Consider the following 115,343-nt stretch of genomic DNA (forward strand, 5'->3'; position numbering starts at 1 on the left):
CGCCCGCCAACGACGAGGCCGCGTTCGCCGGGCTGATCGCGCTGCTCCTGGACGATCCGGAGCGGCGGGCCCGGATGGGCAAGACCGGCCAGGAGCGGATCGGCGGAGAGCTTTCCTGGCGGAACTCGCAGGCGTCGCTGCTCGCCGCCTATGCGGCTGCCTGCCGCGACCACGCCCCGGTGACAGGCGGACCGGTCCGGGCCCGGAGGAGGCAGCGCAGTTGAGCGATGATCCGATACGCCTGGTCACGATCGGGCGGATCCTCCGTCGGCGCGGGCGGCTGCTCATCGTCGTCGCCGTGGTGGGCGCCCTCGTCGGCTACGGCACCTCGCTGCTGTTCCCGCCGAGGTACACGACGTCGACATCGGTCTTGCTGGCGGGAGAGTGGGAGGAGCGCGAGCTGCTGACCCAGGCGGAGATCGCCGCCAGTTCGGCGGTGGTCGACCGCGCCGCCGCCACGCTCGACTGGAACGGCGTCGCAGGCAGCGAGCTGCGGGACCGCGTGAGCGCCGAGGCCGCCGACGGGAACATCATCAAGATCTCGGGGACGGCCGAGAGCCCGGAGCGCGCGCAGCGGCTCTCGGACCAGGTGGCCCGGCAGTTCGTCGCCTTCGCCGCGCGGATCGCGGGCGACGACACCGACCCCGACGCCGCGGCGGGGCCCGAGACGCTGCGGCAGAAGGTGGTGCAGACCAACCGCCGCATCTCGGACCTGGCCGGCGCCGCCGACCCGGGGCGGACCGTGGAGGGCGTGCAGGCCCGCACCGAACTGGAGAAGCTGCGCACCGCGCTGCACGAGGCCATGAAGAAGCTGGACGAGGCCGGCCCGGCGAGTGGCAAGGCCGACCTGGTCGTCATGGGACCCGCCGCCCGGCCGACCGGCGAGGCGCCGCCGACGAGGACGCAACTCATCGCCGCCGGGGCGCTGTTGTTCTTCCTGCTCGCGGTCGTCGGCCATCTCGCCGCCGCACGGACGAACCGCCGACCGCGCACCGGAGGGGAGATCGCCGCGGCGCTCGGCTCGACGCTGCTCGGCACCGTCGACGTATCCGGCGAACGGCTCCCGCACCGTCCACCGGGCCGCGACCCGCGGGCCTGGGCCCGCCGACTGCTGGGCATCGACACTCCATGGGACATCCCGGCCCCGCAGCCGTCCGGCGGCGAAGCGGGCCGACAGCTCCGCTACCGGCGGGTGTGCGCTCGCCTCCGGGACCAACTACCCGCCCCCCGGCGACTGCTGGTCGTCGTACCGGAGGGCGACGAGATCGCCCGCCGGGCCGCCGGGCAACTCGTCGCCGAGGCCGAGAGCGGCCATTCCCCGAACTCGCCGAGCAAGGACTGCCCCATGCTGCGCGTGGTGGAGGTCCCGGTGGCCCGGCCGCTGGTGCCGGACCGCGACACCGAGTCCGGTGCCCTGGTCGTCCTCAGCGCGGGCAGCCGGACCGCCGAGGAGCTCGTCGGCATCGCCGAGGCGTGCGTGGACGCGGGGCACGAGGTAGTCGGGACCGTCGTTGCCGGCACGGTCCGGACCCGCTCAGCGGGGGTCGCCGGCCGCTCCGCGCGTCACACCCCCGCCGCGGTCGCGGTGGGCGACGACGTGAGGGGCTCAGGGTGACGACGACCAGGACTCCGGAGCCGTCGGCCGCCGCTCCGCTCATCGACTTGCAGGCACTGGTGGTGGCGGTGCGCAGGCGCCGCCGCCTCTGGTGCTTTCTGGCGCTGCTGGGGCTGCTGGTCGGCGCGGCGGTGGCGGTCCTGCGGCCACCGCCGCCCACCGCGGTGACCAAGGTGCTGGTCACGCACAAGGAGGACCAGCCGAACGACACCGGAACGCTGATCCGCACCGACGTCGAGCTGCTGGGGACCACACGGATCGCAGACAACGCCCTGCGCGCCCTCGACTCCCCGGAAAAACCAGAGGACTTCATGCGGGACTACCGCGGCACCGGCCTGACCAACAACCTGCTGCGGATCGAGGTGACAGGCGACAGCGACACGGAGGCGGTGGCCCGCGCCAAGGCGCTCGCCGACGCGTTCGTCGAGGACCATGTGCGGCGGATGCGGGAGACCGCGAAGGCCGAGGCCAAAGCCCTGCTCGACCAGCGCGACCGCATGCGGGACGAGCTGGGCAAGGTCAACAAGGCGATCGGCGACCGGTCGCCGGAGACCGAACCGAAGGATGCGGCGAGCATCGAGACGCTCTTCGCCCGCCGGGCCGAACTCAACTCCCGAATCGCCGACTTCGACCAGCGCGCCGAAGAGGCACGCATCGGCACGCCCCGGCTCGTCGCCGGTACCCAGATCGTGGACGCCCCGCGCGCGGTGCGGCACTCCCTGCCCAGGACCGCCGCCACCAACGCCGCGATCGGGCTCGTCCTCGGGCTCGTCCTCGGGCTCGCGGTGGCCGCGGTCGGCGCGGTGGTGGCGGACCGCCCCGTGCTGCGCCGGGAGATCGCGGCGAACCTGGGCGCCTCGGTCATCGCGGAGCTGCGCCACAGGTCCTTGCGGTCGCGCGGGCCGTGGCAGCGCCGCAGGACCCGTGCGGCACGCGAACGCCTCACCACGACCCTGGCCCGCGCTGTACGCGGCTCCACGGCACCGGTGTCGCTCCTCGAACTGGGCTGCGCGCGCGGCACGAGCGTGATCGCCGTGGACCTCGCCCGGGCCCTGGCGGCGGAGGGGCCGGTGGTCGTCGTCGACGGGCTGCCGGGCCCGCCGCTCGCGGGCCGCCGCCCCGAGCCGGGAGACCCGACCGTGGTCAGCGGCGAGCGCGCCGCGGCCACGGCGCAGCGAGAGCTCCGGCTCGGCGTCGGCTCGGTCGCGCCCGGCACGGCGTGGACCGACCTCCCGTACCTCGGCAGCCGGACCGTGCTCGTCGTGCGTGCCGGGCACGCCGGCGCCGCCTGGCTGCACACCGTGGCGCGGCAACTCGCGGACCAGCGCATCGCGGTGCTCGGCGTGGTACTGATCGACCCGGATCCGCGTGACCGGACCGACGGCACGCTGTGGGACGGCACGGACATCGCGCTGCGGGGCCGGAGCGAGCGGCCGGCCCGGCAGAGCGGTGGGGGTACCTCCCACGCCGTTCAGGCAGTGGGGGAGGGCCGGCCGCGGACGGAGCGGCCGCCGATGTGGGCCACACGAGTCACGGACACCGACCAGGAGGCACGGTAGAACATGTGTGGCATCGCAGGCACTTACCGGTGGCCGGACGGGAAGGCCGTGACCGACCGGCTCACGGACACCCTCGCCCACCGCGGCCCGGACGGGGCGGGCCGGTACGGCCACGCCGCCGGTGACGGCGAAGTGCACCTCGGACACCGCCGATTGGCCATCATCGACCTGTCCGGGACCGGCGCCCAGCCGATGGTCTCCGGCGGCCTCGCTCTCACGTACAACGGCGAGCTGTACAACGCCCCCGAGCTGCGTGCCGAGTTGGCCGCATCCGGGGTGCGCTTCCGCGGTACCTCCGACACCGAGGTGCTGCTCGAGGCCTGGCGGCGCTGGGGCACCGACTGCCTGCCCCGGCTGCGCGGCATGTTCGCGTTCGGGATCTTCGACGAGCGGACCGGCGACCTGGTGCTCGCCCGCGACCAGCTCGGCGTCAAGCCGCTGTTCCTGCTGCGGCGCGGCGAGGGCCTGATGTTCGCCTCCGAGCTCAAGGCGCTCGCCGCCGTGAGCGGCGGATCGCTGCGGGTGGACCCCGCGGCGCTCGTGGCCTCGCTGCTCTACTACTGGGTGCCGGACTCACGCTGCGCGTTCCGCGAGGCGGAGAAGCTGCCGCCCGGGAGCTGGCTCCGGTGCCGGGCCGACGGCCGCGTGGAGCGCGGCCGGTACTGGCACCTGAAGGACGTCGCCGCCGCAGGCCAGGAGCGGGCCCACAGCGGCGAGCAGCCGGACCTGGCCGCCGTCGTCGAGGAGTCGACCCGCCGGCATCTGCTCTCCGACGTACCCGTGGCGACCTTCCTCTCCGGTGGTCTCGACTCCAGCTACCTGACCGCGCTGGCGGCCCGCCACCGGCCCGGGATCTCCGCGTACACGATCGGGTTCCGAGCCGAGGACGCCAAGTTCGAGGCGATGCCGGACGACCTGCGCTACGCCCGGCAGGTGGCCGAGCGGTTCGGCGTCGACCTGCACGAGATCGAGATCGCCCCGAACGTCCTCGACCTACTGCCGCGGATGACGCACCACCTGGACGAACCGATCGGCGACCCCGCCGCGATCAACACCTTCCTGATCTGCTCGGCCGCCCGCGAGGCCGGCATCAAGGTGATGCTCTCGGGGATGGGTGCCGACGAGCTGTTCGCCGGGTACCGCAAGCACCTGGCCAACCTGCTGGCGCTGCGCTACCAGCGCGTCCCGCGGCCCCTGCGGCGCGGCCTGTCGAGGGCCGTGGACCGGCTGCCGGTCGCCACGGCCCGCCGGGGGTACCGGTCGGTGCGCTTCGCCAAGCGGTTCCTTTCCTTCGCCGATCTGCCGGAGGAGACCGCCTTTAGGCGCAGCTACACCATGTACGACCGGGAGGAACTGCTCGCACTGATCGATCCGGACCTCGCCGGGACGGTCGAGGACGTACTGACCGAGCATGCGGACATCTACCACGACAACGACCTCGACGACCTCGTCAACCGCATGTGCCTGGGCGACGCGCGGATGTTCCTGCCGGGCCTGAACCTCGCCTATACGGACCGCTCCAGCATGGCCGCGTCGACCGAGGTGCGGGTGCCGTATGTGGATGTCGAGGTGGTCGAGGCGGCGTTCGCCGTGCCCGGTGACCGCAAGATCGTCGGACGGCAGGGCAAGGCCGTCCTCAAGGAGGCGGCCGGCTCGGTCCTGCCCCGGGAGATCGTTTACCGGCCCAAGGGCCTGTTCAGCGCCCCGCTGCGCGCCTGGATGAGCCGGGATCTGGCACCGCTGGTCCGTGAGGTGGTGCACGACGGCGTGCTCGTCGGCGCGGGAATCCTGCGCCGCGACGCGCTGGCGCGGATGGTCGCCGAGGACGCGGCCGGCCGGCGGGACTTCTCCAAGCATCTGTGGCATGTGCTGACCCTCGAGTACTGGTACCGCGGCGCGACCTCCGGCTCCGGCCGGACCGCCCCCTGACGGGGCCCTGAAAGACGTGGAAACAGAAGGAGTTCGGGTGAAGCAGGTCGTACAGAACTACAAGAGCGGCGAGCTGGCGGTGCTCGACGTGCCGGTGCCGGGGTGCAAGCCGGGCGGTGTGCTGGTGCGCAGCGCCTACTCGCTGATATCCACCGGGACCGAGCTCATGAAGGTGTCCGAGGCCGGCATGTCGATGCTGGGCAAGGCCCGCTCCCGGCCCGACCAGGTGGCCAAGGTCGTGCAGAGCGTGGCCACCAACGGAGTGCCCGCCACCTACCGCAAGGTGATGGGCAAACTGGACTCCTACACGCCGCTCGGCTACTCGTTGTGCGGGGTGGTCGAGCAGGTCGGCGCCGGGACCGACGACGTGAAGGTCGGCGACCTCGTGGCCTGCGCCGGCAATGAGCACGCGTTGCACGCCGAGTCGAACTGGGTGCCGAAGAACCTCTACGCCCGGGTGCCCGATGGTCTCGCGCCGCGGCACGCGGCCTTCGGCACCGTCGGGTCGATCGCGTTGCAGGGCGTCCGCCGCGGCGAGTCACAGCTCGGCGACGTGGCGCTGGTCATCGGCCTCGGGCTGATCGGACAGCTGGTGGTACAGCTCCTGACCGCCTCGGGAGTCCGCGTCGTCGGCGTCGACCCCGACCGGGAGCGCTGCGCACTGGCCGAGCGGCTGGGCGCCGCGGCCTGCGGCGATCCCTCCTCCGCGGCCGTGGAGGCCACCGTCGCCGAACTCACCGGCGGCCACGGCGTGGACCAGGTGTACCTGGCCGCCGGCGGCGGCAGCAACCAGCCCGTCGAGCTGGCCGCCCGGCTCTGCCGGGACCGCGGCCGGGTCGTCGACATCGGCAAGTGCCGCCTGGACCTGCCCTGGAACGCGTACTACGAGAAAGAGCTCGACGTCCGGTTCTCCCGCAGCTACGGCCCCGGACGCTACGACCCGGAGTACGAGCTGGAGGGGCGCGACTACCCGATCGGCTACGTGCGCTGGACCGAGCGCCGCAACCTGGCGTGCTTCCTCGACCTCGTCGCCCGCGGCCGCGTCGACGTGGAGCCGCTGGTCTCCCACATCGCCGACTTCGACGACGCCGTCGAGACGTATCAGCGCCTGAAGGACGGCGAAATGAAGGCGGTGGCCGTGCTGTTCCGCTACCCCGGCCACGCCGAGAACACAGCGGAAGCCGAGGCCCCGGCCGTGGCCGTGCCCGAGGTGCGGCGCAACGGCGTGGTGCCCGCCCCGGTCCGGGCCGCCAAGACGCCGGTACGGCTCGCGTTCGTCGGCGCGGGGAACTACGCGACGTCGATGCTGCTGCCGCACCTGGCCCGGCGCGACGGCGTCACGCTGTCGACCGTCGTCACCACGACGGCGCTGTCCGCGGCCAATGCCAAGCGGAAGTTCGGCTTCGCAGAGGCGACCACCGACCTCGACGCCGTGCTCGGCGACAAGTCCATTGACGCGGTGTTCGTGGTCACCCGGCACAGCTCGCACGCCGAACTGACCCGAAGGGCCCTCCTCGCCGGCAAGACGGTGTTCGTGGAGAAGCCCCTGGCCCTCACCGAGGACGAGCTGACCGGCGTGCTCGCGGCGGTGGAGGAGTCCGGCAACGACCGGATCCAGGTGGGCTTCAACCGCCGGTTCGCGCCGCTGCTGCAGGAGGCCCACAAGCGGTTCGGCGCCCGGACCGGCCCGGCGAGCCTGCGCTACCTGGTCAACGCCGGGCGGCTGGACCACGGCAGCTGGTATCTCCGACAGGGCGCCGAGGGCTCGCGGTTCACCGGTGAAGGCGGGCACTTCATCGACACGGCGAGCTGGCTGCTCGGGGCCGACCCGGTCTCCGTGTACGCCCTCGCCCCGCCCGGCGACGAAGACCTCCAGGTCGTGCTGCGCTACCCGGACGGGTCCACGGCCACCATCAGTTACGTCACCAGCGGCGCGTCCGGCTTCCCCAAGGAGACGCTGGACCTCGTCGCGGACGGCAAGGTGCTCAGGCTCGACGACTTCGTCCGCGCCTCCGTCCACGGTGGCCGCCGCAAGCGGTGGGTCAGTTCACGGCTGCCCAGGGCCCGGGACAAGGGGCAGTCCGCCGAGCTGGCCGCGTTCGTCAAGGCCGTGCGGACCGGCGGGCCGATGCCGGTGCCGCTGGAGTCGCTGGTCGCCACCACGGCGGCGACCCTCGCCGTCCGGGCGGGCCTGGCCGGCGGCGCGCCGGTGACGCTGGCGAGGGCGCGATGACGGTGGGCTCGGCGAGCGCGGGCTGGTACCTGCGGCGGCTGTCCCGGATGGGACCGCGGGAGATCGGCGGCCGGGCGGGTGACGCGGTGCGCAGGCGGCGGTGGCGGTCGGCGCGGCCGGAGTGCCCGAGCGTGACCGGCGCCCGGTTCACCGCGGTCCTGCCCGCCGGGACGATCGCCACGGTCCCGCCGGACGCCGCGAAACGTCTCGTCGCCGAGGCGGACCGGCTGCTGGCCGGGCACGTCGAGTACTTCGGCGTGGACCGCGACGACCTGGCCGACCCGGACTGGTGGTACGACCCCAAGACCGGGCGCAGGGCCCCGTGGGGCTACGCCTTCGACGTGCCGTACCGCGACGAGAACGCGGCCGGTGACATCAAGCAGATCTGGGAGCTGTCCAGGCATCAGTACCTCACCGTGCTCGCCGCCGCCTACGCCGTCACCGGGAACGAGCGGTACGCCGAGCGCGTGGCCGAGCACCTGCGCTCGTGGTGGGCGTCGAACGCGCCGCTGCGCGGAGCGCACTGGATCAGCGGCATCGAGCTGGGGGTCCGGCTGCTGTCCTGGGTGTGGATCCGCCGCCTGCTCGACGACTGGCCGGGCGCGGCCGCACTGTTCGAGGACAACCCGGTGGCGCGCCACCAGATCTGGCACCACCAGCGCTGGCTGGCCGCCTTCCCCAGCCGGGGCTCCTCGGCGAACAACCACGTCATCGCCGAGGCCGCCGGGCAGTTCGCCGCGGCCTGCGCCTTCGGGTGGTTCCCCGCCTCGCCGCGCTGGCGGTCCGACGCGCTGCGGTCCCTGGAGCGGCACCTGAAGAGCAACACCTTCGGGTCGGGCCTCAACCGCGAGCTGGCCACCGAGTATCACGGCCTCGTGCTGGAGCTCGGCCTGGCCGCGCTTGCCGAGGCGGACGCCGCGGGCGTGCCCGTCCCCGCTTCCGTCCGGCTGGTGCTGCTGCGGATGACCGACGCCCTCGCGGCCGTCGTGGACAGCCGATTACGGCCGCCGCGCCAGGGGGACGCGGACGACGGCCACGGTCTGGTCCTGGACGGCACGGGCACCGACCGCTGGGCGTCCCTGCTGGCCACCGGGGACGCCGTGTTCGGCCGGCTCGACTGGTGGCCGGCGGTGACCGCCACCGACGTCCGCACCCCGCTGCTGACCGCGCTCATCCGGCCGTACGCGAAGAACGGGACCGCACCGGCCGTGACCCGCCCCCCAAGCAGGCCAGGTCACTTCACCGACGCGGGCATGACCATCCTGCGCGGCCCGGGGGAGATCTGGTGCCGCTGCGACGGCGGTCCGCACGGCTTCCTGTCCATCGCCGCGCACGCCCACGCGGACGCGCTGTCGCTCGAGGTCCGGCACGACGGGGTCGACGTGCTCGCCGAACCCGGCACGTACTGCTACCACGGGGAGCCCGCATGGCGGCGGTACTTCCGGTCGACCCTCGGCCACAACACCCTGCAACTGGACGGCGCCGACCAGTCCGTCTCCGGCGGGCCGTTCCTGTGGACCCGCCACGCCCGCAGCCGCGTCCTGGTCGCCGAGACATCCGGTGACGTGGCCCGCTGGTGTGCCGAGCACGACGGCTACCGCCCCTCGGTGCACCGCCGCCGGGTGGAGCTGACGGCCGCGAGCCGGGAGCTGAGGGTCGTCGACGAGGTGCGCGGCCCGGGCCGGTCCGTACGCCTGGCGTTCCACCTCGGCCCGGCGATCACCGCGGACCTGGCGGGGGAGCGGGCCGTGCTCACCTGGACCCGGGACGGCGAGGAACGCTCCGCGGTGCTCGACCTGCCCGAGCAGCTGCGCTGGCGGGCGCATCGCGGCGAGAGCGATCCGCCCCTCGGCTGGTACTCCGCCGGCTTCGGGCGCAAGGAACCCGCCACCACGCTGGTCGGCACCGGCTTCACCGACGGCGCCGATGGGTTCACCACCGTGCTCGGATTCCGGGGCTAGGGGGACTCGTGGGGAGGAAGTGGCGGAGCTGGGTGCTCCCGGCGGCGGCGCTGGCCCTGCTGGCGGCCGGCTGTGAGAGCACTCCGGACGCCCGGAAGAAGCCGGCCGCCGCACCCTCGACGTCCGCGGCCCGGCCGGTGGCCCGCGTGTGCGCCGAACCGGCCGCCGGACCGGCGAAGGCACCCGCGGGCGCGGTGACCGTCGACCCCGCGAAGGTCGGCGACCTGGCCACGAAGACCAAGAAAAGCCCCCCGAACACCACGTTCTGGCTCCGGCCGGGCAGACACAGGCTCCAGCCGGACCGCTACGCCCAGGTCGTCCCCAAGAAGGGCAACCGCTACCTCGGAGCGCCGGGCGCGGTGCTCGACGGCCGGAAGGCCAACCAGTACGCGTTCGGCGGCAGTGCCCGCGACGTCACCATCCGCCACCTGACCGTGCAGCGCTTTGTGGCGCCGCCGGACGAGGGCGTGGTCAACCACGACTCGGCCGACGGATGGGTGATCGAACACGCGACGATCCAGCACAACTCCGGTGCCGGACTGATGGCCGGTGCCCGCCAGCGGGTCCGCGCCAACTGCCTGCGCGGCAACGGCCAGTACGGCATGAACGCGTACAAGGCGACCGGCCGGCTCAGGGACCTGGTGGTCGAGGGCAACGAGATCGTCGGCAACAACACCGACGACTGGGAGCGGCGGCGCAAGGGCTGCGGCTGCACCGGAGGCATCAAGTTCTGGGCCGTCGACGGCGCCGACGTGCGCGGCAACTGGGTGCACGACAACCGCGGAACGGGACTGTGGGCGGACACCAACAACAACGACTTCCGCATCGAGGACAACGTCCTGGAGACCAACGACGGTGCCGCGCTGATCTACGAGACCAGCTACAACGCGGTCATCCGGAAGAACACGATCCGGCGGAACAACTGGGTCGAGGGCCGCAGATACGCCGACCGCGGCGACAACTTTCCGTTCGCGACCGTCTACGTGTCCGAGTCCGGCGGCGAACCACGGATCCGGGCCCGCACGGACAAGATCGAGATCTCCCGGAACCTGCTGGAGAACAACTGGTCCGGCATCACCCTGTGGGAGAACGCGGACCGGTTCTGCAACAGCCCCGCCAACACCTCGTCCGGTGACTGCACGCTGCTGGTGAAGGACACCGACCGCTGTGCGCGGCCCGCGATCGCCACCGCACCGCTCTACGGCGACTGCCGGTGGAAGACCCAGCGGGTGGACATCCACGACAACCGCTTCGTGCTGGACAAGTCCGTCGTCGACTGCGCGGCGAAGTGCGACCGCATGGCGGTCCTCGCCAACTACGGCACCTATCCGGAATGGTCGCCCTACCAGGGCGAGCGAGTGGCCGAGGCGATCACCCGCAAGCAGCACAACCGCTGGCACGACAACACCTACCTCGGACCATGGAGGTTCGTGGCCCACGACCCGAGCCGCGTACTCGACTTCGGACAGTGGCAGAGCACGCCGTACCGGCAGGACGCGGGCAGCACCTTCCGCGCACGGGACGGTGGCTGAGATGAACACACGCCACATACCGGGCGCGGACCACACGCCGAAGACGGTCGGGGCGGTCTGGGGGCTGCTCGTCCTCAACACGCTCGGCTCCACCGGGGCGAGGACCATCGTCCCGCTGCCCCGCTCCCTCATCCAGATGGTCACCATGGGCGCGCTGGTCGCCGCGTTCGCGCTGGCGCTCGCGGTCAATCTCCGGCTGCGCATCCGGGCCGGCGCCTTCCTGTTCCTGCTCACCCTGCTGCTGGTGCCGAGCGTGATCTCCAGCGCGGGCCTTGAGTCCGGGTTCGGCGCGCTGTTCCGCTGCGCCCGGCTGGCGCTCTTCGTCGCCACACTGTGGCTGCTCAGCCGCTGGTGGGACGGGAGCGTGACGTTCGTCCGGCACCACATCCGGATGTACTTCGCGGTGCTCGGCTCGGTCGCCGCCGGCCTGGTCATCTCACCTGGCGCCGCCCTGCCCGAGCTCTACGGCGGACGCCTCGTCGGCGCCCTGTGGCCGCTCACCCCGCCGCAGATCGGCCAGTACGCCGCGGCGATCATCGGGCTCACCGTGCTGCTGGTCCTCGGCCGCCGGACGGACCGGGGCGGCGCGGCGGTCGTCATCGTCCCCTCACTCGTCCTGCTCGCGCTGACCCATACCCGTACGGCCACACTCGGTCTGCTCATCGGGCTCGCGGCGGCGATCGGCTCCCTCGTCCTGACCAGCGCCGCCGCCCGCCGGTTCTTCACCTGGGCGGTGCTGTGCGCCGCCGTGGCCGCGGTGGGGTTCGGCTCCGCGGTGCGGGCGTGGTTCCTGCGCGGGCAGAGCCAGGAGTACTTCACCAGCTTCACCGGCCGCGAGAAGGTCTGGGACGCGCTGCTGGCAGCCCCCCGGACGACCTCGGAGCGGCTGTTCGGCATGGGCCTGGGCGACAAGTCCTTCGGCGGCCTGCCGATCGACAACAGCTGGCTGGCCGTCTACCACGAGCAGGGCCTGACGGGCGCCGCCATCGTGGCGCTGATCGTCGTCGTCCTCGCCGGTGTCGCGTTGCTGCGGCCGCCGTCGCTGCCGAGGGCGTGCGCGATCTTCCTGATCAGCTACTGCGCGATCGCGTCGTACACCGAGGCCGGGCTCGGTGACGCCTCGCCGTATCTGCTGCATCTGGCCGTGGCCGCCTCCCTGTTGGCTGCACCTGCGGCGGCCGTGCCTCCCGCGGCGCCCGAAGCCCCCCGACGACGCGTCCCGCGATGGGCCAGGAACGAGAGGTGAACGCGGACATGTACGTCCTCGTGGTGCACAACCGCTACTCCTCGGCGCAGCCGAGCGGCGAGAACAAGGTCGTCGACCAGGAGGTGGAGCTGCTGCGCGCGGCCGGCCACCGGGTCGAGGTCTTCGAGCGGCGCAGTGACTCCATCGCCGCCCGCTCCCTGCTCGGCAAGGCCGCGGTACCGCTCCTCGTGCCGTGGAATCCGGCGGTCCGCACGGAACTCGCCGCCCGGCTGCGCACCGAGCGCCCGGATGTGGTCCACGTCCACAACGTCTTCCCGCTCCTGTCGCCCGCGGTCCTCGCCGCCTGCGCCGACGCGGGCGTGCCCGCCGTCGCCACGCTGCACAACTACACCCAGATCTGCCCGCCCGGCACATTGCAGCGGGACGGGCGGCCGTGCACCGAGTGCGTCGGGTCGGCGCCGCTGCCCGCCGTCCGCCACGGCTGCTACCGCGGCTCCCGGCTCGCGACGGTGCCGCTCGCGGTCAGCCTGTCGGCCAACCGGCGGCGCTGGTGGTCCGGCGTGGAGCGGTTCTTCTGCATCTCCGCGGCGCAACGCGACGTCCTGGCGCGGGCCGGCATGCCGGCCGAACGCCTCGCGGTGAAGCACAACTTCGTGCCCGACCCGGACATCCACCGGTCGGGCGCCGGCGAGCACCTGCTCTACCTCGGGCGGCTCGCGGAGGCCAAAGGCGTGCGGCTGCTCATGGCCGCGTGGGACGAGATCGCGGCGAGCGGCGGTGTGGGTGTGCCGCTCGTCATCGCCGGCGCGGGGCCACTGGAGCGGGCGGTGAGCGCCTGGGCGACGGGCCGGGACGACGTACGGTACGTCGGCCTGTACGACACGGCTCAGTGCCGGCAGGCCATCGCGCGGTCGGTCGCCGTGGTGGCCCCCTCGACGTGGCTGGAGGCGTTCGGCCTGGTGGCCGTGGAGGCGATGGCGGCCGGCGTCCCGGCCGTCGCCGCCGGTCACGGCGCCTTCGTCGAACTCGTCGAGGACGGGGTGAGCGGCCTACTGCACCGGCCGGGCGACTCCGCCTCGCTCGCCTCCCGCATACGCCGGATCACCGCCGAGCCGGCCCTGGGCCGGGAGATGGGCCAGGCGGCCCGGCGCCGTTATGAGCAGCACTTCAGCCCGGCCGTCGGGCTTGAGCGCCTGGTGGAGGAGTACCGCACCGTGATCGCGGTGCGGACGCAATCAAGGGGGACGGAATCCATGGGGGGCAGTAAATGACACGATGCCGACTCTGCGGCTCGGAAGCGATGGCGAGCGTCGTCGACCTTGGGGCGACGCCACCATGTGAGAGCTTTCTCGCCGCGGACCAACTGGATCAACCGGAGCCCGCGTTCCCGCTGCACCTGCGGGTGTGCACCGACTGCTGGCTCGCGCAGATCCCGCCGCTGATCACGCCGGAGGAGACGTTCAGCGAGTACGCGTACTTCTCCTCCTACTCCACATCCTGGGTGGAGCACGCGCGCACGTTCGTCGCCGATACCGTGCGGCGACTCGCCCTCGGACCCGACGCCTTCGTGGTCGAGGTCGCGAGCAACGACGGGTACCTGCTGAGGCACATGGTGGACCGGGGGATCCGCTGCCTCGGCATCGAGCCGTCGGTGAACGTCGGCGCCGCGGCGCGGGAGGCGGACGTGCCCACGCTCACCGAGTTCCTCGACCCCGGCGTCGGCTCGGCCGTCCGCGCCGAGCACGGCCTGGCGGACCTGGTCGTGGCCAACAACGTGTACGCGCACATCCCCGACGTGGTCGGGTTCACCGAGGGGCTGCGCGCCCTGGTCGCCGACGACGGCTGGGTCTCCATCGAGGTGCAGCACCTGCTGACCCTGATCGAGGAGAACCAGTACGACACGATCTACCACGAGCACTTCCAGTACTACACGGTCGCCTCCGCGACCCGGGCGCTCGCGAGCGGCGGACTCGCCCTCGTCGACGTCGAGTTGCTGCCCACGCACGGCGGCTCCATCCGGCTGTGGGCCCGCCCGGCCGAGGTGGCGGGCGAGCCGTCCCCGGCGGTGGCCGACGTGCTGAGCCGGGAGAAGGCCGCCGGGCTCCAGGAGCTGTCGGGGTACACCGAGTTCTCCGCCCGGGTCGCCAAGGTGCGCAGGGACCTCCTGAAGTTCCTCGTCGAGGCGGCCGAGCGCGGCGAGACGGTCGTCGGCTACGGCGCGCCGGGCAAGGGCAACACCCTGCTCAACCACTGCGGCATCCGGCCCGACCTGCTCCCGTACACGGTCGACCGCAACCCCTACAAGCACGGCCGGTTCACCCCCGGCACCCGCATCCCGATCCTGCCGCCCGAGCGGATCGCCACCGACAGACCGGACTACGTCCTCGTCCTCCCGTGGAACCTGCGGGCCGAGCTGACCGAGCAGCTGTCCTTCGTGCACGAGTGGGGCGGCCGTCTCGTCTTTCCCATCCCGGAACTGAGCATTGTCGAGGTCGAGGCATGAAGGTCGTACTGTTCTGCGGCGGTTACGGGATGCGGATGCGCAGCGGCGCCGGCATCTACGATGAAGCGCCCAAGCCGATGGCGATGGTCGGCCCGCGACCGCTGATCTGGCATGTCATGCGCTACTACGCGCACTTCGGGCATACCGAGTTCATCCTGTGCCTCGGCTATGGGGCGCACCACATCAAGGACTTCTTCCTCAACTACGAGGAGACGACGTCCAACGACTTCGTGCTGCGGGGCGGACGGACCGAACTGCTCTCCACCGACATCTCGGACTGGACGATCACGTTCGCGCAGACCGGCATCGAGTCACCGATCGGCGAGCGGCTGCGCCGGGTGCGGCACCACTTGGACGGCGACGAGATGTTCCTCGCCAACTACGCCGACGTGCTCACCGACGCCCCGCTGCCCCAGATGATCGACCGGTTCGCCCGGCGTGACGCCGGCGCGTCGATGATGGTGGTGCCGCCGCAGTCGTCGTTCCACTGCGTGGAGCTGGGCGAGGACGGCCTGGTGGGCGGCATCACCGCCGTGAGCGACCTGCCGCTGTGGGAGAACGGCGGCTACTTCGTCCTCCGCCAGGAGGTCTTCGACCACATCCCGGAGAACGGGGACCTGGTCGCCGACGGATGCGCCCAACTGGCCAAGCGCGGACGGCTGGTGGCGCACCAGCACCGCGGCTTCTGGAAGCCGACAGACACCGTGAAGGAGCGGGCCGCGCTCGACGCCGCCTACGCCCGGGGCGAGCGCCCGTGGGCCGTGTGGGAACGGGACACCGCGGTGGTGAGCGCGTGATCGCGCTCGGGACGGGGCGCCTGCACCGGATCGCCGCGGTGGGCGCGCACTGCGACGACATCGCCATCGGCGCCGGCGGCACGCTGCTGACGCTCTGCCTCGCGCATCCCGGCATACGTATCGACGCGCTGGTGCTCTCCGGCGGCGGCAGCGAGCGGGAGCAGGAGGAGCGGGCCGCGCTCGCCGCCTTCTGCCCGGACGCCGACCTGCGCCTCACCGTGCTCAAGCTGCCGGACGGCCGCATGCCCGTGCACTGGGACGAGGCCAAGGCCGCCGTCGAGGAACTGCGCGGGCAGACCGACCCGGACCTGATCCTGGCCCCGCGCACCGATGACGCGCACCAGGACCACCGCGGCCTGGCCCGGCTGATACCCACCGCGTTCCGCGACCACCTCGTACTCGGCTACGAGATCGTCAAGTGGGACGGCGATCTCGGCCGCCCGGCGGCGTACCAGCCGCTGTCGCCGGAGATCGCCGAACGGAAGGTGCGGCTGCTGCAGGAGCACTATCCCTCGCAGCGGCACCGGCCCTGGTACGACCGGGAGGCCTTCCTCGGGCTGGCCCGGATCCGCGGCATCGAATGCCACGCGCGTTACGCCGAGGCGTTCGCCGTCACCAAGCTCACGCTCGATCTGGGCACTTCCGACCTGGGGGAATGAACCTTGCGCGTACTACTGACCGGCCATCAGGGCTACCTGGGCACGGTGATGGCCCCGGTTCTCACGGCCGCCGGCCACGACGTCGTCGGTCTCGATGCCGGCCTGTTCGCCGACTGCGTCCTCGGCCCGCCGCCCGCCGACCCGCAAGGGCACCAGGTGGACCTGCGCGACGTCACCGCCGACCACGTGGCCGGGGTGGACGCCGTGATTCATCTGGCCGCGCTCTCCAACGACCCCCTGGGCTCGCTGGCGCCCGACCTCACCTACGACATCAACCACCACGCCTCCGTACGCCTGGCCCGGCTGGCCCGCGACGCCGGGGTGCGGCGCTTCCTGTACGCGTCCACCTGCTCGGTCTACGGCGCCGCCGGCGGGGGAGACCTGGTGGGCGAGGACGCCCCGCTGCGCCCGGTGACGCCGTACGCCGAGTCCAAGGTGCGGGTGGAGGACGACCTGCACGCCCTGGCCGACGACGACTTCACCCCGGTCTTCATGCGTAACGCCACCGCCTTCGGTTACTCGCCCCGGCTGCGCGCCGACATCGTCCTGAACAACCTGGTGGGGCACGCGCTGCTCTCCGGTGAGGTGCTTGTGCTCTCCGACGGCACCCCCTGGCGCCCGCTGGTGCACGCCGCCGACATCGCACGGGCCTTCGCGGCCGCGCTGACCGCGCCGCGCGACGCCGTGCACGACAGGGCGTTCAACATCGGCAGCGAGATCAACAACGTCACCGTCGCCGAGATCGCCGAGCAGGTCGCCGAGGCGGTGCCCGCTTCGAAGGTGGTGATCACCGGGGAGACCGGTGCCGATCCGCGGTCGTACCGCGTGGACTTCTCCCGGTTCCGCGCCGCGATACCCGGCTTCGACTGCGCCTGGACGGTGAAGCGGGGCGCGCTCGAACTCGCCGGCGCCTACCGGGAACACGGGCTCACCCGGGAGGACTTCGAGCAGCGCTTCACCCGGCTCGCCGTGCTGCGCGCGGCAACCGACGCGGGCGCCGTCGACGACACGCTGCGGTGGCGCCGGTGACCGCGGACGACTTCGGCGATGAGATGCACGCGCTGGTGGAGCGGCTCTACCCGCTGTGCCGCAGCATCACCGGCGACGGTGTGCGCGCCACCCTGAAGATCGTCGACGAATACATTCCGCTCCGGATCCACGAGGTGCCGACCGGGACCCAGGTGCTCGACTGGACGGTGCCGCAGGAGTGGAACATCCGCGACGCGTACATCGCCGACGCCTCCGGCAGACGGGTCGTCGACTTCGCCGCGTCCAGTCTGCACGTGCTCGGCTACAGCGTGCCGGTGTCGAGCACCCTGCCACTGGCCGAGCTGCGCGAACACCTGTACACCCTGCCGGACCACCCCACCTGGGTGCCCTACCGCACCAGCTACTACCGGCCGGAGTGGGGATTCTGCCTGGCCCAGGAGACCCTGGACGCGCTGCCGGACGGCGAGTACGAGGTACGTATCGACTCCACGCTCGCTGACGGCCACCTCACCTACGCCGAACACGTGGTCCCCGGGCAGGTCCCCGACGAGGTGATCGTCTCCTGCCACGTCTGCCACCCGTCGCTGGCCAACGACAACCTCGCCGGGATCGCGGTGGCGACGTATCTGGCGCGGGCGCTGGCGGAGCGGACGCCGCACTACACCTACCGGTTCATCTTCGCGCCCGGCACCATCGGCGCGATCACCTGGCTGGCCCGCAACAAGGAGCGGATCGACCGCGTCAAGCACGGCCTGGTGCTGGCCTGCGCGGGCGACCGGGGCCAACTCACGTACAAACAGAGCAGGCGCGGCGACGCGGAGATCGACCGGGTGCTGCGACATGTCCTCACCGACTCCGAACGCCCCCACGAGGTAAGGCAGTTCACTCCGTACGGCTACGACGAGCGGCAGTACTGCTCGCCCGGGTTCGACCTCGGCGTGGGCTCCCTCAGCCGTACGCCGTACGCGGGCTATCCCGAGTACCACACCTCGGCCGACAACCCCGACTTCGTCTCCCCGGCGGCGATGGCGGACACGCTCGCCGTCTGCCGCGAGGCGTTCGCCGTCCTCGACCGCAACCGCCGGTACCTCAGCCTCAGTCCCTACGGCGAACCACAGCTCGGCAGGCGTGGGTTGTACGACTCGCTCGGCGGCCGCAGCGACACGAAGCAGGCGCAGCTGGCCATGCTCTGGGTGCTCAGCCTCTCCGACGGCGCGCACAGCCTGCTGGACGTGGCCGAGCGGGCCGGGCTGCCGTTCGACACCGTCGCCGTCGCGGCCGGCGCCCTGCGCGACGCCGGGCTGATCAAGGCATGACGCCGATGGCCACCGGGCGGCAGAAGACGGCGCGGCCCACCGCCAGGCGGGCCATGGTCGGCAGGCTGTCCTGGGGACTGGCCGACCAGGCGGCCTCCAGCCTGACCAACTTCGCGGTGGGCATCTACGTGGCACGCTCCCTCGGCCTTGCCGCGTTCGGCGTGTTCAGCCTGGCCTGGGTGACGTACGGAGTGGTGCTCAGCGTCTCCCGCGGCGTGGCCACCGATCCGCTCGTGGTGCGCTTCAGCGGAGTGCCGGACGCGTCCTGGCGCGGCGCCGTGGCCCGGTCGTCGGGTGCCGCCCTCGGTGTCGGCGCCGCCATCGGCGCGGCATGCCTGGTGACCGGCCTCGCCCTCGGCGGCCGCGTGGGCCCCGCGTTCGCCGGCCTCGGCGTCATGCTGCCGGGGCTGCTGCTCCAGGACGCCTGGCGGTACTCGTTCTTCGCCGCAGGCGCCGGGCGCAAGGCGTTCGTCAACGACCTCGTGTGGGGCGTCGCGCTCGTCCCGGCCATGGTGGTGGCCGCCCGCGTGGGCAGCGTCGCCGCTTTCGTGCTCGCCTGGGGCGCGTCCGCCGCCGTGGCCGCGGTGTACGGCTGCTTCCAGTCCGGGATCCGGCCCCACCTGACCGGCGCGCGCGAGTGGCTGCGCGAGCACCGCGACCTCGGCTACCGGTACCTGGCCGAGAACGTCTCCACCAGCGGCGCGAGCCAGCTGCGGGCGTACGGACTCGGCGCCATCGCCGGGGTCGGCGCGGTCGGTGCGGTCCGGGGCGCCGAGCTCCTGCTCGGCCCGTTCCTCGCCGTGCTGATGGGCCTCTCGCTGGTCACCGTCGCGGAGGCGGCACGGGTGCTGCGGCGGGCCCCGCACCGCCTCGGCGCGTTCTGCCTCCTGCTGGGCGGCGCGCAGGCAGTCGCCGCGCTGCTCTGGGGCGCGGCGCTGCTCCTCGTGCCGGACCGGGCCGGCGAACTCGTACTGGGCGACGTCTGGAGCTCCGCCTCGCAGCTCATCGTGCCGGCCACGCTCGGCGTCGCCTTCGCAGGGCTCGGCACCGGCGCGGCGGCCGGACTGCGCGCGCTCGCCGCGGCCGGGCGCAGCCTGCGCGGCCAGCTGTTCGCCTCCGCCTGCTATGTCGGCGGCGGGCTCGGCGGGGCGGCCGTGGCCGGCACGGTCGGCTCGGCCTGGGGCGTCGCCGCCGCGACCGTCTGCGGCTCGGCCGTGTGGTGGCTCCAGCTGCGGTCCGCCCTGCGCGAGCGCCACCAGAACTCCATCCGTGAAGTGAGGACACCATGACCGCCCACCCCAGGCTGAGCATCGGCCTGCCCGTGTACAACGGCGAGGAGTACCTCGCCGAGGCGTTCGACGCCCTGCTCGGCCAGACCTACGAGAACTTCGAGCTGGTGGTCACCGACAACGCCTCGACCGACGGCACCCGCGACATCTGCCGCAAGTACGCCGCGCGGGACTCCCGTATCCGCTACATCCGGCTGGCCCGCAACATCGGCGCCGCGCCGAACCACAACTACGTGTTCACCCAGTGCCGCGGCGAGCTGTTCAAGTGGGCCTCACACGACGACCTCTACGCCCGGGACCTGTTGCGGCGCTGCGTCGAGGCGCTGGACGAGCGGCCGGACGTGATCCTCGCGCACAGCGGCCAGGCGGTCATCGACGAGGACGGCCGGGTGAAGGTGCCGTACGAGTACGGGCTCGCCACCGACTCACCGCACGCCCCGGCCCGCTTCCGCAGCCTGCTGTTCGAACCCGGCGGCGACGACTTCTACGGGGTGATGCGGGCCGAGGTGCTGCGCCGGGTGAAACCGCACGACAGCTACCACCACGCGGACCGCACGTTCGTCGCCGAGATCACCCTGCACGGCCCCTTCCACCAGGTGCCGGAACTGCTGTACTTCCGCCGCGACCACCCCACCCGCGCCGAGCGGGCCAACCCCTCCAAGCGCTCCCGGTGCGTCAACCTGGACCCACGCAGGGCGGGCCCGCTGCACCCCACGCCCCGGCTGCTCGCCGAGTACGTCGGGGGCTTCGCCTCGGCCATCCGGCGGGCGCCGCTGTCCTCGGCCGACCGGCGCGCCTGCTACGGCCACCTCGCCGCGTGGCTGACCAGCCGGGTCCGGCCGGGCACCGGCGAGCGGGTCGAGGACCGCGCCCCGGTGGACCCGGGCCGGCTCACCGTCTCCGTCGACGCCCTCGTCGCCGGACGTGAGGGGAGGCAGGCGTGACCGCTGCCCGCGTCGGGGTCTTCGGTCTGCTCGGCTCCGGCAACCTCGGCAACGACGGGTCGCTCGAAGCCGTGCTCCGGTACCTGCGCGCCGAGCACCCGGAGGCGGTCGTGGACGCGCTGTGCGGCGGACCCGAGGTCGTCGCGGCACGGTACGCGATCCCCGCGACCCGGCTGCACTGGTACCGGGGGGAGTACCGCACGGCGTCACGTGCGCGCGCGATCGCGGGGAAGGGGCTCGGCAAACTCGTCGACGCCTTCCGCACCGCCGCCTGGGTGCGCGGGCACGACGTGGTGATCGTGCCCGGCATGGGCGTCCTGGAGGCCACGCTGCCGCTGCGGCCGTGGGGCTTCCCGTACTCGCTGTTCCTGCTCTGCGCGTCCGGCCGGCTCTTCGGCACCCGGGTCGCGCTGGTCGGCGTCGGCGCGGACGCGATCGGCAACCGGCTGACCAGGGCCCTGGTGCGCCGATCGGCACGCCTCGCCGCCTACCGGTCCTACCGGGACACCCTGTCCCGCGACGCGCTGCGGGCGATGGGCGTGGACACCGCGCGCGACGCGGTCTACCCGGACCTCGCCTTCGCCCTGCCGACACCGCCCACGGGCACCCCCTCGGGCACGGTCTGCGTCGGTGTCATGGACTTCCACGGAGGCGACGACGACCGGGCCAGGGCCGAGGAGATCCACCGGCGCTACCTCGAAGGGACGACCGCGTTCGTCCGCGCGCTGGTCGAGGACGGCAGGCCCGTCCGGCTGGCCACCGGCGACGCGTGCGACGCGCCGGTGGTCGCCACGATCCTCGACGCGGTGGACTCGCCGCTCGTCACCGCCGCCGAGCCGGCCTCGCTCGCCGACCTGATGAAGGAGATGGCGGCGGCCGACTCCGTGGTGGCCACCCGGTACCACAACCTGGTCTGCGCGCTGAAGGTCGGCACACCGACGCTCGCCCTGAGTTACGCGGCGAAGAGCGACGCGCTCATGGCCGGGATGGGTCTGGACGCGTACTGCCACCCGGCCCGTGACGTCGACGCCGACCGGCTCCTCGAACAGTTCCGGGAGCTGGAGAAGCGATCGGCGGAGCTACGGCGGACCCTCGCCGAGCGGAACAAGCACGCCGCGCGGCAACTGGACCACCAGTTCACCGCCTTGACCAGGACGCTGTTCAAGGGCACCACCCGGCAGGAGGCTCCATGAAAGCGACCGAAGTCCCGCAGATCGCGGGCGCGTTCCTCTTCGAACCGACCCCGTACGCCGACGAACGCGGCTTCTTCTGCCGCACCTTCGACGCCGACGTGGTCCGCTCAGTGGGCCTTGACCCGGCCGCCTTCGTCCAGGACAGCGTGTCCCGCTCGGTCCAGGGCGTGCTGCGCGGCCTGCACCTGCGCTCCGGCGGCGGCGAGGCCAAGCTGGTGCGGTGCTCGTACGGCAGGATCTTCGACGTCGTCGTGGACCTGCGGCCGGACTCGCCGACATACCGCGACCGGGCCTTCTTCGAGCTGTCCGGCGAGACGCAGACGACCCTGTACGTCCCGGCGGGGTGCGCGCACGGCTTCCAGGCGCTGAGCGAGACCGCCGACACCTCGTACCGGATCGACCGCGAGCACGATCCGGCCGAAGACGTGACGATCGCCTTCGACGACCCGGAACTGGCCATTCCGTGGCCCTTGCCGCCCGCACTGATGTCCCGGTGGGACCGCGAGGCGCCGAGCCTCGCCGAGGTCCTGAAGCAGTCGCGGCAGCAGAAGGAGAGCTGAAGTCAGCGTGGACACCGAAGAGTTCCGCCTGCCCCGGTCGCAACGGGCGAACGAGCGGCTGCACGCGATGATCCCCGGAGGCGCGCACACCTACGCCAAGGGCGACGACCAGTACCCCGAGAACCTGGCCCCGGTCATCAGCCACGGCCACGGTGCCCACGTGTGGGACATCGACGGCAACCGCTACATCGAGTACGGCTCCGGCCTGCGGTCCGTCAGCCTGGGCCACGCCCACCCGCGCGTCCTGGAGGCGGTGCGGCGGGAGCTCGACCGCGGCACCAACTTCGTCCGGCCGTCCATCGTCGAGGCCGAGGCCGCGGAACGCTTCCTGGCCACCGTGCCCACCGCCGACATGGTGAAGTTCGCGAAGAACGGCTCCGACGCCACCACCGCGGCGGTACGCCTCGCCCGCGCCGTCACCGGGCGCCCCCGGGTGGCCATCTGCGCCGACCACCCCTTCTTCTCCGTCGACGACTGGTTCATCGGCACCACGCCGATGTCCGCCGGAATTCCGGCGGCGACCACCGAGCTGACCGTGGCCTTCCCGTACGGGGACCTGGCGGCCACGGAGGAACTGCTCACTCGGTACCGGGACGAGGTCGCCTGCCTGATCCTGGAACCCGCCGGGCACACCGAACCTCCACCCGGATACCTCCAGGGCCTGCGCGAGCTGGCCGACCGGCACGGCTGCGTACTGATCTTCGATGAGATGATCACCGGCTTCCGCTGGTCCGAGGCGGGCGCCCAGGGCCTGTACGGAGTCGTCCCCGACCTCTCCACGTTCGGCAAGGCGCTGGGCAACGGCTTCGCCGTCTCCGCGCTGGCCGGGCGCCGCGAGCTGATGGAGCGGGGCGGGCTGCGTCACTCCGGCGACCGGGTGTTCCTGCTGTCCACCACGCACGGCGCGGAGACACACTCCCTGGCCGCCGCGATGGCCGTGCAGACCACCTACGCGGAGGAGGGCGTCACCGCGCGCCTGCACGCCATCGGCGAGCGGCTGGCCGCCGGTGTCCGCGACGCCGCGGCCGGCATGGGCGTCGGCGACCACATCGTCGTCCGGGGCCGGGCCAGCAACCTGGTCTTCGCCACCCTTGACGAGAACCGGCAGCCGTCGCAGCGGTACCGCACCCTGTTCCTGCGGGGGCTCCTCGCGGGCGGGGTGCTGGCCCCGTCGTTCGTGGTCAGCAGCGCGCTCGACGACGCCGACGTCGACCGCACGGTCGAGGCGGTGGCCCAGGTGTGCGCGGTGTACCGGAAGGCGCTGGACGTCGGCGACCCCACGCCGTGGCTGGCCGGGCGGCCGGTGAAGCCGGTATTCCGCCGCTTGGTGTGAGGATACGTGGCGTCAGCGACGCGTGTTCCGCCCGACGTTGTCCGTCCGGTCGTCCGGCCGGTCGTCCAACCAGTCGTCCAACCGGTCGGCCACCCCGTCGACCAGCCACGCGGTAGCCGGGACCACCGCAAGCGCGGTGCACCAGCCCCCTAGGGCGTCGGTCGGGTAGTGCGCGCCCAGGGCGACCTGTGCCCAGCCCATCGCGGCCCCGGCGACCAGCGCCGAGGCGAACACGAGCGACGTGCCGGCCGTCCTGCCGAGGCCGAGCCTGGCGGCCGCGAGCAACGCCACCGCGAGGGTGAGCGCGGTGACGAAGGCGGTGTGCCCGCTCGGGTAGGACAGGTGCCCGCCGTGGATGGTGCGTCCCACCAGCGACTTGAGCAGCGTCGTCGTCACCACGGCCGTGCCGGGGCCGACAACGACGAGCACCGCCGCGCGAGGCCGCCGAAGCAGCAGGCAGCCCACCACGGCGACCACGACCAGCGCCGCCGCGCCCGCGGGTTCCCCCAGGAAGTCCGTGGCCAGAGCGACGTTCCGCCACGGCGGCCGCACACCGTGCACCGCCGCCCAGATCCACGCGTCCACCGTGCCGGGCTCGCTGTCGCCGGCGTACAGGACGCCGAGCACGAGGACCGCCGACGCGGCGAGGCCCCCGATCAACGCGAGCCACGCGCGCAGCGAGGGGGGCAGCACCGCGGGCGCCGACCGGCGACTCACACGCCCACCGTCTCCGGCCGGCTTGCGGCAGCCCGCTCCGACGAGGCGATCCAACGCGAGCCCCCCGTCGTCTCCGACCCGCCCTCCAGCGACCGTGACCGGACCGCTGCTTGGCACCCTAACCAACAACCCGGCCACGCCACACCAGGGCGACAACATGCCTCCGCCTCCGGTCAGCACGTCACAGGGCCGCCCCGCCGTCCACCCGGATCACCTGGCCGGTGATGTACGCCGCGCGGTCCGAAAGGAGGTAGGCGACCAGTTCGGCGGTGTCCTCGGGGCGGCCGAACCGCTTGAGCGGGATGCGCTCGAGCATCTTCTCCCGCATCGGTACGGGGATGTCCTCCATCATCTGCGTATCGGTGATTCCGGGAGCGACCACGTTGACCCGGACGCCATGGCCCGCGACTTCCCGCGCGAGCGACTTGCTCATGCCGATGATGCCCGCCTTGCTGGCGGCGTAGTTGCTCATGGTGACGAAGCCGCTCAGGGCGACGATGGAGGAGATGTTCACGCAGGCGCCGGACTTGCGCCTCAGGAAGCGGTACAGGACCGATTGGCACACGTTCCACATGCCGGTGAGGTTGGTGTCGATGACGTCGTCCCACGCCTCACCGGCCAGCAGGGGCATGGGGCCGTTCCTGGTGATGCCCGCGTTGTTCACCAGCGCCGTGACGGGCCCCAGCTCGCCCTCGGCGCGGGCCACCATCTCCTCGACGGCGTCGCGGTCGCGCACGTCGCACTCTGTGAACAGCGCGCGGACACCCAGGGCTTCGACCTCCTCCTGGGTTTCCCGCGCCTCCTTGCTCTCGGACCGGTAGCAGCCGATGACGTCGTACCCCTCCGTGGCGAGCTTGAGGGCGATACTCCGGCCGATCCCCCGGGCCGCCCCGGTCACCAGGGCGCGGGGCCGGCCGTCCGGCCCGCGATCCGTGTCACGTGTGGTGTGCGGTCCGGTCTCGGTGATGTCGTCGGACAAGGTCTCTCCCCAGGTCGCTGCACTGTGGCACCCCAGGAAAGCATCAGCGCCCAAAGGGTCACTTAATTCCCCGCGAGCGGTGACCCGCCACGTGTGCCCCGCCGTTGTCAGGAGGCGTCAGCCGCCATCTCCCGCGGTCCGGTCTGGTCGTCCCGGGGCGGTGGGCCCGCGGCTTCGGAGGCGCCAAGCGCGAGGCGTGCTTCGGCCCTCGGCGGCAGGGCCCACCGGTAGAGCGGCATGGCTCCGGCCGTGGTCACCACCGCGACGAGCACCAGGATCGAGAAGACCTCCTGGGTGATGATGCGCTGGCTGAGGCCGATGTTGATGAAGATCAGGATCATCAGGCCCCGGGCATTCATGAGACCGCCCACCGCCCAGGACTCCCGCCAGGAGAAGCCCACCGCCCGCATCGCGAGCCCGCAGCCGACGTACTTCCCGATGAATCCGGCGGCCAGAAAGGACCCGAGGGCGAGCAACATGACGCCCCCGGTGACGCTTCCGAGCTTGGTGTTGAGTCCGGAGAACGCGAAGAAGATCGGCAGCAGGAAGACACTGACGAAGTCCATCATTCTGCCGTGCAGCGCCTTCCGGAAGGCGGCGTCGCGCGGCATCGCGAGCCCGGCGACGAACCCGCCGAAAACCGAGTAGATACCTATGCGGTCCGTGAACCAGCCCGCCCCGAGCACGACGAACGCCACGACGTACATCTGGCCGGGTGTGAAGCTCTTCGTCTGTGCCACTCGGGCGCCGAGGGGGCGCAGCAGGCGCGCGACCCCGAAGAGCATCACGGCGGTGAAGACTCCCGCGAGCAGGATGCTCTGAAGCGCACTCATGGGACCCGAACCGGCGTGTACGGCGGACAGCACCGCAAGGAAGCACCAGGCGGCCACGTCGTCCATGGAGGCGGCGATCAGCGTCAGCTTGCCCAACGGCGAGTTCTCCAGGCCTCGTTCGTACAGGATGCGGGCGAGCATCGGGAACGCCGTGAGGGACAGCGCGCCGCCGATGAAGAAGGCGAACTCCATGCGGGAGACGTCATTCCTGGAGAGCTGCGAGTACCACAACAGGCCCGCTCCGGCGCCCAGCATGAGTGAGGGAACCATGCCCGACACGGCGAGCAGCACCGCGTGCCGCCCCTGCCGTTCGACGCCCTTGCCACTCGTGGCCTTCGCGGCTTCCCTGCTCCCATTACTCTTCCTTCCGTGGTCGAGTCCGGCCCCCACCAGGAACATGTACAACGTGAGCCCAATAGTGCTCAGCACATAGAGAACCGGCTTCACATCCGCGGGAAAGAGCGACTTCTGTACGTCCGGCAGCAGAAGTCCCAGAAGAGTGGGGCCGAGAAGAACACCGGCGATCATTTCACCGAGAACTCGCGGCTGCTTGACCATGAGGGCCAGTTTTCCGCAGCATGCGGATGCGGCGAGAATGGCAAGTATGGCGAGGAGTACTTTGAGGGTCAGTTCGAGATTCGGGTCACTCGGAGAATAGAAGGCAAGATGCCGCATAAAACCCCTTGGCTCGTACGCCGGATACGCCGTACGAGCCTGCCACTCCGCGCTGAAGAACCACCTAAATCTCCCCTAAGTGCCCGGCACCCGGACGCGGGCGCGGCGGTGCGCCCGCCACCCGCGGAGGCCTGCACGCAGGCAAGCTCGACTAAAGGCTCGCCTAAGGCTCGCTGAACCGCCGGGCCATTCGTGACGACCGGCCCGGCACCCGGCACCCGGCTTCACTTTGGGAGAATTTCACCTACTGAGGGGTAGGAGTGTCCGGATTCCGAACCGGTCCGCGATTACACATGAACGCCTTCCTCGATTTCCGCTCTGTTATGTGGTGAGATGTCATGCAATAGATGCACTTAAAGGTCAGTCGTGATTCGATCATACGCGGCGTTCCATCTGCTGCATATATGGCGTCTCGCCGGATGAATCGGCCGGGTGACTTGATGCAACTCTTAAGGGCTTGACGCCCCTCGGGCTCCCATCCATGATTCATGTCACTTGCATGCAGTGACGCAATACTCCGAACAGAAATAGCCTTGGAAAACGGAGCGGGAAGGCGTATGAGGTTTAGAATTCTGGGACCGATAGAAGTGGAGACAGACGCCGGCGAGACAGTCACCCCGCAGGCGCTCAAAATCCGGTCGCTCCTGGCCATGTTCTGCATGCACGCGGGCCACGTGATCTCCCCCGCACGGCTCATCAGCGCCCTGTGGGCCGGGACGCCGCCCCGCACCGCGGCCACCGCACTCCAGGTCTATGTCTCCAAGCTGCGCGGGCAGTTCACCCAGGCCGGCGGGAGCCCCACCCTCATCACCACCACATCGTCGGGCTACCGGATGCGGCTCGACGGCCACTGCCTCGACCTCGCCCTCTTCGAATCCAGCGCGGCCAGGGCGCAGCAGGCCATCCACGCCGACCGGGCCCAGGAGGCCGCCCGGCTGCTCTCCCAGTCGTTGACGCTCTGGCGGGGAAGGGCGCTCGCCGACGTGCGCACCACGCCCGCGCTGGACGGCTATGCCCAGCAGCTGGACGAGCGGCGAAACGCCCTGCACGAGCAGCGGCTCACCCTGGAACTCCGGCTGGGCCGCCACAGCCAGCTCATCGGCGAACTCTACGGTCTCGCGCAGGAACACCCCATGTGGGAGAACGTACACGCCTGCCTGATGATCGCCCTCTACCGCAGCGGGCGCATACCCGAGTGTCTGGAGGCCTACCAACGCATCCGCGGCACGCTCCACGACGAGCTGGGCATGGAGCCCTGCAATCGGTTGCGGAATCTGCACCGCGCGATCCTCGCCCGGGAACCGTGGCTGGACGACCACAGTCGGCCGCCGTCCTCCGCGTACGCCTCGTGAACACCACCGGGCACCGGCGCACGGGACGGTCACGGACCGCGGCATGGCATGGCCACCCCGGGCGCGGTGGTCGCCTTCCCTTCGCGGCTGCGGCCTACATCCTCTTCGTGCTGACCGTCGGCACGAACATGCCGACCCCGCTGTACCCCCGCTATCAGGCCGAGTTCGGGTTCTCCCCGCTGGTGGTCACCCTCGTCTTCGCGGTGTACGCGGGAACCCTGGTCCCCACGGCCATGCTCGCCGGGGCGCTGACCGACGGCATCGGATACCGCCGCGTGGCCGGCCCCGCCATCGGGCTCGCGGCCGTCGCCGCCCTGCTGTTCTGCCTCGCCGACGGCGTCGCCTGGCTGTTCACCGCGCGGGCCTTGCAGGGCGTCTCCGTCGGTGCGGCCTCCGGCGCGCTCACCGTCGCCCTGGTGGAGACGGAGCCGTCGGGGGACCACGCGCGGGCGTCCCTGCTCGCCTCCGCCATGATCACGGGCGGCGGCGGCATCGGGCCGGTTCTCGCCGGGTTCCTCGGGCAGCACGCGCCGCTACCGCTGCGCCTCACCTACCTCGTCGAACTGGCGCTGCTCGCCGTGGCGGCGGCGGCCGCCACCCGGCTGCCCAGACGGACGCGCCCCGGCCTCTGGCGCTTCCACCGGCCCCGCATACCTGCCCCACTGCGGCGGCGCTTCGCGCTCGCGTCCACGGTGAGCGTCCTCGGATGGGCCGTCGTCGCGCTGTTCCTCGCCATGGTCCCGTCATACGCCACGGCGATCCTGCACCGCCACGACCTCCTGCTGGCCGGCACGGCCGGGGGCATGTTCCTGCTGTTCGCCGCCGGCACCCAGTACGCGCTGGCCCGCGCCGGCACCGCGGCCCGGCCGACGAGCGGCCTGCTCCTGCTCACCGCCGGCCTGGTGATGCTGGCGGCCGCCGGGGGAACCCGCTCGCTGTGGTTGCTCCTCGCCGCCGCCGCGTGCGGGGGAGCGGGCCAAGGCATCACGTTCAGGGCGTCACTGGCCAGAGTGAACGAGCTGGCGCCACAGGAGTCCCGGGCGGAGGTCCTCTCCGCCTTCTACATGATCACTTACCTCGGCGTCGGGCTGCCCGTCATCGGCGTCGGCTTCCTGGCCGCGGCCACCGATCTGCTGACAGCGGTCGTCACCTTCTCGGCGGTGACGGCCCCGGCGTGTCTCCTTGTCGCCGCCAAGGCGCGCACCACCTGGGCCGACACCGTTTAAGGAGAGGTAAGCACCGTTTTAGTGCCCGTCGTTAAGGTGCACCGACGTCACATCGACGGCACACCGACCGCTCACTGCGCCGCCCCTCCCGTCCCTCGGCGCACCACCACACCGAAGCGACCGCCAGTGAACATCACCAGCCGCGACACCCGACTGCTCGGCGAATACCACGCCTTCGGCCACCCGGTGGAGGTATGGGCGGCACAGGTTCCTCTCCCGCACGACACACGTTTCGCGGCGTACGAGGCAGAGCTGCACCCGGAGGAACGCGCACGGGCCGCCCGCATCGCCACCGGCACCGCGCGCACCCAGTACGTGACGGGCCGCGCCCTGGCCCGCCGGGTCCTGTCACACCGACTCAAGGTTCCGATGGCGGGCATCCTCCTCGGGGCGACCAGGACAGGACGGCCGTTCCTGGCCGAACCACCGTGCCCCGGGATCGACTTCAACCTCTCGCACTCCGGGCGCCTGACGGTCCTCGCGGTGATCCGAGGGGCCCGGGTGGGCATCGACGTCGAACAGGCCTCGGTGGAACGGGACTTAGCCGGAGTCGCGGCGGGCTTCTTCTCCCCGGCCGAGTACGACCGCTGGTCCAGGGCCGACGCCGTGGACAGGACCGCTCTCTGGTACCGCATCTGGACCCGGCGCGAGGCCTACGTGAAGGCCACCGGCGCCGGGCTGCGCGACATCGGCCACGACCACCCCGGCCGCGGCTCGGCCTGGGCCGACATCCACCTGGAGCCGGAACCCGGCCACACCTGCTGCGTAGTAGTACTGCTCGACCGGCCTTGCCCACCCAGCATTCCACCCTCCACCTGCGTGAGGTGACGAACATGACCGCCGGCCCTCTTCTGTGGTCCCCGCCCCATGACGTTCTCGACCGCTCCCGCATCGGCGACTACCTGCGCTGGCTGGCCCACCGCCGCGGGCTCTCCTTCGACGGCTACGCCGAGTTGTGGCACTGGTCGGTGACCGACCTCGACGGCTTCTGGTCGTCCCTGTGGGAGTACTTCGAGGTGACGCCGACCACCCCGGCCACCGCGTTCGTCGACGCGCCCGCCATGCCGGACGTCCAGTGGTTCCCCGGTGCGCGGCTCAACTACGCCGAGCGTGTCCTGAGCATGCCCGGCGTCGCCGGATCGACCCCCATGGTGTTCGGGCACTCACAGACGAGGGAACCCGTCGTCCTGACCGCCGACGAGCTCCGCGACCAGGTCGCGCGGGCACGGCGCGGACTGAGCGGCCTCGGCGTGGGGCGCGGTGACCGGGTGGCCGCCTATCTGCCGAACATCCCCGAGGCCCTGGTGCTCCTGCTCGCCTGCGCGAGTCTGGGCGCCGTCTTCTCCTCGTGCGCCCCGGAGTTCGGTGCCCGTTCGGTGCGCGACCGGTGGCGCCAGATCGCGCCGAAGGCCCTGGTGACCGTTACGGGCTACCGCTCCGGTGGCCGGCTCGTCGACCGCGCGCCGGAGGTCGCGGAGATCCGGGCCGCACTGCCGAGCCTGTCACACACCGTGACCGTGCCGTACGCGGGTTCGGGCGTCGACTCCGCGCTGTCCTGGAACGACCTGCTGGCCGAGACGGACGGACCCGCTTTCGAACCAGTGGATTTCAGCCATCCCCTGTACGTGCTGTACTCGTCGGGGACGACGGGGCTGCCCAAGCCCATAGTGCACGGCCACGGAGGCATCCTCCTTGAGCATCTGAAGATGCTGGCCCTGCACCACGACCTGGGCCCGGGGGACCGCTTCCTCTGGTTCACCACCACGGGCTGGATGATGTGGAACTACCTCGTCTCCGGACTCGCCGTGGGCAGCGCGCTGGTCCTCTTCGACGGCAACCCCACCCATCCCGACTTCAGCGCCCCCTGGCGGCTCGCCGCCGAGTCAGGGACGACGTACTTCGGTACGTCGGCGCCGTACCTGATGGCGTGCCGCAAGGCCGGCCTCACCCCGTGGCGGGACCTGGACCTCTCCCGGCTGCGCGGTGTCGGGTCGACGGGCGCCCCCCTGCCCGCGGAGGGGTTCCGCTGGGTGTACGAGGCGTCGGCCGACGGCAAAGCGGCACCTCCCATGCTCACGTCGCTGTCGGGCGGCACCGACGTGTGCACCGGTTTCGTCGGCGGAATTCCGCTGCTGCCCGTCGTCGAGGGCGAGATCAGCTGCCGCTGCCTGGGGGCGAGGATCGAGGCGTACGACCCCGCAGGACGGCCCGTCACCGGCCGCACCGGAGAACTCGTGGTGACCCGGCCGATGCCCAGCATGCCCGTCGCCCTGTGGGGAGACACCGACGGATCGCGGCGCCACGCCTCGTACTTCGCGAGGTTCCCCGGGGTGTGGCACCACGGCGACTGGATCAGCGTCACCGACCGGGGTACCTGCGTGATCAGCGGGCGCTCGGACGCGACGCTGAAGCGCGGCGGGGTACGCCTGGGCACCGCGGAGTTCTACGCCGTGGTCGAGGACGTCGACGAGGTCGCCGACTCCCTCGTCGTCCACGTGGAGGGGACGCAGGCCGGCGCCGACAAGCTGATGCTCTTCGTCGAGCTGCGCGAGGAGAGCGCCCTGGACGCACCGCTGCGCGAGCGGATCAACCGTGCGCTGCGCACCGCGCTGTCCGAGCACCACGTCCCGGATCACATCGTCCAGGTGCCGGCCGTCCCCCGCACCCTGTCGGGCAAGAAGCTGGAGGTGCCGGTCAAGCGCATCCTGGCCGGCGCCGAACCCGAACGCGTGGTGGCCCGGGGCGCCTTGGCCGATCCCGGATCACTCCGCGCCTTCGAGGACGCGGCGGTCCGCTACCGTACACGTCATCGTCCACAGAGCCTTGCCGAACCCAGCCGTGGAACCGAGTGAGAGGGCCCCATGACGACGACCACCCCGGCCACCACCGACAACTTCACCACCCCCATCGAAGACCGGTACTTCGAGGACTACGTGCCCGGCACGGTGCATGTCTTCGGCAGCAGCACCCTCACCGAGCAGGACATCCTCGAGTTCGCCCGGCGCTTCGACACCCAGAGCTTCCACACGGACCCCGTGGCGGCGCAGGACGGACCGTTCCAGGGGCTGATCGCGAGCGGCTGGCACACCACGGCCGTGATGATGCGCCTGTACGCGGACCACTACCTCAGCAAGGTCGCGTCGCTCGCGTCCCCCGGCGTCGACGAAGTGCGCTGGCAGCGGCCGGTGCGGCCGGGTGACACCCTGTCGGTGCGGGCCACGATCACCGGGGCCCGCGTCTCACGCTCCAAGCCCGACCGGGGCCTCGTGCACACCGACGTGGAAGTGTTCAACCAGCACGGCGAGACAGTGCTGACGATGACCATCATGAACATGCTGCGGCGCAGGCCATAGCGGGACCGGCCCCCCTTCCGACCGCCGGGAGCGCTCCACCGCGCTCCCGCACCGCTACGCGAACGTCAGCACGATCTTCCCGATGTGCCGCCCGCCCATCATCTTCCGGAACGCGCCATCGGCCCGCGTCACCGGAAACGGGGTGTACGGCAGCGGCGCCAGCGCGCCCGAGGCGAACAACGGCGCCAATTCCCCGAGGAGCTCACCGACAAGTTCCGGGCACCGGTCCATCAGCAGCCGGAGATCCACGCTGTGCATGCTGAGGCTGTTGCGGAAGGGGCCCAGGCCGAGCGCGGCGTCGGCCATGATGTCGCGCTTGCCGATCTCGACGAACCGCCCGCGGACCCGGAGCAGCTCCAGTCCACGGCGCAGCAGTTCCCCCGTGAGGGAGTTGAGGACGACATCGACCCCTTCGCCGTCGGTGGCTGCGAGGGTCTCGTCCCCGAATGCCGTGCTGCGGGAGTCCATGACGTGCCGCACGCCTTGCTCGTGCAGGTATTTCCTTTTGTCGGGAGTTCCGGCGGTCGCCAGCAGCTCGGCCCCCCGCATCCTCGCCACGGCCAGCGCCGCCGACCCCACTCCGCCGGCCGCGGAGTGGATGAGGAGCCGCTCGCCGCGCCGGAGGCCGGCCATGCGGACCAGGCCGTACCAGGCGGTGAGGAACGCGACGGGCACCGTGGCCGCCTGCGCGAAGTCCATGTGATCGGGCACGGGCATCACCGATGTCACCGGCACGTTGACCTCGGAGGCGAAAGCCCCCTCGGTCACGGCCGCGACACGGTCACCGATCTCGAACGCCGTCACGCCCGGCCCGACCGCGGCGACGACGCCGGCGCACTCCAGGCCCGGCCGCGGCGGATCGTCGAAGTACTCGGCCGAGAGCCCCATCGCCGTGAGCACGTCGGGGAAGTTGAGCCCCGCGGCGAACACCTGGACGGCCACCTCGCCGGTGCGCGGCGGCCGCGGCTCGACGGCGGCCATCTCGAAGTCCAGCTCGCCGAGGCGCCGTTGACGCAGTTCCACACGAGCGGCCCGGCGGCCGCCGGTGTCCGTCGAATACAGGCGCTCCATGGATCCCTCCCGGGGAAACGGCGTCACACGGCGGTGTGGAAGAAGTCGACGAGGATGCGGTTGACGTCCCCCGGGCGCTCAAGGAACCCGAAGTGCCCGCAGTCCTCCAGCAGTTCGAAGCGACTGTCCGGGATGGCGCGGGCCACCGCACGCCCCATGGCGGGCGGCATGACGATGTCGTGGGCGAACGCGAGGACGAGCGTGGGACACCTGATGCCGCCCAGCGCCGACAGCCGGTCGCCGGTGACGGTGGCCTCGTACTGGGCCGCGAATCCCTCCCCTCGCTGCGGGAAGAGCGACAGGGTCGTCAGCCAGTCCTCGGCGAACTTGTCGTCGGCCAGGGTGTCGGGGGCGAACAACTGACTCATCGTGGCCACCGACGAGAACCACACGGGCACCGCGTCACCGGCCCGCATGGCATCCGCGCAGCCCCGGGCCAGCGCGTCACGGAAGGCGTCCGACCGCCCCCGGGTCGCCAAGAGCGCGAGCCCGCCGACCAGCCCGGGATGCTCCCTGGCCAGCTCCTGGGCGATCATCGCGCCGATCGAGACGCCCGCCACCAGGCAGGGCGCGATGTCCAGTCGACGGATCAGCTCCGCCGTGTCGGTCACGAAGTCGTCGAGCGCGTAAGGGCCGGGCGGAGTGTCCGATGGGGCGCTCCCGCGGAGGTCGAAGGTGATGACCTGGAATCCGGCCCGTACGAGATCCGGCACCTGATGCCGGTCCCAGACGGCCGCAGGTGAAGCGGCCGGACCGATCAGGAGCAGCGGGTCACCCTCACCCCGCACTCGGTAGGAGAGCTGGACTCCGTTGACCGTGGCTGTGGGCACGACTCAGCCGGCCTCCGTCACCGTGGCCGACGCGGCGGCCGTGTCCGCTTCCGTCGACCCGCCGAAGAACTTCTCCTGGATCGTGCGCAGGGTCTGGAAGTCCTCGGTCCTGAGCTGCCGCCGATCGATGACCTGCCCGCTGGCACGTTCGATGACGACGACGAACTCGATCAGCGAGAGGGAGTTGACCAGTCGCGTGTCGAACAGGTCGAGGTCGGGGTCGATGTCCTCGAAGTCCTCGATGTCCTCGATGTCTGGGTTTTGCTCGTAGATCCACGTCAACACCTCGGGTGGCAGCGCAGACATGTGTGTTCTCCTTCGTCTGGAGGGGTGACGGCCCCCGGGGCACCCCCGGGAACCGGACGTCGGGGCTCAGCGGCCGGCCTGCGCGTGGTCGCCGGAGGGCGCGGCGGCCGGACGCGCCCGCTTGACACCGAGGGCCGGGTGGGTGACCAGGTACAGGCCCGAGGCGTCGTCGTAGAGATCACTGGGCTCGATGCGGAGCGCACTGAGATTGGCGGTCTGCCCCGCCGGGGCGTTCTCGTCGGCACGCTGCCGCGCCTGGGCCGCCTCCTCGATCAGCTCCGGCATGGCGCTCGTGCCCCGGGAGTCGGCCGCGTCCTTGAGATCGCTGAGTCCCGCGGATATCTCGGCGAAGGCCCCGTTCGGACGGTCGTACCGCTCCTTCTCCCTGACCAGGCGCTGGGCCAGCCAGAAATAGCTCTCGGTGCCCTTGTACTGCTCGTAGACACCGGACACCAACACGATGAGACGGGCGTAGGCGTTGCGGAACAGGGACTCGTAGAACCCTTGTGCCTCACGCTCGTTGATCTGCCCGCTGTCAGCGCCGATCACGGACGCGGCCGCGAGCACGGCGCTGTACATCGCCAGATGCACTCCGGTGGAAAGCAGCGGGTCGAGGAAGCAAGCGGCGTCCCCGACCAGGAAGTAGCCGGGACCGCAGAAACTGTCGGCCACGTAGGAGTAGTCCTGCTCGACCCGCGTGGGCCCGGTGAATCCCGCGCCCGCCAACTGGCCGCGCACCGTCTCGGATTCCTCGACGAGTGCCAGGAGCATCTCGTCGTCGGACGCGAATTCCTTGCGCCGCTCGATGAAGCGCGTCTTGTGCGTCACGAACCCGATGCTGAATTTCCCGTCCCGCAGCGGAATGACCCAGAACCAGCCGTCGGGCGTGGACACCACGTTGAGGCCGCCCGGGGGCGTGCCCTCCAGCAACTCGCCACCGTCCCAGTAGCCCCAGATCGCGACGTTACGGAATATCTCGTGGGCCCGCCGGTTCCGGAAGTGCTGCGCGGCGAGCACTCCCGAGCGGCCGGAGGCGTCGACAAGGAAGTCGAACTCGGTCACGCGCCGGGCGCTGCCGCGCCCGGTGTCCACCCACTCCGCGGCCACCGGGCGGTCTCCGTCGAAGACGACCCTCTTGACGTGGGCGCCCTCGACGACCTCGACGCCCTGTTCCTGCGCGTGCCGCAGAAGGATCTCGTCGAACTCGGCGCGCTCCACCTGCCAGCCGCGCACGTCCGGGCCGAAGAGCTCCGCCCAGTCGATGGTCCAGTCCTCGGCTCCCCACCTCAGCAGAGCACCGCGCCGACTGGTGAACCCGGCGGCGTCCACCTTCTCCAGGACGCCGGCGATATCCATCATGACCCTGCATGAGGAGGTGAGCGATTCACCGACGTGGTATCGGGGAAATTTCTCCCGCTCCAGCAAAGTGACGTCGATACCGGCGCGGGCCAGCAGCATCGCGGTCAGTGAACCTCCCGGCCCGCCGCCTATCACCAGAACATGTGACATCGATGATCCCCTCACTTCGCATGGCTGTCGGGAAGGGCCCCGACGACACACAACCACGCGGTGGTTAAGGGCCGGCCTCATCACCTCTAAAGGAGTCCTTAACCCCTGCGCGTCACGGTCCGTACATGTGATTTTCACGAGTAGTGCGTGACAGTGAGTGGTGTTCCCCACCGCGGAATTCTGGGAGAGTCGCAGGTAAGCGGTGCTCCGGCGGCCGGGAAGCGACATTCCCCCGCCCGGCGCCGCCGCGCGAAACAACCACTTCAGGGGCTGACCCGCCCCGGAAGGGGATGGCCCCAAGTGGACAAGCGCTACGAGGTCTACTGCCTCATGGACGCGCGCTTCTACGACACCCCGGCCCGCGCCCATGGCGACGGCACCGCCTTCGCGCAGGCCCGGCGTCCGGCTCCGGACACGTGGCAGCGCTCCGAACTCGACGACTGGATCGTGCTCCGCCCCGACGGCGCCCGGCTTCCGCTCCAGGGCTGGAAGATCCATGTCTCGGCGTGTCTCGACAACGCGGCGCGGATCCTCACCGACGTATGGGACTACTGCGTCCCACGTCGTATCCCTTTCAAGTTCCTTCCCGGCAAGGACGAGCTGCTGCTCGCCAACGCCAAATACGCGCACCGGGGATCGAGCGGGAAGTTCGTCACGATCTACCCCGCCGACGAGGAGCAGCTGGAGCGCGTCCTCACCGAGCTCGACACGGTCCTCGGAGGGCGGCCGGGACCGTACGTCCTGAGCGATCTGCGCTGGGGCGAAGGGCCGCTGTACGTACGGTACGGGGCCTTCGCCGAGCGCTTCTGCGTCTCATCGGCGGGGGAGGTCGAGCCGGCGATCGAGGACGGCGGCGGACAGCTGGTGCCGGACGTCCGGGGGCCGACGTTCCAGGTGCCCGACTGGGTCGAGCTGCCCGGCTTCCTCGCCCCCCACCTGGCGGCGCGGGGCGGCGCGCGGGTCGCCGACCTGCCGTACCGGCTGGAGAGCGCCCTGCACTTCTCCAACAGCGGCGGCCTGTACGCCGGTGAGGACCTGCGAACCGGGGAGCGCGTGGTCCTCAAGGAGGCCCGGCCGTACGCGGGCCTGACCGCGGACGGCCGGGACGCGGTGGCCAGGCTGCACCGCGAGAGGGAGACCCTGGAGCGCTTGAGCGGCCTCGACTGCGTACCGGCGCTGCGCGATCACTTCGTGATGGGGGAGCACCACTTCCTGGTCGAGGAGTTCGTCGAGGGCAAGGAACTCAACCATCTCTTCGTGGAGCGCTACCCCCTGACCCGGCTGCGGACCGACGAGAGGGTGACAGCCGACTACACCTCCTGGGCCATCGGCGTGTACGACCGCGTGGAGCGGGCCGTCACACGGATCCACGAACGCGGTGTGGTCATCGGTGACCTCCAGCCGTCGAACATCATCGTCCGCCCGCACGGCGGCGTGGTGCTGATCGACTTCGAGGGGTCGGCGGACGTGTCGCAGGAGCGGCCCCAGTCCCTCGGCGCCCTGGGCTTCACCGCGCCGCGCGAACGCCGGGGCACCGCCGTCGACGACTACGCCCTCGCCTGCCTCAAGCTCTTTCTCTTCATGCCGCTGACCTCCCTGTTCTCCATCGACCCCGGCAAGGCGGGACAGCTCGCCCGGGAGGCGGCGCGTGTGTTCCCGCTCCCCGACGGCTTCTTCGACCAGGCGGTACGGACCATCACCGGCGCCGACGGGGCCACGGGCGCGGAGCCCCGGATCCGGCCCGACGACGAAGGCTGGGCGGAGGTCCGGGAGTCGCTGTCCCGCGGCATCCTCGCGGAGGCCACGCCGGAGCGGGACGACCGGCTCTTCCCCGGCGACATCGCGCAGTTCGCCACGCCGGGCGGTGGCCTCGGCATCGCGTACGGCGCGGCCGGCGTGCTGTACGCGCTCGACGTGACCGGCGCCGGGCGCCACCCCGACCACGAGGAGTGGCTGATCCGGCGGGCCCTGCACCCCGAGCCGGGGACCCGCCTCGGCTTCTACGACGGCCTGCACGGCGTCGCGTACGTACTCGACCACCTCGGCCACCGGCGTGAGGCGCTGAAGATCCTCGACCAGTGCGCCGGTGAACGCTGGAAGGAACTCGGCCTCGATCTCCAGGGCGGCCTGTCGGGCATCGGTCTGAACCTCCTGCACTTCGCGTCGGCCACCGGCGACCCCGCCCTGCACGACGAGGCCCGGGACGTGGTGGACGCCGTGGCCGCCCGCCTCGGCCCTGCCGACTCCGTACCGGAGGTCAGCGGCGGCCGGCACCCGTACGCCGGCCTGATGCGCGGTTCCGCCGGGCCGGCGCTGCTCCTGCTGCGGTGGTACGAGCACACGGGCGACCCCGCCTTCCTCGACCTGGCCGCCACGGCCCTGCGGCAGGACCTGCGCCGGTGCGTCGTGCGCCCGGAGGGCGAGATGGAGGTCGACGAGGGCTGGCGGACGATGCCCTACCTCGCCGACGGAAGCGTGGGCATCGGGCTCGTCCTCGACGGCTACCTCGGCCATCGCCAGGACGGCCGGTTCCGTACGGCCTCGGCGGCGATCCGCAGGGCCGCCGAGGGCGGGTTCTACATCGAGCCCGGTCTGTTCCACGGCCTCGCCGGGATGATCCTGCACCTCAGCCGCGCGCACCCCGCGGGAACCGCGGCCCGGCGCGATCCAGTGGTCGCGGACCACATACGACGGCTGGCGCGGTACGCCGTGGTCCACCGGGGCCACCTCCTCTTCCCGGGCGAGGAGCTGCTGCGGCTCTCCCTGGACCTGGGATCCGGCAGCGCCGGCGTGCTGCTGGCACTCGGCGCCGCCCTCCACGACCGCCCCGTACGACTGCCGTTCCTCGGACCACTCGGGGAACCAAGGCCACTCGGGCAATCCGGACCACTCGGGCAAGAAGCAGCAGAAAGGAGGTGACAGGACATGACGATCCTCGACCTGCAAGGCATGGATCTGCCGGACAGCGCTTCACCGCCGCCTGGCAGCCGGGCCAGCAAGCAGTGCAGCGGCGCGAGCAGGTACAGCCTGCTCCTCTGTTGACACCCGCCGGGGCGGGGACGTCGAGCGCGTCCCCGCCCTCTTTCTGTGTCCGTACCAGGAGGCGTCCATGGACCGACGTGCCGCGGGCCCGCGTCCCGGCGGCCGGCCTGCCGCGGACCGGCTGCTCCTGACGACGACGCGCGCGGGCGGGCCCTGGGTGGCCGCCATGATGGCCGTCTCGCTGCTGCTCGCGGGCATCTACACCGTGCTGCCCGCCCTGATGGGCCGTACGGTCGACGCCGTGCTCGACGGCGGTGACTTCGCCCTGTGGCTGGGCCTGAGCGTCGCGGCGGTCTGCGTGCTGATGGCGGCCGACACGCTGGACGACTTCATGGGAAAGATGGCCGAGGCGCGTTCCACCGCGTGGCTGCGTCACACACTGCTGGGGCACGTACTGCGCCTGGGCCCCCGGGCCGCGCGACGGTTCACGGCCGGGGACCTGGTGAGCCGTCTGGTGGGCAACTCCGCCCGCACCGGACAGGTGGCGTCGACGCTCGTCTGGGCCCTCATGGACCTTGTGCCCCCGCTCGGCGCGATCGTCGCGCTCGCGCTGATCGACCCGTGGCTCTGCCTCACCTTCCTGGTGGGGCTGCCCGTCGTCCTGGCCGTGGTGCGGACCTTCATCCGGGACGCCTCCGGCATCAACGAACGCTACTTCGACGCGCAGGGCCAGGTCGCCGCCCGGCTCGTGGACGCCCTGTCCGGCATCCGGACCATCACGGCGGCCGGAACCGTGGACCGCGAGGTGCGGCGCGTGCTCGGTCCGCTGCCCGAACTGCGCCGCCACGGGTACGGCATGTGGGGCGCCCTCGCGCGGGTCTCATCGCGGGAAGCCCTGGCCATCCCGCTGCTGGAGGTCGCCGTGCTCGCCGTCGCCGGTCTGGAGCTGGCGCGCGGCCGGATCACCCCCGGGCAGATGCTCGCGGCCGGCGAGTACGTGGTCCTGGCCACCGGCATCAGCTCGCTGGTGGCGTCCGCGAACCGGCTCGCCCTCGCGCGGGGAACGGCCGGCCGGGTCGCCGAAGTGCTCGCGGAACCGCCCATGACGTACGGCGGTGAACCGCTCCCTGAAGGACAAGGGCGGCTGGAGTTCCGGGGCGTCACGGTACGGGGGCCGGACGGCGCCGCCGTACTGGAGAACCTGTGGCTGACCGTCCCGGCAGGGGCCCTGGTCGCGGTCGCCGGGCGCTCCGGTTCCGGCAAGTCCGTGCTGGCCGCCCTCGGCGGGCGCCTCCTCGACCCGGACGAGGGCGAGGTGCTGCTGGACGGCCTGCCGCTGCGCCGGCTCGACCGGCACGCGCTGCGGCAGGCGGTGGCCTACGGATTCGAGCGGCCCGTCCTGCTCGGTGAGACCTTCGCCGACGCGATCGGGTTCGGGCCGGCACCCGTGGGACCGGACGAGGTGGCGCGGGCGGCCACGGCGGCGCGGGCCGACGCGTTCATCCGGCGGATGCCCGAGGGCTACGGGACGCCGCTCGCCGACGCGCCCATCTCGGGGGGCGAGGCGCAGCGGGTGGGACTGGCACGGGCGTTCGTCCAGTCGGGGCGGAGGGGGCGGGTGCTGGTACTGGACGACGTCGCCGCGAGCCTCGACACCGTGACCGAGCACCACATCAGCCGCATCCTCACCGGCACGGGCGCCCTGGCGGGCCGCACCCGGCTGGTGGTCACGCACCGCGCGTCCACCGCGGCCCGCGCGGACCTGGTCGTCTGGCTGGACGCCGGTGGCGTACGCGGGCAGGGTCGCCACCGCGACCTGTGGGCGGACCCGGGCTACCGGGCCGCGTTCCAGCCCGAGGCCCCGGTCACGGGGGCGGGCACGGACGCGGCGGCGGTGGGCTCCGGCGGGGTGACCGGTGTGAGAACCGGGGAGCGGGCGTGAGCGGCAGGGCCGGAGGGCTGCTGCGGGAGTCGCTCCACCGGCGCCGTGGTGAGTTCCTGCGCCTCACGGGGTGGTCGCTGGTGCAGGCGGTTCCCGCCGCTCTGTCCGGGTGGATGGTCGCCCGGGCCGTGGACGACGGCTTCCTCGCCGACCGGACGGGGAAGGGCCTCGCCTGGCTGGTGGCGCTGGCCGGCGCCGTCATGGTGGGCGCCTGGGCGACGCGGCGCGTGACGCTCGGGCTCTCGGCCGTGGTGGAACCGCTCCGCGACGAACTGGTCACCCTCGTCACGTCCGGCACGCTGAACCGTTCCGCGCAGGCGGGGCGCCCCGTCGACACGGGCGGCGTGGCGCGCCTCACCGAGCATGTGGAGATCGCCAGGGAGGCCTACGGCGCCGTCGTCATGTTCGTGCAGGGCTTCGTCGTCACCGCGGCGGGTGTGCTGCTCGGCCTGGCCGCACTGGACCCGGCCCTGCTCGTGTTCGTACTGCCGCCCCTGGTCCTGGGGCTGGCGCTGTTCGCGGGGGCGCTGAGAGCCATGGCCGGGCGGCAGCGGGACGTGGTGCTGGCCGACGAGCGGATCGCGGAGTCCGCGAGCGCGGTGACGGGCGGACTGCGGGACGTGGCGGCGTGCGGGACCGAGGACCTCGTACAGCGGCGGGCGGGCGAGCGGATCGACGCAGCGGCGCAGGCCACCCGGGCACTGGCGCGGATGACGGCGGTACGGACCGTGTCGCTCGGCATCGGCGGGTGGCTGCCCCTCGTACTCATCCTGGCGGGAGCGCCCTGGCTGGTGCAGCGCGGGGTGTCGGCGGGAGCGGTCCTCGGCGCGGTGACATACGTGTCGCGCGGCCTCCAGCCCGCCTTGCAGGGCCTCGTCCAGGTGCTCGGCGGCAGCGGGCTGTGGCTGCTGGTCACCCTCTCCCGGATCGCGGAAGCGGCCGAGCGGACCACGCCGGACACGACCGGCACGGCGGACGCACCACGGGGCCACCCGGGCACGGTGCCGCCGGGCGGCTTCGGCGGGGTGGAGCTGCGCGGTGTCACGTTCGGTTACGCGCACTCGGCGGAGCCGGTGGTCGACGGGCTCGACCTCGTGCTGCGGCCGGGCGAGCACCTGGCCGTCGTGGGGCCGAGCGGCGCGGGGAAGTCGACGCTCGCCTCGCTGGTCGCGGGGGTGCTCGAACCGCGGGCCGGGCGGATCCTGCTGGACGGCGTACCGGTGCGGGCCCTCGGCACCGGCACGCTCGCCCGGCACCGGGTACTGATCCCGCAGGAGGCCTACGTCTTCGACGGCACGCTGTGGGAGAACCTCACCTATCTGGCGCCCGATGCCACCACGGCGCGGGTGGACGCGGCGGTGGACGCGGTCGGCGCCCGGCCGCTAGTGGCGCGACTGGGCGGTTACGACGTGCCTGCCGACCCGCGGGAACTGTCGGCGGGGGAACGCCAGCAGGTGGCGCTCGTCCGCTCGTACCTCCCCCCTGCGAGGCTGGTGCTGCTGGACGAGGCGACCTGCCATCTCGACCCGGCATCGGAGGTCCGCGCGGAGGAGGCGTTCGCCCGCCGCCCGGGCACGCTGCTCGTGTGCGCGCACCGGATCAGCTCGGCGCTGCGGGCCGACCGCGTGCTGGTGCTCGACGGCACGGGCACCGCCCTCGGGACGCACGAGGAGCTGCTGGCGGGCTCCGCCCTCTACCGGGACCTCGTCGGACACTGGGAGGTCACGGAGCCCTCGCGGGCCGCGCGGTCCCCGTCGGCCGCACAGTCCCCGCCGACCGCCCAACGCCCGCCGGACGCGAACGTCACAGCCAGCCGGACCCCCGGGCGATCCTGATCGCGTCGATGCGGTTCCGGGCGGCGACCTTGCGGGTGATCGCCGACAGGTGGTTGCGGACGGTTCCCACGGACAGCGCCAGCCGGTCGGCGATCTCCCGCGTCGGTGCGCCCTCGGCGGCCAGCCGCAGGACCTGCCGTTCACGCGGCGTGAGGGGGTTCTGCACCGCGTCGAGCACGAGTACCGCCAGCTCGGGGGCGATGTAGCGCTGTCCGCCGACCACCTTGCGGATGCCCTCGACGAGCCGGTCGGGAGGCCCGTCCTTGCCGATGAGCCCGGGCGGCCGCAGGGCCAGCACCGTGCGCAGCCGTTCGAGCGTCGGCGCCCCCGCCACCAGGAGGGTCCGGCACTCCGGAAGGTACTGGCCCATCTTGCTCGCCGTGGCGAGCGCCTCGTCCTGGTGGCCGTCGACGTCGATGACGACCACATCGGGGCGGTACGAGAGCGCTCGCGCGAGGACCAGCCCGTCTCCTCCGGTCTCCGCGACGACCTCGATGTCGTCCTCGCGGGTCAGGAGGGCGGCGAGTCCTCCGCGCAGCAGCCCGTTTTCCTCGACGAGAAGAACACGGATCACTGTGGCTCCCTGCTATCGCCTCTGCCTCCGAAGAATTATCCCCGGTTATGTCCAGAAAGGCCGTTTATCGCGCTCACCCCGGCGGACGGGGGCGTATCCAGGCCCTTCGTTCCTGGCCTCGGGGGTCGTCCAGCTGGGTCCACTCGGCGTCGATGCGCATCGTGGCCCGGCGCCCGGTGTCGTACGGGTCCCAGCCGGGATCGCCGGTGGCGGCGAACCGGACCCAGGCCGCGTGCACGCGGGCGGCGAGCGCCGCCGGGGGCCCGCCGGGGCCGAGCAGCCCGCCCGCACCCCGCAACCGGGGAAGCTGCGCGAGATCGAAGACGAACGGCAGCTCCACCGCGTGGGCGGCGCCGAGCTCTGCGTTCAGTGCCCGCGACCGCCAGGCGAACTCGTAGGCGAAGGTGGCGGACTCGGGGAGGGCGGCGTGGGCCTCCGCCAAGGCCCAGCTGCCCGCGCCGAACAGCGCGTCGCCCAGGATGGCGGACCGCAGCTCGCCGAAGGACGCCTCGGGGCGGGACATGCGGTACGTCTCGACGAGCCGCGCCGGATCCGGGTGGGCGCGCGCCGCCGTGTCGTCGATGTCCGCGGCGGTCGAGGTGGCGTACTTGCCCACGGGAGCCAGGTAGAGGTTTCCCTCCTCGGTGTTGGTCCCGATGAGCAGGTCGATGCCGACGCCGAGGCCGGCGGCGACGGATGCGGCGGGCTGCGTGTCGAGGACCAGGGAGAAGGGGCTGAGCCCGGCCAGCGGGTCGTGGTGTGTGTCGGTCCGCAGGTCGATGCCCGCGAGCCGGGAGGCGGCCTCGACCAGGCGCTCGTCGGAGATGTCCGCGAAGGCGTCGGCATGGGGCTCGATGCCCAGGGACCCGGCCGCCGCCGTGGTGACGCGGGCGGCCTGCTCCGTCGTGAACGCGCCCAGGCCACTGCCGCTCTGGACGATCGCCCGGCGGACGAGACCGGTGGCTGCGGGCGTGGCGAGAACGCCGCCGACGATGGTCGCCCCGGCCGACTGGCCGAAGAGGGTGACGTTGTACGGGTCACCGCCGAAGGCGGTGATGTTCTCCCGCACCCAGCGCAGCGCGGCGACGACGTCGAGCAGACCGCGGTTGGCGGGCGCATCGGGGAGGTCGAGGAACCCGGCGATGCCCAGCCGGTAGTTGAGCGTGACCAGGACGACACCGTCGCGGGCGAAGGCGGAGCCGTCGTACAGCGCGGACCGCGTCGAGCCCGCGACGAATCCGCCGCCGTGCACGAACACCATGACGGGCAGGCCACCGGCGGCGGGCGCGGGCGCGGGCGCGAAGACGCTGACGGTGAGGTAGTCCGCACCGCGGCTCCAACCGGCGCCGAAGTAGGGGGACATGTCCACGCTGCCGAGTTCGCGCGCGGACTGGGGAGCGTTGGGTCCCGGCGCGGTGGCGTCTCGTATGCCGTCCCACGGCTCGTGCGGCCGTGGCGGGGCGAACCGGCCGGCGCCGAGGGGAGGCGCGGCGTAGGGGATGTTCAGGAAGGCCGCGGTGCCGTCGTCCTGGCGCAGACCGCGGACGGCCCCCCGCGCGGTGATCACGACGGGGCCGGGGTGGTGGTTCACGGTGATGCCTTTCCGAGGGTCTCAGCCCTGCTCGGTGTACGGGGTGAAGGGGGCCCAGCCCTTGACGGCGAACTGCGTGCCGTCCCGCACGACTTCGGCCGCGCCGTGGCCGCCCAGGTGCGCGGGGAGCACGAGGGCGTTGTTGTCGGCCGCCCGGCCCAGGATCTTGCGTCGGGTGGCACGGGCGCCCGCGGGGTCCTCGCAGAAGCAGCTGTTGGCGTCCGGCTCCAGGATCTGCACCGGGGTGTGCAGCAGGTCGCCGACGAACACCGCGCGGTCCGACCCGGAGGCGAGGGTCAGCACGGAGGAGCCGGGCGTGTGTCCGGGAGCCGCGTCAAGGCGCAGGTCGGCGTCGATCCGGTGGCTGTTCTCCCACAGCAGCGTCTGGCCGGCCCGGTGCACCGGGGCCACGCTGTCCTCGAAGACGTTCTGGTTGCCGCGGCCGAGCAGTGGCTTGTGGCCGTTCTCGGGATTCCAGAAGTCGAAGTCGTCCTTCGGCATCAGATAGGTGGCGTTGGGGAAAGTGGGTACCCACTGCCTGCCGTCCAGATACGTGTTCCAGCCGACGTGATCGATGTGGAGATGTGTGTTGATCACGATGTCGACGTCCTCGGGCTCGACGCCGGCGCGCGCGAGCTCGGCCAGGAAGTCCGTTTCGAGACGGCTCCAGACCGGCGCGTACGGGCGGTCCTTGTGGTTGCCCACGCCGGTGTCGACGAGGATGGTCCTGCCCGCGCTGCGCAGCACCCACGTCTGGATGGCGGACTTCACGGTATTGGTCTCGGGGTGCAGGAAATGCGGGATCAGCCAGGAGGCGCCGTCGTCCCAGACTTCCTTCGAACTCTCCGGAAAGAAGGTGTCGGGCGTCATTTCGACGGAACCGTAGTACTCCCGGACCCGGGTGACGGTGACGTTGCCGAGCTTGATCTGTTCCATGGGTATTCCTCAAGAATTCGGAGGCTTTCCTGGAACCGTACGAGCGGGCTCCGGCCGCGCGGTATCAGTCATGTGACTGCACCGGTCCACAGGGCACGGGCACCGCGTCCACGCTTGTAGCCTGAGGGCGAGGACGACAAGGCAGGACGGCACCGATCGACGAACACCATTCCTGGAGACCGGACCCCGTGGAAGAGCAAGCAGGCGACCCCCGTCCGGTCGCGGGGCCGGAGCCGGACGGGAAGAGGGCGATTGTCGGCCGGGACGCGGAACTGGCACGCCTCTTCCACATGGTGGACTCGGCGTCGGCCGACCCGGTTCTGATGCTTCTCGGTGATGTGGGCATGGGGAAGACCGCGCTGCTGGATCGCGCGGTGCGCCGGGCCGAGGCGAGCGGCGCTCGTGTCCTGCGCGCCGAGGGCAGCGAGTCGGAGTCGAGCCTCGCGTTCGCTGCCCTGCACCAGTTGCTGCGGCCGGTATCGGCTGACATGGACGGACTGCCGCTGAGGCAGCGCGCGGCGCTGCACGGTGCCTTCGGCGCCGGTCCGGCCACCGCGGAGCCCGACCTCATGCTGATCGGTGTCGCCGTCCTGAGCCTGCTCTCGGCCCTGGGGGACCGAGGACCCGTGCTCGTGGTGCTGGACGACGCGCAGTGGTTCGACCGTGCCTCCGTGGACGTACTGTCCTTCGCCGCCCGACGGCTGGTGGGCGAACCGGTCACGATGCTGCTCGCAGCCCGCGTCGGTGATCGCGTCCCCGGGTTCGACCGGCACACGCCGACGCTCACGCTCGGACCGCTCGACGACGACGCGGCCGGCCGGCTGCTGGACCTGCAACCGCGGCGCCCCACCGGCAGCATCAGGACACGGATCCTCGACCAGTCCGCCGGCAACCCGCTGGCGCTGACCGAACTGACCAGGGCGGCCACGGCACGCGATGCGGCCACCGGGCACAGCGCGGTCTCGGCACGCAGCGCGGCCACCGCACGCAACGCCGCCGCAGAGCCGCCGGCCACGGGCCCGCTGCGGCTCACCGATCACCTGGAGCAGATCTTCGCGGCCCGCCTGCGCGCCCTCCCGGCCCCCACCCGTCGCGCCCTCCTGCTTCTGGCCGCCATGGACACCGCCGACTCCGCGACCGTCATCCCTGCCGTACTGCCGGACACCACCACCGCCGACGCGTGGTTGCCCGCCGAGCAGGCCGGTCTCGTCCGGCGGACCGGCCTGGAACTCCGGTTCAGCCACCCGCTGGTCCGGTCCGCCGCGTATCACGCCGCGCCCGTCGAAGCCCGGCGCGCGGCCCACCTGGCACTCGCCGAACTGCTGCGGGGCGAGCCCGACCGGCGGGCCTGGCACCTCGCCGCCGCGGCCACACCTCCGGACGCGGACGTATCGGCGCAGTTGGAACGGACGGCCGACCGGGCGCGCCGCCGCGGCGGCCACGCGGCGGCGGCCAAGGCCCTGCAACGCGCCGCGGAACTCGCGCCGTGCGAGGACAGCGCCCGGCTGCTGGTCGAGGCCGCCGCGGAGGCCGTGTTCACCGGTGACCTCGCCTGGGTCGAGGAACTGGCGGCCTCGGTACGCGCGCGTACCGACGACGCGTCGCTCCTGGCCGGCGCCGCCGCACAGGTCGGGCGACTGGCCGTACTGACCGTGCGCCACACCGTGGTCTTCTCCCGGCTGGCCGACGCCGCCGAGCAGTTGGCTCGCACGCGGCCCGCCACCGCGCTGGATCTCCTGGCCGGTGCCGCCGTGGTCCGCTTCTACCGCGGAGAGGACGCCCAACGGCACCGTATCCAGGACATCCTGGCGAGCCTCCCCCAGGACGCGTCACACGCGTGGTCGCGCACTTGGATACGGGCCGTGTCCGACCCCTTCGCCCACAGGGCCGAACTGCTTTCCCTGCTCCCCGAGGCCGCGGCCGAGGCGCGACGCCGCCCCGAGCGGCTCACCGCTTTCGCCATCGTGGCGTGGCTGCTGGACGAGACCCCCGAGGCCGTCCGCGCCTTCGACGAGGCCTTCGACCGCTGGGGGTTGCGCGGACCGCTGCCGGAGGGGCTGGGCGGCGCGGCCGCCTGGAGCTATGTGGAACAGGGAAAGTGGGGCCGGGCCCGGGAGGCCATCGCCCGCAGCGGCGCGGTCGCTTCGGCGGCCGGCCTCGACCACGCCGAGGCGTGTGCGGCCGCGGTGGACGCCGTCGTGCTGGCCTACCAGGGGGATCCGGCGGCGGCCCGCGCCCGGGCCGAGGAGGCGCTCGCCCTGGTCGACCCGCTGGAGAGCCGCTCGGTGGCCGTCTATGCCCGTCGCGCGCTCGGCGCCGCGGCCCTCGCGGAAGGCGCGCACGAGGCGGCGTACGACCAACTCCGCGCGGTCTTCACGCCAGACGGCGCCCCCGTGCACTACCACGCCTCCTACCCGGCCCTCGCGGATCTGGCCGCCGCCGCCGTGCGCAGCGGGCGCCGCGAGGAAGCGACCGTGGTCGTCGAGCACTGCGCACGCGCCCTCGCGGCGGGCGCCTCACCCCGCCTGCGCGCACTGATCAGCCGGGCCCGCGGCCTGCTGGCAGAGCCGGCGGACGCCGAACCGCACTTCCGGGCGGCGCTGGCGGACCCGCTGCTGAAGCACTGGCCCTTCGAACGCGCCCAGGCCCTGCTGGACCTCGCCGAGTGGCTGCGGCGCCGTCGGCGCATCGCCGAGGCCAGGGCGCCGCTCACCGAGGCCCTGGAGACCTTCCGGCGCCTTGGCGCCCGCCCGTGGATCGAGCGCGCCAGGGCCGAGGCACGCGCGGCCGGCCTCGACGTCACGGACCCGGCCCCCGACGTCCTCGCTGAACTCTCCCCGCAACAGCGGCAGATCGTCAGGCTCGCCGCCCACGGGCTGACCAACCGCGAGATCGGCGACAAGCTCTTCCTCTCCCCGCGCACGGTCGGCTCGCACCTGTACCGCAGCTTCCCCAAGCTGGGCATCACCGCCCGCTCCCAGCTGCGCGACCTCATCGCCACCACCCACGCGACGGCCGACGACCAGGGCTGAGTCAGTCCCACTCCCAGCGGATGCCATGGATCCCGGGGCGGAGCAGGGTGTCGGCCAGATGGACGTTGTGCCGACTGCTCAGCCGCAGTTCCGTGAGGTGGTCGGCCGGTGTGGACACGTTCGGTTGCCAGGCGCGGTAGCAGCGGGCGGGCAGGGCGGCCGGATCGAACTGCACCTGTAGCAGGTACGCGTGGGCGGGGAAGCGGAACCAGCGCTGGTAGAAGTCGGTCGGCGGTCCGTCCTCCCGGTAGCCGAACCCGTACTCGATCACATAGGTCTCGCCGCGCTGGAGCGGGCGCTCGAAGAGCAGTTCCACCGCTGTGACGCCCGTGTCCGGGTCGGTCCGTACGCGGCCCGTCCGGCAGTACGCGCCGTGGCGGACGTCGGGAAGCCGGCCCAGTTCGTTGTGGTGCACCACCACGTGGCGGTCGACGCCGTCCGTACGCGCCCGGAACACCAGCCGGGTGTGCACGCTCCGCTCCTCGTGGTCGGGGCCGACCCGGAAGCGCTCGTGACAGCCCAGCCATTCCAGCTTGCCGTCGGCGTTCTGCTCGATCTGGCCGAGCAGCCGGCCGACGCTGCCGGGCACCGGGCAGAGATCGCGGTAGGACAGCGCGCCGGGCACCTGCCGGGCCCAGCGGCCGCGGGGGCGGGGCGGGCCGAGCCGGGTGACCAGGGACTCCCGCGGCAGGCCCAGGATCTGTTCCAGGGCGCGGACGGCACGCAGCGAAGGGGCGCGTTCCGGGCGGCAGCGCCCCCGCTGCCAGTTGGAGAGGCTGGCCACGCTGACCTGGATGCCGCGTTCCGCGAGCCGGGCGTGCAGTCTGTCGAGGCTGAGGCCGCGGGCCCGGATGGCCGTCCGCAGTGCCTCGTCGAAGGAGTCGGCGTACGGGAGTTGCGCCTGCCCGTGGCTGGGTGCGGTGCGCGTACTGGTGACCATGTGCGGGGTCCTCCTGACGGCGTACGTCCGCCCCCCGGACGAGCACGAAGGTACCCGGGGGCGCGGACGCAGTCGAGAGCGGCGGTACCACTCGTCCGCCGCTCCGCGGTCAGAAGGTCAGGCTCCACGCGTCGATATGGCCGCTGTCGTTGACCGATGTGTCCGTGACCCGCAGCTTCCAGACGCCGTTGGCGGTCTCCCCGGAGGCGTCGACCGTGTCGGTCTCGTGTATGACGTCGCCGTCGTCGCCGGGGTCGGGGCCGCGCAGTCGGTAGGCCGTGCCGCTGGGGCCGATGAGGTCGATCCGCAGATCGCCGCGCCAGGTGTGGTGGACGTCTTGGTACACCGACAGGGACGCCGGCGCGTTTCCGCTGATCCCGCCGACGGTGATGGATGACTCGGCCTGGCCCTGGTCAGGGATGTCGAGGTCGGAGGTGTTCTCGAAGTACGTGCCGGGGTCGCCGCCGCCTCCGTAGTTGATGAGGTCGCAGCACTGGTTGCGGTGGATGCGGGTGCCGCCCCGCTCGGCGTACCCCTGGTAGGACGACGAGCCCTCGTACCAGGTCCAGCCGCCGATCTCCTTGCCCCGCACCGCTACCGGGGTGTTGCCGTCCGATCCCGTCCACAGGGTCCAGTGCGTGTGGTCGCCGTTGGCCGAGCCGCCGCACGGAAGTTCCTCCGCGATCCTGCCGAGGTACTCGCCGTGGGCCACCGCGCTTCCCGAGGGTTTGCCGGTGGTGTCGCGCAGGTGGTAGTAGCCGGTGGTGTAGCCGTTGTCGTGCATCACCGTGATGTGGGGCCACCGCCCGCCGCTGGTGCAGTGCCGGTACATCAGCCCGGTCCGCGAGGCGCGTACGTTGCCGTCGCCGCCGTAGAAGTCGATCGAGTTGTACGGGCGGGACGTGCCGCTGTTGCCGTGGACACCCCAGTGTGCCCAGCCGGCGTTCCGCTGCCACGGCAGTGACAGACCGGTGGCCGCGCGCGGCTCGGGCGAGGTGGTACGGGCGAACGGGGCGCGTTCGGCGTCCTTGACCACCGCGGAGGGGGCGCGGTGCGACAGGGCGGCGAAGGCCGGTGTGCCCTGGAGGCCGACCTGCCAGGTACCGCCCGTACGCCGGGCGACGAACAGCGAGACCACGGGGGCGGTTTCGACACCCCGGGGGATGAGGAACACCGAACTGCCGAATGCCCAGGCCCGGTTGGCGGACCACCGCTGCGGCTCGACCAGGATCTCCAGCTTCGCCGAGGCCGCCAGCCCGTAGCCGCTCCTGGCCCGCGCGCCGAGCCGGTCCTGCATGGCATCGCCCACGACCTGCCTCAACTCCCGCTCCGGTGGCAGGGCGGCGGCCCCGGCACTGCCGGCCGGGAGCACGGAGGCGGCGACGGCGAAGACCACACCGAGGGCCGTCAGGACGGTACCTGTCCGTCTGTTCACGTTCACTCCTTCTCCGAGTGCGGGAGACGCGCCCCGGAGCATCGCGGGCGCCGTCCGGTACTGTCCGCCGACCGGCAGGGCGGAGCAACGAGAGGAAGAAGCGGAGCGTGAAAACCCTGAATAAGGCGCTCCCGACACTGAAGAGCCCGGCCGGCCCCCTCTCGGAGGCGCCGGGTACCGCGCCTGGTGGGAGGCAGGACCCCGCAGGCACAGCGGGCCGATGCCGAAACCTGCCCGGCCCGGCACCGCCCGGCCCATTGGACCTTTGACTTCAAGGGTGGGAGGCACCTTGCCGAGAGACGGGGCTCAGCCCATGGCGGGGAGGTTGCTTCAGGGGAGCGGGCTCCTGGCGGGATCGGGGTTGCGGCGCTGCTCCCCGCAACCGTCCAACAGCCCGGTCCACCGGTGTGGATCGGCGGGTTCTGGCCGCGTCCTGCGCCCATGCGGCGGGCGGCGCGGTGGGACGGCGAGCGGTGACCCGCGTCACATCGGACTTCTGTCAGCAATCGCGGCGCCGTCTCGTTCAAGGGGCACGCGAACGAGACAGGAGCAACGCCATGAAGCACCGCATCGTCGTACTCGGCGCCGGATACGCAGGAGCCTTCGCCGCCGGAAACCTCACCCGCAGGCTCTCCTCCGCCGACACCGAGATCACCGTCGTCAACGCCGAGGCCGACTTCGTCGAGCGGATGCGGCTCCACCAGCTCGCGGCCGGCCAGGACCTCGCGTTCCGCAAGCTCGCCGACGTGTTCGCGGGCACCGAGGTGCGGCTGCGCCTGGCGCGCGTCACCGGCGTCGACCCCGAGCGCGGGACCGTCGCCGTGACCGGCGAGGAGGGCGACGGTGAACTGGCGTACGACACGCTTCTCTACGCGCTCGGCAGCTCCGTCGCCCACCATGGCGTCCCCGGCGTGACCGAGTACGCCTACGATGTGGCCGGCCGTTCCTCGGCGCTGCGTCTGCGCGAGCGCCTGGCCCGCCTGGACGAGGGCAGCGCCGTTCTGGTCGTCGGTGAGGGGCTGACCGGCATCGAGACCGCCACCGAGTTCGCCGAGTCCCGGCCCGACCTCTCGGTCGCGCTCGCCGCCCGCGGCGAACTGGGCGCCTGGCTCTCTCCCAAGGCCCGCCGCCATCTGCGTCAGGCCTTCGACCGGCTCGGCATCACCGTGTACGAGCACACCGCCATCGAAGCCGTCGAGCCGACACGGGCGATCACCGGCGGTAACGCCGGGCAGTCCATCCCGGCCGACGTGACCGTGTGGTCGGCCGGGTTCGCCGTGCACCCCATCGCGGCGGCCAGCGGCCTGGAGGTCGCCGAGACCGGCCAGATCGTCGTCGACCGCACCATGCGCTCGGTCTCGCACCCGGACGTCTACGCCGCCGGTGACTGCGCCTACGCGATCGGCGACAACGGCCGGCCGCTGCCGATGTCCTGCGCCTCGGCCGGCTTCACCAACATGCAGGCGACCGCCGCGATCATCGCGCGCCTGACGGGCGCCGAAGTCCCGACCACCGGGCTGAAGTACCACGGCAACCACATCAGCCTCGGGCGGCGCGACGCGATCTTCCAGATGGTGGACGCAGACGTCCGGTCGAAGTCCTGGTACCTGGGCGGCCGGGCCGCCGCGCGGCTCAAGGCGGGCGTACTCAAGGGAGCCGGATGGGGCATCGCCCACCCGACCTTCGGCATGCCGAAGCGCAAGCACCGCCTGGTCGCCACGCCCGACCGGGCCGGCGTGAGGGTCGCCGCGTAGGTTGTTCCACATGGACAGCTCAGCCCTCGATCAGTTCGAGGCCGGCCGGAGCCGGCTGGCCTCGCTCGCGTACCGTCTGCTCGGCTCGGCCGCCGATGCCGAGGACGCGGTGCAGGACACCTTCCTGCGCTGGCAGGCCGCGGACCGTGAACGGATCGAGGTGCCACAGGCGTGGCTGACCAAGGTCGTCACCAATATCTGCCTCGACCGGCTCCGCTCGGCGCAGGCCCGCCACGAGCGGGCGGCCGGTGCCTGGCTGCCCGAGCCGCTCCTCGAAGGCGACCCGATGCTCGGCCCGGCCGACACCTTCGAGCAGCGCGAATCGGTGACCTTGGCCGTACTGACCCTCTTGGAGCGCCTCGCGCCTGTCGAGCGGGCTGTCTACGTCCTGCGCGAGGCCTTCTCGTACAGCCACGCGGAGATCGCCGGCATCCTCGACATCAGCGAGTCCGCGAGCCAGCAGCATGCCCACCGGGCCCGGACCCGGGTCGCCGCCGAGCGCCGCCGCGGCGGCGAGGCCGACCCCGTGTCCGCCCGCCGGGTCGTCGAGGAGTTCCTCGCCGCCGCCGCGTCGGGGCGCACCGAACGGCTGGTGGCGCTGCTCACCGACGACGTGACGGCGCTCTCGGACGGCGCCGGGCTGGCAAAACGGCTGCTGCGCCACAACACGCCCGAGCGGGTCGCCTCCTACGTGCGGGCCGGCTTCAGGCCCACGCCGGCGAAGCGGCGGCTGGCAGGCGGCTCGCCCGCGATGCACATCGCGTGGGTCAACGGCTCCCCGGCAGTCGTCGCCGTGGTCGGCGAACGGGTCGTGGGCGCCGTGACGTTCGAAGTCAGCGACGGAAAGATCGCGTTCCTGTGCGGCATCGCCGCCGCGGACCGGCTCGCGCGCCTCAGCGAGGCCTGGCGGCAGCATGAACCGGACGCGCCGGCCATCAGCACATGGTGACCCGCCCCTGTGAGCGGGGCCGGCATCCGCGTCGGCGTACCGGCCCCGCCGGAAGGCGTTACGCCGTGGGCCACCACGGCGCTCGCGCGTCCCGCAGCGTGTTGGTGCCGCAGTGCACCTCACCCATGCCGAGGTGGTACGTGTACCAGTCGTCGATGTACGCCGTGGTGAACCCCGCCTTGGCGTACACGGAGTTCACCGCCTCGGTGAAGATGTCCCGGCCGCCGATGACAGGTCCCCACTGCTTGGGTGCCAGATAGCGGGTCGGGCTCAACAGGACGCCGTTGACCGCGCCGGGTATGTAGGCGCTGTTCGGCCGGACGGCGGCGGCGCCGCTCCCTGCACCGCCCCCGGAACCCCGGCCGCCGCGCGCCTCGTCCGCACCACGCAGCTGGCTGAACCTCTCCAGGGTGTCGGGGCCCATGCGGCGCAACTTGCGGCTGCCGCTGAGGCCCTCGCTCTCGTCGGAGTCCCGCGTGTACAGACCGGGCACCCGCACTATGTCCGCGTCGGTGACGCCGGTCTCGCGCTTGAGGATGTCCAGGTTGGCCTCGATGCGCTCGGCCGCCACCTTGTTGTCGGTGTGGAACGAGGCTTTGGCGAGCACCTTGTCGATGGTCTCCTTGGGCGCGGGGATGTCGCTGCCGCGCGGGACGGAGAACATCTTCGTGGCGCCGTGCCCGTCCCGCTTCGCCTTGCGCAGGAGCTCCACCCCGGCGGCCGGGTCGGCGACCCCGATGCGCCAGCCGCGCTCGGTGTCGGCGGGCAGGAACTGGACGAACTCGTCCACGTGCCCGACCGACAGCCACGACGTGTCGAGCAGCAGCGGCGCCTGCACTCCCTGCGAGGACAGGAACGTACGCATCGACTTGGCGGGTTTGGCACCGGAGTCGGCGCGGTAGCCCTGGATGATGCGGCCCGCCGGGTAGCTCTTGCCGTTCAGCGTGTACGGCGGAATGGTCTCCAGGTTGCCCATGGAGTTGAGCGTCCACTCCTCGTTCACCGTCGGCTTGCCGACCTGCACCACGCCAACGTCCGGCCCGCGCAGCTTCTCGAACAGCTCACGGCCCGCCTCCCGGTCGGGCTGCGCGGAGCGGATCATGACCCGCATCGTGCGCTGCTCGCCGCCCGGGCCCGGCATGCTCGCGTAGGCCGGCTCGACGAAGTCCTGCGCCCACGGGTCGCCGTACTCGGTGAAGGTCTTCAGCGGCTTCTCGATGCCGGCCTCCTTCACCTGCCGGGCGAGCTCCTTGACGAACTTGCGCTGGTCACGGCCGTAGACACCGGCGCCCTTCACCTTCGTGACGAGGACTTCCTCGGCACGCTGAAGGTGATGGTGGGTCAGCACGGGCGCGGTGCGCAGGACGACGTCGTCGGAGCGGGACGTGCCACCGCCGGTGACCGTGAAGCGGACCTTCACCTCGCCGTTCCACTTCCGCGCGTCGCGCACCACGTCCGTGGCCTCGACGCCCAGCTCGACACCGGCGCGCAGCTCGGCGGCGGTCAGCCGGTCGGTGGACCGCAGCAGGGACCAGCGGTCGTCGCGCTTGATGAACACGCGGGCCTTCTTGGCGCCGACGCCGATGGCCTTGACGGCGCCGTGGCTGCCCGCCGGGACCGCGGTCAGCGGCACGGTCTTCAAACGGGCCAGGTCAGCCGCGTCACGCGCCCCGTTCACCTTGGTGTCGGACCCGTCGTTGCACCGGGCCAGCTTCGCGTCCGACAGGGGCCTGCCACGGGCGTCCTTGACCGGACAGCGCTTCGCGTCGTCGTCGACGTTCGGCAGCACGATCGCGCCGCGCCGCGCCGTCCAGGTGTTCTCGCCCGCCGAGTCGCTCGTGCCCGCCACGTCGACGTCGCCGTCCCGGTTCACGTCGGCGCGCAGATCGGGTACTTGGGGCGGTGCGTCGGGGGCGCCCGCCTCGGCCATGGCCGTGGCTCCCGTGGCCGCGAGCATCCCGGCCATGCCGGTCGCCAGAGCGGCGCTTCTCCATCTGTGCGTGCGCACAGTTCCCCTCCTTGTTCCCGGCCCTCTGGTCAGTGGTCGGTCAGCGAGGGCCGTTGACCTTAAGGAGGCGCGCGGGACCGAGGAGGTTGTCAGGGCGCCGGGATTTGTTCGGGATCACTGGCCGCGTCATCGGCGCGGGCGCGGACGTAACAGAATTCGCCGAAACGCTTCTCCTGGTTCACACGCGGCTGGTGGGCTGGCCGCGCTCAACCCAACGATCACAGGAGGCGTGCGTGAATCTGGTCGTCAACGGCGACGCGGAGAGCGGGGCGGGCGGCACCGCCGACCCCGTCGCGAAGGTCCGGGGCTGGCAGGTTGCTCAGGGCGCCCCGGCGCTCATCGCCTACAGCCTCGGCGGTGGCTACCCGACCGCGTCGGACCCCGGTCCGGCCCGGCGCGGCAGCCGCTTCTTCTCGGGCGGCAACAGCGCCCGCACCGCCCTGGTCCAGGACATCTCCCTGCCGAGGACCGGCCGCACCGGGCACCGGGCCGTCGACGCGGGGCGGGTGCGCTACACCCTGTCCGCCTGGCTCGGGGGCTACGCCGGGCAGGAGGACGGCGCCCGGCTCTCCGTGGAGTTCCGTGACGCCAAGGGCACGCCGGTCGCCCTGAGCGTGCTCGGCCCCGTCGGCGCCGCCGACCGCGAGGGCCGCACGGGCCTGGTGGAGCGCACCGCCGAGGCCGCGGTGCCGCCCACCGCCCGCTCGGCGCGGCTCCTCCTCGTCTTCACCCGCAGCGGCGGCGGCACCTCCAACGACGGCTACGCGGACGCCCTCTCCCTCACCCTCAGCGCCGACGGAGGCCACCGATGACCGTCAATCGCCGTGATCTGCTGAAGGCCGCCGCGGCCGCCGGAGCGTTGAACCTCGCCTGGCCGCTCGCCGGGGGACTCACTCCGGCGCAGGCCCGTGAGGCGGCCGAGCGCCTGGGCGCCGAGTACGACCAGGCGCCGTTCACACTCGGTGTGGCCTCCGGCGATCCGCAACCGCACTCGGTGCTGCTGTGGACCAGACTCGCGCCCGAACCCCTCGCCGCCGAGCAGGGACTGCCCGAGGTCGTCGAGGTCGAGTGGGTGGTCGCCGAGGACGCCCGGCTGCGCGGCGTGGTCGCCCGGGGCACCGCGCCCGCGTCGGCGACGCTCGGCCACAGCGTGCACGTGCCGGTGAGCGGTCTGACGCCCGGCCGCCACTACTGGTACGCGTTCAAGGCGCTCGGCAGGACCAGCCGCGTCGGCCGTACGAAGACCGCGCCGCGCGGCCGGGTCTCCAAGGTCACCTTCGCCGCCGCCAACTGCCAGGCCTTCCACGACGGTTTCTACGCGGCGCACCGAGGCATCGCCCGCGAGAACGTGGACTTCGTCGTACACCTTGGTGACTACATCTACGAGCACGGCCAGGTCGGCGGCGTACCGGAGAAGCACGTACGCGACCACGAAGGACCGGAGATCCTCACGCTCGCCGACTACCGCAAGCGGCACGCCCTGTACAAGGGCGACAAGTCGCTGCGCGAGGCGCACGCCGCCCATCCGTGGTTCCTGACCTGGGATGACCACGAGGTCGTCAACGACTACAGCGGCACCGGGGGAGGGGCGCCGTTCATGCGCCGCCGCGCGGCCGCCTACCAGGCGTGGTTCGAGCACATGCCGCACCGCGACTCCTTCGGCGGCATGGCCCTGCCCGACCCCGAGATCCACCGTGTACGCCGCTGGGGCGACCTGCTCGAACTGAGCGTCCTCGACCTGCGGTCGTACCGCTCCGCACAGAACGTGCCCGACGGCACCATCCTCGGCGCCGAGCAGAAGGCCTGGCTCAAGCGCACCGTCGACCGGGCCCCGGACTCCTGGCACGTGTGGGCCAACTCGATCATGCTGAGCCAGCTGCGGGGCAGGCCGGGCGGCTCGTACATGTTCACCGACCAGTGGGACGGCTTCCTCGCCGAGCGCAAGGAGGTCCTCGGGCACGTGCACAGAAGCGGCCTGGAGGACCTGGTCGTCATCACCGGCGACTGGCACTCGGCGTTCGTCGACGACGTCCGCACCGACTTCGACCAGCCCGACTCGCCGCTGGTGGGTACGGAGTTCACCGCGCACTCGGTGACCTCCGGCGCCTACTCGCCCGAGTGGAACGCCGCCAACGGCCCCCTCATGGGCAAGGCCAACCCGCACCTGAAGTACTTCGAGGGCAACCGGTACGGCTACGACGTGTACGAGGTGACGCCCGAGCGCTTCACCACCCACATGCGCGTCATCGGCGACCGCCGCGACCCGAACTCCTCCGTGACCACGCTCACGAAGTTCCACGTGGACCGCGGCAAGGCCGGTTCGTACGAGGACGAGCGAACCAAGAGGTCGCCGGCGCAGTACCGCAGGGACTAGCTCGGCCGATCCCTTCCCTTCTCGCCCGCCGCCCGCATCACCTCCCGGTGGTGGTGGTGCCGCGGCGGGTGAGCAGTACGCCGAGTGCGATCATCCCGAGCCCGAGGACGAAGTGCAGCCAGTCGTCGGCGTCGTTGAGCGGTACGAAGTTGGCGCTGCTGTGGTGGTCGATGATCAGGCCGTAGAGCCACAGCACCAGATAGACGGCGCCTCCCACCAGCAGGAACGTGCGGGCCCCGGCGGCGCTACGGGCCATGGCCACGCCCGCGGCACCGAAGGCCAGGTGGACCAGGTTGTGCAGGACGGAGATCTGGAAGACGCCCAGCAGCTTGGCACCGGAGTCGTGGGAGGCGAACTTCATGGTGTCGTAGTCCGTGGTGATGCCGGGGATGAACCCCAGTACGCCGACCAGCAGGAACACCGCTCCGACGAGCAGGGCCGCCTGCTGGACCGGGGTACGAGCACCGCGTGCGGCGTGTGAGCGCGTTGTCATGACGGTGACCTTCCTGTTTCAGACGCCTCGGCGAACGCGCCGACATCTGTCCGGGTGGATACGTCATGGGTGCGGAAACCGTGGCCGGGCACCCGCGGGCACTGAGATGCCTTCTTGGCATCACACCACCGAACGGACCGCACGGCGACCGGGGGCCGACCGGTCCGTCTGCGGTGCGGTGAGCGAGAGATACCCATGGGGGTACCGAACTCGGGCATGCTGGTGGACCGGGCAGACGGGCACCACCACTGCGGCAGGGGGCGGGTCGGTGTTACGCATTCACTTCACTTCGGAAGACCTCGCGCGGACACGTGTGGCCGCGACGATCGGGGTCGCGGCGGAGACCTACTACAGCCTGGAACTGCTGAGAGGGGGCCGGGACCACCCTCACTTCCGCTCGTGGTGGTCAGCGGTCGCGGGCCGGATGGGAGCGGACACGCGCCCGCTGACGTCCCTGCTTCCCGTCCGCGGCCCGGGGCTCGACCTGCTGGCCCTGATGGGTGAGGCACCCACGGTGGAGCACGCCGTGGACAATCTCCTGCATGTCCCCACGGCACGGCTGCGACGTGAATTCGAGGGGCTCGACTTCCACCCCGGACACCTGCCGTGGGCCAGACGGGTGTCCGAGGGGGACAGCGAGGCGCGGAAGGAGCTGGCCGAGGCTGTGCGTGCCTGCCATCGGCTGACCGTGGCGCCCTACTGGGACAGCGCACGGTCCGAACTGGCCGCGCTGTCCACCCGCTACGCGAACTTGATCCTTGAAGGCGGCATGGACCTGCTGCTGCGCTCGCTGTGCGCACCACTGGTCCGCTGGCGTCCGCCGGTACTCGAAGCCCCCTACCCGCGCCGGACCGAGGTGCGTCTCCAGGGGAGGGGACTGATCATCACGCCCAGGATCTTCTCGACGCGCGCGGTGAACTTCCTGTGGGACCCGCTCGACACCGCCCAGCCGCCCCGGCTGACCGTCCCGGCCCTCCGCGGGCCGCTGACCGGTGCCGGCCTGGCCGAACCGGCGGGCTCCGCCGGCCGGAACCTGGAGTCACTGCTCGGCCGCACACGGGCTGCCGCGCTGCGTGTGACAGCGGAGGGCTGCACGACCACCGAGCTGGCTCGCCGCCTCAACGTCTCGGCCGCGGCGGCCAGTCAGCACGCGACAGTGCTGAGGAACACGGGCCTCATCACCACCAGCCGCCGCGGCGGGTCGGTGCTGCACCTCATCACCCCGCTCGGCCTGGCCTTGTTGAAGACCGGCACGCCTACGGAGCCATGAGCCGGGGCCGTGTGAGCACCAGCCCGGCAAGAGCCGCCAGGCGTCCCTGAAAGAAGGCCCTGAGCGGCCCTCGCGTCCCCCTTTAAGCCCTGACTTAAGAGATGGGCCGCGGTGCTCGGCCTGGGCAGGATACGAAGCCGCCACCGGCTCACACCCGGGGGTCGAGGGATCGCACAGGGCATCTGAACGACCGGGCGGGCGCCTCATTCGGCGCGCCGATCATCCGAACCAGAGGGGATCAGCCATGGAACTCAAGGGACACCTCGCTCGACTCGCCGGTGCGGGCGGGGCGATCGCATTCGGCTCGACGCTGCTGGTCGGCGGCGCGACCCCGGCACAGGCGGCGCCGGTGTACTACCAGGTGATCAACGGCAACAGCAGCAACGCCTGCCTTCAGGTGGTGGATGCCCAGACAGGCAAGGGCAACCTCGTCCTCGGCAGGTGTGACCGCAGCGCGAAGCAGGTGTGGACGATCTCCGGCGGCATCTTCAGGAACCCGGCATCAGGTCACTGCCTCGACGGAAACGGCGCGGACGTCTACTCGCACCCTTGCAACGGTGGCGGCTATCAGAAGTGGACGACCACGTCCGGCACTGCGAAGTCCATCAAGCACAACTGGAGCGGCAAGTATCTGCACGCGGACGGAGACATCGGCAACCAGGTCGTCTTCCGGCCCACCATCGAGACGGCGTCCCGATGGGTGTTCGATCAGGTGTAAACCGTGCTCCAGCCGATGGGCGCTTGACCTGAACCTTGGTTGACGTACGAGAGTCATGTCATCGAACACCGAGACGAGGAGATTTCGATGACACAGGCCAAGATTCTGGTGACCGGCGCGACGGGGCAGGTCGGGGGCGCGGTGGTGGCCCAACTGCACGCGGCGAGCGTACCCGTGCGGGCGCTGGTGAGAGGGGAGGCGGACTTCCCGGAGGGTGTCCAGGCGGTGCGCGGTGACCTCGGTGATCCCGCGTCGCTGGACACGGCTCTGGAAGGCGTCGATGCCGTCTTCCTGGTGTGGCCGTTCCTGAGCGCCGAGGGCGCGGCGGACGTCATCGACGCGATCGGGAAGCGCGCCCGGCGGGTGGTGTACCTGTCATCCGCCGGGGCCGGTGCCGGGGCCGAGGGGGAGGAGCCGGGCGAGGCGATCACCATGTTCCATACGGAGCTGGAGCGGCTGATCGAGGCTTCGGGACTGGAGTGGACGGCGCTGCGGCCGACCGGGTTCGCCGGCAATACGCTCGGCTGGGCGGAGGAGGTCCGCACCACCGGTGTGGTCCGGGCGCCGCTGGCAGGGCTGGCCCGCCCGCTGATCCACGAGGCGGACATGGCCGCGGTAGCCGTCAAGGCGCTGACGACCGATACTCTGCTCGGCGCCCGTCCGCTGCTCACCGGCCCCGAACTGATCACCCAGGAACGGCAGGCGGCGCTGATCGGCGAGGCGGTCGGGCGGCCGGTGCGGTTCGAGGAGATCTCGCTGGACGAGGCCGTCGAGCGGATGAAGGCGGCAGGGTACCCGGCGGAGCTGGTGGAGGCGGTGCTGCCGGCCCAGGCGCGGTTGCTCGACGATCCGGAGCCGGTCAACGATGAGGTGGAGCGCACCACGGGCACGCCGGCCCGGTCCTTCCGGGAGTGGGCGGTGGACCACGCGGCGGACTTCCGCTGAGCGAGACGCCGGTATGCCATCGCGCGACGACGAGGGCGTGGGCCTGGGGACGGGGCGGCCGCCGAGTCCGGTGCTGTGCGCCCTTCGCGCACGGCGGTTGGCGCCGAGGGCCTGCAACGGAGGCCGCACGTAGGTATGTTGGGCTTCCTATCGGCATGGTCGTCTCCGGCGGCACGGCCGGTCGTGGTGGCCCGCCAAGGGCCCGGGGGACGGGAGAGCAGAACATGAGCCAGGACGGGCGACCGCAGTCCAGCGCCGTTGACGTCAGCATTCCGAGTGTGGCGCGGATGTACGACTACTACCTCGGCGGCAAGGACAACTACGCCGTGGACCGTGCGGCGTGCGAGGAACTGAACAAGGTCGTACCCAGTACGCAGGTGCTGGCCATCAACAACCGCCGTTTCCTTCAGCGGGTGGTCCGTTGGCTGGCGCAGGAACAGGGCATCCGGCAGTTCATCGACCACGGCTCAGGCCTGCCGACGCAGGACAACGTCCACCAGGTCGCCCAGCGGGTCGACCCGGACTCGCGGGTCGTCTACGTCGACAACGACCCCATCGTGCTGGCTCACGGCCGCGCGCTGCTGGAGGAGAACCAGAACACCGCGGTCATCCAGGCCGACATGCGCGACACCGACGGCATCATGAACCACCCCGAGGTGGAGCGGCTGATCGACTTCAGCCGACCGGTGGCCGCGCTCTTCGTGTCCGTGCTGCACTGCATTCCGGACGCCGACGATCCCGCCGGTCTGATCAGGCGGGTCGCGGACCGCCTGGCCCCCGGCAGCTTCCTGGTCGTGTGCCAACTGGTCAGCGAGGACCAGGAGACCCGTGACTTCGTCACCGAGTTCATGCGGGTCAGCACCCACGGCCAATGGGGCCGGGTCCGTACGGCCGCCGAACTCGGCTCGTTCCTGGAGGGCCTGGAGATCCTGGAACCGGGCCTGGTGGAGGTGTCGACCTGGAAGCCGGACGGGGACCTCGGGCCCAAGCAGCGCACCATGGAGTGGATCGAGTACGGCGGAGTCGCCCGCAAGCGGTGAACGAAGACGAGCCGGTCAGCCCTTCTCCGCCCCCTTCTGCGTCGCCCTCTCCGTCCCGTGCCTCGTCCCGCCCTCCGTCCCCGTGATCAGTTCCTCCAGCATGGCCAAGGACGCGCGTGGAGACGCGGCTTGAGCGCTGAGCTGGTCGGTGACGGCGAGGTAGTGGTCGACGTCGTCGCGCTTGTCCAGGTAGAGCGAGCTGGTCAGCTGCTCGAGGTAGACGATGTCGGGCAGGTCGGGCTCCAGGAAGCGCAGGATCGTTATCGGCCCGCCCGCCGCCGCGTGTCCGCCGAGATCGAACGGGGCGATCTGCACGGTGACGTTGGGCAGCTGCGCCATCTCCCACAGGTGCCGCAGCTGGGCCGCCATCACCTCGGCGCCGCCGAGCGGTCGCCGCAGGCACGCCTCGTCGAGCACCGCCCACAGCCGGGGCGGGTTCGGGGCGGTGAGCAGGGCCTGCCGCCGCAGACGCAGTTCCACCCGGCGCTCGATCTCCGCCCCGGACGCCTGCGGGTTGCCGAGGCGGCACACGGCGTGCGCGTACTGCGACGTCTGCAGGAGCCCCGGGATGAACTGCACCTCATAGGTGCGGATGACGGAGGCGGCCTCTTCCAGACCGATGAGTGTCTCGAACCAGCCCGGCAGCACGTCGTTGTACCGGTGCCACCACCCGGGCGTGCTGGTCCCGCGGGCCAGCGCCAGGAACTCGGCGCGTCGCTCCTCGTCCGTCACCTGGTAGAGCGTCAGCAGATCGGCGACGTCGCGTTCCTTGCAGCCCACCCGGCCGAGTTCCAGACGGCAGATCTTGGCGTGCGAGCCCCGGATGGCCTCCCCGGCCGCTTCCCGGGTGACGCCGGCGGCCTCCCGAAGCCGGCGCAGCTGCGTTCCGAGGATGATCCGTAGAACGGTCGGGCCGCCCCGGGGGTGCTCGATGTGACGGCGCGGGGGCGGTACGCGCCCCGGCTGCGCGGCTGTCATGCTGGCTCCCGTGTCGGTCGGATGAGCACACAGTGTCCCACCGCCTCCACTGTCCGTACAGCGATGGTGGTTATCCGGTCGACATATGCGTCAAGCAAGCCCGGCCAGGTCGTCGAAGTCGCCGTCCTTCGCTCCTTGGACGAAGGCCGCGATCTCGTCGCGCGTGTAGACGAGGGCCGGTCCGTCCGTGTGCCGGGAGTTGCGGACCGCCACCTCCCCGCCAGTGAGAACTGCCAGCTCAACGCAGTTCCCGTTGGGGTTGCTCCGGCGGCTCTTGCGCCACACCGCGCCTTCGATGGTGTCTGCGCGTACGCCGTTCGACGGTGAGTTCATCGCGTTTTCTCCTCGCTCGGTGGTCCATCGCGGCTCCGTACGGGCCCGTGCGCCGCGGTGGCGTGAATCGGGCCCCGCACGGCCGTTATTGCCGATGCAATTGCAGATGTACTTGCAGCAGAAGACGGCCGACGGGGATATTAGCCCTTCCGAACTGCGCGGCCCAGACCCCGAAAACGCCTGCGGGAAGATTGTGATGACGACCCACTCGGCACCCACCGTGCCCGACGTCTTCCATGAAGCATCGCCACTCGACCGTGAGCCGTACTTGTCGCTCGTCAAGGCCGTACTGGCGTGGTCCGTATCCGAGACGGTGCTCCGGCCCCGTGACTGCGAACAGATCGCGCTGCAACTGTCGGGCCAGGCCGGCGTCCTCGCCGAGGACCTGCGGCGCCGCTGCACGCGGCTGCCTGAGATCAGCACGCTGCGGACACTCACCGAGATCTCGCTCGGCGAAGCGGAGCGGCGCCTGTCGACACCGCCGCGACTCACCGTGGCCGGGGTGCAGAACCTGGCCCGGCTCGTACGTGCCCTGTACGAGCGTCACGACCAGTTGCACGCCGCGGCGAGGCTCGATCGCATGGCCGAGATCGCCGGGTAGCCCGCGGGGAGCACTCCCCGCTGAGCGGGTGCCTGCCCCCGGAGGGCGGGCCGACCCGGCACGCGTCGCCGTACGGCCCGGTGTGGACGGCCGTGTATTTCCCCAGAGCAAACGTCACGTAATCAGCCAGATGTCCGCTGCGGATGGGTGTCGGACCAGGCCCGTTGTCAGTGGTCGTTGCGAGGATGTTCACCGTGACGCCATTGCTTCTCACCGACATCGAACGTGCTGTTCGCCGCAGCTGGAGCGCTGACACGAGTCCGCCGACGCTCCGGTCACGATGGAGCCCGGACAATCCGGCCCGGGGCCAGTGCGGAGTCACCGCCATGGTCCTCAACGACTTGCTCGGCGGCGAGCTGATCCGCGGCGAGGTCCAGGTCGACGGCCGGTTCCGGGACTACCACTGGTGGAATCGCATAGGGCAGGGCGTCGAGCTCGACCTCACCCGAGAGCAGTTCCGGCCGGAGGAGATGGTCACCGGCGGCACCGTCATCCCCCGGCCGCCCGTGGCCCAGTGGCGTCGGCTCCGTGCTGAGTACGAGCTCCTTCGCAGCCATGTGCTGGAGGAGCTCGATCGGCGTCACCCAGAGTGAATGAGCCTTCTCGCCCGCTCAGTGCGGTGCACCTGATTTGCTTCTGGTATCGCCGATGACGATGCTCCCGGGCAACAGATCAAGCAAGGCTGGAGGACGCGATATGGCGGTGGAGGCCGGCATGCGGCAAGAGCGTGCCGCGGGGCGGGTATGGGTGGTGCGGCTGGACCCCTATGGGCGCCCTTCCGCAGGCGTGGTGAGGCTTTCCTGCTCCCGTCCCGCCTGCGCCGAACAGCGCTTACCCGGCGGCGCCGCCGAGGGACGCAAGGCCGCGATCGGCCACGTCAACCAACACCTCGCTCACGTCCGCGCGGCCGGCGGGCCCCGCGGCGGGGCATCGTGCGCCTGCCGCGCCGCCGACTGCGCATGGCATACACCTGATCCCGACGCGGGACCCCGCAGAGGAGCACAGCCACCGGCAGCAGAGGGGGGCTGCGGCGGTCCGGTGGTGCTGGCGGTGTACGCGGACCGCGCGGGAAGGCTGTGGCGGATCGCGGAGATGTGCGCGCGGTGCGCGGCGGCTGTGCCCGACTGCCGGGTGCTGGCCACTGCCCCGCCACCGGCTCGTACGACCACGGCCGGGCCGGGCAGGGCGGCAGTCGTGAAGCAGGCCGAAGGAGCCGGAGGAAACGCTGAACCGGATGGTGTGTCCGCGACGTTCTCCGATCACGGCGGCTCTTCCCCGGCGGCGGCCGGCGCTGCCTTCCTCGCCCCCGGACCGGGATCGCTGCCGCACGCTCGTACGAGCTCGCAGGGGGCGAGGTCCCGGCAGGCGAAACGGGGAAAGATCGCACAGCGGATCGTGCCGCATGACCTTGAGCCAGATAGCCTGCGGGCGGAACTGATCGAGCTCGGGGACGCGTTCCGCGCGTACCAGCAGCGCACCGAGCCCGACCTCGCTCTGCTCGCCGAACTCCACGAACGCAAGGCCGGTGCCTTCCGTCTGTGGGCCGATGTGAGCGGCGACGACTCCCTGCGCCACGAGGCACATCGGGCCCAGACGGCCGCGCGGACCACCCGCGAGATGTACGTCAACCGCACCGGCCTGTCCATCGGTGAGGCAGCGGTCGGCGGGCCGGTGGTGCAACGTCTCCTGACCCGGCAGCAGGCCGCGCAGGCCCGCACCGTCCTGGCTCACGTTCAGACGCACGCCCCGCACCCGCTGCCCGAGGTACGCCTCGCCGTCCTCATGTTCACCCTGCGTGCCGCGAAAGCCGGCACCGGGAACATCACCGGCCAGGAGGTCACCACTTGGCTGCAGGACGACGCGGAGCGAGTGCTGCGACAGCTGGTCGACGCCGACTGGCTGTGCTTGCCCGGAACCGTCGCCGACGCACTGGCCTCGCGTCCTGAGAGCCCCACCACCATCACCGTCCCGGACCTGCTGCCCGAGCGGCCCCGCCCGTTCACCTTGGGCAAGACCAGCCGGGCGAGGATCTCCGGATGGGCCCAGAAGGTGGTGGGGGACCGGAAGATCCGCAAGAAGAAGCTGGGCGCCGCCAGTCGGCTCCTCGCCCTGTACACCGCCGCCCACACCCGCCCGGACGGCCACCTGGGCCGCGCCGAAGACGACGGACTGCCCCTGGAGGACGCCGCCGCGTTCAGCGCCCTGGCTCCTGACGAAGTCCTCCCGCACGCCGAACTGCTGATCGCCGCGGACTGGCTCGCCGAGGCCGACACCACCGGAGGGAAGCTGCGCGGACAGCTCACCGAGCGCGTCCTGCTCCTGGGAGGGCTGCTTTGACCTCGGGCGAGTGACTAGTGACGCCCCGCGGCGAAGCGCGCGGCATGTTCGAGGTGCCGGACGGAAAGCTCCGGGCGGCCGACGGCATGTCTTACGGTTTCCGGAAGGCGCCCGGAGCTTCCGGGTGTGCTGCTACGGAGGTGGGGATGGTGGCCGGGGAAGGCGCTCAGCGCAAGGCGGGCACACGGAGCGCGGACGGGGCGGCGAAGGTGACGATCGCCGAGATCGCGCGGGAGGCCGGGGTGTCCGTGCCGACGGTCTCGCGCGTCGTCAACGGGCGCTCGGACGTCTCGTCCGCGACCCGCGCTCGGATCGAGGACCTGTTGCACCGGCACGGCTACCGGCGCCGGCCGACCGCGCCCGGGGGCCGGGCGGCCCTGCTCGACCTGGTCTTCAACGACCTGGACAGCCCGTGGGCAGTAGAGATCATCCGGGGTGTGGAGGAGGTCGCGCACGAGGCGGGCGTGGGCACGGTCGTCTCCGCGATCCACGACCGTGCGGGCGCCGCGCGACAGTGGATGACCAATCTGCGGGCCCGCGCCTCCGACGGAGTGATCCTCGTGACGTCGGTGCTCGAACCGGGGCTCCACGAGGAACTGCGGCGCCTCGGCGTGCCGTTGGTGGTCGTCGACCCCGCCGGATCTCCCGCCACCGAGGCGCCGACCGTCGGCGCCACGAACTGGGCGGGCGGCATGGCGGCGACCGAGCATGTGCTCCAGCTCGGGCACCGGCGCATCGGGTTCATCGCAGGCCCTCCGCGGCTGCTGTGCTCGCGGGCCAGGCTCGACGGCTACCGGGCGGCGCTGGACGTGGCCGGGGTCGCCGTGGACGACGCGCTCGTGATGCCCGGCGACTTCTACCACGAGTCCGGGTTCACCGGCGCCGGGCGGCTGTTGGACCTGGAGGAACCGCCGACGGCGATCTTCGCCGCCAGCGATCAGATGGCGCTCGGCGCGATCGAGGCGCTGCGCCGCCGGGGCCTTCGAGTGCCGGAGGACATGAGCGTCGTCGGCTTCGACGACCTGCCGGAGGTGCGTTGGTCGTCGCCACCGCTCACGACGGTCCGGCAACCGCTCTCAGAAATGGGCAAGTTGGCGGCGCGGATGCTGCTGGACCTCGCGCGGAACGTCGAGCTGGCGTCGCCGCGGGTGGAGTTGGCCACTGAGCTGGTAGTCCGGGCGAGCACCGCACCGCCGCGCCGAACATAACCCAAGAGCGTACTCCGGGGGCGTCAACGGCCTTTTCTGCCTGAGCCGTTGACGCCTCCGACGTATGCCCGTAACTTCCATGGCCGTCCCGATAATTCTCGGAACCATTCCGGAAGGTGCGCCATGCCAGCCTTCGACCGAGCCGTCACGTCCGCGTCCGGCGCCGCGTCCTCAGCCCTCTCACGCCGCCGGTTCCTGGGGGCCGCGTCGGCTGCGGGGCTGGGCGCGGCCGGTCTCTCCGCCTGCTCGGACTCCGGATCCACCACCGACAGCGAGGGCCGGACCGTCGTGGAGTGGTGGAACATCCAGACCACGGAGCCGTCGAAGTCCGTCTGGCCCGAGCGCGCCAAGGCGTTCGAGGCCGAGCATCCCGATGTGCGCATCAAGCTCGTCACGATGGAGAACGACGCCTACAAGTCGAAGATGACGGCGCTGACCAGTTCCGGAAAGCTTCCGGACATCTACCACACGTGGGGCGGCGGCGTACTCCAGCAGCAGATCGACGCCGGCCTGGTCGAGGACCTGACCCCCTCGGTCCAGCCCTGGTCGGACACCCTCCTGGCGGCTTCGCTGAAGCCCTACCAGATCGACGGAAAGACGTACGCCGTACCGTTCGAGATAGGCGCGGTGGGCTTCTGGTACAACAAGGCGCTGTTCGCCGAGGCAGGTGTCAAGGCGCCGCCCGCCACCTGGGACGGCTACCTCGACGTGGTCAAGAAGCTGAAGAGCGCCGGGATCACCCCCATCGCCCTCGCGGGCAAGGAGAAGTGGCCCGGCATGTACTACTGGGCCTACCTGTCCATGCGGATCGCCGGGGTCGACGGCATGCGGAAAGCCGCTGACGCCAAGGACTTCACCGGCGACGACTTCGTCAAGGCGGGCGAGCACCTCAAGGAGCTCGTCGCGCTCCGGCCGTTCCAGAAGGGCCACCTCGGTGCCGCGTACTCGGCGCCCAACGGGGAGGCGGCCGCCATGGGCAACGGCAAGGCGGCCATGGAGCTGATGGGCCAGTGGGCGCCCGTCGCGCAGGCCGACGCGGGCAAGGGCATCGGCAAGGACCTCGGGTTCTTCCCCTTCCCCGCGGTCACCGGAGGCAAGGGCGCCCGCACCGACATCTTCGGCGGCGGAGGTGGCTACGCGGTGCGCAAGGGCGCGCCCAAGGCGGCCGTCGACTTCCTGAGGTTCTTCATGACGGCCGAGTCCGACCGCGTCCTCGTGACGAAGGGCTCGATCATGCCCGTCGTCAAGGACGCGATCAGCGCCCTGACCGACCGCAATCTCAAGCTCGTCTCCGACGCCGTCGACAAGGCGACCGACTTCCAGCTCTACCTCGACCAGGCGTACCCGCCCGCCGTCGGCCAGGAGATCAACGACTCGGTGGCCGCCCTGATCGCCGGGTCCAAGTCGCCCGAGCAGGTGGCCCGTTCGGTCACCCAGGTAGCGAAGAGCCAGTGACCGACATGACCTCCACGTACGTGAAGGACCCGGCGCCCGCGCCACCGAGGCCGCCGGAGACCGGGACGAGCCGGCCGCTGACCCGACGGGCCGCCGACTGGCTGACCGCCTTCTGCTTCACCCTGCCCGCCCTGCTCCTGTTCGGCGCACTCGTGCTCGCCCCGATCCTGTACGCCGTCTACGTCAGCCTCTTCAACTGGGGCGGCTTCGGGGCCCCTTCGGACTACGCCGGTCTCGACAACTACACCCGGCTCATCCACGACCCGGTCTTCCTCGGCGACCTGTGGCGCGGCCTGCTGCTCGTGCTGTTCTCGGTGTGCGTGCAGCTGCCGTTCGCGCTCGGGATGGCCGTGCTGCTCAACCGGAAACTGCGCGGGCGGGCCCTGTACCGCATGCTGTTCTTCGCCCCCTACGTCCTCTCCGAGGTCATCACGGGCGTCCTCTTTTCCATGATCTTCGCGCCCGACGACGGGCTCGCCGACAAGGTGCTCGGCTCGGTCGGTCTCGACGGCCTCGGCGGGCTGTGGTTCGCGGACCAGGACCATGTGCTGCCGACCCTGTTCCTCGTCATGACATGGAAGTACTTCGGCTTCCACATGATGCTGTACCTCGCCGGACTACAGGGCATCCCCACCGAACTGCACGAGGCGGCCCGCATCGACGGCGCGGGCCCCTGGCAGCGCTTCCGCCACATCACCCTGCCCCTGCTGGGACCGACGGTCCGCATCAGCGTCTTCCTCTCCGTGATCGGCGCCATCCAGCTCTTCGACCTGGTGTGGGTGGTCACGCAGGGTGGCCCCGACCACCACTCCGAGACCATGGCCGTGACCATGTTCCAGTTCGGCTTCAAGCGCTACCAGATGGGCTACGCCAGCGCGATCAGCATCGCCATGTTCCTCATCAGCCTCGTCTTCGCCCTCATCTACCAGCGATCCGTGCTGCGCCGAGACACCCAAGGAGCCCTCACCGCCATGCGAGCCTCCCGATGAGCGCGGGCACACGCCGCACGCTGCGCTCCGTGCCGCTGTACGTCGTGGTGTGGCTGGTCGGTGCCGTGATGGTCACACCACTGCTGTACGCGTTCGTGTCCGGGTTCAAGTCCACCGGCCAGCTCTCCCGCAACACGTTCGGCCTGCCCTCGCCGTGGGTGACGTCCAACTACACCGACGTACTCGCCTCCGGCTCGTTCTGGCGCATGCTGGGCGCCTCCACGATGATCGCCGTCGGGACGACCGTGCTGACGGTGGGCGCCGCGGCCCTCGCCGCCTTCGCGCTCGCCCGATTCGCCTTCCGCGGCCGCGAGTTGCTCTTCACCCTCTTCACCGTGGGGCTGATGTTCCCGTTCGCCGTGGCGATCCTGCCGCTCTTCGTCCTGTTGCGCACCTTCGGGCTGCTCGACAACCCCTGGGGCGTGATCCTGCCGCAGGCCGCCTTCGGACTGCCGATGACCATCGTCATCCTGCGCGGCTTCTTCCGGGAGATCCCCGGCGAACTGGAGGAGGCCGCCACCCTCGACGGCTGCTCGGCGTTCGGCTTCTTCTGGCGGATCCTGCTGCCCATGGCACGGCCCGCGCTCGGGACCGTCTCCATCCTCGCCGTCGTCGGCAGCTGGAACAACTTCCTGCTGCCGCTGCTGGTGTTCAGTGAGCAGACCTGGTGGACGATCCCCATCGGCGTCCAGCAGTTCCAGGGTCAGTACGGCACCGACATCGCCCGCGTCTTCGCCTATCTCGTCCTCGCGATGCTGCCCGCCCTCGCCTTCTACGCCGTCGCCGAACGGCAGTTGGTCGGGGGCATCACCATGGGCGCCACCAAGGGCTGAGCACCCAGGCGCCGACGACCCCGTTTCGCACCGCACCTGAGGAGTTCCATGGTCGAGCCATGGCAGGACACCACCCTGCCCGTCCACGTCCGGGCGGCGGACCTGCTTGCCCGGATGACCGCCGAGGAGAAGACCGCTCAGCTGTCCAGCGTATGGATCGGCGCCGAGCCCGCCGCCGACGGGGCCACCGACGTCGCCCCCGGACAGCACACCTACGCGGCCCGCAGTACCCTCCTCGACACCCTGCTGCCCCATGGCCTCGGCCATCTCACCCGCCCATTCGGCACCGTGCCCCTCGAACCCGCCGAGGGGGTCGCCCGCCTCGCCGAACTCCAGCGCACGGTCCGCGCAGGCAACCGATTCGCCCTGCCCGCGATCGCCCACGAGGAGTGCTTGACCGGGTTCACCGCCTGGCGGGCCACCGTCTTTCCGACCCCGCTGGCCTGGGGCGCCACCTACGACCCGGTGCTGATCACCGAGATGGCGCAGGCAATCGGCAGATCGATGCGCGCCGTCGGCGTCCACCAGGGACTCGCTCCGGTCCTGGACGTCGTGCGGGACCCGCGCTGGGGCCGGACCGAGGAGTCGATCGGCGAGGATCCATACCTCGTCGGCACCATCGGCACCGCCTACGTGCGAGGCCTGGAGGCTGCCGGGATCGTCGCCACGCTCAAGCACTTCGCCGGATACTCGGCCTCACGCGCCGCCCGCAACCACGCGCCCGCCTCGCTCGGCCCGAGAGAGCTCGCGGACGTGATCCTGCCGCCGTTCGAAATGGCGGTACGCGACGGCGGCGCCCGCTCCGTGATGCCCGCCTACAACGACGTCGACGGCCTGCCCGCCCACGCCCACCCGGAACTGCTCACCCAACTCCTGCGCGACCGCTGGCAGTTCACGGGAACCGTGGTGTCGGACTACTACGGCGTCTCGCTCCTCGAGGAGGCGCACCGGATCGCAGACGGGCAGGGCCGTGCCGCACGGCTCGCCCTGGCGGCCGGCATCGACGTGGAGCTGCCGGCGGCCCGCTGTCTCCACCCCGCCGACCCACTTCCCGGGGACCTGCTCGACCGGGCCGCGCTGCGCGTCCTCACGCAGAAGTGCGAACTGGGGCTGCTCGACCCGGACTGGGAACCCGTCACGGGCGGGGCGCCCGTCGACCTGAACCCGCCGCACATGCGGGAGCTGGCGCGGAAGGTCGCCGAGGAGTCGGTCGTGCTGCTCGCCAACGACTCCGGGACGCTGCCGCTCGGCAACGGGTTGCGCCTCGCCGTCGTCGGCCCGCTCGCCGACGAGCAGGCCGCGATGCTCGGGTGCTACACGTTCCCCCGGCACGTGGGCGTGCACCATCCCGAACTGCCCACAGGGGTCGAGGTTCCGACGCTCGCCGAGGCGCTGCGCGTCGAGTTCCCGGACGCCGTGTTCGTCGACGATCCGGCAGCCGCCGACGTCTGCCTGGCCGTGGTCGGGGACCGGTCGGGCCTGTTCGGGCGCGGCTCGTCGGGCGAGGGCTGTGATGCCGAGGACCTCCAACTGCCCTACGGGCAAGACGCGTTGCTCGACGATGCGATGACCTGCGGCCCGCCGGTCGTCATCGTCGTACTCAGCGGAAGGCCCTACGCGCTCGGCCGCTGGGCGGAGAAGGCCGCCGCCGTCGTCCAGGCGTTCTTCCCCGGACAGGAGGGCGGCAGCGCCGTCGCGGGCGTCCTCTCCGGCCGGGTCGGCCCCTCAGGGCGCCTGCCCGTCGGGGTGCCGCGCGGACCGGGCGGCCAGCCCGCACCGTACCTCGCGCCGCCACTCGGCCGGCACGGCTTCCCCAGCACCGTGGACCCGACGCCCCTGTACCCGTTCGGGCACGGCCTGTCCTACACCACGTTCAGCTGGAGCCAACCGCTGTACGAGGCCGAGGAGTTCGCCACTGACGGCGAGGCCACGCTGCGGCTGACCGTCCGCAACACGGGAGAGCGTCCCGGAACCGAAGTCGTCCAGCTCTATCTGCATGACCCGGTCGGCACCGTCGCCCGTCCCGAGGTCCGGCTCGTCGGCTACGCCCGGGTGCCGCTGGAGGCGGGGGAGTCGGCCGAGGTGCACGCCACGTTCCCCGCCGACCTCGCCGCGTACACCGGCGCCGACGGCCGCCGCGTCGTCGAGCCCGGCGCCCTCGAACTGCGCGTCGCCGCCTCCAGCGACCACGTCCACCACACGGTGCCGCTCACCCTGACGGGACCGGTACGCGAGGTCGGGCACGAGCGCCGCATGTGGTGCGAGATGAGTGTCAAGTAGACCGCGGCCGAGCTCCGATCCGCCCACGCCCTGAACCGATCCCACCGACCGCACCATCCACCTGCCGCACCACCCACCCATCCACACCCAACCGCACGAGGAGAACCATGAACCCACTGAAGAGGCCCGGCCTTCGCCGAACCCCGGTGATGTCCCTGCTGGCAGCCGCGGTCCTGATGGCCACCGGCACCGCTGCCGCCGTGCCCGACACCACGCCCCGGGCATCCACGCTGGGTGCCCAAGCCGCCCAGTCCGGACGCTACTTCGGCACCGCCGTGGCCGCCGGAAAGCTCGGGGACGGCACGTACACCGGGATCCTGGGCCGTGAGTTCAACAGCGTCACGCCCGAGAACGAGATGAAGTGGGACGCCACGGAACCGTCCCGCGGCTCGTTCAACTTCGGCCCCGCCGACCAGATCGTCAACGGCGCAACGGCCCGCGGTCAGCGCGTGCGCGGCCACACCCTGGTCTGGCACTCCCAACTGCCGGGCTGGGTCAGCTCCATCAGGGACGCGAACACCCTGCGCGGCGTGATGAACCACCACATCACCACCGTGATGAACCGCTACAAGGGCCGGATCCACTCCTGGGACGTGGTCAACGAGGCCTTCGCCGACGGGCCCAGCGGCCAGCTCCGCAGCTCGGTCTTCCGGGACGTGCTCGGCGACGGCTTCATCGAGCAGGCGTTCCGGACCGCCCGGTCCACCGACCCGGCGGCCAAGCTCTGCTACAACGACTACAACATCGAGAACTGGAACGACGCCAAGACCCAGGGCACCTACCGTATGGTGCGCGACTTCAAGGCGCGGGGTGTGCCCATCGACTGCGTCGGCCTCCAGGCACACTTCGGCGCCGGCGGGCCGCCCGCCAGTTTCCAGACGACGCTGTCGAACTTCGCCGCACTCGGCGTGGACGTCCAGATCACCGAACTGGACATCGCGCAGGCGTCGCCGACCGCGTACGCGAACACGGTCAGGGCCTGCATGAACGTCGCGCGCTGCACCGGCATCACCGTCTGGGGCATCCGCGACAGCGACTCCTGGCGCAGCGGCGAGAACCCGCTGCTGTTCGACCGCAACGGCAACAAGAAGCCGGCGTACAACGCGGTCCTGACGACGCTGGGCGGCACGCCCGCCGCCACGCGCAGGGCGCCCTGAGCCGCACACGCTCTGCCCAGCGACCACACGTCAGCCGTGTGACCCGCTGACCGACCGTGCCGTGGGGGAGCGCTTCCGTGGTGGGAGCGCTCCCTCGCGCTCGGCCGACCATCCGACACATCCCATGCGTCCCTGCCAGAAAGCCGAGGTACCGTCATGCGCCGCAGACTGCTCACCCTGCTGGCAGCACTCTCCGCACTGTCGCTGACACTCGCCGCCGCACCGTCCGCCCAGGCGGCCGACCCGACGAGCATGACCAACGGTTTCTACGTGGACCCCGACTCAAGCGCCCGGCGGTGGGTCGCCGCCAACCCCCGCGACGGCCGGGCGCCCGCGATCGACGCCGCCATCGCCAAGACCCCGATGGCCCGCTGGTTCGGCTCGTGGAGCGGCACCATCGGCACCGCCACCGGTGCGTACGTGGGCGCCGCGGATGCCCGGGACAAGCTGCCCGTCCTCGTCGCCTACAACATCTACAACCGCGACTACTGCGGCGGGCACTCCGGAGGCGGTGCCTCCTCGCCGTCCGCCTACGCGAACTGGATCGCACAGTTCGCGGGCGGGATCGCGGACCGCCCGGCCGTCGTCGTCCTCGAACCGGACTCCCTCGGGGACTACGGCTGCATGACCCAGGCCCAGATCGACGAACGCGAGGTCATGCTCACCGGCGCGCTCGCCGAGTTCAACCGCCGAGCGCCCCACACGTGGGTCTATCTCGACGCCGGCAATCCGGGCTGGGCGAGCGCGGCGACCATGGCCCGGCGTCTCCACGAAGCCGGCGTCCGACAGGCCCACGGCTTCTCGCTCAACGTCTCCAACTACCTGACCACGGCCGAGAACACCGCGTACGGCAACGCCGTCAACAGGGAACTCAGCGCCCGGTACGGCTACACCAAGCCGTTCGTCGTCGACACGAGCCGCAACGGCAACGGCTCCGACGGGCAGTGGTGCAACCCCTCGGGCCGCCGTATCGGCACCCCCACCCAGTTGGGCGGAGGCGCCGAGATGCTGCTGTGGATCAAGGTCCCGGGCGAGTCCGACGGTGACTGCGGCGCCGGAGCCGGCTCTTCGGCCGGTCAGTTCCTCCCGGAAGTCGCGTACAAGATGATCTACGGCTACTGAACCGGCCCGCGCACCGGCGAGACGGGGCGTGGAGTTCCGCGTGTGCCGGCCTCACGCCTCGACGGTCGGCCGCCGCTCCCTGCCGCTCTCGCCGCGCAGCCGGCGGCGCAGCGCCGCGAGCCGCGGGTGGCGCTCGCTGACCTCCGCCGAGTGGCGGTCCAGCTCCTGCATGAGGCGCTCGGTGCGCTTGTGGAGGTCCAGCTCGTCGAGGATCCGGTCGACCTCGGCGAGCAGGGCGCCGTGCAGCTGCCACTGCCTGGGGTGCTCCTGTACGTCCTCAAGCAGCATGTCGGCGACCCGGTCGCGGGTGACCCGGCTCGCGGCCAGGGCGGCGGTCAGCCGCTCCTCGGCGTCCTCGGCGTTGGCGGCCACCTGGGTGGTGATCAGCCGGGCGAAGCTCTCGATGGCGTCGGCCAGCTGTTCGAACAGCTCCTTGATGCCGGCCGACACGTCCGGCGGGAACAGCGACTCCTCCGTACGGAACTTCGCCAGGTCCGTCAGGCTCCGGGTCAGCACCCGCAGCACCACCGCGCAGATCTCCAGGGTGTCAAGGCCCGTCCGCAGCACCACCCGGGACAGCAGCCCCTCCCGTACGCGTGGGTTCATCCGCAGGCTCTCCTCCGCCTGCCGCAGCGAGGCGTCGACCTCCACGATGTCGTGGTCGAGCCGCCGCGCCTCGTGCAGCCGGGCGGCCGCGTGCGGGAAGGGGAGGTGACCCCCGGCGATCTCAGCACCCATGGTGCGGAACATGTTGCCCATCCCGCGCGCCAGCCCGTCGATGGACGCCCCCGCCGACTGGGTCCACACCGGGGGCGCGAACAGCAGGTTGAACAGCAGGCCCACCCCGGCGCCGATCAGTGTCTCCAGTACCCGGTGCCAGGCCGCCGACGTGGCCTGGGAGACACCCAGGACCAGCATCGCGCTGATCGCCACCTCGGGCACAAACTCGTTCACCCGTACGAAACGGCCGATGATCAGCGAGGTGAAGATCGTCAGGCCAAGGCTCCACCAGGTCAGCCCGACCAGGGCGGTGAAGCCGATGGCGATGAGGACACCGACGACGACGGAGTTCACGCGCCGAATGCCGGTGGTGAGGGTCGCGTACAGGGTGACCTGGACGACCAGGAGCGCGGTCAGCGGGGCCGTCAGGGGAGCGGGTTGCGCGGGCAGGACCATCAGGGCGACGCTGAAGGAGATGACGGCGGCGGCCGTGGAGCGCAGCGTCTGCGCCGCGACGGGTTCGGTGGTCCGCCGCACCAGTTTGATCACGGGTGCTGATACGTCCGGCATCCCATTCACGTGCCCGATCATGAGCCACTCAGCACACTTCAGTCCCAGGAACCCCCCGGACGCCGTTCCGCACCGCCCGTCACGGGGTACGCCGACCGGGCGCCGCGACCCCCATGATCCTCCGGACATAGGATCGGGAAACGATGTCCGACCATCCGGATCCGGGGGGAAACAACCATGACAGGTCACTCACTCAGCCGCCGAAGACTGCTGGCGGGCTCGGCCGGTGCGGGCGCCGTGGTGATGGCCGGCTCGGCGGCGGGTAGCGCGTCGGCCGCCGAGGCGCCGACGCCGAGCCCGTACCAGCTGAAGCTGCCGCACCAGATCGAGGCCGAAACGCTGATCGACTATCTGCGGATGCGGCCGTGGAGCGACGGAGCCAATCGCTACAAGACGGCGGGGCAGTTCCCGGACGAGAACTCCTCCCTCGTCTGGGGCGCACCCGGCCACCCGGAGCAGTTCTCCGCACTGGCCCAGTGCTCGTCGTTCCTGACCATGGTCCTGCAGCGTGCCTATGGCACTGGCACGGCGTACGGCTGGGCGACCAGGGAGTACTTCAGCCAGTACTTCAAGACCGAGCCCGGCAAGTTCTATCCGACGGCGGAGAAGTTCCGTGAGGGCTTCACGAACGCGGCGTCCGTCCCGCACTTCACCGGAGTGACCAAGCCGGTCAACCTCCGCCCCGGGGACCTGGTCGCTTTCGACTACGACCCGGATGTCACCACCCAGCCGTACACCGGGCACATCGTCATGATCCGGGAGCGCAAGGGCACGCTGGCTTCCCCGGTGGACGGCAAGGTCGGGGAGGGCGTTGTCCCGTACGTCTTCGAGGTCATCGACTGCACCAGCGACCCGCACGGCAATCCGGCCGCCTCCGAGGGCGCCGAGGCGACGTACCGGGGCTTCCCCGACACCCGTATCGAGGAGGCGGCCGACGGCACCGCGGGCTGGGCGGAGAGCAACGGCGTCGGCTACGGCCACATGGTGTTCTACGCGGACCCCACCACGAAGCTCTTCGCCGGCTACCGCTGGAGCGTGAACTCCTCGACACCCCGCAAGGCGACCGACCGCCCGATCGCCGCAGCCCGCGTCTACCTGGCCGAATGAAGCCACACCCGTGTGCCGGAGCGTGCTGCGCACCGGCACACGGGCAAGGACCGGAGGTGCGGGCGCTTCACCCGGCCGCGATCGGCCCGAGGCAGGTACCGCCGGAGACGTCGGGCCGCAAGACGGGCGACCGCCTCGGGAATCTCGGCGTGCCGCCAACAGACGGTCGAACTCCTCCTCGGTGAGCACCGCGAACGCCCGGCCGCCGGCCTCGACGGTCCGTGCCACGGTCTCCGCGGCGGCCGCGCGATTGCCGCCGTGGTGGACCGCGACCAGCGCCCCTCCGCGGCGAGCCGCACGGCCACCGCACGCCCGATCCCGCGTGAGCCTGCGGTCACCAGTGGTCTGGGGCGGGCCGCGCGGGAGTCCCGTCAGCGGTTGCGGCATGGCCGTGCCGTAGCGGGGCGCGGCCTGCGACTCCGGGCTTCACTCATCGGCACCTCCTTTGACCTGCTCTTTCGAAAATTCCGTCGCCGGATTGCCGCGCCTGCCCTTGTCAGGAACATGCAGGCCTTTTAGAGTCCCCGACCGAACCACCGGTGGGAGCGCTCCCATCATGGGGGAGACGGGAGCGCGTCCACGAGGTCGCCCCCCGCACTCTCACGAGAGGCCCCCCGCATGCGACCGTTACCGCATCAAGTCAGCGCCCCGCACGGCCTGTTGGGAAGGCTCATCACGGCTCTCGCCGTCGTCGCCGCGCTCGGCACCACGCTTGTCACCGGGACGGCACCGGCGCAGGCCGACACCACGATCTGCGAACCATTCGGCTCGACCACGGTCCAGGGGCGCTACGTCGCCCAGAACAACCGCTGGGGCACCAGCGAGACGCAGTGCGTCTCCGTCTCGGACGCGGGCTTCAAGGTCACCCGGGCCGACGGTTCCGTGCCGCTCGACGGCGCCCCCAAGTCATACCCGTCCCTCTTCAACGGCTGCCACTACGCCAACTGTTCGCCGGGGACCAACCTTCCGGCACGGCTCAGCACCATCTCCAGCGCGCCCACCAGCATTTCGTACGGCTATGTCAGCGACGCGGTCTACAACGCCTCGTACGACATCTGGCTCGACCCGACGCCACGGAAGGACGGCGTGAACCGGACCGAGATCATGGTCTGGTTCAACAAGGTGGGTCCGATCCAGCCCATCGGCTCGCAGGTGGGCACGGCCACCGTGGCCGGCCGCACCTGGCAGGTCTGGTCGGGCCACAACGGCGGCAACGACGTGCTGAGCTTCGTCGCCCCGTCGGTCATCACGAGCTGGAGCTTCGACGTCATGGACTTCGTCCGGCAGGCCGTCGCCCGCGGCATGGCCCGCAGCGACTGGTACCTGACGAGTGTTCAGGCCGGGTTCGAGCCCTGGCGGAACGGCACGGGGCTGTCGGTGAACTCCTTCTCGTCGACCGTCCTCATCGGCGCCGCCCGTCCCGGGGCCCGCCCGCACTCCGACGCCCTCCGGATCCCTGAGGAGACACGATGACCGACTCGAACAGATCGGCCGGCCCAGGCCCGATGCGCCCGCGCCGACGTCGGTCGGTGGCCCTGGCCACCGTCCTGGCCACCCTGATGCTCGGTGGGGCGGGACAGCTCATGGGAGGGCCCGCGGCCGCCTCGGCGGCACACGCCGCGGAGGCTCCCGCCTCCGCGAAAGCGCACGTCGACAACCCCTTCGCCGGCGCGAGCTTCTACGTCAACCCCGACTACGCGGCCAACGTCAAGCGTTCCATCGCCAAGACCTCGGACACCGCTCTCAAGGCCAAGATGGAGAAGGTCAAGAGATATCCCACCGCCGTCTGGCTGGACCGGATCGCGGCGATCCACGGCGGCGACGCCAACGCCGGCCGCAAGAGCCTGGCCGACCACCTCGACCTGGCGCTGGCCCAGAAGAAGCCCGGGAAGCCGATCACGGCCACGTTCGTCGTGTACGACCTGCCGGGGAGGGACTGCGCGTCCCTGGCCTCCAACGGCGAACTGCCGCTGACCCAGGCGGGCCTCGACCGCTACAAGAACGACTACATCGACGGCATCGCGAGCGTCTTCAAGAACCCCAAGTACCGGAACGTCCGCATCACCACGGTCATCGAACCGGACGGTCTGCCGAACCTGGTGACCAACACCGCCGACCCGGAGTGCGCCCAGGCCAAGAGCAGCGGCATCTACGTAAAGGCCGCCCAGTACGCCCTGGACAAGCTGCACGCCATCCCCAACGTCTATACGTATCTCGACGTCGCGCACTCCGGCTGGCTCGGCTGGGACACCAACCTCGCGCAGACCGTGGAGTTGTACACCGAGGTGGCGAAGGGCACCGCGGCCGGGCTGAGCAGCGTCGACGGGTTGGTCACCAACGTCTCCAACTACACGCCGCTGGAGGAGCCGTTCCTGACCGACCCGGACAGGACGGTCGGCGGCAACATGGTCAAGTCCAGCGAGTTCTACGGGTGGAACCCCAACTTCGACGAGTCGGACTTCACCAGGAACCTGCACCGAACTCTGGTCGCGGCAGGCTGGCCCGCCTCCACCGGCATGGTCATCGACACCTCCCGCAACGGCTGGGGCGGCTCCGCCCGGCCGACCGCCGAGAGCACGAGCACCACGCTCGACACCTACGTCGCCGAGTCCAAGGCCGACCGGCGCGCGCATCGCGGGCTGTGGTGCAACGTCGACGGCGCGGGGCTCGGGCAGCCGCCGCGGAGTGCGCCGTCCGGCTTCCCGGAGTCGCACCTGGACGCGTTCCTGTGGGTCAAGCCGCCGGGTGAGTCCGACGGGGCCGGCGAGGACATCCCGAACAACGAGGGCAAGCGCAAGGACCCGATGTGCGATCCCTCCTACACCGTGCCCGGCGCGGGCAGCAAGACCGGCGCCCTGCCCGGCGCGCCCTTGGCCGGTCACTGGTTCCACGACCAGTTCTCGATGCTGGTGAAGAACGCCTACCCGGCGGTGCCGACCGACCCGAAGGCCACGACGAAGAAGGAGACGCCATGACCCGAAGCACCCGAAGCACCCGAAGTACTGGGGGGACTCGGAGGAGTAGGAACAAGAGACGACCGCTGTCCTTGCTGGCGGTGTTCGCCACCCTGCTCAGCGGGCTCGGCCTGACCCTGATCGGCCAGGACGACGCCCAGGCGCACGGTGTGACGATGACGCCCGGATCGCGGACCTACCTCTGCTACCGGGACGCCAGGACCAGCACCGGCGCGCTCGACCCGACGAACCCGGCGTGCAAGGCGGCGCTCGCGGAGAGCGGCGCGAACGCGCTGTACAACTGGTTCGCCGTGCTCGACTCCAACGCGGGCGGACGCGGCCCGGGCTACGTCCCTGACGGCAAGCTGTGCAGTGCCGGTGACCGCTCCCCGTACAACTTCACCGGCTACAACGCCGCCCGCGCCGACTGGCCCCGGACGCACCTCACCTCCGGGGCGACGATCAGGATCAAGCACAGCAACTGGGCGGCGCACCCCGGAGACTTCAGGGTGTACATGTCCAAGCCCGGCTACTCGCCCACGAAGCCGCTGGGCTGGGACGACCTGGAGCTCATCCAGACCGTCACCGACCCGCCGCAGTCCGGCTCGGTGGGCAGCGAATCCGGTCACTACTACTGGGACCTCAAGCTGCCCTCGGGCCGCTCCGGTGACGCGATGATGTTCATCCAGTGGGTGCGGTCGGACAGCCAGGAGAACTTCTTCTCCTGCTCCGACATCGTCTTCGACGGCGGCAACGGCGAGGTGACGGGGATCCGCGACCCGGGGAGCACCCCCACGCCGACGCCCACCCCCACGCCGACCCCGAGCGACCCGCACACCGGATGTATGGCCCTCTACAAGGTGACGAACTCCTGGAACGGCGGCTTCCAGGGTTCCGTCGAGGTGATGAACCACAACACCACCGCCCGTGACGGATGGGCCGTGCGCTGGCAGCCGGGCGCGGGCACCAAGATCAATCAGGTCTGGAACGGCACCTTCAGTACCGGATCCGACGGCGCGGTCACGGTCAAGAACGTCGACCACAACCGCACCATCCCGCCGGACGGCACCGTGACGTTCGGCTTCACGGCCACCTCGACCGGGAGCAACCTGCCGGTCGGCTCGATCACCTGCGTCAAGCCGTAAGGAAACACGGAAAGAAGGAGACCATGGGTTGTCATATACATGCCCATAGTGGGCGGGCCCCCGGCAAGCGGGCCTACGCCTACGGCAGTCAGCGCCGTCTGACGCTCGTCCTGAGCGCCTTCGTCGCCGTGCTGCTCGGCCTGCTCCCCTGGAGTGGCACCGCGGTGGCCCACGGATCGGTCGTCGACCCGGCATCGCGCAACTACGGCTGCTGGCAGCGCTGGGGCAGCGACTTCCAGAATCCGGCGATGGCCACGCTCGACCCCATGTGCTGGCAGGCGTGGCGGGCCGACCCCAACGCCATGTGGAACTGGAACGGCCTGTACCGCAACGGCTCCGGCGGCAACTTCCCGGCGGCCGTCCCCGACGGCCAACTGTGCAGCGGCGGCCGGACCGAGGGCGGTCGCTACAACGCGCTGGACGCCGTGGGCCCATGGAAGACCACGGACGTCGGCGCCGACTTCGACGTCAAGCTGTACGACCAGGCCAGTCACGGCGCGGACTACTTCCTGGTCTACGTCACTCGACAGGGCTTCGACCCCACCACCCAGCCGCTGCGCTGGAGCGACCTGGAACTGGTGGCCCGCACCGGCAAGTACGCGCCCAGCCAGAACTACACGATCCCTGTGCGTACGTCCGGCTACAGCGGTCGCCATGTCGTCTACACGATTTGGCAGGCGTCGCACATGGATCAGACCTACTTCCTGTGCAGCGATGTGAACTTCCGCTGACCGCGTCGGAGCCCCGGCGCACCGTCTGAAGGGCAGGCCGCCACCGTCACCCCGGCGGCCTGACCCGGCGGCGAATGCCCTGCCCCGTGCGGCGCCGGTCCGTATTGCCTGGGGGCGAAGGGCGCCTGATCACCCCTGCGTTCGCGTCCGGCAGTAACCCCGTTGGAAGGCAGCCCAGAAGTCGTCGTCGATCCCGGTGTCGGCGAACGAGTTCCAGTTGGTGTGGGCGACGAGTTGGTCGCGCCCGTCGCGGCTGTTGAGGGCGAAGGTCAGGTACCCGAGTGCGCTGCCGCCGTGGCCGTACGCACGGCCGCAGCCGGTGGCGTAGACATAGACACCGAGGCCGTAGGCGACAGCGGGCGGAGCACTGCCGGTCGTGGGCACCGTGTCGGTGAGCATCCGGCGAAGCAGGCCCGGGGGCAGCAGACGTCCTTGCAGCAGGGCCCGGTAGAAGCGCGCGATGTCGGCCGCGGTCGTGACGAGGGCGCCCGATGCCCCGGCCTCGGAGGGGCTGAAGCCTGTGACATCGGCACGGGTCGGGTCCGGCGCGTTCGGCAGCAGGAGCGAAACGTCCGCGTAGCCGTGCACATGGGGTCCCTCGATGGTGGTCCGCGCCAGCGGGTACGAGGTGTCGCGCAGCCCGAGGGGAGCGAAGACGCGGCGTTCGAGGTTGGTGCGCAGATCGCGGTCGGTGATCCGTTCGACGATCAGGTCGAGCAGCAGGTAGTTGGTGTTGGAGTACCGGAATCGGCTGCCGGGAGCCGGGAAGTACCGGGGTTCGGCAAGCCCGATGCCGATCAGCTGGTCGCGGGGCCAGTACTGGTCAAGCCTGCGGAAGTGGGGGAGCAGCCCGTCGATGTAGTCGTACAGCCCGCTCGTGTGGTTGAGCAGCTGGCGGACAGTGATGGGCGAACCGGCCAGTGCGTTGCCGGTGTGGACCTGGTCCGGCAGCAGGCTCTGCACGGTGTCGTCGAGTCGCAGCCGGTGCTCGGCGACGAGTTGCAGAACGACCGTTGCGGTGAAGGTCTTGGTGATGCTTCCGGCGCGGAACTTAAGGTCCGGCGCCATCGGCGTGCCGGCGGATCGGTCGGCGAGGCCGGCCGCGCCGAAGCGGTCGTCCGAGCCGCGGCGGGCTCGCAGGAAGGCGCCTGGGTTGGGGTTCGGGTCGGCCACCACCTGGTCGACCAGGGTCTGCAGGGCCGGGTCACGGCGACTGCCGGCCGTCTGTCCGTCACTGGCCTGGTCCGCGGTGGCCATACCGGGCGGCAGCACGAGAGCAAGAGCAAGTCCGAGGCCTAACAGGCGTCTTGAGCGTCGTCGTCGGATCATCGCGGGGCCCTCTCGGGTAGCAATATGGACGTACGGTTATAGCACGCGATACCGTCCTCAGGTGCCGAGAGTCGCCGACCATGACGCCCGCCACGGGCAGATCACCGACGCCGTCCAACGCCTGATCGTGCGAGACGGCCTCACCTCCGTGACCGTCGCGCGGACCGCCGCGGAAGCGGGCATGTCCGTCGGCCTGGTGCAGCACTACTTCACGGCGAAGGACGAGATGCTGCTGGCCACGTTCACCCGCGTCAACGGGCGCTTCACAGCACGAGTGGAGGAACTGGTGAACCGAGGGGAGGCCGAGGGCCGCACCATCGCCGAGATGCTGAGGCAGGCGCTGACCGAGCTCATCCCGCTCGACGACGACCGCCGCGGCGAATTCCTGGTCCGCCGCGCCTTCGCGGACCAGGCCGCGCACCACGCCCGCCTCGCCGACATCCAGAAGGAGACCCTCGTAGGCATCCGCTCACGCGTCGCCCAAGCGATCAGGAACGGCACGGTATGCGGCGAGGTCCCACAGGAGATGGACGCGGCTGAGCAGGCCCTGCACATCGTCGCGTTCGCCGAAGGACTCGCCCTGCACAGGCACATCGACCCCGACGGCACACCAGAACCGGCGATCCTCGCCGCGCTGGACCAGCAACTCGACCGCGTATTCACCGGACCCTGCCGAGGCACTCAGCTCCGTCAGGGGCCAAGAGGGTGGCGGTAACCGGCACGGCACGGCGTGCGCGTCCGACAGCCGCTGGCTCGGCCCCTTGTCCGCGCCTGCCCGGGGGTGTGCGCCGCTTGCCTGGCGGAGAAGAGGGCGTTCATGCCGCCCCGCGGCCGCCCCGTCATCCCTGTGTCCGAGCCCGCAGAGCAATGACGGCCCAGTCGAGCACCGGCCGCAGGCTCTCCGGCTCCGGCCAGCCGTTGATCACCGCGAGCAGCGAGGAGTACCGCTCTCTGCGGGGGTCGTTCATGCGTTCCAGTCGGACCAGGAACTGCTCCCGCGACGTGGCATCGTCACAGCGGTCGAAGAGATGCGCACAGCGGGTCATGAGGCCCGCGACGATCGGATCGGCCTGAAACGAGGCCGGGTCTACCCCCGCCGCCACGGCCGGCGCGATCTGGGCACGGACGATCGCAGCCAAGTCCTTGTGCGCCGCGGGTGGACCACCCTGGGCGTACCCGGCCGTCTGCTCCGCGGCCAACTGCCGCATGAGGTCGCGGAAGTCCGGGACCTGGGACAGCTCGGCCAGTTCCACCCACGCCTGGACCTGTTCCGTATCGGGGCTGTCCGGCAGTTCCGGGGTCATCGAGCGTTTGACCCCCGCGAACATGGAGCCGGTACCCACACCACCGAAGGCGGCGTCGAGGAAGTCGCCGACCAGCTGTTGGCGTTCGACTTCGGAAAGCTTGGCCAGTCTGTGCATCAGATGTGTCTCCTCGGGGGTAGCCCCACGCTCCGCCACGGCGGTCAGCACCGCACGCCGAAGCCGCAGGATTCGGATCTGCACGTCCAACGCCTCGGCATGCGCCGCGGCGACCTCCGACAGCGCGAGTTCCCGGTCCATCACCTTCCGGATGGCCGCGAGGTCAAGACCCAGGTCACGCAGGGTTCGCACAAGATCCAGGCGTGCGACGGCACCGTTGTCGTAAAGGCGGTAGCCGGCCGGGCTGCGGCCGGCGGGCGGTATGAGTCCGCAGTCGGAGTAGAACCGGATGGTCTTGACCGTGGCACCAGTCCGCCGGGCCAGCTCGCCGATGGAGTGGAGCGTGTGGCCGTTCATGTCCCCACCTTCAGGTCTCCCCCTGCTGGAGACTCAAGCGCGTGAGCTCGCGGTGGTCGGATTCTCACAAACGGTCCTTTCCCGGAGCAAGATCCGAGTTGCCCGGCACCTCGACATCCCGGACACCTGCCAGAGAGCTTTCAGCTCAGGTGGGAAGCCGAAGTCGAGCACATGCATCAGACGGGCGTCGCCGTTGGGAGCAGCCCACGTTCCTGGGGTACAGTAGATCTTGAACTGGTCGCCGAAACACGCGGAAACCAGCGATGCGTTGGTGGTCCAAGGAAAGACGCCCCGCTTCCTGCGGGGAAATGCAGGTGCAAGGCCTGCCCAGCGCTCGATCAAGGGGCCCGTACGCGTACTGCGCGTACGGGCCCCTTGCATGGACCGGCCCTCTCCTGGCGCGCATGAGGTAGGTACTCCGTTCGCGCCCGTCCCGTCCAGGGTCCCCTCAGTTCATATTGCACAGAGCGTTGTCGACGAACTGGTCGGTGCGGTCGTCGCGGTCGTCCGCCGCCATGTTGGTGGACCGCATCACGATGACCCCCTTCTTGCCCTTGTCGACGAAGCCGTTGGCGTTGAGATGACCGAGGGTGGTCCCGCCGTGCCCCCAGTAGCTGCCGCCGCAGCTGAGCCGCGTCTTGAAGATGCCGAGCCCCATTTCCTGCCTGACCGACGTCTCGCCCTCTTCGGGGGCCGGCACCGTCCTGAGCATTTGCGCCATCTGCCGCGGCTTCAGCAGTTTGCCGCCGAGGAGTCTCTGCCAGAAGCGGGTGAGGTCGTTCCGGGTCGTGATGAGGTCGCCCGCCGCGCCGCCCCAGGTCATGCTCAACTCGGTGCTGTCGATCAGCGGACCACCCGGCTTGAACTGGTGATAGCCCTTGGCGTGCGGCTGGGGGAGGCCGGTGCGCCTGCCCGGGGAGAAGGTGTGTTTGAGTCCGAGGGGTTCGATGATCCGGGCGCGAACCTCCTCACTCCAGTGCCGGCCGGTCGCCTCCTCGATGATCATCCCGGCCAGGATGTAGCCGGTGTTGGAGTAGCCCCAGCCCTTGCCGGGCTCGAAGAGGGGCTTGTCCCGCAGGGCCAGGCCGACGAGGTCGCGCGGCGCGTAATGGTCGAAGCGGTGCTCCTGAAACTTCTTTCCGTCGAGGACGGGGAGTGCCGCGGCATAATCAGGCAGGCCACTGGTGTGTTGCAGCAACTGCCGTACGGTGATCCGTCTGCCGTCATGGCCGTTGCCCTCGACCACTCCGGGCAGCCACTGGTGGACGGTGTCGTCCAGGCGTATGCGGCCCTCGCCGACCAGCTGCAGTACGACGGTGGAGACGAAGGTCTTGGTGTTGCTGCCCATCCGGAAGTAGCCATGGTCCGGCACCGGCCGGTCGGTGCCGAGTTCGGCGGTTCCGCTCCGCACGGAGCTGCGGTGCCTTCCGTCCACCAAGGTGGCCTCGGCGCCCACCACTCCGTCCTTGCGGACGATGTCGTCCAGGCCCCGCTGGAGGTCCGCCCGGCCGTAACCGGCTCTGCCACGGTCGTCGCCGGACCCGGCCCAGGCGGTGGCCACCGGCATCGCCAGCGTCGCCGCGACGGCTACCGCCGTCACCGACCCCAGGGTGTTTCGCAGGTGCGTCATGGTGGTTGCCTCACATGGCTGGAGAGAGTGTGTGGTCAGTGCGCTCGTCCCAAGATCATTGAGTCATGGGGGAGGGGCGTTCGGCCATGGAGGAATCCCCCTGACAGGGGGTGTGGACAACCCCAGGGGGAGAAGACGCGAAGAGCCCCGCCCTTTCGCCCGGCCCCCCACAAGACCTCGGTCACGGGCCGACAACAGCCGGGCACCCGGGGTGGACCGGGCGTCCGGATAAGGCGGGATCGGATTCCCGGCAGGGGCGCGCCGGCTGACAGAGAACGCCGTTCACCAGAGAAGGCCTTCCGCACCCGCCGCAGCACTGGGCAGGGGGAGTTGCCCGCGTGGGCACGGCAGAGGTCGTAGCGTGGGCCCGTGCCCGAACACCCGTACACACTCACCTCCGCATCGCCGAGCGCCCGTTGTGGGACGCGGCTCGCGCGTCGCGGCGCGTATCGGATGTCCACGGTGGTTGAGGCGGAGCCGTGGCGGTGACGGGACGCCGCAGGTTGTGGCGGTGGGTCGTGGCCGTATGGCTGGCCCTCATGGCCGCCGCGGGTGGGCTGACCCTGTGGTGGCAGGACACGGCAGAGCCGCAGCGATACGGCTGGGAGCAATCCGGCCCGACGCCGTCACTTCCCGAGCAGTGGAAGTCAGCGTGCCCGAGTGCCACGCCTGACGAGAACGGCCGAGTGCTCTGCTTCTACAGGATCCGTTAGCCGGACCATCGCTACGGAGCGCGGCGCCGCACGAGGCGAGGCCCGGGCGACCCCGTACAACGCGGCCAGGACCACACATCGCGCACCACCCCGCGCCCACGCTCCACCGCCAGGCTAAGGTCGGTGTCATATACAAATAGGGCGGAGGCCCGGCCAGTTGGGGAGGCGTGCAGTGACCGAGCGGGTGCTCGAACGCATTGACCTGGGAGAGGTGCCGTACGGCGAGGCGACCGAGGCGATGAAAGGGTGGGTCGAGCGACGCCGTGCGGGGGAGATCGAGGACCGGCTGGTTCTGCTGACGCATCCGCCGGTCATCACCTACGGTTCCCGGACGCCGCCGGACGAACTGCCCCGCGCCGACTCCCCGTTCCCGTTGGTCGAGGTCGACCGGGGCGGGCAGGCGACGTATCACGGTCCTGGTCAGCTGATCGGCTACCTGGTCATGCACCTGGGGGAGCGCGGCCCCGGTGATGTCGTGCGCTGGGTGGAGAACGGCCTCGTCCGCGCCCTGGCCTCGCTCGGCTTCGAGACCACGCGGCGTGACACGCCGCCGGGCGCGCAGAGCCTGGTCGGCGTGTGGACGCCGCGCCACGACAAGCTCGCGTCGATCGGCATGCGCATCCGGAACAAGGTGACGAGCCACGGCTTCGCGCTCAACATCGCACCCGACCTGGACGCGTTCACGCGGTTCACGGCGTGCGGGCTGCCCGAGGTGGCGATGACGTCCCTGACGGAGATGGCCGCGGAGCAGGGCAGGCCGGTTCCGACGGAGAGTGCCGTACGGGACGCGGTGGCCCGCGCGTTCGGGGCGGTGGCGCCCGCCGGGGCCCCGAACGCACCGGTCGGCCCCCACAGCGGTGTCAGCCGCTGACCCGGCCGGTCAGCAGCACCGCGCTGTCTCCCGGACGGTCTGCCGCGTGTGTTCGCGCCACAGGGCCCTGCGCGCGGCGGGGGACAAGGGCCCGGCCGCGTGGGCGGCGCACTGTCGCTCGAACGCCGCCTCGCCCGAGACTTCGCGCAGATATGCGCCCACCTTGCGGAGCACCGCGCCTGCCGTGACGAGCGGCCTCATGCGACGGGCTCGGATGCCGGTGCGCAGGGCGCGTCGGGCGACGTGGTCCGCGGGGTCTTGGGGGTCTCCGAGGTCGGCAGGGGGTCCGGGGACCGCAGAGCCTTGCACCAGACGCGTGCGGCGTCCACCACGACGATGACGACGAGGATGGCGAGGATCGCGGTGAGCGCGCCGTCGAGCGTGGAGTTCGTGACGATCTGACGCATCGAGGCCGCGTCGTGGGCGGGAGCGAGCAGCCGCCCCTCGTCCAAGGCCTCGGCATACCGCTGGCGTTGGGCGAAGAAGCCGATCGCGGGGTCGGTGGAGAACACCTTCTGCCAGCTCGCGGTAAGTGTCACGACGACGTCCCAGGCCAGCGGGATCGCGGTGACCCAGACCCAGCGGACGCGTCCTTGCTTGATCAGGACGGTCGTGCACACGGAGAGGGCGATGGCGGCGAGCAACTGGTTGGCGATGCCGAAGAGCGGGAAGAGCTGGTTGATGCCGCCCAGGGGGTCGGCGACACCGGCTCGCAGGAAGTACCCCCACGCCGCCACGACTGCCGCGCTGCACAGCCAGATGCCGGGCTTCCAGCTGATGTCGCGCATGGGGCGCCAGACGTTGCCGAGGGCGTCCTGGAGCATGAAGCGGCCCACGCGGGTCCCCGCGTCGACGGTCGTGAGGATGAACAGCGCCTCGAACATGATCGCGAAGTGATACCAGAAGGCCCGCATCGCCTCACCGCCGAACGCCTCCGAGAGGATGTGCGACAGTCCGAGCGCGAAGGTGGGAGCGCCACTGGTGCGGGCCACCACGGAGTGCTCGCCGACTGACGACGCGACCTGGTGCAGCGCCTCCGGAGTGATGGTGAACCCGAGGTGCCGCACGGCTTCCGCCGCTGACTCCGCTGTCGAACCGAGCATGGCGGCGGGCGAGTTGACCGCGTAATAGAGGCCGGGGTCCAGGACGCACGCGGCGATCAACGCCATGAGCGCGACGAAGGACTCCGTGAGCATCGCCCCGTACCCGACGAGTCGTACGTCCGACTCGCGCCGCACCAGCTTGGGCGTCGTCCCGGAGGAGATCAGGGCGTGGAAGCCCGACAGGGCGCCGCAGGCGATGGTGATGAACAGGAAGGGGAACAGGCTGCCGGAGAAGACAGGACCGGTGCCCTGGTGAGCGAACCGTGTGATCGGCTCCGCCTGCATACGCGGCAGCGCCAGCACGGCCCCCACGGCCATCAGCCCGATGACGCCGACCTTCATGAAGGTGGAGAGGTAGTCACGCGGTGCCAGCAGCAGCCACACCGGCAGGACGCTCGCGATGAATCCGTACCCGATGAGAATCCACACGATGGTGGAGGGGGCGAGGGTGAACGCGTCCGCCAGGGCGGGCGTGCGGCTGACCCAGTCGCCGCCGATGATCGCGAGCAGCAGGAGCACCCCGCCGATGGCGCTGGTCTCCAGTACCTTCCCGGGCCGTACGACGCGGAGCCAGAACCCCATGAACAGCGCGATCGGCAGAGTCATCGCGAGGGAGAAGGCGCCCCAGGGAGAGTCGGCGAGGGCGTTGACGACGACCAGGGCGAGCACCGCGAGCAGGATGATCATGATGGCGAAGACGGCGAGGATCGCCGCCACACCACCGACCGGGCCTATCTCGTCCCGTGCCATCTGGCCCAGGCCCCGGCCGTCACGCCGTACCGAAAGGAAGAGCGTCACCATGTCCTGGACGGCGCCGGCGAACACGGCCCCCACAACGATCCACACGGTGCTGGGCAGGTAGCCCATCTGCGCGGCGAGGACCGGCCCCACCAGCGGCCCCGCCCCGGCGATGGCCGCGAAATGGTGGCCGAACAGGACGCGGCGGTCGGTGGGCACGAAGTCGACGCCGTCGTCCAGGCGCTCCGCCGGGGTCCGGCGTTCGTCGTCCGCGCGCAGCACCCTGCGGGCTATCCACCGGGCGTAGAAGCGGTGGGCGATCGCGTACGTGCACAGCGCGGCCAGCAACAGCCATGCGGCGCTGATGTGTTCACCGCGGGAGAGGGCGAGTACCGCCCACCCCGCGGTCCCGGCGACGACCACGCCGGTCCACAGCACGATGCGCGACGCGCGGCTGCCGCTCGTGCGCCGATCCTGCGAAACCATGAATGCACTCTTCCTGGGGAGCTGAAGACGGGAACTGGTGTGTTGCGTGTCAGGTGTTACGCGTTGCGGTATTACGAGCGAACTCGCGCGCCGTGCGGGCCCATGAGCCGGGCCATAAGGCGGCCGATGCGCTGCCTTTCCGCACGGAGCGAGGCGTTTTCTCGTTCCAGCAGGGCCAGCCGGGTCTGGGCATTGTGTGACAGTGCGGAATCTTCGTCCTTCAGCTCTGGATTCTGCTTCAGAATTTTTACTTCCAGAGCGCGAAGGCGATGTGAGGGATCTATTCCGAGTTCTTCCGCGAAGCGGCGTTTCATGTCCCGATAGGCGTTCAACGCGTCCGCCTGGCGGCCCGAATGGTAAAGGGCGGTGATGAGCTGGGACTGCAGGCGTTCACGGAAGGGGTGCTCGGCGGCGCTGGCCGTCAGTTCCGGGACGATGCGGTGGTGCCGGCCCAGCTGGAGCTCCAGGCCGAAGCAGCGCTCCAGGGCGCTCGCCCGCTCCTCGTCGAGGCGGGCCGCGGCGGCCCGGACGAGGGGGCCGGTCAGGCCCTCGGCGGCGGGCCCGCGCCACAGGGCGAGCGCCGCACGCAGCAGCCGCACGGCCTCGGCGGCGTCCCCGTCGGCCTCGGCCCGCCCGGCGTGCTCCAGCGCGCCGCGGAAGCGGTGCACGTCGACGCGGCTCTCGGGCAGGTTCAGACGGTAGCCCTGGCTCTCCGTGCTGATCACGTTCCGCAGGCCGGCGTCGGCCAGGCGGCGTCGGAGCCGGGACACGCAGATGCGCAGCTGTGCCTCCGCCGTCTCCGGAGCCCGGCCGCCCCAGATGCCCTCGATCAGCCGGCTGCCGCTGATGGTCTTGCCGACATCCAGCAGGAGCAGCGCGAGAAGTGTTTGCTGGCGCACTCCGGCGATGGGCACCTCTTGACCCTTCGTACGGAACTCCAGCGGGCCCAGGAGGTCGAAAGAGAATTCGCCAAAAATATCGTCCGGCTGCATTTTAACTCCCCCGTGGGTGGTGCATTGGGTGACGCAACGCTACATCCGTACTGGCGGGTAATGGTGTGTGGCGAGTGTCACATCAACAAGTTGTTGAAGGCGGTAAACCTGGAAGGTGTCTCAGGCAACTAAGAGCTGGGAGAGTTGCAGGAGTATGCCATTTTCCGGCTATCGAACGTCCCTGGGGAAAGGCGAGACAAGGTAAGGGAAAGGGAAAGGCGTGGCCGCGGCTGGCGGCCCTCAGCGCATCAATCGGGCCAGTTCTACACGCGAGGTCACGCCGAGCTTCCGGAAGATCTGACGGAGGTGGTAGTTGACGGTGTGCGGCGAGCACGAAACCCGGTTGGCCACCTGCTTGTTGGTCAGGCCCTCGGCCACGAGGCGGGCGATACGGCGCTCGGCCGCGGTCAGTACGGCGCCGGCCGGCGCCTCGGCACGCTCCGGGCGCGACGGAGCCCCGGCGGGCTCGGGCCGGCTCTCGCGGGCCGCACGGAGCAGCGGTTCGAGGCGGGCGAGCGCGGACAGCGAGCCGATGGCGCGGTACCGCTCCGCCGCTGCCCGCAGGTGCCGCAGTGCCGCACCGCTGCCGGGCCCGTGCCGTTCGACCAACAGGAGCCCCAGGTCCTCGCTCGCCGCGGCGGCGGCCCAGGGCGCACGATGCTCGGCGGCCGCGTACTCAACGGCGTCGGCATCTTGGTGCAGCAGGCCCCACGCGTGTCCCGCCGCGGCGGCGAGGCCGGGGTGCCGCGGGTTCTGCTCCGCGAGCCGTTCGACGCGGCGCGTGACCGCCGCGGCCAGCGAGTTCTCACCCGCGGCGCGGCTCAGCCGCACCAGGCGGGCCGCGGCGCCGGGGTCGCGCAGGAACAGGGAAGGGCTGGTCAGCAGCGAGGGGAACCGCTCCACCAGGAGGTCCACCGAGCCACGTGCGTCCATGCCGCTCGTGGCCACCAGGAAGTCGGCCCAGCTGTGCCGCAGCGAGGGGAACGTGCCGGGCTGGGCGACGAGTTCCATGCGTGCCCGCCACACCTGGTCGGCCGCCTCGCCCTGGTGACCTCGGGCCAGTGAGAGCAGCGACAGCAGGGACAGGCCTTGCGACGCCGCCAGATGGGCCTGGGCACGCTGCGCGAGCGCGACCCCGGCGCTCACCTCGGCCTCCGCGGCGTCCGTATGGCCCGTCCCGAGCAGCAGCCGGCCGCGCACGATACCCGCCTCCGCCAGCGCGCGCCGGTGACGCAGCCCTTCGGCCAGGTCCCGGCTCCGGGCCAACTCGGCCTCCGCCTCGGCGAATTGCCCCAGCTGGACCAGCTTCACGGCCAGGGCGAGCGAGGGGTACGGACGCCAGGCGGCAGGCAGGGTTCCGTGGTCGGCACGCAGCGCCTCACGCCCCCACGCCAGCCCCTCGTCGAGCTGCCCGGCCGCCCACTCCAGGTTCGACAGGACCACCGCCGCGACGACCGACGCGGCCCCCTGCCGCTCCTTCATGACGATGGCCCGGGCACGGTCCCGCTTCCCCTGCTCGTCATGGCCGAACAGGGAGAGCACCAGGGCGGCCTCCGCCTCCGCCGGTCCGGTGTCGCGAGCCGGGGAGAGCGCCTCGACCAGCGCCTGGCGCATCGCCGCCTCGGTCCGCACGTCGAGAGGGTGGTCCGGACTGTCCTGGGAGAGGAACAGGGCGGACACCAGGGAATCCGAAGCGCCATGGGCGTTCGGGAACGGCTGCCGCGCCGGGCGGGGAGCGGTGACGTCGCGCAGCAGTGTCCGCCGTACCGGTGCCGGGATCCTGGCGTTGAGCGCCCGGCGCGTGTCGGGGGACCGGAAGGCGAGACGGTCACCGGAGAACCGGATGAGCCCGGCGGAGATCGTCTCCTCGAGGGCGGGCAGCATCGACAGGGTCGTCACCGACTGCACCCTGGCGATCTCCTGAAGACTGAACACGTCACCGACGAGTGCGGCCGCCTGCGCGAACTGCCGGGCGGATTCGGAGAGATCTCCGACGGCCGCGCCAGGCACGGTCTTCGTGCCCGTCGCGCTCGTCGCTTTCCTCGCGGTCGTGTCGAGTCGGGGTTCGTGCGGTGCAGCGTGGTCCAGCATGCGAGACATCCATCAGCTCTGATCGGCCGGTTCCGGTGTGTGCCCGGTGAGTCTGCTGGTCCCCCCGGGGACCAACAAGCGCTGGAGGCCGTGACGAGCGTGATGGATGCCGTGGTGATACACGCGTGATGCGTCGCGGATACGGGTGATCGTCTGCTTACCGCTCCCGGGCGGTTTCCCGCGTGGATACCGGGGTGGATTCCCGCGCGGTGATGCGACGGAACACCCACATCATGGCCATGACGATGAGGAGCATGAACACGCACACGGAGGTGGCCGCCACCATCGCGTCCGGATAGCCGGTGCCCGGCGAGCGGTCCCCGGCCGTGGTGAAGAACACCGCGCCGACGACGGCGATACCGGCCGAACTCGCGAACTGCTGCGCCGTGGTGAGCGCCCCCGACGCCATGCCCGCCTTCTGCGGCGGCACGTCAAGGAGCGCCGCGCCGATCAGGGAAGGCAGCACGACCCCGTTGCCCAGACCCACCAGGCACAGACAGCCGCAGATCCAGACGACCTCGGTGTCCGCACCGGCCGACCGCACGCGCAGCAGCAGCGCCAGCAGGCCGGCAGCGGTCACCGCCGCGCCCGCGATCAGGGCGTTCATACCGAACCGGGCGGTCAGGCGCTTGCCGATCATGGACGTCGCCATGTAGCTGAGCCCCATCGGTGTGAAGGCCAGACCCGCTCCCACCGGGCTGAGTGAGAGGCCGCCCTGCAACAGCAGCGTGAGCGTGAAGATGAAGCTGCCGAAGTAGATGTAGAAGGCCGCGCTCGCGATGATGCCGGCGCGGAAGGACGAGCCGTGGAACAGGGTCAGGTCGAGGACCGGTGCCCCGCCCCGTGCGGCCAGGGCCCGCTCCCACCACAGAGCCAGCGCACCGAGGACCACGCCGCCCGCCATGGACAGCCAGGTCCACGCCGGCCAGCCCGACGAGTGCCCGAGCGCCAGCGGAACCAGGACCAGCGCGAGGGCGACGCTGATGCCGGCCGCGCCCACCGGGTCGATGCCCGTACGCCGGCCCGTCTCGGCCTTCGGGAGCACCCGCGGGGCGAGCAGCGCGACCACGGCGCACACGGGCACGTTCACCAGGAAGATGACACGCCAGCCGAGACCCGCGATATCGGCGTCCAGAAGCAGCCCGCCCAGGAGTTGCCCCGCGATCGAGCCGATGCCGGCCGTCACGCCGTACGAGGCGATGGCCCGGGGCCGCTGCGCCGGAGTGAACGTGGCCGTGATCGTCGCGAGGACCTGAGGGGCCAGCATGGCAGCGGTCAGCCCCTGGAAGAGACGAGCCGCGATGAGCTGCCCCGGACTCGCGGCGATGCCGCACAGCAGGGAGGCGAGGCCGAATCCGGCCATGCCGAGCCCGAACAGCCTGCGGTGCCCGTAGAGGTCGCCGAGCCGCCCGCCCGTGATCATGCCGCTGGCGAGGGCGAACGCGTAGCCGCCCACGATGAGTTCGAGTGCCGTGGCCCCGGCGCCGAGGTCGGCCTTCAGGGAGGGTGCCGCCACGTTCACGACGAAGAAGTCGAACTGGGCGATGAAGGTGCCCGCCAGCAGGACGGTCAGCACCGCGGCGGCGGACGGGCCGCGGCGGGCCGGGGCGTCGGCCTGCTGGGTCTGCGCGGTGGTGGGGGGAGCCGCGTCGGTCATTTCCTACCTCGTTGCATGCGCTGAGCGGTGTTGGGGGCGACGGTGATCCGGGCGGAGCATGTGCGTCGTCCGGCCTCGTCGGTGATGACCACGTCGTACGAGGCCGACGTCGGGCCGAGCGCGAGAGCCGTGGCCACGCCGGTGACGATGCCGCTGCGTACCGGCCGGTGGTGCGTGGCGTTGATGTCGACGCCCAGGGCGATGTGGCCGCCGCCGGCGTGCAGCGCCGCGCCGATCGAACCGAGCGTCTCGGCGAGCACCACGGAGGCGCCGCCGTGCAGCATCCCGTACAACTGCTTGTTGCCTGCCACCGGCATGGTGCCGACGAGCCGTTCGGGCGATGCCTCGACGAGCTCGATGCCCATGCGCGCGGCGAGCGTCTCGGGGGCGCCGGGCCGGGTGATCCATGCCGACAGGTCGGCGGACTCGCCCGTCCCGGGGTGGGGGGAGCGGGTCATCGGGCCGTGGCGTCCTTCGTGTCGGCGGCGAACCGGCCGGTGGCCGACGCGGCGTAGGCGTCGAGGTCCGCGTACCGTTCGCGCAGCACGCGCTTGAGGACCTTGCCGGTGGAGCCGGTGGGGATGTCGGCGGCGTCCCGGGCCAGCTCCAAGAGCGCCAAGGGCGGCTGACCGGCCTCGCGGAGCCCGGCGTTGGCGCGGGCGAGCAGCTCCGCGGGGTCCGCGTCCTCGGGCGCCCTGACCACGGCGACCGGAGCGGGGACGCCGCCCCGGTGGCCCGCGGCGACCGCGCAGTCGGTCACCTCGGGCAGGGCCAGCAGGAGGATCTCCTCCATCAGCACCGAGTAGCCGGGGCCCTCGGGCGTGTGGATCGCGTCCACCGCGCGGTCGATGTGGAAGAAGTCGTCGCCTTCCCGGTAGGCGAGGTCGCCCGACAGCCAGTAGCCGTCCAGCTTGCTGCGGTAGTACGTGTCGGCGTCGTTCCAGTAGCCGGGGATGACGGAGTTGCTGCGCAGGGCGAACAGGCCGACCTCGCCGTCGGCGGCCGGGGTGCCGTCCTCGCGCAACACCGCCACCTCGCCGGCCGGTACCGGGTTGCCGAGGAAGCGGGGCCGGGGCGGGGTGTCCTGGGTGACGTAGCGGCGCAGCGTGGCCCACCCCAGCTCCGAGGAGCCGAGGCCGTCGCTGAAGACGGAACCCGGCCGGCGTTCGCCGTCCACGAGGTGGTGGCCGTAGCGGATCAGCTTGCGGATGTGGGCGTCGTGCGCCGAGTCCCCGGTGTTCTGCCACTCGCGGACCGACGTGAAGTCCTCGGCGTCCAGGTCCATGGCGGCCAGTTCCGAATAGGTCTGGTTGAACGCCAGGATGCGGGTCGGCCGGTGCTCGCGGGCACCCCGCGCCACCCCCGCCCCGCTCTGGTCGGAGAAGGAGATCAGCGGCAGGCCGCACAGCAGCGAGTAGAAGGTGTACGCGATCGCCGACGAGTGCGACTGCGGCACCGCCGACAGCATCACCGTCGGGTCCTCGGGCACGGACAGGCGCCAACCCGGCCCGGCCAGGCTCTGCTTGTGCGCCCAGATGACCGGCTTCGGGTTGCCCGTCGTCCCGGAGGAGTGGCACAGGAAGACCGGGTCGTCGTCGCCGTGCCGGTACCGCGCCCCCGAGGGCAGCGTCCTGCGGCCCAGGCCGCGCGCGTCATCGCCGGTGACCGTCCAGCGCAGGCCCGCGAGCTTGCCGTGGCGCCCCTCGAGCAGGGCGAGATGGGCGGCGTCCGTGTACAGGCCGGCGGGATCGGTGCGCGCCATCAGACCGAGGGCGAGCTCGGGGTCCATGCGGCCGTTGATGAGCAGGGGGATGGCGCCGAGCCGGGCCAGCGCCGCCAACTGGAGCTGGTCGTCGAAGGAGTCCTCGATGTAGACCGCGACCCGGTCACGGGGGCGCACTCCCCGGTCCCAGTAGAACGACGCCCAGGATTCGGCGAGTTCGTCGAGCTGGCGCACATTGAATTCCGACTGCGGAATCCCGTCGAGGTTCATGACGGGCCGGTCGGCCACCAAGCACGTCAGTTCCGGATGCGGGCTGAGTTCGAGCGCCTTTCGCCACGCGTTCCCACCGCCCACGGACGCGTCTTCGTATATGCGTTGGCGGGCGTCCTGGTCGAGCATGGATTGCGTCGTGAGCGGCATGTTCACCTGGCCTTGATGGGTGGCGGAGCAATGCGCGCCGAGCGGCACGCCACGTCTGTGACGAGGCTAGACGCTGTTCCGTGGGCACCGAAACTACTCGAACGAGTAGGTGAGTCGGCGGAGCGCCTACTTGTTCGTGCGAGGTGCGCGCCCAGGCCGGCGGGCTAACTTTTCGGCCATCGGCAGAAAGGGAATCCACCAGTGACCACGCGAAGAGACCTCGCAGGCGAGAAGGTGCGCGAGATCGTGGCAACGGTTCTGGAATTGGAACCGTCCGAAGTGGGCGAAAGCGACCGGTGGGTGGATGAACTCGGTATGACCTCTCTTGAGAAGGTCGAGGCCATCACGCGGGTTCAGGAGAGCTTCCACACCGCGCTGTCGCCGCAACAGGCCGCGACGATCGGGTCCGTGGCCGACGCGCTCGCCGCACTCGCCGCCGCGGGCGGCGGCGCGGCGGCGGATCGCCATACGGACCACCACGCGGACCACGGCACGGCCCCCGGTCCAAAGGCGGCACACGACCTCGTCGAGCGCCTGGTGCGCCACCGGCTCGCCACCGGAAACGGCGGCGCGACGGCGTATGTCGACCCGGACGTGGGGCGTCTTTCGTACGCCGAGTTGTACGCCGCTGCCCGCGACTACGCCGGAGACCTGCGCGAGGCCGGTGTCCTGCCCGCCGAGCGCGGTGTGGTGGTGGCCGAGGACTCCGTCGCGACGGTGGTGGCCGTACTCGGCCACTGGTGGCACGGGTCCGTGCCCGTCGTGGTGAGCCCTCTCCTCGACCACCAGGACATCGTCTTCACGGTGGACGACTGCGCGGCCCGCGTGGTGCACGTCGACGGCTCCGACACTCTGCGGGCCGCCCTCCACGCGGCCTTGGCGTCCCGGACGCGCTTCGACGGGCAGGACCTGCGCGACAAACTGACGGCACGTCATGGCGTGGCGGAGGAGCGACCCGGTGCCGCCCCGCCTCCCTTCCGGTGGCCTGCGGACGCCGAGGCCCTCGTCCAGTACACCTCGGGAAGTACCGGAAACCCCAAGGGCGTACGGCACTCCGCGGCCGGCCTGGTCGCCATGGTCGAGGGCTTCGGCGGTGAACTGGGTCTGCGCCCCGACGACCTGCTCCTGACCACGGCCCGGCTCTCCTTCGGCTACGGCTTCGGCAACGCGGTGCTGTGCGTTCTCGCGGCCGGGGCCGGCGCGGCCCTGATCCGCGGGGCAGTGGACCCCTACGTGGCGGCCGACGCCCTCAGCACACACCGGCCCACCGTGTTCTGCTCCGTACCGCGCCTCTACGCGGCGCTGCTGGCGCTGCCCGGCCAGGACAAGGACGCGTACGACACCGTGCGGCTGTGCACGACCGCGGGGGAGAACTGTCCGCCGCCGCTCACCGAGCGGATCCGGTCGGCGTTCGGTGCCCCGCTCGTGAACTGCTTCGGCGCCACCGAACTCATGCACGTAGCCCTCGTCACGCCGCAGGACCGCACGGTGGAGGGCACACTCGGCCTCCCCGTCCGGGGCGTACGTGCCCGTGTCCTGGACGACGACGGGGCCGAACTGCCCGACGGGCAGGACGGACGGCTCCACATCGCCGGGGCCACGGTCGCCCTCGGATACGTCAACCGGGCCGACGCAAACCGCACGGCCTTCGCGGACGGCGGCGCCTACACCGGCGACCTGGTGCGGCGCGCCCCGGACGGGTCCTTCAGCTACCTGTGCCGGGCGGACGACATCCTCAACATCGGTGGCTACAAAGTCATACCCGCCGAGATCGAGAACGTGCTGCGCGCCGTCGAGGGCGTCGCGGCCTGCGCGGTCGTCGCCGGCCGGGACGCGGACGGCCTGGAGCAGGCGGTGGCCTGCGTACAGCCCGCCGACGGCGCCGACCCCGCGCGGCTGCGCCGCCGGGTGGTCACCGCCGCGCGACGCCACCTGCCCGCCCACAAGCGGCCTTCCCGCGTGGAGCTGTTCAGTCGGCTGCCCACCACCGGCAGCGGCAAGATCGCGGCGCACGCCCTGCGCGGACAGGTGGCCGGCACATGACCTGGGACATCACCGGCCTTGGCGTCGTCAGCAGTGTCGGCGCGGACGCCCGCGCCACGTACGACGCGCTGTGCGCCGGGCGCGACGGCCGTGGGCGGGTCCGCTGCTTCGACCCGGCGGCGTACCGGGCGGGTCACGCGTACGAGATCGACGACCGGGGTGCCGACGGCGACCGGCCGCTGCGCGCCACCGGCTGGCTCCTCACGGCGGTCGAGCAGGCCGTCGCCGACGCCGGGCTCGGCGACGACCTCGGTGACATCCCGGTATTGGTCGGTACCACCTTGCGCGAACAGCGCAGCGTCGAGCTGTGGTGGCGCGGCGGACCCCCTGTGCCGGTCGACGAACTGCACTTCGGGACCGCTCTGCGGCGCCGCTTCGACGTGACGACGAGCTACACCTTCGCCAACGCCTGCGCCGCGTCCCTGTACGCCCTCGGCATGGCCACCGACATGATCGCCCTGTCGCAGGCCGACACGGTCGTCGTGGCGGGCACCGACTCCATCGCGGAGTCGACCTTCGCCGCCATGGACCGCGCCCAGACACTGGTGCCCGACGCCGCACGGCCCTTCGACCGCGCGCACAAGGGCATGGTCATGGGAGAAGGCGCCGTCGCCGTGGTCCTGACGCGTGCCGGAGCGGGGCGGGGGAGTACCGCGGCGCGGCTGCGGGCGGTCGGCCTCAACTGCGACGCGGGCCACCCGACGGCTCCCGACCCGGCCGGTATCGCGGCAGGTGTCCGGGACGCCCACCGGCGGGCCGGGGTGAGCCCAGACGCCATCGACCTGGTGATGCTGCACGGCACGGGCACCGCCCGCAACGACGAGACCGAGGCGGCGGTCATGTCCGAGTTCTTCGCCAACGCGGACGGACCAGGCCCCCTCATGACGGCGATCAAGTCGGGGGTGGGCCACACGCTCGGCGGCTCCGGGCTGCTGAGCCTGGTGATGGCCGTGCTGAGCATGCGGCACGGCACCGTGCCGCCGGTCATCGGACTGAGCGACCCGATCGACGAGGCGGCGGGACTGCGCCTGGTGCACGGCACCGGAGCGCCCGCACGGATCGGCCTCGCCCAGGTCAACGCGTTCGGATTCGGCGGCATCAACGCCGTAGCGGTGGTGGAGAAGGCGTGAACAACGAACCGACGGCACAGCCGTCCGCCGTGGTGGTGACCGGAGCGGGACTCGCCGTGCCCGGCCTCACCGGCCCCGCGGACCTCCTGTACCCGACCGGCGGCGGTGAGCCGTTCGACCCGGAGACCGCCCTGAAGGGCCGCGACCTGCGGCACAAGGACCGCGCGACCCGTCTCGCCCTGCGCGCGGTCGAACCGGCGCTGCGCGACGCCGGGTTGTACGGGCCCGACGGTCCGCGGTTCGACGGCGCGCGCGCCGCCGTCGTCGTCAGCTCCAACACCGGCAACCTCGACAGTGTCTGCGCCTACGTCGACACGGCCGCGCGGCACACCTCCCGCGCGCTGAGCGCGACGGGCCTGCCGCAGACCTCCACCAGCGCCATCGCGGGGTGGATCGCCGGCGCCTTCGGCCTGCGGGGCCCCGCCGTGACCCTCAGCAACGGCGCGACGAGCGGCCTCGACGCCCTCCAGTGGGGCCGCAACCTGATCGCCGCAGGCCGCGCCGACACCGTCGTCGTCACGGGCGTCGAACCGCACAACGACGTGGTGCACAAGCTGTTGGGCGCCCGGGCCGTGGACGGCGCGGCCACCGTCGTACTGGAATGCGCCGCGCACGCGGCCGGGCGCCGCGGCCGGGCACGTGCCGTGTGGCGGGGCCACGACCGCGGCCGCCACCCCGCCGACGTCCTGCGCACGGTGCTCGACCCTGGCGCCGGACCGGTCGGCCTGTGGCTGAGCGGCTCACCGGACCCCGACCGGGCGCACCTGCCGCGGGACACGCCGCTCGTCGCGCTGCGGCAGACCTTGGGGGAGTGCGGCGGGGCGCTCGGTGTCCTGCAGTGCGCCGCCGCGGTCGCCTACTTCGACGGCGGCGGCGACGGCCTGGTGCTCGCCACCGCCCACGCGGCGGACGCGTCGGCCGCGGTGGCCTTCACGCCGCCCCGTACGGCCGCCTGACTCTCCCCGGCCGTCCCCCCCACCCCCTTCCCGTCCTTCTCCCGTTCTTTTGAGAGACAAGGAACCACACATGTCCCACAGCACCTCCACCCCCGTCGACCTGGAAGAACTGCGCGCGCTGATGGCCGTCACCTTCGAGCTCGCGCCCGAGGAGATCACGGACGACGCCCACTTCACGCGGGATCTGGGCATGGACTCCCTCATCACCCTGGAGATCGCCACCCGCCTGGAAGACCGCTACGGCGTCGACGTCACCGACGAGGAGCTCAAGAGCATCAGCACCCTGGGCGGCGTGCACGAGCTGGTCCGGCGCAAGCTCGCGGCCGCATGAGCGCGCCGTCCGCCCCTGCCACGGCCCGGCCCGTGGCCCTGGTCACCGGCGGCTCCCGTGGCATCGGACGAGCCGTCGTGGCACGACTCGCCGGGGAAGGCCACGACGTGGCGTTCTGCTACCGCTCGAACGAAGCCGCCGCGAAGGAAGCGGCCGACATGGCGGTCGCGGCCGGAGCCCGCGTGCACCTCGGCGCCGTCGACGTCACCGACCCCGTGCGGGCACGGGAGTTCGTCGCCGAGACGGAACGCGAACTCGGCCCGGTGCACACGGTGGTCAGCGCCGCGGGCATCACCCGGGACCGGCCCCTCGCCCTCATGGAGGACACCGAGTGGCGCGACGTGCTGTCCACCAACCTCGACGGCACCTACGCGATCTGCCGGGCCGCGATCTACCGCATGATGCGCCGGAGGACCGGCAGCGTCATCACGCTGTCCTCCGTCGCCGGCGTGTACGGCAACGCCACCCAGACCAACTACTCCGCGTCGAAGGCCGGAATCATCGGCTTCACCCGGGCCCTCGCCAAGGAGTGCGGCCCCTACGGCGTACGCGCCAACGTCGTCGCCCCCGGCTTCATCGACACCGACATGACCGCGGCGCTGGGGGACACGGCACGCGACCGGCTCAGGGACCGCATACCGCTGGCCCGGTTCGGCGCCCCCGACGACGTCGCCCACCTCGTCGCCTTTCTCGCCTCCGACCGCGCCGCGTACATCACCGGCCAGGTCCTCGGCGTCGACGGCGGACTGGTCGTGTGACCGGCCATCCCGACCGTCGTACGCCCTCAGCTCGCATGGGAGAGACATCAGTGGACAACGCCCTGCTCGACCTCCGGCACATGGAGGCCCCGCAGCAGCCGCCCTGGGAGGATCCGGCCCAAGTGGCGCGGGTGCGCGGGGAACTCGCCGCGCACCCCGCCCTCGTACGGGCCGAGGACGTGGCGGTCCTGCGGTCGCGCCTCGCCGAGGTCGCCGCCGGTGAGGCCCATGTGGTCCAGGCCGGCGACTGCGCCGAGGACCCTGACGACTGCACGGCCTGGCACGTCGCACGCAAGTGTGCCGTCCTGGACCTGCTGGCCGGAGCGCTGAAGCTGACCACGGGCCGTCCGGTGATCCGGGTGGGACGACTGGCGGGGCAGTTCGGCAAACCGCGCTCACAGCCGACCGAGACGGTCGCCGGGCGTGAACTGCCCGTGTACCGGGGCCACATGGTCAACGGCCCCGAGCCCGACCCGGAGAGCCGCCGCCCGGACCCACTGCGGCTGCTCACGGGCTACATGGCCGCCGACGACATCATGGGCCACCTCGGATGGACCGGGACCCGGCGCGCCGCCGGGGCCGAGCCCCGGGTGTGGACCAGCCACGAGGCCCTGCTGCTCGACTACGAACTGCCCATGCTGCGCCGCACCGAGGACGGCGGCCTGCTGCTCGCCTCGACGCACTTCCCGTGGATCGGTGAGCGCACACGCGGCCTGGACGGCGCGCACGTGGCGCTGCTCGCCGAAGTGGTCAACCCGGTGGCCTGCAAGGTGGGCCCGGGCATGACCGCCGAGGAGCTGGTCCGCCTGTGCGAGCGCCTCGACCCGCTGCGGGAGCCCGGCCGGCTGACCCTGATCGCCCGCACGGGCGCGGCCCGGGCGGCCGACGTCCTGCCGCGCCTGGTCGCCGCCGTCCACGCCCAGGGACACCCGGCGATCTGGCTCACCGATCCCCTGCACGGCAACACCGTCTCGGCCCCCGACGGGCGCAAGCGGCGCTACACGGACACCGTCCGGCAGGAGATCGAGGCGTTCCAGGCAGCCGTGCGCGCGGCGGGCGGCATCGCCGGTGGACTGCATCTGGAGACCACGCCGGACGACGTCCTCGAATGCCTGCCGGGCGGTCCCGCCACGGAAGGCGGGGAGCCGGCCGGCGCGTACACCAGCCTCTGCGACCCCCGGCTCAACCCCGCCCAGGCGACCGCCGTCGTGGCGGCGTGGCGACCCTGAGACACGGAAGGAACACCATGCAGGACAAGACAGCGATCGTCACGGGAGCGGCGGGCGGGATCGGTGGCGCGGTCGCCGCGGCCCTCGCCGGGAGAGGTGTCAGGGTCGCCGCGGTCGACCGCGACGCGCACCGACTCCAGGAGTGGGCCGCCGAGGCGAACGCGGCAGGGCACGCGGTGACGGCGTTCCCCGCCGACGTCACGGACGCCGACGCCGTGCGGACCCTGGTCGACACCGTCGAGCGGACTCTCGGCCCCGTCGACTTCCTCGTCAACGCGGCCGGGGTGCTGCACCTCGGCACGGTCATCGGTTTCGGCGACGAGGAGTGGGCCCGCACGTTCGCGGTGAACACGACCGGCGTCTTCCACCTGTCCCGGGCCGTGGCGGAGCGGATGATGCCCCGCCGCACGGGAGCGATCGTGACGGTGGCCTCCAACGCGGCCCGCACCCCGCGCGCCGAGATGGCCGCCTACGCCGCGTCCAAGGCGGCGGCCGCCCAGTTCACCAAGTCCCTCGGGGTCGAGCTCGCCCCGTACGGCATCCGCTGCAACGTCGTGGGACCGGGATCGACCGACACCCCGATGCTCAGCTCGATGTGGCAGGACGCGTCCGGCCGCGAGGCCACCGTCCGGGGCCGACCCGAGGTGTACCGCCTGGGCATTCCGCTGGGCCGGATCGCCCGGCCCGAGAACATCGCCGACGCAGTGGTGTTCCTGCTGTCCGACGCGGCGGCGCACATCACCCTGCACGACCTGACGGTCGACGGCGGAGCCACCCTCGGCGCCTAGGGCCTGTCTGACAATTCCCGCCTGCCTCGCGACGCCATGCACGCACTCTCGCCGCACCGGGCGCAGAGCCAAGTACATCCAGTACGAGGCCCTACGCCCGGCACGCCGAGAGCACGCACCTGACGCCGCGAGGCCGCCCTCCGGGCGACGACGCGATTTGTCAGACAGGCCCTAGAGCCGACGTGTGCGTGCCCCCGATCCCGCCCTCCGAAAGGACCGCCATGCCTGGCATCCCGCCCATCGCGCCCTACCCGATGCCGACCAGCGGCGACCTGCCCACCCGCATACCCCGCTGGACGGTCGACCCCGGCCGGGCCGTGCTGCTCGTGCACGACATGCAGCGCTACTTCCTGCGGCCGCTGCCCGAGGCCCTGCGCGCCGACCTCGTCCGCAACACCGCGGCGCTGCGCGAGCACTGCGCCCGCACCGGCATACCCGTCGCCTACACGGCACAGCCCGGCGGTATGACGCCCGAGGAGCGCGGACTGCTCAACGACTTCTGGGGCCCCGGCATGCACGTCGATCCCGCCGACCGCGAGGTGGTCGAGCCGCTGACCCCGGCCGACGGCGACTGGGTGTTCACCAAGTGGCGCTACAGCGCCTTCTTCAAGTCCGACCTGCTTGAGCGCATGCGTCGGCACGGCCGCGACCAGCTCATCGTGTGCGGCGTGTACGCGCACGTGGGGGTGCTGGCGAGCGCCGTGGAGGCCTACACCCACGACATCGAGACGTTCCTCGTGGCCGACGCCGTCGCCGACTTCGGCGCCGACGACCACCGCATGGCCCTGGAGTACGCGGCGCGCACCTGCGCCGTCGTCACCACCGCGAAGGAGATCCTCGAATGAGCGGCGCCCCGTCCGCCGACCTGCTCGGGCACGTGCTGTCGGCCGCGCCCGGAGCCTTCGCCCTGCTGCACCGCCCCAAGACGGCGGGGCCCGGCGTCGTGGACGTCCTGACGGGCGAGGTGTCCGCACACACCACCCTGGACGCGCTGCCCCTGCCGCCGGCCGCGCAAAGGACCGGCACCGCTCACCACGAGGTGCTGACCGTCGTGCCCTTCCGGCAGGTCGTGGAGCGCGGCTTCGACTGCGCCGACGACGGGACGCCGCTGCTCGCGCTGACGGTGCGCGACCAGGCGACGGTGCCGCTCGCGGACGTCCTGGCCCGCGTGCCGGACCACGGGATCCGGATGAGCGGCGGGCACTTCGACGTGTCCGACGACGACTACGCCGACATCGTGAGCCGCGTGATCGCGGACGAGATCGGCACCGGGCAGGGCGCGAACTTCGTCATCAAGCGTTCCTTCGTCGCCGAGATCGCCGACTACGGAGTACCCAGCGCGCTGGCCCTGTTCCGGCGGCTCCTGGCACGGGAGTCGGCGGCGTACTGGACCTTCGTGATCCACACCGGTGAGCGGACCTTCGTCGGCGCCTCGCCGGAGCGGCACGTGAGCCTGCGCGACGGCACCGCCGTGATGAACCCGATCAGCGGCACCTACCGCTATCCGGCCGGCGGCCCGACCCTCTCCGGCGTCCTGGACTTCCTCGCCGACCGCAAGGAGGCCGACGAGCTGTACATGGTCGTGGACGAGGAACTCAAGATGATGAGCCGGGTCTGCTCCGACCACGTGCGCGTCGTGGGGCCCTACCTGAAGGAGATGTCCCGGCTCGCCCACACCGAGTACCTCATCGAGGGCCGCACGACCCGCGCGCCGCAGGACATCCTCCGTGAGACGCTGTTCGCCCCGACCGTCACCGGCAGCCCGCTGGAGAGCGCCTGCCGCGTCATCGCCAGGTACGAGCCGGTCGGCCGCGGCTACTACAGCGGCGTCGCCGCGCTCATCGGCAGGGACGAGCACGGCGCGCGGACCCTCGACTCGGCCATCCTGATCCGTACCGCCGACATCGACCGCGCCGGGCACCTCGCGATCGGCGTCGGCGCCACCCTCGTACGCCACTCCGATCCGGTGTCCGAAGCGGCCGAGACACGTGCCAAGGCGGCCGGTCTCGTCGCCGCGCTGCGGGACGAGGCACCGACCCGCTTCCAGGACGATCCGCGGGTCCGCTCGGCGCTGCGCCGGCGCAACGACCCGCTCGGCGGGTTCTGGCTGACGGGGCGGCAGGAGCAGGCGGCGCGCGGCGACCGGCTCGCCGGACGGCGGGTCCTGGTCGTCGACGCCGAGGACACCTTCACGTCGATGATCGAGACGCAGTTGCGGTCGCTCGGCCTGACGGTGGCGGTACGGCGCTTCGATGAGCCGTACGCCTTCGGTGACCACGACCTCGTCGTCATGGGACCGGGCCCCGGTGATCCGCGCGCGTCGGGTGACCCGAAGATCGCCCACCTGGACGGCGCGATCCGCGAACTCCTCGACACCGGACGGCCGTTCCTCGCGGTCTGCCTCAGCCACCAGGTGCTCAGCCGCGCGCTCGGTCTCCACCTGGTCCGCAGGGACGAGCCCAACCAGGGCGTCCAGCGGGAGATCGACCTCTTCGGCCGCCGCGAGCACGTCGGCTTCTACAACACCTACGCGGCGCGCAGCACGCGCGATGTCATCGACGGGCCGTACGGGGCCCGGGTCGAGGTCAGCCGCGACCGGCACACCGGCGAGGTGCACGCCCTGCGCTCACCGCGCTACGCGTCGATGCAGTTCCACGCGGAGTCCGTGCTCACCCGGCACGGTCCGCGCATCGTCGCCACCCTGCTGTCCGGCCTCACGCCGTTCGCCGCACCGGAGCGTGCCGCTGCCCCTGTACCCGTGACCGCCGCAGCGGGCGGCGGCACCGAGCAAGGATCTGTAAGGACATGAGCGGAATACTCAGCGGAAAGAACATCCTGGTCACCGGGGTGCTCACGGAGAAGTCGATCGCCTTCCACGCCGCGCGGCTCGCCCAGCGGGAGGGTGCGCGGGTCGTGCTGACCGCGTTCGGACGGCGCCGCCTCGTCGAACTCATCGCCGCACGGCTGCCCGAGCCCGCCTCCGTCGTCGACCTGGACGTGCAGAACACCCAGCACCTGGACACACTCGCCGACCGGGTAGCCGAGCACCTCGGCGACGACGCGGCCCTCGACGGGGTCGTGCACTCCATCGCGTTCGCGCCGCAGGACGCCCTCGGCGGCAACTTCCTGCACACCGGCTGGGGTTCGGTCGCCACATCCCTCGAAGTGTCCGCGTACTCGCTGAAAGCGCTGACCGTCGCCGTGCTGCCGCTGCTGGAACGGCGCGGGGGAGCGGTCGTCGCGATGGACTTCGACGCCCAGCAGGCCTGGCCCCACTACGACTGGATGGGCGTCAGCAAGGCGGCACTTGAGGCCACCAACCGATACCTGGCACGGTACCTGGGGGACCGGGGCATTCGCTGCAACCTCGTCTCGGCGGGCCCGATCCGGTCCATGGCCGCCAAATCCATCCCGGGCTTTGGCGAGTTGGCCGACGCCAGCACCTCGCGGGCGGCACTGGGCTGGGACCTGGAGGACCCCGAACCCGCGGCCCGCGGTGTGGTGGCCCTCCTGTCGGACTGGTTCCCCAAGACCACCGGCGAGATCGTCCACGTGGACGGCGGTACGCACATGGTGGGGGCATGAGACCCGAGGTCCGGCGCCGCACGCGCCGGACCCGCGTGGGGGAGGGGGCCGGTTCAGCCGAGCAGTGGGGCCAGCCGCTCCACCCCCTTGGCGATCACCACGGGGTCGTGGGCGGCGAAGGACATGCGCAGGGTCGCCCGGTCGCCCTCGCCCGCGAAGAACGGCGCTCCCGGTACGAACGCCACGTCGTGCTCCACCGCCCGCGGCAGCAGTTCCACCGCGTCGTACCCGTCCGGCAGCCGCACCCAGACGAACATCCCGCCGTCGGGGCGGCTGCACGAACTCCCTTCCGGCAGCACCCCGTCCAGCGCGTCGAGGAGCGTGGCACAGCGCTCCGCGTACGCCGTCCGGCAGCGGGCGAGATGCGCGTCCAGGTCGCGGACGGCCAGGTAGCGGGCGGCGGCCGCCTGGTCGACGGCCGACGTGTGCAGGTCCAGGGACTGCTTGGCCACGGCACAGGCGCGACGCACCTCGGCCGGGGCGTGCAGCCACCCCAGGCGCATGCCGGGAGCGAGGATCTTGGAGAAGCTGCCGAGCAGCACGGTGCGGTCGGCGGCGTCTGGCAACCGCGCGATCCACGGCAGGCGTTCGCCGCGAAAGCGCAGCTCGCCGTACGGGTCGTCCTCGACGATCCACAACCCGTGCCGCGCCGCGAGCCGGGCCAGAGCCGCGCGGCGGTCTGCCGGGAGCGTGTGTCCGGTGGGGTTCTGGAAGGTGGGTACCAGGTAGATCGCCTTGGGGCGGTGCTCGGCCACGAGCCGCGGCAGCGCGTCCACGTCGATGCCGTCGGCATCCGTCGGCACCGGCACGGCCCTGACCCCCGCCCGCAGGAAGCACTGGAGGGCCGCGAGGTAGGTGGGGTCCTCCACCAGAACCGTGTCACCAGGGCCCAGAAGGACGCTCGTCAGCAGGGACAGCGCCTGCTGGGATCCGGTGGTGACGAGCAGGCTGTCCGGGCCGGTCGTGAGTCCGCCGCGGGCCAGGCGGGCGGCCACGGCCTCCCGCAACTCCGGGTCGCCCTCGGTCAGGGAGTACTGAAGCGCCCGGTGCGGGCTGTGGGACAGGACGTGGTCATAGGCCGCCCGTATCCCGTCCGTGTCGATGAGCTCCGAGGCCGGCAGGCCACCGGCGAACGAGATCACCTCGGGGCGGGCCGTCAGCGCCAGTGCCTCGCGGATGACCGAACTCCCGGCCGCGGCGCCGCGGAGGGCCAGGGCGGGGGGCGGGACCGTGTCGTTCATGAGAATTCTGCTCCGTAATCGATGAGTGGAATGCGCGAACCCTTGGGTAATCCCATGGATAAACCCACGGGCAAGCGCGGCAGAGGTAAAAGTAGGACTTGACCTCCGAAAGAGTCAACGGGTAATTTGAAAAAGCCGGTTCGGTCGCCCTTGGCTCAGTTCGGGAATTTTGTGGACCACGGCCTTCAGCTCTGATCGCAGAGCGTTCTCACCTTTTCCAGTCGAGTACTGGTAATCCGATGGAGATTTCTGTGCAACCCAGTGAAGTGCGCCCTGACGCGCTCCGTACCGTGCGGGAGTGCCTGCTGGAGGTATGGCGAGACGTGCTCGGGGTCGACAGGGTCGACGAGCGTGACAGCTTCTTCGACCTGGGTGGGGATTCACTTCTCGCGACCCGCATTTGCGGGCGCATGCGGGAACTCGCCGGTATTTCGGTGGCGGCGCGCGAGATATTCCTGCACCCTACGTTCGGTGAATTCGTCGAAGCGGTGGAGTCAGGAAAGCGCGCCGTCGAGGAAAGCGATGACGAGCAGGTGCGGGAAAGCGGCGACGCCCATGTCCTTTCCGCAAACGAGGAACAGATGTGGTTCCTGCACCGGCTGACCCCTGAGGACCCCGTCTACAACGGCTACCGGACCATACGGATCCAGGGCCCCCTCGACCTCGACGCGCTGGAGGCGGCGCTCACCGACGTCCACGCCCGGCACGACATCCTGCGCACCACCTACCTCGACCGGGGTGGCCGCCCGACGCCCGTCGTCCACGACGCGAGCGCGGTCCGCGTCCGCCGCGTCGACCTGTCCGGCCTGCCGGCGACAGAGCGGGAACGCGCACTCGACCGCCGCGTGCGGCAGGAGGCGGCCCGCCCGTTCACGCTCGCCGAACTCCCGCTGGAGCGCTGGAGCGCCTACACGCTCGCCCCCGAGGAACACGTGCTCGCGGTCGTCGCCCACCACATCATCCACGACAGCCTGTCGTTCTCCGTGGTCGTCCGCGAGACCGAGGAGCTGTACAACGCCCGCGTGGAGAACCGGCCCGCGCGCCTGGCCCCTCCACCGCTCCAGTACCGCGACTACGCCCGCGCCCAGCAGCGGCGAGCCCTCTCCCCGCAGGCGCGCGCCGAACTCGACTACTGGCAGCGGCAGTTGTCCGGAACACCGGGCATCCTCAACCTGCCCACCGACCGGCCCCGCCCTCCGGTGCACAGCACCCGCGGCGGCCGAGTGATCCGGGACCTGTCACCGGAACTCCTCGACCAGTGCGCCCGCCTGGGACGTGACGCGTCGGTCTCCACCTTCATGGTGCTGTACGCCGCCCTCGCCGCGACCCTGCACCGCTACAGCGGCGACACCGACATCTGCGTCGGCACGCCCATGGCGAACCGCTCGGGCCGTGGCGAGGAGGGCCTGGTCGGCATGGTGATGAACACCGTGGCGCTGCGGGCGACGCTCGACGCCGACACCCCCTTCGCCACGCTGCTGCGCCAGGCCAGGGAGTGCGTCCTGGACGCCGCCGCGCACCAGGGATGCCCGCTGCCGACCGTCGTCGACGCGCTCGACGTGCCTCGTACCCCGGCCCACCCGCCGCTGTTCCAAAGCATGATCACCGTGCACGACCACGCCGAGCAGAGCGCCCGGTTCGGCACGGCGGTGGCCACCGTCGCGGAGCCCTACAACGGCACGGCGAAGACCGACCTGAGCCTGATCCTCGTACCGCCCGCCAGGGACGGGGCGCGGACCGCCACCGCATCCCTCATCTGGGAGTACAACGCCGACCTGTTCGAGGCGGGCACCGTCGACGGCATCGCCACGTCCTTCGTGGAACTGCTCACCCACGCGCTCCAGGCCCCGGACACGCCGGTCGGCGCGCTGCGCCTGGCCGACGACGCGCACGTCGCCGAGTTGTTGCGCGCCCTCGACGGCGGCGCCTCGCGCGACGCCGCCCCGGTGCACCGGCGCGTCATGGACCAGGCCCGCCGTACGCCTGACCGGGTCGCCCTCGTGGACCGCGCCCGTCGCCTCACCTATGGCGAACTCGCGGAAGCGGCCGCCGGGTTGGCTCGGGTCCTGCGTGACCACGGGGCCGGTCGCGGGGCGGTGGTCGCGGTCTGCCTGCCCACCGGCATCGACCTCGTCGTCGCCGAACTCGCGGTCCTGCTGGCCGGCTCCGCGTTCCTCCCCATCGACCCGGAGCACCCCGCGGCCAGGGCGAGCGCGATGGCCGCGGACGCCGGAGCCATCGCGGTGATCACCACCGAGGAACCACGCGGCCGCTTCGACGGGTTGCCGTGTGTGTCACCCGACGCCACGACGGCCGCTGCCGGTACGGCGGAGGGGCCGGACACCGGCGCCGACGACCTCGCGTACATCATGTACACCTCGGGCTCGACCGGCCTGCCCAAGGGCGTGCGCGTGCCGCACCGGGCGCTCGGCAACCTCGTGTCCTGGTACGTGGACACCTACGGCCTCACCCCCGACGACCGCGCGAGCTGCGTCTTCTCACCGGGCTTCGACGCCACCCAGCTGGAGATCTGGCCGACCCTCGTGGCCGGCGCCGCCCTGCACTTCCCGGACCGCGCCACACTGCTGCTCCCGGCCGACTACCAACGGTGGCTCGCCGAGCACGAGATGACGCTCACCACGCTCCCGGTCGCCCTGGCCACCCCGCTGCTCGGCCTCTCGTGGAGCGGTGACACCACGCTACGGCTGATGGTCACCGGCGGCGAGCGCCTGACCGTACGCCCGCGGCCGGACCTTCCCTTCCGGCTCCTCAACGTCTACGGCCCGACCGAGACCACCGTGCTCGCCACCATCGGCACGGTGGCCCCGCAGGGCACGGCCCACGGTGCCCCGGCCATCGGACGCCCCGCCGCGGGAGTCCGCGTCCAGCTGCTCGACGCCGCGCTGCGCCCGGTGCCCGTCGGCTGTGTGGCGGAGCTGTACATCGGCGGCGCGGGTGTGGCCGACGGCTACCTCGGCCTGCCCGAGGCGACCGAGGAACGCTTCCTGCCCGACCCGTTCACGGACAGACCCGGTGCGCGCATGTACCGCACGGGCGACCTGGCCCGCCTCCGCCCCGACGGGGAGATCGAGTTCATCGGCCGCGTGGACGAACAGGTGAAACTGCGTGGCCACCGCATCGAGCCCGGCGAGATCGCGGCCGCCCTGCGCCGTCACGAGCAGATCCGCGACGCCCACGTGCTGGTGCGCCAGGCGGCGTCGGGACCCCAGCTCGTCGCCTACGTGGTCCACGACACGACGGACGCGGTGGTTCCAGTGACGCCCCGGGAACTGCGCGCGTACGTCGCCGAGAGCCTGCCCGCCTACATGGTGCCGAGCTCCGTCGTCCCGCTGGCCGAACTGCCCCTCACCCTCAACGGCAAGGTCGACGTCCGCGGGCTGCCCGCACCGGACGCCGCCGCCGAGCGCCGCGCGCCCCGGGGCCCACGGCCCGGGCCCGAAGCCGCGGCGCCCGACACGCGGGCACTCACCCGGGACATCGCCGCCATCTGGTGCGACGTGCTCGGCCTGGCGCACGTCGACCCGCACGACACCTTCTTCGACCTGGGCGGCCACTCGCTGCTGCTCACCCAGGTGCACCACCGCCTGGCGGCCGACCTCGGCATCGACGTACCGCTGATGACGCTCTTCGAGTTCACCACGGTCGCCTCGCTCGCCGCGCACCTGGGCGCACCCCCGCCCGCGCCGCGGGAGCGGCAGCCCGACCCGGAGCGGACCCGGGCCACGGCCGACGAACCCATCGCGGTCGTCGGCATGGCGGGCCGCTTCCCCGGCGCCCCCGACATCGCCACGTTCTGGCGGAACCTGCGCGACGGCGTCGAGTCCATCACGCAGCTCGGGCCGGTGGAGGAAGGCGGCGAAGGCCTCACCGCCTTCGGCCTGCTGGAGGGCGCCGCCGAGTTCGACGCCGCGTTCTTCGGCT

General features: G+C 71.4%; 90 protein-coding genes and 3 pseudogenes (2 of these 93 cut by a window edge). 66 read left to right on the plus strand and 27 right to left on the minus strand.

All coding sequences use genetic code 11. The annotated features are described in order from the left end of the window. The 19 genes in view from ACF062_RS20200 to ACF062_RS20290 are tightly spaced (at most 37 nt apart) and all read left to right on the plus strand, a layout consistent with a single transcriptional unit that may run on beyond the window. Positions 1–224: the end of a glycosyltransferase family 4 protein gene (locus ACF062_RS20200; RefSeq protein WP_392139907.1), read on the plus strand. It extends 1,054 nt beyond the left edge of the window; the window shows 224 of its 1,278 coding nt (coding positions 1,055–1,278); the start codon falls outside the window, past its left edge; it ends in the stop codon at positions 222–224. Beyond that, positions 221–1,615 carry a Wzz/FepE/Etk N-terminal domain-containing protein gene (locus tag ACF062_RS20205; protein ID WP_392139909.1) on the plus strand — a complete coding sequence of 465 codons (1,395 nt, stop codon included), beginning with the start codon at positions 221–223 and terminating at the stop codon, positions 1,613–1,615. Before ACF062_RS20200 ends, ACF062_RS20205 begins: the two co-directional genes overlap by 4 nt. Next, positions 1,612–3,174, plus strand: a complete 1,563-nt coding sequence (locus ACF062_RS20210) for a Wzz/FepE/Etk N-terminal domain-containing protein (protein WP_392139911.1) — start codon at positions 1,612–1,614, stop codon at positions 3,172–3,174. Before ACF062_RS20205 ends, ACF062_RS20210 begins: the two co-directional genes overlap by 4 nt. Before the next feature lie 3 nt (positions 3,175–3,177). Beyond that, on the plus strand, positions 3,178–5,103 hold the full coding sequence (gene asnB, locus ACF062_RS20215) for an asparagine synthase (glutamine-hydrolyzing) (protein WP_392139913.1): 1,926 nt from the start codon (positions 3,178–3,180) through the stop codon (positions 5,101–5,103). A 37-nt stretch (positions 5,104–5,140) separates the two neighbouring features. Then, positions 5,141–7,336 carry a bi-domain-containing oxidoreductase gene (locus ACF062_RS20220; protein WP_392139915.1) on the plus strand — a complete coding sequence of 732 codons (2,196 nt, stop codon included), beginning with the start codon at positions 5,141–5,143 and terminating at the stop codon, positions 7,334–7,336. After that, positions 7,333–9,297: an alginate lyase family protein gene (locus ACF062_RS20225; RefSeq protein WP_392139916.1), complete on the plus strand. Its 1,965-nt coding sequence runs from the start codon at positions 7,333–7,335 to the stop codon at positions 9,295–9,297. The genes ACF062_RS20220 and ACF062_RS20225 overlap by 4 nt, the downstream gene beginning before the upstream one ends. Positions 9,298–9,305: 8 nt before the next feature. Continuing rightward, positions 9,306–10,829 (plus strand): right-handed parallel beta-helix repeat-containing protein, encoded by a 1,524-nt coding sequence (locus tag ACF062_RS20230; protein WP_392139918.1) that lies wholly within the window; start codon positions 9,306–9,308, stop codon positions 10,827–10,829. Between the two features lies 1 nt (position 10,830). Beyond that, a complete protein-coding gene (locus ACF062_RS20235; protein ID WP_392139920.1) occupies positions 10,831–12,075 on the plus strand; it encodes an O-antigen ligase domain-containing protein in 1,245 nt (414 codons plus the stop codon). 8 nt (positions 12,076–12,083) lie between these two features. Continuing rightward, entirely contained in the window at positions 12,084–13,307 is a 1,224-nt protein-coding gene (locus tag ACF062_RS20240) for a glycosyltransferase (RefSeq protein WP_392140257.1), read from the plus strand. Next, positions 13,304–14,539: a class I SAM-dependent methyltransferase gene (locus ACF062_RS20245; protein ID WP_392139922.1), complete on the plus strand. Its 1,236-nt coding sequence runs from the start codon at positions 13,304–13,306 to the stop codon at positions 14,537–14,539. Before ACF062_RS20240 ends, ACF062_RS20245 begins: the two co-directional genes overlap by 4 nt. Beyond that, positions 14,536–15,336 carry a glucose-1-phosphate cytidylyltransferase gene (locus ACF062_RS20250; RefSeq protein ID WP_392139924.1) on the plus strand — a complete coding sequence of 267 codons (801 nt, stop codon included), beginning with the start codon at positions 14,536–14,538 and terminating at the stop codon, positions 15,334–15,336. Before ACF062_RS20245 ends, ACF062_RS20250 begins: the two co-directional genes overlap by 4 nt. Further along, positions 15,333–15,995 carry a PIG-L deacetylase family protein gene (locus ACF062_RS20255; protein ID WP_392139926.1) on the plus strand — a complete coding sequence of 221 codons (663 nt, stop codon included), beginning with the start codon at positions 15,333–15,335 and terminating at the stop codon, positions 15,993–15,995. The genes ACF062_RS20250 and ACF062_RS20255 overlap by 4 nt, the downstream gene beginning before the upstream one ends. Positions 15,996–15,998: 3 nt before the next feature. Then, positions 15,999–17,024, plus strand: a complete 1,026-nt coding sequence (locus tag ACF062_RS20260) for an NAD-dependent epimerase/dehydratase family protein (RefSeq protein WP_392139928.1) — start codon at positions 15,999–16,001, stop codon at positions 17,022–17,024. Further along, the gene (locus ACF062_RS20265) at positions 17,012–18,301 is read left to right on the plus strand and encodes a DUF4910 domain-containing protein (protein WP_392139930.1); all 1,290 of its coding nucleotides are present in this window, start codon (positions 17,012–17,014) and stop codon (positions 18,299–18,301) included. Before ACF062_RS20260 ends, ACF062_RS20265 begins: the two co-directional genes overlap by 13 nt. Further along, positions 18,298–19,590: a hypothetical protein gene (locus ACF062_RS20270; RefSeq protein WP_392139932.1), complete on the plus strand. Its 1,293-nt coding sequence runs from the start codon at positions 18,298–18,300 to the stop codon at positions 19,588–19,590. Before ACF062_RS20265 ends, ACF062_RS20270 begins: the two co-directional genes overlap by 4 nt. Then, positions 19,587–20,534: a glycosyltransferase family 2 protein gene (locus ACF062_RS20275; RefSeq protein ID WP_392139934.1), complete on the plus strand. Its 948-nt coding sequence runs from the start codon at positions 19,587–19,589 to the stop codon at positions 20,532–20,534. Before ACF062_RS20270 ends, ACF062_RS20275 begins: the two co-directional genes overlap by 4 nt. After that, entirely contained in the window at positions 20,531–21,727 is a 1,197-nt protein-coding gene (locus tag ACF062_RS20280; protein WP_392139936.1) for a polysaccharide pyruvyl transferase family protein, read from the plus strand. The genes ACF062_RS20275 and ACF062_RS20280 overlap by 4 nt, the downstream gene beginning before the upstream one ends. Continuing rightward, positions 21,724–22,287: a dTDP-4-dehydrorhamnose 3,5-epimerase gene (rfbC, locus tag ACF062_RS20285; RefSeq protein WP_392139938.1), complete on the plus strand. Its 564-nt coding sequence runs from the start codon at positions 21,724–21,726 to the stop codon at positions 22,285–22,287. Before ACF062_RS20280 ends, rfbC begins: the two co-directional genes overlap by 4 nt. A 7-nt stretch (positions 22,288–22,294) precedes the next feature. Then, positions 22,295–23,620: a glutamate-1-semialdehyde 2,1-aminomutase gene (locus ACF062_RS20290; RefSeq protein WP_392139939.1), complete on the plus strand. Its 1,326-nt coding sequence runs from the start codon at positions 22,295–22,297 to the stop codon at positions 23,618–23,620. A gap of 12 nt (positions 23,621–23,632) precedes the next feature. Here the strand turns inward: ACF062_RS20290 and ACF062_RS20295 are convergent, their stop codons facing one another. From ACF062_RS20295 to ACF062_RS20305, 3 genes are all read right to left on the minus strand, one after another. After that, complete coding sequence (locus ACF062_RS20295; protein WP_392139941.1) at positions 23,633–24,337, minus strand: phosphatase PAP2 family protein; 705 nt, start codon at positions 24,335–24,337, stop codon at positions 23,633–23,635. Positions 24,338–24,518: 181 nt separating this feature from the next. Then, complete coding sequence (gene fabG, locus ACF062_RS20300) at positions 24,519–25,316, minus strand: 3-oxoacyl-ACP reductase FabG (protein WP_392139943.1); 798 nt, start codon at positions 25,314–25,316, stop codon at positions 24,519–24,521. Between the two features lie 107 nt (positions 25,317–25,423). Then, positions 25,424–26,824, minus strand: coding sequence for a cation:proton antiporter (locus tag ACF062_RS20305; protein ID WP_392139945.1), 1,401 nt, complete (start codon positions 26,822–26,824; stop codon positions 25,424–25,426). Positions 26,825–27,411: 587 nt separating this feature from the next. On the opposite strand from ACF062_RS20305, the gene ACF062_RS20310 reads away from it, so the two are divergent. The 5 genes from ACF062_RS20310 to ACF062_RS20330 all read left to right on the plus strand — a co-directional run bounded on the left by ACF062_RS20310 (position 27,412) and on the right by ACF062_RS20330 (position 32,755). Then, a complete protein-coding gene (locus ACF062_RS20310) occupies positions 27,412–28,176 on the plus strand; it encodes a BTAD domain-containing putative transcriptional regulator (RefSeq protein WP_392139947.1) in 765 nt (254 codons plus the stop codon). Beyond that, positions 28,128–29,402: an MFS transporter gene (locus tag ACF062_RS20315; protein WP_392139949.1), complete on the plus strand. Its 1,275-nt coding sequence runs from the start codon at positions 28,128–28,130 to the stop codon at positions 29,400–29,402. Before ACF062_RS20310 ends, ACF062_RS20315 begins: the two co-directional genes overlap by 49 nt. Positions 29,403–29,528: 126 nt before the next feature. Continuing rightward, positions 29,529–30,230 (plus strand): 4'-phosphopantetheinyl transferase family protein, encoded by a 702-nt coding sequence (locus tag ACF062_RS20320; RefSeq protein ID WP_392139951.1) that lies wholly within the window; start codon positions 29,529–29,531, stop codon positions 30,228–30,230. Between the two features lie 5 nt (positions 30,231–30,235). Continuing rightward, positions 30,236–32,254 (plus strand): acetoacetate--CoA ligase, encoded by a 2,019-nt coding sequence (locus tag ACF062_RS20325; protein WP_392139953.1) that lies wholly within the window; start codon positions 30,236–30,238, stop codon positions 32,252–32,254. Between the two features lie 9 nt (positions 32,255–32,263). Beyond that, positions 32,264–32,755: a MaoC family dehydratase gene (locus tag ACF062_RS20330; protein ID WP_392139954.1), complete on the plus strand. Its 492-nt coding sequence runs from the start codon at positions 32,264–32,266 to the stop codon at positions 32,753–32,755. 54 nt (positions 32,756–32,809) lie between these two features. Here ACF062_RS20330 and ACF062_RS20335 read toward each other — a convergent pair whose 3' ends face one another. From ACF062_RS20335 to ACF062_RS20350, 4 genes are all read right to left on the minus strand, one after another. After that, positions 32,810–33,826, minus strand: coding sequence for a zinc-binding dehydrogenase (locus tag ACF062_RS20335; RefSeq protein ID WP_392139956.1), 1,017 nt, complete (start codon positions 33,824–33,826; stop codon positions 32,810–32,812). A gap of 23 nt (positions 33,827–33,849) precedes the next feature. Beyond that, positions 33,850–34,656 (minus strand): alpha/beta fold hydrolase, encoded by an 807-nt coding sequence (locus tag ACF062_RS20340; protein ID WP_392139958.1) that lies wholly within the window; start codon positions 34,654–34,656, stop codon positions 33,850–33,852. Between the two features lie 3 nt (positions 34,657–34,659). Beyond that, positions 34,660–34,962 (minus strand): hypothetical protein, encoded by a 303-nt coding sequence (locus ACF062_RS20345; protein ID WP_392139960.1) that lies wholly within the window; start codon positions 34,960–34,962, stop codon positions 34,660–34,662. A 66-nt stretch (positions 34,963–35,028) separates the two neighbouring features. After that, on the minus strand, positions 35,029–36,471 hold the full coding sequence (locus ACF062_RS20350; RefSeq protein ID WP_392139962.1) for an NAD(P)/FAD-dependent oxidoreductase: 1,443 nt from the start codon (positions 36,469–36,471) through the stop codon (positions 35,029–35,031). 300 nt (positions 36,472–36,771) lie between these two features. On the opposite strand from ACF062_RS20350, the gene lanKC reads away from it, so the two are divergent. The 4 genes from lanKC to ACF062_RS20370 all read left to right on the plus strand — a co-directional run bounded on the left by lanKC (position 36,772) and on the right by ACF062_RS20370 (position 43,230). Continuing rightward, positions 36,772–39,390 (plus strand): class III lanthionine synthetase LanKC, encoded by a 2,619-nt coding sequence (lanKC, locus tag ACF062_RS20355; RefSeq protein WP_392139964.1) that lies wholly within the window; start codon positions 36,772–36,774, stop codon positions 39,388–39,390. Positions 39,391–39,396: 6 nt separating this feature from the next. Beyond that, positions 39,397–39,513, plus strand: coding sequence for a SapB/AmfS family lanthipeptide (locus ACF062_RS20360; protein WP_223772607.1), 117 nt, complete (start codon positions 39,397–39,399; stop codon positions 39,511–39,513). A gap of 67 nt (positions 39,514–39,580) precedes the next feature. Then, positions 39,581–41,395, plus strand: a complete 1,815-nt coding sequence (locus ACF062_RS20365; RefSeq protein ID WP_392139966.1) for an ABC transporter ATP-binding protein — start codon at positions 39,581–39,583, stop codon at positions 41,393–41,395. After that, positions 41,392–43,230, plus strand: a complete 1,839-nt coding sequence (locus ACF062_RS20370) for an ABC transporter ATP-binding protein (protein ID WP_392139968.1) — start codon at positions 41,392–41,394, stop codon at positions 43,228–43,230. Before ACF062_RS20365 ends, ACF062_RS20370 begins: the two co-directional genes overlap by 4 nt. Here ACF062_RS20370 and ACF062_RS20375 read toward each other — a convergent pair. From ACF062_RS20375 to ACF062_RS20385, 3 genes are all read right to left on the minus strand, one after another. After that, entirely contained in the window at positions 43,199–43,804 is a 606-nt protein-coding gene (locus tag ACF062_RS20375; RefSeq protein WP_392139970.1) for a response regulator transcription factor, read from the minus strand. The two genes, ACF062_RS20370 and ACF062_RS20375, sit on opposite strands and share 32 nt — an antisense overlap. Before the next feature lie 73 nt (positions 43,805–43,877). Continuing rightward, on the minus strand, positions 43,878–45,395 hold the full coding sequence (locus ACF062_RS20380) for a carboxylesterase/lipase family protein (protein ID WP_392139972.1): 1,518 nt from the start codon (positions 45,393–45,395) through the stop codon (positions 43,878–43,880). 21 nt (positions 45,396–45,416) lie between these two features. Continuing rightward, positions 45,417–46,331 (minus strand): MBL fold metallo-hydrolase, encoded by a 915-nt coding sequence (locus ACF062_RS20385; RefSeq protein WP_392139974.1) that lies wholly within the window; start codon positions 46,329–46,331, stop codon positions 45,417–45,419. A gap of 188 nt (positions 46,332–46,519) precedes the next feature. On the opposite strand from ACF062_RS20385, the gene ACF062_RS20390 reads away from it, so the two are divergent. Next, on the plus strand, positions 46,520–49,363 hold the full coding sequence (locus ACF062_RS20390) for an AAA family ATPase (RefSeq protein ID WP_392139976.1): 2,844 nt from the start codon (positions 46,520–46,522) through the stop codon (positions 49,361–49,363). Position 49,364: 1 nt separating this feature from the next. Here the strand turns inward: ACF062_RS20390 and ACF062_RS20395 are convergent, their stop codons facing one another. Continuing rightward, on the minus strand, positions 49,365–50,303 hold the full coding sequence (locus ACF062_RS20395; protein WP_392139978.1) for a multiprotein-bridging factor 1 family protein: 939 nt from the start codon (positions 50,301–50,303) through the stop codon (positions 49,365–49,367). Between the two features lie 109 nt (positions 50,304–50,412). Further along, on the minus strand, positions 50,413–51,738 hold the full coding sequence (locus ACF062_RS20400) for a proprotein convertase P-domain-containing protein (RefSeq protein WP_392139980.1): 1,326 nt from the start codon (positions 51,736–51,738) through the stop codon (positions 50,413–50,415). Between the two features lie 369 nt (positions 51,739–52,107). Here ACF062_RS20400 and ACF062_RS20405 point away from each other — a divergent pair. From ACF062_RS20405 to ACF062_RS20415, 3 genes and pseudogenes are all read left to right on the plus strand, one after another. Beyond that, positions 52,108–52,206, plus strand: a pseudogene (locus tag ACF062_RS20405) (LLM class flavin-dependent oxidoreductase); the annotation flags it as partial. A gap of 89 nt (positions 52,207–52,295) precedes the next feature. Then, entirely contained in the window at positions 52,296–53,492 is a 1,197-nt protein-coding gene (locus ACF062_RS20410) for an NAD(P)/FAD-dependent oxidoreductase (RefSeq protein WP_392139982.1), read from the plus strand. Positions 53,493–53,502: 10 nt separating this feature from the next. Continuing rightward, the gene (locus ACF062_RS20415; protein WP_392139984.1) at positions 53,503–54,441 is read left to right on the plus strand and encodes a sigma-70 family RNA polymerase sigma factor; all 939 of its coding nucleotides are present in this window, start codon (positions 53,503–53,505) and stop codon (positions 54,439–54,441) included. 58 nt (positions 54,442–54,499) lie between these two features. Here the strand turns inward: ACF062_RS20415 and ACF062_RS20420 are convergent, their stop codons facing one another. Next, on the minus strand, positions 54,500–56,407 hold the full coding sequence (locus ACF062_RS20420) for a protein-arginine deiminase domain-containing protein (protein WP_392140258.1): 1,908 nt from the start codon (positions 56,405–56,407) through the stop codon (positions 54,500–54,502). A gap of 275 nt (positions 56,408–56,682) precedes the next feature. On the opposite strand from ACF062_RS20420, the gene ACF062_RS20425 reads away from it, so the two are divergent. Beyond that, on the plus strand, positions 56,683–57,261 hold the full coding sequence (locus tag ACF062_RS20425) for a phosphoesterase (RefSeq protein WP_392139986.1): 579 nt from the start codon (positions 56,683–56,685) through the stop codon (positions 57,259–57,261). Further along, a complete protein-coding gene (locus ACF062_RS20430) occupies positions 57,258–58,823 on the plus strand; it encodes an alkaline phosphatase D family protein (protein WP_392139988.1) in 1,566 nt (521 codons plus the stop codon). The genes ACF062_RS20425 and ACF062_RS20430 overlap by 4 nt, the downstream gene beginning before the upstream one ends. Before the next feature lie 37 nt (positions 58,824–58,860). Here the strand turns inward: ACF062_RS20430 and ACF062_RS20435 are convergent, their stop codons facing one another. Continuing rightward, positions 58,861–59,316, minus strand: coding sequence for a DUF4383 domain-containing protein (locus ACF062_RS20435; RefSeq protein WP_392139989.1), 456 nt, complete (start codon positions 59,314–59,316; stop codon positions 58,861–58,863). 313 nt (positions 59,317–59,629) lie between these two features. On the opposite strand from ACF062_RS20435, the gene ACF062_RS20440 reads away from it, so the two are divergent. The 4 genes from ACF062_RS20440 to ACF062_RS20455 all read left to right on the plus strand — a co-directional run bounded on the left by ACF062_RS20440 (position 59,630) and on the right by ACF062_RS20455 (position 63,289). Further along, positions 59,630–60,586 (plus strand): ArsR/SmtB family transcription factor, encoded by a 957-nt coding sequence (locus ACF062_RS20440; RefSeq protein ID WP_392139990.1) that lies wholly within the window; start codon positions 59,630–59,632, stop codon positions 60,584–60,586. A 244-nt stretch (positions 60,587–60,830) separates the two neighbouring features. Then, on the plus strand, positions 60,831–61,304 hold the full coding sequence (locus tag ACF062_RS20445; RefSeq protein ID WP_392139991.1) for a ricin-type beta-trefoil lectin domain protein: 474 nt from the start codon (positions 60,831–60,833) through the stop codon (positions 61,302–61,304). A gap of 87 nt (positions 61,305–61,391) precedes the next feature. Beyond that, complete coding sequence (locus ACF062_RS20450) at positions 61,392–62,249, plus strand: NAD(P)H-binding protein (RefSeq protein WP_392139993.1); 858 nt, start codon at positions 61,392–61,394, stop codon at positions 62,247–62,249. Between the two features lie 224 nt (positions 62,250–62,473). Further along, positions 62,474–63,289, plus strand: a complete 816-nt coding sequence (locus tag ACF062_RS20455; RefSeq protein WP_223772589.1) for an SAM-dependent methyltransferase — start codon at positions 62,474–62,476, stop codon at positions 63,287–63,289. Positions 63,290–63,304: 15 nt separating this feature from the next. On the opposite strand, the gene ACF062_RS20460 is transcribed toward ACF062_RS20455, so the two are convergent. Next, the gene (locus ACF062_RS20460) at positions 63,305–64,267 is read right to left on the minus strand and encodes a helix-turn-helix domain-containing protein (protein ID WP_392139995.1); all 963 of its coding nucleotides are present in this window, start codon (positions 64,265–64,267) and stop codon (positions 63,305–63,307) included. A gap of 90 nt (positions 64,268–64,357) precedes the next feature. Continuing rightward, on the minus strand, positions 64,358–64,600 hold the full coding sequence (locus ACF062_RS20465; protein WP_392139997.1) for a DUF397 domain-containing protein: 243 nt from the start codon (positions 64,598–64,600) through the stop codon (positions 64,358–64,360). 196 nt (positions 64,601–64,796) lie between these two features. Between ACF062_RS20465 and ACF062_RS20470 the strand changes: the two genes are divergently transcribed. From ACF062_RS20470 to ACF062_RS20515, 10 genes and pseudogenes are all read left to right on the plus strand, one after another. Continuing rightward, a complete protein-coding gene (locus ACF062_RS20470; RefSeq protein ID WP_392139999.1) occupies positions 64,797–65,201 on the plus strand; it encodes a DUF6415 family natural product biosynthesis protein in 405 nt (134 codons plus the stop codon). A 194-nt stretch (positions 65,202–65,395) separates the two neighbouring features. Beyond that, positions 65,396–65,794: a hypothetical protein gene (locus tag ACF062_RS20475; RefSeq protein WP_392140000.1), complete on the plus strand. Its 399-nt coding sequence runs from the start codon at positions 65,396–65,398 to the stop codon at positions 65,792–65,794. A gap of 802 nt (positions 65,795–66,596) precedes the next feature. Beyond that, positions 66,597–67,538 (plus strand): hypothetical protein, encoded by a 942-nt coding sequence (locus ACF062_RS20480; RefSeq protein ID WP_392140002.1) that lies wholly within the window; start codon positions 66,597–66,599, stop codon positions 67,536–67,538. 146 nt (positions 67,539–67,684) lie between these two features. After that, complete coding sequence (locus ACF062_RS20485; RefSeq protein WP_392140004.1) at positions 67,685–68,746, plus strand: LacI family DNA-binding transcriptional regulator; 1,062 nt, start codon at positions 67,685–67,687, stop codon at positions 68,744–68,746. 123 nt (positions 68,747–68,869) lie between these two features. Further along, entirely contained in the window at positions 68,870–70,201 is a 1,332-nt protein-coding gene (locus ACF062_RS20490; protein ID WP_392140006.1) for an extracellular solute-binding protein, read from the plus strand. Positions 70,202–70,206: 5 nt separating this feature from the next. After that, positions 70,207–71,190, plus strand: a complete 984-nt coding sequence (locus ACF062_RS20495) for a carbohydrate ABC transporter permease (protein WP_392140260.1) — start codon at positions 70,207–70,209, stop codon at positions 71,188–71,190. After that, entirely contained in the window at positions 71,187–72,023 is an 837-nt protein-coding gene (locus ACF062_RS20500; RefSeq protein ID WP_392140008.1) for a carbohydrate ABC transporter permease, read from the plus strand. Before ACF062_RS20495 ends, ACF062_RS20500 begins: the two co-directional genes overlap by 4 nt. A gap of 48 nt (positions 72,024–72,071) precedes the next feature. Continuing rightward, positions 72,072–74,303, plus strand: coding sequence for a glycoside hydrolase family 3 N-terminal domain-containing protein (locus ACF062_RS20505; RefSeq protein ID WP_392140010.1), 2,232 nt, complete (start codon positions 72,072–72,074; stop codon positions 74,301–74,303). 107 nt (positions 74,304–74,410) lie between these two features. Further along, a pseudogene (locus ACF062_RS20510) lies at positions 74,411–75,457 on the plus strand (endo-1,4-beta-xylanase); the annotation flags it as partial. Positions 75,458–75,616: 159 nt separating this feature from the next. Next, positions 75,617–76,582: a glycoside hydrolase family 6 protein gene (locus ACF062_RS20515; RefSeq protein WP_392140011.1), complete on the plus strand. Its 966-nt coding sequence runs from the start codon at positions 75,617–75,619 to the stop codon at positions 76,580–76,582. Between the two features lie 51 nt (positions 76,583–76,633). Here the strand turns inward: ACF062_RS20515 and ACF062_RS20520 are convergent, their stop codons facing one another. Next, positions 76,634–77,872 (minus strand): aromatic acid exporter family protein, encoded by a 1,239-nt coding sequence (locus tag ACF062_RS20520; protein WP_223778865.1) that lies wholly within the window; start codon positions 77,870–77,872, stop codon positions 76,634–76,636. Between the two features lie 177 nt (positions 77,873–78,049). Here ACF062_RS20520 and ACF062_RS20525 point away from each other — a divergent pair, with 177 nt between their 5' ends. The 5 genes and pseudogenes from ACF062_RS20525 to ACF062_RS20545 all read left to right on the plus strand — a co-directional run bounded on the left by ACF062_RS20525 (position 78,050) and on the right by ACF062_RS20545 (position 83,809). Then, the gene (locus tag ACF062_RS20525; RefSeq protein ID WP_392140013.1) at positions 78,050–78,979 is read left to right on the plus strand and encodes a hypothetical protein; all 930 of its coding nucleotides are present in this window, start codon (positions 78,050–78,052) and stop codon (positions 78,977–78,979) included. 618 nt (positions 78,980–79,597) lie between these two features. Next, positions 79,598–80,404, plus strand: a pseudogene (locus ACF062_RS20530) (glycosyl hydrolase family 5); the annotation flags it as partial. Positions 80,405–80,448: 44 nt separating this feature from the next. Further along, positions 80,449–81,954, plus strand: a complete 1,506-nt coding sequence (locus ACF062_RS20535; protein ID WP_392140015.1) for a glycoside hydrolase family 6 protein — start codon at positions 80,449–80,451, stop codon at positions 81,952–81,954. Further along, entirely contained in the window at positions 81,951–83,078 is a 1,128-nt protein-coding gene (locus ACF062_RS20540) for a lytic polysaccharide monooxygenase (protein WP_392140017.1), read from the plus strand. The genes ACF062_RS20535 and ACF062_RS20540 overlap by 4 nt, the downstream gene beginning before the upstream one ends. 23 nt (positions 83,079–83,101) lie before the next feature. After that, the gene (locus ACF062_RS20545) at positions 83,102–83,809 is read left to right on the plus strand and encodes a lytic polysaccharide monooxygenase (RefSeq protein ID WP_392140019.1); all 708 of its coding nucleotides are present in this window, start codon (positions 83,102–83,104) and stop codon (positions 83,807–83,809) included. Positions 83,810–83,938: 129 nt separating this feature from the next. Here the strand turns inward: ACF062_RS20545 and ACF062_RS20550 are convergent, their stop codons facing one another. Next, positions 83,939–85,081, minus strand: coding sequence for a serine hydrolase domain-containing protein (locus ACF062_RS20550; RefSeq protein WP_392140021.1), 1,143 nt, complete (start codon positions 85,079–85,081; stop codon positions 83,939–83,941). 118 nt (positions 85,082–85,199) lie between these two features. Between ACF062_RS20550 and ACF062_RS20555 the strand changes: the two genes are divergently transcribed. Beyond that, entirely contained in the window at positions 85,200–85,853 is a 654-nt protein-coding gene (locus tag ACF062_RS20555) for a TetR/AcrR family transcriptional regulator (RefSeq protein WP_392140023.1), read from the plus strand. Positions 85,854–85,977: 124 nt separating this feature from the next. Here ACF062_RS20555 and ACF062_RS20560 read toward each other — a convergent pair whose 3' ends face one another. Together ACF062_RS20560 and ACF062_RS20565 are read right to left on the minus strand one after the other, a co-directional pair. Continuing rightward, positions 85,978–86,916 (minus strand): MerR family transcriptional regulator, encoded by a 939-nt coding sequence (locus ACF062_RS20560; protein WP_392140024.1) that lies wholly within the window; start codon positions 86,914–86,916, stop codon positions 85,978–85,980. Between the two features lie 448 nt (positions 86,917–87,364). Next, positions 87,365–88,546, minus strand: coding sequence for a serine hydrolase domain-containing protein (locus ACF062_RS20565; RefSeq protein WP_392140026.1), 1,182 nt, complete (start codon positions 88,544–88,546; stop codon positions 87,365–87,367). A gap of 885 nt (positions 88,547–89,431) precedes the next feature. Here ACF062_RS20565 and lipB point away from each other — a divergent pair. Beyond that, positions 89,432–90,130: a lipoyl(octanoyl) transferase LipB gene (gene lipB / locus ACF062_RS20570; RefSeq protein WP_392140028.1), complete on the plus strand. Its 699-nt coding sequence runs from the start codon at positions 89,432–89,434 to the stop codon at positions 90,128–90,130. A gap of 197 nt (positions 90,131–90,327) precedes the next feature. Here the strand turns inward: lipB and ACF062_RS20575 are convergent, their stop codons facing one another. The 6 genes from ACF062_RS20575 to ACF062_RS20600 all read right to left on the minus strand — a co-directional run bounded on the left by ACF062_RS20575 (position 90,328) and on the right by ACF062_RS20600 (position 99,340). Beyond that, entirely contained in the window at positions 90,328–92,457 is a 2,130-nt protein-coding gene (locus ACF062_RS20575) for a carbon starvation CstA family protein (RefSeq protein WP_392140030.1), read from the minus strand. A 71-nt stretch (positions 92,458–92,528) separates the two neighbouring features. After that, complete coding sequence (locus ACF062_RS20580; RefSeq protein ID WP_392140031.1) at positions 92,529–93,449, minus strand: BTAD domain-containing putative transcriptional regulator; 921 nt, start codon at positions 93,447–93,449, stop codon at positions 92,529–92,531. 240 nt (positions 93,450–93,689) lie between these two features. Beyond that, positions 93,690–95,540 carry a LuxR C-terminal-related transcriptional regulator gene (locus ACF062_RS20585; protein WP_392140033.1) on the minus strand — a complete coding sequence of 617 codons (1,851 nt, stop codon included), beginning with the start codon at positions 95,538–95,540 and terminating at the stop codon, positions 93,690–93,692. A gap of 157 nt (positions 95,541–95,697) precedes the next feature. After that, the gene (locus ACF062_RS20590; protein WP_392140035.1) at positions 95,698–97,197 is read right to left on the minus strand and encodes an MFS transporter; all 1,500 of its coding nucleotides are present in this window, start codon (positions 97,195–97,197) and stop codon (positions 95,698–95,700) included. Then, complete coding sequence (locus ACF062_RS20595; RefSeq protein ID WP_392140037.1) at positions 97,194–97,655, minus strand: hotdog fold thioesterase; 462 nt, start codon at positions 97,653–97,655, stop codon at positions 97,194–97,196. Before ACF062_RS20595 ends, ACF062_RS20590 begins: the two co-directional genes overlap by 4 nt. Continuing rightward, the gene (locus tag ACF062_RS20600; RefSeq protein WP_392140039.1) at positions 97,652–99,340 is read right to left on the minus strand and encodes a class I adenylate-forming enzyme family protein; all 1,689 of its coding nucleotides are present in this window, start codon (positions 99,338–99,340) and stop codon (positions 97,652–97,654) included. The genes ACF062_RS20595 and ACF062_RS20600 overlap by 4 nt, the downstream gene beginning before the upstream one ends. Before the next feature lie 234 nt (positions 99,341–99,574). On the opposite strand from ACF062_RS20600, the gene ACF062_RS20605 reads away from it, so the two are divergent. The 10 genes from ACF062_RS20605 (at position 99,575) to fabI (ending at position 110,160) form a co-directional block, all read left to right on the plus strand. Further along, positions 99,575–101,383 carry an AMP-binding protein gene (locus tag ACF062_RS20605; RefSeq protein ID WP_392140262.1) on the plus strand — a complete coding sequence of 603 codons (1,809 nt, stop codon included), beginning with the start codon at positions 99,575–99,577 and terminating at the stop codon, positions 101,381–101,383. Continuing rightward, a complete protein-coding gene (locus tag ACF062_RS20610) occupies positions 101,380–102,513 on the plus strand; it encodes a beta-ketoacyl synthase N-terminal-like domain-containing protein (protein WP_392140041.1) in 1,134 nt (377 codons plus the stop codon). Before ACF062_RS20605 ends, ACF062_RS20610 begins: the two co-directional genes overlap by 4 nt. Then, complete coding sequence (locus tag ACF062_RS20615) at positions 102,510–103,469, plus strand: beta-ketoacyl synthase N-terminal-like domain-containing protein (protein ID WP_392140043.1); 960 nt, start codon at positions 102,510–102,512, stop codon at positions 103,467–103,469. Before ACF062_RS20610 ends, ACF062_RS20615 begins: the two co-directional genes overlap by 4 nt. A gap of 70 nt (positions 103,470–103,539) precedes the next feature. Further along, complete coding sequence (locus tag ACF062_RS20620; protein WP_223772559.1) at positions 103,540–103,800, plus strand: acyl carrier protein; 261 nt, start codon at positions 103,540–103,542, stop codon at positions 103,798–103,800. Next, entirely contained in the window at positions 103,797–104,558 is a 762-nt protein-coding gene (gene fabG, locus ACF062_RS20625; protein ID WP_392140045.1) for a 3-oxoacyl-[acyl-carrier-protein] reductase, read from the plus strand. The genes ACF062_RS20620 and fabG (ACF062_RS20625) overlap by 4 nt, the downstream gene beginning before the upstream one ends. Positions 104,559–104,608: 50 nt before the next feature. Beyond that, positions 104,609–105,787 (plus strand): 3-deoxy-7-phosphoheptulonate synthase, encoded by a 1,179-nt coding sequence (locus tag ACF062_RS20630; protein ID WP_392140264.1) that lies wholly within the window; start codon positions 104,609–104,611, stop codon positions 105,785–105,787. A 17-nt stretch (positions 105,788–105,804) separates the two neighbouring features. Then, complete coding sequence (locus ACF062_RS20635) at positions 105,805–106,575, plus strand: 2,3-dihydro-2,3-dihydroxybenzoate dehydrogenase (protein ID WP_392140046.1); 771 nt, start codon at positions 105,805–105,807, stop codon at positions 106,573–106,575. Positions 106,576–106,796: 221 nt separating this feature from the next. Beyond that, on the plus strand, positions 106,797–107,420 hold the full coding sequence (locus tag ACF062_RS20640) for an isochorismatase family protein (protein ID WP_392140048.1): 624 nt from the start codon (positions 106,797–106,799) through the stop codon (positions 107,418–107,420). After that, positions 107,417–109,384, plus strand: coding sequence for an anthranilate synthase family protein (locus ACF062_RS20645; RefSeq protein WP_392140050.1), 1,968 nt, complete (start codon positions 107,417–107,419; stop codon positions 109,382–109,384). Before ACF062_RS20640 ends, ACF062_RS20645 begins: the two co-directional genes overlap by 4 nt. Then, complete coding sequence (fabI, locus tag ACF062_RS20650) at positions 109,381–110,160, plus strand: enoyl-ACP reductase FabI (RefSeq protein WP_392140052.1); 780 nt, start codon at positions 109,381–109,383, stop codon at positions 110,158–110,160. The genes ACF062_RS20645 and fabI overlap by 4 nt, the downstream gene beginning before the upstream one ends. 53 nt (positions 110,161–110,213) lie before the next feature. Here the strand turns inward: fabI and ACF062_RS20655 are convergent, their stop codons facing one another. After that, positions 110,214–111,401 carry a PLP-dependent aminotransferase family protein gene (locus ACF062_RS20655; protein WP_392140053.1) on the minus strand — a complete coding sequence of 396 codons (1,188 nt, stop codon included), beginning with the start codon at positions 111,399–111,401 and terminating at the stop codon, positions 110,214–110,216. A 251-nt stretch (positions 111,402–111,652) separates the two neighbouring features. Here ACF062_RS20655 and ACF062_RS20660 point away from each other — a divergent pair, with 251 nt between their 5' ends. Then, positions 111,653–115,343, plus strand: partial view of an amino acid adenylation domain-containing protein gene (locus ACF062_RS20660; protein ID WP_392140055.1) — the 5' portion only. It continues 2,771 nt past the right edge of the window; only the first 3,691 of its 6,462 coding nucleotides appear in the window; the start codon lies at positions 111,653–111,655; the stop codon falls past the right edge of the window.

This window comes from Streptomyces sp. NPDC015345, assembly GCF_043078805.1.
Classification (GTDB): Bacteria; Actinomycetota; Actinomycetes; order Streptomycetales; family Streptomycetaceae; genus Streptomyces.

Coding starts and splice junctions, on each gene's coding strand:
- asnB (WP_392139913.1), top strand. CDS start 3,178: ATGTGTGGCATCGCAGGCACTTACCGGTGGCCGGACGGGAAGGCCGTG.
- ACF062_RS20225 (WP_392139916.1), top strand. CDS start 7,333: ATGACGGTGGGCTCGGCGAGCGCGGGCTGGTACCTGCGGCGGCTGTCC.
- ACF062_RS20235 (WP_392139920.1), top strand. CDS start 10,831: ATGAACACACGCCACATACCGGGCGCGGACCACACGCCGAAGACGGTC.
- ACF062_RS20240 (WP_392140257.1), top strand. CDS start 12,084: ATGTACGTCCTCGTGGTGCACAACCGCTACTCCTCGGCGCAGCCGAGC.
- ACF062_RS20245 (WP_392139922.1), top strand. CDS start 13,304: ATGACACGATGCCGACTCTGCGGCTCGGAAGCGATGGCGAGCGTCGTC.
- ACF062_RS20250 (WP_392139924.1), top strand. CDS start 14,536: ATGAAGGTCGTACTGTTCTGCGGCGGTTACGGGATGCGGATGCGCAGC.
- ACF062_RS20270 (WP_392139932.1), top strand. CDS start 18,298: ATGACGCCGATGGCCACCGGGCGGCAGAAGACGGCGCGGCCCACCGCC.
- ACF062_RS20275 (WP_392139934.1), top strand. CDS start 19,587: ATGACCGCCCACCCCAGGCTGAGCATCGGCCTGCCCGTGTACAACGGC.
- rfbC (WP_392139938.1), top strand. CDS start 21,724: ATGAAAGCGACCGAAGTCCCGCAGATCGCGGGCGCGTTCCTCTTCGAA.
- ACF062_RS20305 (WP_392139945.1), bottom strand. CDS start 26,824: ATGCGGCATCTTGCCTTCTATTCTCCGAGTGACCCGAATCTCGAACTG.
- ACF062_RS20325 (WP_392139953.1), top strand. CDS start 30,236: ATGACCGCCGGCCCTCTTCTGTGGTCCCCGCCCCATGACGTTCTCGAC.
- ACF062_RS20330 (WP_392139954.1), top strand. CDS start 32,264: ATGACGACGACCACCCCGGCCACCACCGACAACTTCACCACCCCCATC.
- ACF062_RS20335 (WP_392139956.1), bottom strand. CDS start 33,826: ATGGAGCGCCTGTATTCGACGGACACCGGCGGCCGCCGGGCCGCTCGT.
- ACF062_RS20345 (WP_392139960.1), bottom strand. CDS start 34,962: ATGTCTGCGCTGCCACCCGAGGTGTTGACGTGGATCTACGAGCAAAAC.
- ACF062_RS20350 (WP_392139962.1), bottom strand. CDS start 36,471: ATGTCACATGTTCTGGTGATAGGCGGCGGGCCGGGAGGTTCACTGACC.
- ACF062_RS20360 (WP_223772607.1), top strand. CDS start 39,397: ATGACGATCCTCGACCTGCAAGGCATGGATCTGCCGGACAGCGCTTCA.
- ACF062_RS20365 (WP_392139966.1), top strand. CDS start 39,581: ATGGACCGACGTGCCGCGGGCCCGCGTCCCGGCGGCCGGCCTGCCGCG.
- ACF062_RS20385 (WP_392139974.1), bottom strand. CDS start 46,331: ATGGAACAGATCAAGCTCGGCAACGTCACCGTCACCCGGGTCCGGGAG.
- ACF062_RS20395 (WP_392139978.1), bottom strand. CDS start 50,303: ATGGTCACCAGTACGCGCACCGCACCCAGCCACGGGCAGGCGCAACTC.
- ACF062_RS20410 (WP_392139982.1), top strand. CDS start 52,296: ATGAAGCACCGCATCGTCGTACTCGGCGCCGGATACGCAGGAGCCTTC.
- ACF062_RS20415 (WP_392139984.1), top strand. CDS start 53,503: ATGGACAGCTCAGCCCTCGATCAGTTCGAGGCCGGCCGGAGCCGGCTG.
- ACF062_RS20420 (WP_392140258.1), bottom strand. CDS start 56,407: ATGGCCGGGATGCTCGCGGCCACGGGAGCCACGGCCATGGCCGAGGCG.
- ACF062_RS20430 (WP_392139988.1), top strand. CDS start 57,258: ATGACCGTCAATCGCCGTGATCTGCTGAAGGCCGCCGCGGCCGCCGGA.
- ACF062_RS20435 (WP_392139989.1), bottom strand. CDS start 59,316: ATGACAACGCGCTCACACGCCGCACGCGGTGCTCGTACCCCGGTCCAG.
- ACF062_RS20445 (WP_392139991.1), top strand. CDS start 60,831: ATGGAACTCAAGGGACACCTCGCTCGACTCGCCGGTGCGGGCGGGGCG.
- ACF062_RS20450 (WP_392139993.1), top strand. CDS start 61,392: ATGACACAGGCCAAGATTCTGGTGACCGGCGCGACGGGGCAGGTCGGG.
- ACF062_RS20455 (WP_223772589.1), top strand. CDS start 62,474: ATGAGCCAGGACGGGCGACCGCAGTCCAGCGCCGTTGACGTCAGCATT.
- ACF062_RS20460 (WP_392139995.1), bottom strand. CDS start 64,267: ATGACAGCCGCGCAGCCGGGGCGCGTACCGCCCCCGCGCCGTCACATC.
- ACF062_RS20465 (WP_392139997.1), bottom strand. CDS start 64,600: ATGAACTCACCGTCGAACGGCGTACGCGCAGACACCATCGAAGGCGCG.
- ACF062_RS20470 (WP_392139999.1), top strand. CDS start 64,797: ATGACGACCCACTCGGCACCCACCGTGCCCGACGTCTTCCATGAAGCA.
- ACF062_RS20485 (WP_392140004.1), top strand. CDS start 67,685: ATGGTGGCCGGGGAAGGCGCTCAGCGCAAGGCGGGCACACGGAGCGCG.
- ACF062_RS20490 (WP_392140006.1), top strand. CDS start 68,870: ATGCCAGCCTTCGACCGAGCCGTCACGTCCGCGTCCGGCGCCGCGTCC.
- ACF062_RS20495 (WP_392140260.1), top strand. CDS start 70,207: ATGACCTCCACGTACGTGAAGGACCCGGCGCCCGCGCCACCGAGGCCG.
- ACF062_RS20500 (WP_392140008.1), top strand. CDS start 71,187: ATGAGCGCGGGCACACGCCGCACGCTGCGCTCCGTGCCGCTGTACGTC.
- ACF062_RS20505 (WP_392140010.1), top strand. CDS start 72,072: ATGGTCGAGCCATGGCAGGACACCACCCTGCCCGTCCACGTCCGGGCG.
- ACF062_RS20515 (WP_392140011.1), top strand. CDS start 75,617: ATGCGCCGCAGACTGCTCACCCTGCTGGCAGCACTCTCCGCACTGTCG.
- ACF062_RS20520 (WP_223778865.1), bottom strand. CDS start 77,872: ATGCCGGACGTATCAGCACCCGTGATCAAACTGGTGCGGCGGACCACC.
- ACF062_RS20525 (WP_392140013.1), top strand. CDS start 78,050: ATGACAGGTCACTCACTCAGCCGCCGAAGACTGCTGGCGGGCTCGGCC.
- ACF062_RS20535 (WP_392140015.1), top strand. CDS start 80,449: ATGACCGACTCGAACAGATCGGCCGGCCCAGGCCCGATGCGCCCGCGC.
- ACF062_RS20540 (WP_392140017.1), top strand. CDS start 81,951: ATGACCCGAAGCACCCGAAGCACCCGAAGTACTGGGGGGACTCGGAGG.
- ACF062_RS20545 (WP_392140019.1), top strand. CDS start 83,102: ATGGGTTGTCATATACATGCCCATAGTGGGCGGGCCCCCGGCAAGCGG.
- ACF062_RS20560 (WP_392140024.1), bottom strand. CDS start 86,916: ATGAACGGCCACACGCTCCACTCCATCGGCGAGCTGGCCCGGCGGACT.
- ACF062_RS20565 (WP_392140026.1), bottom strand. CDS start 88,546: ATGACGCACCTGCGAAACACCCTGGGGTCGGTGACGGCGGTAGCCGTC.
- ACF062_RS20575 (WP_392140030.1), bottom strand. CDS start 92,457: ATGGTTTCGCAGGATCGGCGCACGAGCGGCAGCCGCGCGTCGCGCATC.
- ACF062_RS20580 (WP_392140031.1), bottom strand. CDS start 93,449: ATGCAGCCGGACGATATTTTTGGCGAATTCTCTTTCGACCTCCTGGGC.
- ACF062_RS20585 (WP_392140033.1), bottom strand. CDS start 95,540: ATGCTGGACCACGCTGCACCGCACGAACCCCGACTCGACACGACCGCG.
- ACF062_RS20590 (WP_392140035.1), bottom strand. CDS start 97,197: ATGACCGACGCGGCTCCCCCCACCACCGCGCAGACCCAGCAGGCCGAC.
- ACF062_RS20595 (WP_392140037.1), bottom strand. CDS start 97,655: ATGACCCGCTCCCCCCACCCCGGGACGGGCGAGTCCGCCGACCTGTCG.
- ACF062_RS20600 (WP_392140039.1), bottom strand. CDS start 99,340: ATGCCGCTCACGACGCAATCCATGCTCGACCAGGACGCCCGCCAACGC.
- ACF062_RS20610 (WP_392140041.1), top strand. CDS start 101,380: ATGACCTGGGACATCACCGGCCTTGGCGTCGTCAGCAGTGTCGGCGCG.
- ACF062_RS20620 (WP_223772559.1), top strand. CDS start 103,540: ATGTCCCACAGCACCTCCACCCCCGTCGACCTGGAAGAACTGCGCGCG.
- fabG (WP_392140045.1), top strand. CDS start 103,797: ATGAGCGCGCCGTCCGCCCCTGCCACGGCCCGGCCCGTGGCCCTGGTC.
- ACF062_RS20635 (WP_392140046.1), top strand. CDS start 105,805: ATGCAGGACAAGACAGCGATCGTCACGGGAGCGGCGGGCGGGATCGGT.
- ACF062_RS20640 (WP_392140048.1), top strand. CDS start 106,797: ATGCCTGGCATCCCGCCCATCGCGCCCTACCCGATGCCGACCAGCGGC.
- ACF062_RS20645 (WP_392140050.1), top strand. CDS start 107,417: ATGAGCGGCGCCCCGTCCGCCGACCTGCTCGGGCACGTGCTGTCGGCC.
- fabI (WP_392140052.1), top strand. CDS start 109,381: ATGAGCGGAATACTCAGCGGAAAGAACATCCTGGTCACCGGGGTGCTC.
- ACF062_RS20655 (WP_392140053.1), bottom strand. CDS start 111,401: ATGAACGACACGGTCCCGCCCCCCGCCCTGGCCCTCCGCGGCGCCGCG.